At 59.2% G+C, this 115,343-nt stretch carries 105 protein-coding genes and 4 tRNA genes (2 of these 109 only partly in view); 87 read left to right on the forward strand and 22 right to left on the reverse strand.

Annotation, left to right across the window (positions count from 1 at the left end; genetic code table 11):
- The 6 genes from EKL02_RS08295 to hppD form a co-directional block, all read left to right on the forward strand.
- A protein-coding gene (locus EKL02_RS08295; RefSeq protein ID WP_128901613.1) for an FAD-dependent monooxygenase crosses the window boundary here: on the forward strand, positions 1-99 show its end. 1,593 nt of this gene lie to the left of the window's left edge; the window shows 99 of its 1,692 coding nt (coding positions 1,594-1,692); its start codon lies beyond the left edge, outside the window; its stop codon occupies positions 97-99.
- Between the two features lie 12 nt (positions 100-111).
- The gene (locus EKL02_RS08300) at positions 112-306 is read left to right on the forward strand and encodes a DUF2783 domain-containing protein (RefSeq protein ID WP_128901614.1); all 195 of its coding nucleotides are present in this window, start codon (positions 112-114) and stop codon (positions 304-306) included.
- Positions 307-344: 38 nt separating this feature from the next.
- Positions 345-884 carry a VOC family protein gene (locus EKL02_RS08305; RefSeq protein WP_128901615.1) on the forward strand — a complete coding sequence of 180 codons (540 nt, stop codon included), beginning with the start codon at positions 345-347 and terminating at the stop codon, positions 882-884.
- Between the two features lie 4 nt (positions 885-888).
- Complete coding sequence (fahA, locus tag EKL02_RS08310; RefSeq protein WP_128901616.1) at positions 889-2,178, forward strand: fumarylacetoacetase; 1,290 nt, start codon at positions 889-891, stop codon at positions 2,176-2,178.
- A 10-nt stretch (positions 2,179-2,188) separates the two neighbouring features.
- Positions 2,189-2,833: a maleylacetoacetate isomerase gene (gene maiA / locus EKL02_RS08315; protein ID WP_128903435.1), complete on the forward strand. Its 645-nt coding sequence runs from the start codon at positions 2,189-2,191 to the stop codon at positions 2,831-2,833.
- A 73-nt stretch (positions 2,834-2,906) separates the two neighbouring features.
- Positions 2,907-3,983 carry a 4-hydroxyphenylpyruvate dioxygenase gene (hppD, locus tag EKL02_RS08320; RefSeq protein ID WP_128901617.1) on the forward strand — a complete coding sequence of 359 codons (1,077 nt, stop codon included), beginning with the start codon at positions 2,907-2,909 and terminating at the stop codon, positions 3,981-3,983.
- A 47-nt stretch (positions 3,984-4,030) separates the two neighbouring features.
- Here hppD and EKL02_RS08325 read toward each other — a convergent pair whose 3' ends face one another.
- Genes EKL02_RS08325 through EKL02_RS08335 form a run of 3 tightly spaced genes read right to left on the reverse strand, consistent with a single transcriptional unit; the run spans position 4,031 to position 8,867 of the window.
- Positions 4,031-6,853 (reverse strand): ATP-binding protein, encoded by a 2,823-nt coding sequence (locus EKL02_RS08325; RefSeq protein WP_128901618.1) that lies wholly within the window; start codon positions 6,851-6,853, stop codon positions 4,031-4,033.
- A 9-nt stretch (positions 6,854-6,862) separates the two neighbouring features.
- Positions 6,863-7,564, reverse strand: coding sequence for a hypothetical protein (locus EKL02_RS08330; protein WP_241687834.1), 702 nt, complete (start codon positions 7,562-7,564; stop codon positions 6,863-6,865).
- Positions 7,557-8,867: a hypothetical protein gene (locus EKL02_RS08335; protein WP_128903436.1), complete on the reverse strand. Its 1,311-nt coding sequence runs from the start codon at positions 8,865-8,867 to the stop codon at positions 7,557-7,559. The genes EKL02_RS08330 and EKL02_RS08335 overlap by 8 nt, the downstream gene beginning before the upstream one ends.
- A gap of 128 nt (positions 8,868-8,995) precedes the next feature.
- Here EKL02_RS08335 and EKL02_RS08340 point away from each other — a divergent pair, with 128 nt between their 5' ends.
- Positions 8,996-9,607 (forward strand): ParA family protein, encoded by a 612-nt coding sequence (locus tag EKL02_RS08340; protein WP_128901619.1) that lies wholly within the window; start codon positions 8,996-8,998, stop codon positions 9,605-9,607.
- Positions 9,608-9,611: 4 nt separating this feature from the next.
- Here the strand turns inward: EKL02_RS08340 and panC are convergent, their stop codons facing one another.
- The 6 genes from panC to metG all read right to left on the reverse strand — a co-directional run bounded on the left by panC (position 9,612) and on the right by metG (position 16,032).
- On the reverse strand, positions 9,612-10,451 hold the full coding sequence (gene panC, locus EKL02_RS08345; RefSeq protein WP_128901620.1) for a pantoate--beta-alanine ligase: 840 nt from the start codon (positions 10,449-10,451) through the stop codon (positions 9,612-9,614).
- A gap of 63 nt (positions 10,452-10,514) precedes the next feature.
- On the reverse strand, positions 10,515-11,339 hold the full coding sequence (locus EKL02_RS08350; protein ID WP_241687854.1) for a ScpA family protein: 825 nt from the start codon (positions 11,337-11,339) through the stop codon (positions 10,515-10,517).
- Between the two features lie 48 nt (positions 11,340-11,387).
- Positions 11,388-11,597, reverse strand: a complete 210-nt coding sequence (locus EKL02_RS08355) for a DUF3460 family protein (RefSeq protein WP_128901622.1) — start codon at positions 11,595-11,597, stop codon at positions 11,388-11,390.
- A gap of 83 nt (positions 11,598-11,680) precedes the next feature.
- Positions 11,681-13,369 (reverse strand): SulP family inorganic anion transporter, encoded by a 1,689-nt coding sequence (locus EKL02_RS08360; RefSeq protein WP_128901623.1) that lies wholly within the window; start codon positions 13,367-13,369, stop codon positions 11,681-11,683.
- A 28-nt stretch (positions 13,370-13,397) separates the two neighbouring features.
- The gene (locus tag EKL02_RS08365; protein ID WP_128901624.1) at positions 13,398-13,880 is read right to left on the reverse strand and encodes a GNAT family N-acetyltransferase; all 483 of its coding nucleotides are present in this window, start codon (positions 13,878-13,880) and stop codon (positions 13,398-13,400) included.
- Positions 13,881-13,899: 19 nt separating this feature from the next.
- Complete coding sequence (gene metG, locus EKL02_RS08370) at positions 13,900-16,032, reverse strand: methionine--tRNA ligase (protein ID WP_128901625.1); 2,133 nt, start codon at positions 16,030-16,032, stop codon at positions 13,900-13,902.
- A gap of 122 nt (positions 16,033-16,154) precedes the next feature.
- Between metG and apbC the strand changes: the two genes are divergently transcribed.
- From apbC to EKL02_RS08450, 16 genes are all read left to right on the forward strand, one after another.
- Positions 16,155-17,243 carry an iron-sulfur cluster carrier protein ApbC gene (gene apbC / locus EKL02_RS08375; RefSeq protein ID WP_128901626.1) on the forward strand — a complete coding sequence of 363 codons (1,089 nt, stop codon included), beginning with the start codon at positions 16,155-16,157 and terminating at the stop codon, positions 17,241-17,243.
- Between the two features lie 263 nt (positions 17,244-17,506).
- Positions 17,507-20,314 (forward strand): type VI secretion system Vgr family protein, encoded by a 2,808-nt coding sequence (gene tssI / locus EKL02_RS08380; protein ID WP_164931987.1) that lies wholly within the window; start codon positions 17,507-17,509, stop codon positions 20,312-20,314.
- An 18-nt stretch (positions 20,315-20,332) separates the two neighbouring features.
- Positions 20,333-21,262: a DUF4123 domain-containing protein gene (locus tag EKL02_RS08385; protein ID WP_128901628.1), complete on the forward strand. Its 930-nt coding sequence runs from the start codon at positions 20,333-20,335 to the stop codon at positions 21,260-21,262.
- Positions 21,263-21,388: 126 nt separating this feature from the next.
- Positions 21,389-24,412 carry a T6SS effector BTH_I2691 family protein gene (locus tag EKL02_RS08390; protein ID WP_128901629.1) on the forward strand — a complete coding sequence of 1,008 codons (3,024 nt, stop codon included), beginning with the start codon at positions 21,389-21,391 and terminating at the stop codon, positions 24,410-24,412.
- Complete coding sequence (locus EKL02_RS08395; RefSeq protein WP_128901630.1) at positions 24,412-25,212, forward strand: putative type VI secretion system effector; 801 nt, start codon at positions 24,412-24,414, stop codon at positions 25,210-25,212. Before EKL02_RS08390 ends, EKL02_RS08395 begins: the two co-directional genes overlap by 1 nt.
- A gap of 69 nt (positions 25,213-25,281) precedes the next feature.
- A complete protein-coding gene (locus tag EKL02_RS08400) occupies positions 25,282-25,785 on the forward strand; it encodes a hypothetical protein (RefSeq protein ID WP_128901631.1) in 504 nt (167 codons plus the stop codon).
- A 10-nt stretch (positions 25,786-25,795) separates the two neighbouring features.
- The gene (locus EKL02_RS08405; protein WP_128901632.1) at positions 25,796-26,320 is read left to right on the forward strand and encodes a hypothetical protein; all 525 of its coding nucleotides are present in this window, start codon (positions 25,796-25,798) and stop codon (positions 26,318-26,320) included.
- A gap of 279 nt (positions 26,321-26,599) precedes the next feature.
- Positions 26,600-28,507 (forward strand): threonine--tRNA ligase, encoded by a 1,908-nt coding sequence (gene thrS, locus EKL02_RS08410; RefSeq protein ID WP_128901633.1) that lies wholly within the window; start codon positions 26,600-26,602, stop codon positions 28,505-28,507.
- Between the two features lie 57 nt (positions 28,508-28,564).
- Complete coding sequence (infC, locus tag EKL02_RS08415; protein WP_128901634.1) at positions 28,565-29,089, forward strand: translation initiation factor IF-3; 525 nt, start codon at positions 28,565-28,567, stop codon at positions 29,087-29,089.
- A gap of 158 nt (positions 29,090-29,247) precedes the next feature.
- Positions 29,248-29,445 carry a 50S ribosomal protein L35 gene (gene rpmI, locus EKL02_RS08420; protein ID WP_158592208.1) on the forward strand — a complete coding sequence of 66 codons (198 nt, stop codon included), beginning with the start codon at positions 29,248-29,250 and terminating at the stop codon, positions 29,443-29,445.
- A gap of 21 nt (positions 29,446-29,466) precedes the next feature.
- Positions 29,467-29,826, forward strand: a complete 360-nt coding sequence (gene rplT, locus EKL02_RS08425) for a 50S ribosomal protein L20 (RefSeq protein ID WP_128901635.1) — start codon at positions 29,467-29,469, stop codon at positions 29,824-29,826.
- A gap of 87 nt (positions 29,827-29,913) precedes the next feature.
- Positions 29,914-30,930 (forward strand): phenylalanine--tRNA ligase subunit alpha, encoded by a 1,017-nt coding sequence (gene pheS, locus EKL02_RS08430; protein WP_128901636.1) that lies wholly within the window; start codon positions 29,914-29,916, stop codon positions 30,928-30,930.
- 35 nt (positions 30,931-30,965) lie between these two features.
- Positions 30,966-33,398, forward strand: coding sequence for a phenylalanine--tRNA ligase subunit beta (pheT, locus tag EKL02_RS08435; protein WP_128901637.1), 2,433 nt, complete (start codon positions 30,966-30,968; stop codon positions 33,396-33,398).
- Positions 33,399-33,419: 21 nt separating this feature from the next.
- The gene (locus EKL02_RS08440; protein WP_128901638.1) at positions 33,420-33,833 is read left to right on the forward strand and encodes an integration host factor subunit alpha; all 414 of its coding nucleotides are present in this window, start codon (positions 33,420-33,422) and stop codon (positions 33,831-33,833) included.
- Positions 33,834-33,841: 8 nt separating this feature from the next.
- Positions 33,842-34,243, forward strand: a complete 402-nt coding sequence (locus EKL02_RS08445; protein WP_128901639.1) for a MerR family transcriptional regulator — start codon at positions 33,842-33,844, stop codon at positions 34,241-34,243.
- Positions 34,244-34,408: 165 nt separating this feature from the next.
- Positions 34,409-34,639, forward strand: coding sequence for a hypothetical protein (locus EKL02_RS08450; RefSeq protein ID WP_128901640.1), 231 nt, complete (start codon positions 34,409-34,411; stop codon positions 34,637-34,639).
- A gap of 4 nt (positions 34,640-34,643) precedes the next feature.
- Here the strand turns inward: EKL02_RS08450 and EKL02_RS08455 are convergent, their stop codons facing one another.
- Entirely contained in the window at positions 34,644-35,270 is a 627-nt protein-coding gene (locus EKL02_RS08455; protein ID WP_128901641.1) for a hypothetical protein, read from the reverse strand.
- Positions 35,271-35,520: 250 nt separating this feature from the next.
- Between EKL02_RS08455 and EKL02_RS08460 the strand changes: the two genes are divergently transcribed.
- The 7 genes from EKL02_RS08460 (at position 35,521) to EKL02_RS08490 (ending at position 48,665) form a co-directional block, all read left to right on the forward strand.
- Complete coding sequence (locus tag EKL02_RS08460; protein ID WP_164931988.1) at positions 35,521-35,913, forward strand: TraR/DksA family transcriptional regulator; 393 nt, start codon at positions 35,521-35,523, stop codon at positions 35,911-35,913.
- Positions 35,914-35,995: 82 nt separating this feature from the next.
- Positions 35,996-38,497, forward strand: a complete 2,502-nt coding sequence (locus EKL02_RS08465; RefSeq protein ID WP_128901643.1) for an FtsX-like permease family protein — start codon at positions 35,996-35,998, stop codon at positions 38,495-38,497.
- 44 nt (positions 38,498-38,541) lie between these two features.
- Positions 38,542-38,946 carry a group II truncated hemoglobin gene (locus EKL02_RS08470; RefSeq protein WP_128901644.1) on the forward strand — a complete coding sequence of 135 codons (405 nt, stop codon included), beginning with the start codon at positions 38,542-38,544 and terminating at the stop codon, positions 38,944-38,946.
- Positions 38,947-38,992: 46 nt separating this feature from the next.
- Positions 38,993-40,465, forward strand: coding sequence for a DNA recombination protein RmuC (gene rmuC, locus EKL02_RS08475; RefSeq protein WP_206732470.1), 1,473 nt, complete (start codon positions 38,993-38,995; stop codon positions 40,463-40,465).
- Positions 40,466-40,549: 84 nt separating this feature from the next.
- A complete protein-coding gene (locus tag EKL02_RS08480; protein WP_241687835.1) occupies positions 40,550-41,002 on the forward strand; it encodes a thioesterase family protein in 453 nt (150 codons plus the stop codon).
- Between the two features lie 344 nt (positions 41,003-41,346).
- Positions 41,347-43,551 (forward strand): EAL domain-containing protein, encoded by a 2,205-nt coding sequence (locus tag EKL02_RS08485; RefSeq protein ID WP_128901646.1) that lies wholly within the window; start codon positions 41,347-41,349, stop codon positions 43,549-43,551.
- A gap of 23 nt (positions 43,552-43,574) precedes the next feature.
- The gene (locus EKL02_RS08490; protein ID WP_241687836.1) at positions 43,575-48,665 is read left to right on the forward strand and encodes a HAMP domain-containing protein; all 5,091 of its coding nucleotides are present in this window, start codon (positions 43,575-43,577) and stop codon (positions 48,663-48,665) included.
- Between the two features lie 50 nt (positions 48,666-48,715).
- Here the strand turns inward: EKL02_RS08490 and EKL02_RS08495 are convergent, their stop codons facing one another.
- Genes EKL02_RS08495 through EKL02_RS08510 form a run of 4 tightly spaced genes read right to left on the reverse strand, consistent with a single transcriptional unit; the run spans position 48,716 to position 51,807 of the window.
- The gene (locus tag EKL02_RS08495; RefSeq protein ID WP_241687837.1) at positions 48,716-49,555 is read right to left on the reverse strand and encodes an alpha/beta hydrolase; all 840 of its coding nucleotides are present in this window, start codon (positions 49,553-49,555) and stop codon (positions 48,716-48,718) included.
- Positions 49,545-50,147: a phenylacetic acid degradation protein PaaY gene (gene paaY / locus EKL02_RS08500; RefSeq protein ID WP_128901647.1), complete on the reverse strand. Its 603-nt coding sequence runs from the start codon at positions 50,145-50,147 to the stop codon at positions 49,545-49,547. Before paaY ends, EKL02_RS08495 begins: the two co-directional genes overlap by 11 nt.
- The gene (locus tag EKL02_RS08505) at positions 50,140-50,796 is read right to left on the reverse strand and encodes a nucleotidyltransferase family protein (RefSeq protein ID WP_241687838.1); all 657 of its coding nucleotides are present in this window, start codon (positions 50,794-50,796) and stop codon (positions 50,140-50,142) included. Before EKL02_RS08505 ends, paaY begins: the two co-directional genes overlap by 8 nt.
- Positions 50,797-51,807: an XdhC family protein gene (locus tag EKL02_RS08510; RefSeq protein WP_128901648.1), complete on the reverse strand. Its 1,011-nt coding sequence runs from the start codon at positions 51,805-51,807 to the stop codon at positions 50,797-50,799. It abuts the gene before it with no gap.
- 264 nt (positions 51,808-52,071) lie between these two features.
- Here EKL02_RS08510 and EKL02_RS08515 point away from each other — a divergent pair, with 264 nt between their 5' ends.
- From EKL02_RS08515 to EKL02_RS08575, 12 genes are all read left to right on the forward strand, one after another.
- Positions 52,072-53,223 (forward strand): iron-containing alcohol dehydrogenase, encoded by a 1,152-nt coding sequence (locus EKL02_RS08515; RefSeq protein ID WP_128901649.1) that lies wholly within the window; start codon positions 52,072-52,074, stop codon positions 53,221-53,223.
- Positions 53,220-53,672, forward strand: a complete 453-nt coding sequence (locus EKL02_RS08520; protein WP_128901650.1) for a thioesterase family protein — start codon at positions 53,220-53,222, stop codon at positions 53,670-53,672. Before EKL02_RS08515 ends, EKL02_RS08520 begins: the two co-directional genes overlap by 4 nt.
- Positions 53,673-53,726: 54 nt before the next feature.
- Positions 53,727-55,235, forward strand: coding sequence for an enoyl-CoA hydratase-related protein (locus tag EKL02_RS18335; protein WP_206732471.1), 1,509 nt, complete (start codon positions 53,727-53,729; stop codon positions 55,233-55,235).
- Between the two features lie 5 nt (positions 55,236-55,240).
- Complete coding sequence (locus EKL02_RS08535; RefSeq protein WP_128901651.1) at positions 55,241-56,125, forward strand: xanthine dehydrogenase family protein subunit M; 885 nt, start codon at positions 55,241-55,243, stop codon at positions 56,123-56,125.
- On the forward strand, positions 56,115-56,600 hold the full coding sequence (locus EKL02_RS08540; RefSeq protein ID WP_128901652.1) for a (2Fe-2S)-binding protein: 486 nt from the start codon (positions 56,115-56,117) through the stop codon (positions 56,598-56,600). Before EKL02_RS08535 ends, EKL02_RS08540 begins: the two co-directional genes overlap by 11 nt.
- Positions 56,597-57,358 (forward strand): N-acyl homoserine lactonase family protein, encoded by a 762-nt coding sequence (locus EKL02_RS08545; RefSeq protein WP_128901653.1) that lies wholly within the window; start codon positions 56,597-56,599, stop codon positions 57,356-57,358. The genes EKL02_RS08540 and EKL02_RS08545 overlap by 4 nt, the downstream gene beginning before the upstream one ends.
- Before the next feature lie 70 nt (positions 57,359-57,428).
- Entirely contained in the window at positions 57,429-59,801 is a 2,373-nt protein-coding gene (locus tag EKL02_RS08550; protein ID WP_128901654.1) for a xanthine dehydrogenase family protein molybdopterin-binding subunit, read from the forward strand.
- A complete protein-coding gene (locus EKL02_RS08555) occupies positions 59,802-60,557 on the forward strand; it encodes an SDR family oxidoreductase (RefSeq protein ID WP_128901655.1) in 756 nt (251 codons plus the stop codon).
- A gap of 38 nt (positions 60,558-60,595) precedes the next feature.
- Complete coding sequence (locus EKL02_RS08560; protein ID WP_128901656.1) at positions 60,596-62,152, forward strand: class I adenylate-forming enzyme family protein; 1,557 nt, start codon at positions 60,596-60,598, stop codon at positions 62,150-62,152.
- An 83-nt stretch (positions 62,153-62,235) separates the two neighbouring features.
- Positions 62,236-63,711 (forward strand): NADP-dependent succinate-semialdehyde dehydrogenase, encoded by a 1,476-nt coding sequence (gene gabD / locus EKL02_RS08565; protein WP_128901657.1) that lies wholly within the window; start codon positions 62,236-62,238, stop codon positions 63,709-63,711.
- Positions 63,712-63,795: 84 nt separating this feature from the next.
- Positions 63,796-64,779: a helix-turn-helix domain-containing protein gene (locus tag EKL02_RS18700; protein WP_206732472.1), complete on the forward strand. Its 984-nt coding sequence runs from the start codon at positions 63,796-63,798 to the stop codon at positions 64,777-64,779.
- A 285-nt stretch (positions 64,780-65,064) separates the two neighbouring features.
- A complete protein-coding gene (locus EKL02_RS08575) occupies positions 65,065-66,237 on the forward strand; it encodes an ABC transporter substrate-binding protein (RefSeq protein ID WP_241687839.1) in 1,173 nt (390 codons plus the stop codon).
- Positions 66,238-66,344: 107 nt separating this feature from the next.
- Here the strand turns inward: EKL02_RS08575 and moaA are convergent, their stop codons facing one another.
- The 3 genes from moaA to EKL02_RS08590 form a co-directional block, all read right to left on the reverse strand.
- Positions 66,345-67,454, reverse strand: a complete 1,110-nt coding sequence (gene moaA / locus EKL02_RS08580) for a GTP 3',8-cyclase MoaA (RefSeq protein ID WP_128901660.1) — start codon at positions 67,452-67,454, stop codon at positions 66,345-66,347.
- Between the two features lie 96 nt (positions 67,455-67,550).
- Entirely contained in the window at positions 67,551-68,891 is a 1,341-nt protein-coding gene (gene chrA / locus EKL02_RS08585; protein ID WP_128901661.1) for a chromate efflux transporter, read from the reverse strand.
- Between the two features lie 102 nt (positions 68,892-68,993).
- A complete protein-coding gene (locus EKL02_RS08590; RefSeq protein ID WP_128901662.1) occupies positions 68,994-71,993 on the reverse strand; it encodes an Rne/Rng family ribonuclease in 3,000 nt (999 codons plus the stop codon).
- A 904-nt stretch (positions 71,994-72,897) separates the two neighbouring features.
- Between EKL02_RS08590 and EKL02_RS08595 the strand changes: the two genes are divergently transcribed.
- Genes EKL02_RS08595 through EKL02_RS08610 form a run of 4 tightly spaced genes read left to right on the forward strand, consistent with a single transcriptional unit; the run spans position 72,898 to position 76,047 of the window.
- Positions 72,898-73,965 carry an RluA family pseudouridine synthase gene (locus tag EKL02_RS08595; RefSeq protein WP_128901663.1) on the forward strand — a complete coding sequence of 356 codons (1,068 nt, stop codon included), beginning with the start codon at positions 72,898-72,900 and terminating at the stop codon, positions 73,963-73,965.
- Positions 73,966-73,971: 6 nt separating this feature from the next.
- Complete coding sequence (locus tag EKL02_RS08600) at positions 73,972-74,631, forward strand: HAD-IIIA family hydrolase (RefSeq protein WP_128901664.1); 660 nt, start codon at positions 73,972-73,974, stop codon at positions 74,629-74,631.
- 5 nt (positions 74,632-74,636) lie between these two features.
- Complete coding sequence (locus EKL02_RS08605) at positions 74,637-75,005, forward strand: Rieske 2Fe-2S domain-containing protein (protein ID WP_128901665.1); 369 nt, start codon at positions 74,637-74,639, stop codon at positions 75,003-75,005.
- A 19-nt stretch (positions 75,006-75,024) separates the two neighbouring features.
- On the forward strand, positions 75,025-76,047 hold the full coding sequence (locus tag EKL02_RS08610; RefSeq protein WP_241687840.1) for a S49 family peptidase: 1,023 nt from the start codon (positions 75,025-75,027) through the stop codon (positions 76,045-76,047).
- Positions 76,048-76,056: 9 nt separating this feature from the next.
- On the opposite strand, the gene EKL02_RS08615 is transcribed toward EKL02_RS08610, so the two are convergent.
- A complete protein-coding gene (locus EKL02_RS08615; protein WP_128901667.1) occupies positions 76,057-76,809 on the reverse strand; it encodes an SAM-dependent methyltransferase in 753 nt (250 codons plus the stop codon).
- The gene (locus EKL02_RS08620; RefSeq protein ID WP_128901668.1) at positions 76,806-77,435 is read right to left on the reverse strand and encodes a Maf-like protein; all 630 of its coding nucleotides are present in this window, start codon (positions 77,433-77,435) and stop codon (positions 76,806-76,808) included. Before EKL02_RS08620 ends, EKL02_RS08615 begins: the two co-directional genes overlap by 4 nt.
- Before the next feature lie 116 nt (positions 77,436-77,551).
- On the opposite strand from EKL02_RS08620, the gene EKL02_RS08625 reads away from it, so the two are divergent.
- The 30 genes from EKL02_RS08625 to EKL02_RS08770 all read left to right on the forward strand — a co-directional run bounded on the left by EKL02_RS08625 (position 77,552) and on the right by EKL02_RS08770 (position 101,174).
- Positions 77,552-78,055, forward strand: coding sequence for a YceD family protein (locus EKL02_RS08625; protein ID WP_128901669.1), 504 nt, complete (start codon positions 77,552-77,554; stop codon positions 78,053-78,055).
- Between the two features lie 100 nt (positions 78,056-78,155).
- Positions 78,156-78,338 (forward strand): 50S ribosomal protein L32, encoded by a 183-nt coding sequence (rpmF, locus tag EKL02_RS08630; protein ID WP_119784849.1) that lies wholly within the window; start codon positions 78,156-78,158, stop codon positions 78,336-78,338.
- 140 nt (positions 78,339-78,478) lie between these two features.
- Entirely contained in the window at positions 78,479-79,543 is a 1,065-nt protein-coding gene (plsX, locus tag EKL02_RS08635) for a phosphate acyltransferase PlsX (protein ID WP_128901670.1), read from the forward strand.
- Between the two features lie 7 nt (positions 79,544-79,550).
- The gene (locus tag EKL02_RS08640) at positions 79,551-80,537 is read left to right on the forward strand and encodes a beta-ketoacyl-ACP synthase III (RefSeq protein WP_128901671.1); all 987 of its coding nucleotides are present in this window, start codon (positions 79,551-79,553) and stop codon (positions 80,535-80,537) included.
- 24 nt (positions 80,538-80,561) lie between these two features.
- Positions 80,562-81,494: an ACP S-malonyltransferase gene (fabD, locus tag EKL02_RS08645; RefSeq protein WP_128901672.1), complete on the forward strand. Its 933-nt coding sequence runs from the start codon at positions 80,562-80,564 to the stop codon at positions 81,492-81,494.
- Positions 81,491-82,252 (forward strand): 3-oxoacyl-ACP reductase FabG, encoded by a 762-nt coding sequence (fabG, locus tag EKL02_RS08650; RefSeq protein ID WP_206732473.1) that lies wholly within the window; start codon positions 81,491-81,493, stop codon positions 82,250-82,252. Before fabD ends, fabG begins: the two co-directional genes overlap by 4 nt.
- 121 nt (positions 82,253-82,373) lie before the next feature.
- Complete coding sequence (acpP, locus tag EKL02_RS08655; protein WP_009664389.1) at positions 82,374-82,613, forward strand: acyl carrier protein; 240 nt, start codon at positions 82,374-82,376, stop codon at positions 82,611-82,613.
- 29 nt (positions 82,614-82,642) lie between these two features.
- Positions 82,643-83,893 (forward strand): beta-ketoacyl-ACP synthase II, encoded by a 1,251-nt coding sequence (fabF, locus tag EKL02_RS08660; protein WP_128901673.1) that lies wholly within the window; start codon positions 82,643-82,645, stop codon positions 83,891-83,893.
- 57 nt (positions 83,894-83,950) lie between these two features.
- Positions 83,951-84,481, forward strand: coding sequence for a protein YgfX (locus tag EKL02_RS08665; protein ID WP_128901674.1), 531 nt, complete (start codon positions 83,951-83,953; stop codon positions 84,479-84,481).
- A gap of 95 nt (positions 84,482-84,576) precedes the next feature.
- Entirely contained in the window at positions 84,577-85,179 is a 603-nt protein-coding gene (gene rpoE, locus EKL02_RS08670) for an RNA polymerase sigma factor RpoE (RefSeq protein WP_128903442.1), read from the forward strand.
- 50 nt (positions 85,180-85,229) lie between these two features.
- Positions 85,230-85,889 carry a sigma-E factor negative regulatory protein gene (locus EKL02_RS08675; RefSeq protein ID WP_128901675.1) on the forward strand — a complete coding sequence of 220 codons (660 nt, stop codon included), beginning with the start codon at positions 85,230-85,232 and terminating at the stop codon, positions 85,887-85,889.
- Between the two features lie 5 nt (positions 85,890-85,894).
- Positions 85,895-86,914: a MucB/RseB C-terminal domain-containing protein gene (locus EKL02_RS08680; protein WP_128901676.1), complete on the forward strand. Its 1,020-nt coding sequence runs from the start codon at positions 85,895-85,897 to the stop codon at positions 86,912-86,914.
- 85 nt (positions 86,915-86,999) lie between these two features.
- Positions 87,000-88,400 carry a DegQ family serine endoprotease gene (locus tag EKL02_RS08685; protein ID WP_241687841.1) on the forward strand — a complete coding sequence of 467 codons (1,401 nt, stop codon included), beginning with the start codon at positions 87,000-87,002 and terminating at the stop codon, positions 88,398-88,400.
- A 96-nt stretch (positions 88,401-88,496) separates the two neighbouring features.
- Positions 88,497-88,760: a glutaredoxin family protein gene (locus EKL02_RS08690; RefSeq protein ID WP_128901678.1), complete on the forward strand. Its 264-nt coding sequence runs from the start codon at positions 88,497-88,499 to the stop codon at positions 88,758-88,760.
- 218 nt (positions 88,761-88,978) lie between these two features.
- Complete coding sequence (lepA, locus tag EKL02_RS08695; RefSeq protein ID WP_128901679.1) at positions 88,979-90,772, forward strand: translation elongation factor 4; 1,794 nt, start codon at positions 88,979-88,981, stop codon at positions 90,770-90,772.
- Positions 90,769-91,683, forward strand: a complete 915-nt coding sequence (lepB, locus tag EKL02_RS08700) for a signal peptidase I (protein WP_128901680.1) — start codon at positions 90,769-90,771, stop codon at positions 91,681-91,683. The genes lepA and lepB overlap by 4 nt, the downstream gene beginning before the upstream one ends.
- Positions 91,684-91,702: 19 nt before the next feature.
- Positions 91,703-92,101 (forward strand): DUF4845 domain-containing protein, encoded by a 399-nt coding sequence (locus EKL02_RS08705; protein ID WP_128901681.1) that lies wholly within the window; start codon positions 91,703-91,705, stop codon positions 92,099-92,101.
- A gap of 21 nt (positions 92,102-92,122) precedes the next feature.
- Positions 92,123-93,133 (forward strand): ribonuclease III, encoded by a 1,011-nt coding sequence (gene rnc / locus EKL02_RS08710; protein ID WP_128901682.1) that lies wholly within the window; start codon positions 92,123-92,125, stop codon positions 93,131-93,133.
- Positions 93,130-94,032, forward strand: a complete 903-nt coding sequence (gene era, locus EKL02_RS08715; RefSeq protein WP_128901683.1) for a GTPase Era — start codon at positions 93,130-93,132, stop codon at positions 94,030-94,032. The genes rnc and era overlap by 4 nt, the downstream gene beginning before the upstream one ends.
- Before the next feature lie 18 nt (positions 94,033-94,050).
- Positions 94,051-94,809, forward strand: coding sequence for a DNA repair protein RecO (recO, locus tag EKL02_RS08720; RefSeq protein WP_128901684.1), 759 nt, complete (start codon positions 94,051-94,053; stop codon positions 94,807-94,809).
- 21 nt (positions 94,810-94,830) lie between these two features.
- Positions 94,831-95,595 carry a pyridoxine 5'-phosphate synthase gene (gene pdxJ, locus EKL02_RS08725; protein WP_128901685.1) on the forward strand — a complete coding sequence of 255 codons (765 nt, stop codon included), beginning with the start codon at positions 94,831-94,833 and terminating at the stop codon, positions 95,593-95,595.
- Complete coding sequence (acpS, locus tag EKL02_RS08730; RefSeq protein WP_128901686.1) at positions 95,592-95,984, forward strand: holo-ACP synthase; 393 nt, start codon at positions 95,592-95,594, stop codon at positions 95,982-95,984. Before pdxJ ends, acpS begins: the two co-directional genes overlap by 4 nt.
- Positions 95,984-97,051, forward strand: coding sequence for a beta-N-acetylhexosaminidase (nagZ, locus tag EKL02_RS08735; protein ID WP_164931990.1), 1,068 nt, complete (start codon positions 95,984-95,986; stop codon positions 97,049-97,051). Before acpS ends, nagZ begins: the two co-directional genes overlap by 1 nt.
- Before the next feature lie 45 nt (positions 97,052-97,096).
- Positions 97,097-98,989 carry an excinuclease ABC subunit UvrC gene (uvrC, locus tag EKL02_RS08740; RefSeq protein ID WP_128901687.1) on the forward strand — a complete coding sequence of 631 codons (1,893 nt, stop codon included), beginning with the start codon at positions 97,097-97,099 and terminating at the stop codon, positions 98,987-98,989.
- A 34-nt stretch (positions 98,990-99,023) separates the two neighbouring features.
- The gene (gene pgsA, locus EKL02_RS08745; protein WP_128901688.1) at positions 99,024-99,596 is read left to right on the forward strand and encodes a CDP-diacylglycerol--glycerol-3-phosphate 3-phosphatidyltransferase; all 573 of its coding nucleotides are present in this window, start codon (positions 99,024-99,026) and stop codon (positions 99,594-99,596) included.
- A gap of 89 nt (positions 99,597-99,685) precedes the next feature.
- A tRNA-Gly gene (locus tag EKL02_RS08750) sits at positions 99,686-99,761 on the forward strand.
- 87 nt (positions 99,762-99,848) lie between these two features.
- Positions 99,849-99,924: transfer RNA gene (locus EKL02_RS08755), tRNA-Gly, on the forward strand.
- A gap of 51 nt (positions 99,925-99,975) precedes the next feature.
- Positions 99,976-100,049, forward strand: a tRNA-Cys gene (locus EKL02_RS08760).
- Positions 100,050-100,375: 326 nt separating this feature from the next.
- Positions 100,376-100,831 carry a CBS domain-containing protein gene (locus tag EKL02_RS08765; RefSeq protein ID WP_128901689.1) on the forward strand — a complete coding sequence of 152 codons (456 nt, stop codon included), beginning with the start codon at positions 100,376-100,378 and terminating at the stop codon, positions 100,829-100,831.
- Positions 100,832-101,081: 250 nt separating this feature from the next.
- Positions 101,082-101,174, forward strand: a tRNA-Leu gene (locus tag EKL02_RS08770).
- Positions 101,175-101,246: 72 nt separating this feature from the next.
- Here EKL02_RS08770 and EKL02_RS08775 read toward each other — a convergent pair.
- Positions 101,247-101,885, reverse strand: coding sequence for a MarC family protein (locus EKL02_RS08775; RefSeq protein WP_128901690.1), 639 nt, complete (start codon positions 101,883-101,885; stop codon positions 101,247-101,249).
- Between the two features lie 66 nt (positions 101,886-101,951).
- Positions 101,952-104,069 (reverse strand): bifunctional diguanylate cyclase/phosphodiesterase, encoded by a 2,118-nt coding sequence (locus EKL02_RS08780; protein ID WP_128901691.1) that lies wholly within the window; start codon positions 104,067-104,069, stop codon positions 101,952-101,954.
- Between the two features lie 182 nt (positions 104,070-104,251).
- Between EKL02_RS08780 and EKL02_RS08785 the strand changes: the two genes are divergently transcribed.
- Entirely contained in the window at positions 104,252-104,710 is a 459-nt protein-coding gene (locus tag EKL02_RS08785) for a MaoC family dehydratase (RefSeq protein ID WP_128901692.1), read from the forward strand.
- Positions 104,711-104,742: 32 nt separating this feature from the next.
- Here EKL02_RS08785 and EKL02_RS08790 read toward each other — a convergent pair whose 3' ends face one another.
- Entirely contained in the window at positions 104,743-105,435 is a 693-nt protein-coding gene (locus EKL02_RS08790) for a glutathione binding-like protein (protein WP_128901693.1), read from the reverse strand.
- A 164-nt stretch (positions 105,436-105,599) separates the two neighbouring features.
- On the opposite strand from EKL02_RS08790, the gene EKL02_RS08795 reads away from it, so the two are divergent.
- The 10 genes from EKL02_RS08795 to EKL02_RS08840 all read left to right on the forward strand — a co-directional run.
- Positions 105,600-107,303: a GspE/PulE family protein gene (locus EKL02_RS08795; protein WP_128901694.1), complete on the forward strand. Its 1,704-nt coding sequence runs from the start codon at positions 105,600-105,602 to the stop codon at positions 107,301-107,303.
- A gap of 14 nt (positions 107,304-107,317) precedes the next feature.
- Positions 107,318-108,559, forward strand: a complete 1,242-nt coding sequence (locus tag EKL02_RS08800) for a type II secretion system F family protein (protein WP_128901695.1) — start codon at positions 107,318-107,320, stop codon at positions 108,557-108,559.
- Entirely contained in the window at positions 108,556-109,098 is a 543-nt protein-coding gene (locus tag EKL02_RS08805; protein ID WP_128901696.1) for a type II secretion system protein, read from the forward strand. Before EKL02_RS08800 ends, EKL02_RS08805 begins: the two co-directional genes overlap by 4 nt.
- Positions 109,099-109,252: 154 nt before the next feature.
- Positions 109,253-109,726: a type II secretion system protein gene (locus EKL02_RS18655; protein ID WP_128901697.1), complete on the forward strand. Its 474-nt coding sequence runs from the start codon at positions 109,253-109,255 to the stop codon at positions 109,724-109,726.
- Positions 109,727-109,829: 103 nt separating this feature from the next.
- Positions 109,830-110,222, forward strand: coding sequence for a prepilin-type N-terminal cleavage/methylation domain-containing protein (locus tag EKL02_RS18660; RefSeq protein WP_128901698.1), 393 nt, complete (start codon positions 109,830-109,832; stop codon positions 110,220-110,222).
- 165 nt (positions 110,223-110,387) lie between these two features.
- Entirely contained in the window at positions 110,388-110,840 is a 453-nt protein-coding gene (locus EKL02_RS08820; protein WP_128901699.1) for a GspH/FimT family pseudopilin, read from the forward strand.
- 16 nt (positions 110,841-110,856) lie between these two features.
- On the forward strand, positions 110,857-111,342 hold the full coding sequence (locus EKL02_RS08825; protein WP_128901700.1) for a pilus assembly protein MshD: 486 nt from the start codon (positions 110,857-110,859) through the stop codon (positions 111,340-111,342).
- Positions 111,332-112,177 carry a prepilin-type N-terminal cleavage/methylation domain-containing protein gene (locus EKL02_RS08830; protein WP_128901701.1) on the forward strand — a complete coding sequence of 282 codons (846 nt, stop codon included), beginning with the start codon at positions 111,332-111,334 and terminating at the stop codon, positions 112,175-112,177. The genes EKL02_RS08825 and EKL02_RS08830 overlap by 11 nt, the downstream gene beginning before the upstream one ends.
- The gene (locus tag EKL02_RS08835; RefSeq protein WP_128903444.1) at positions 112,167-112,643 is read left to right on the forward strand and encodes a hypothetical protein; all 477 of its coding nucleotides are present in this window, start codon (positions 112,167-112,169) and stop codon (positions 112,641-112,643) included. The genes EKL02_RS08830 and EKL02_RS08835 overlap by 11 nt, the downstream gene beginning before the upstream one ends.
- Before the next feature lie 14 nt (positions 112,644-112,657).
- Positions 112,658-115,343, forward strand: partial view of a DUF6701 domain-containing protein gene (locus EKL02_RS08840; RefSeq protein ID WP_128901702.1) — the 5' portion only. 968 nt of this gene lie beyond the right edge of the window; only the first 2,686 of its 3,654 coding nucleotides appear in the window; it begins with the start codon at positions 112,658-112,660; its stop codon lies beyond the right edge, outside the window.

The raw sequence follows: 115,343 nt of genomic DNA on the forward strand, positions 1-115,343 counted from the left end.
GCCTACCTGCTGCGTCCCGATCAGCACGTTTGCGCGCGCTGGCTGGCGCTCGACGCCAACCGCCTGCAAGCCGCCTTGAACATCGCCTTGCCCCAGTAACAGGAGATCAACATGACCGCAACCAACAAAGTACTGACCATCCCTGGCCTGGAAACCGTGTACGACACGCTGGCGACCGCCATCGACCAGGCCGGCACGGAAAAAACCAATCTATTCCTCGTCAAGCTGGCCCTGCTGAATGCGAATGCGCTGGGCAATGCCGACACCTTTGGCAACCACGTCCAGGCCGCACTGCGCGACCTGTGATTTCAGGGTAAGGTTTGTAAACCATACAGGAGAATCAAATGCAGATCGAAAGAATTCACCACGTAGCCTATCGCTGCAAGGATGCCAAGGAAACCGTCGAGTGGTACGTCAAGTACCTGGACATGCGCTTCATCCTGGCGATCGCCGAGAACGAAGTGCCTTCCACCAAGGAACCCGATCCCTACATGCATGTCTTCCTCGACGCTGGCATGGGCAACGTGCTTGCCTTTTTCGAGTTGCCGACCCGTGCGCCGATGGGCCGCGACGAAAACACGCCCTTGTGGACGCAGCACCTGGCGCTGAAAGTGAAGTCCATGGACGACCTGCTGGAAGCCAAGGCCAGGCTGCAAGCCGGCGGCATCGATGTGCTCGGCCCGACCGACCACACCATCTTCAAGTCCATCTACTTCTTCGACCCGAACGGCCATCGCATTGAACTCTGCGCCGATACCGCCACGCCGAAGATGAACAAGATGCTCGACGATGTGAAGTGGGAAATGCTCAATGAATGGGCAAAGACCAAAAAGGCGCCGCAGCATGCGCGCTGGATGCATGACGGCAGCTTTAAAGGAGAATGAGACCATGGCAAATTTCGATTCCACGACCGCCCCTGCGCTGAAAAGCTGGGTTGACTCCGCCAACGCAGCGGATTGCGAATTCCCGATCCAGAATTTGCCCTATGGCGTGTTCAGGACCGCGAACTCGGCGCCGCGCGTCGGCGTCGCCATCGGCGACCAGATCCTCGACCTGGCAGTACTTGCCGAGGCCGGTCTGCTCAAGTGCGAAGCGGGCGTGTTCGCCCGTCCGCGCCTGAATGATTTCATCGCCCTCGGCCGCGACGCATGGCGCAGCGTGCGCGAGCAGGTCAGCGCATTGTTGTCGCGCGACAACCAGGCCCTGCAGGGCAATGCCGCCGTGCGCGACAAGGTGCTGGTGCCGCAAGCCGACGCGGCCATGTTGCTGCCGGTCGAAGTGCCGGGCTATACTGACTTCTATTCGTCGAAAGAGCACGCCACCAATGTCGGCGCGCTGTTCCGCGATGCGAAGAATGCGCTGTTGCCGAACTGGTCGGAGTTGCCAATCGGCTACAACGGCCGCGCTTCCTCGGTGATCGTCAGCGGCACCCCGGTGCGCCGTCCGAACGGCCAGATCAAGCTGCCGGACCAGGAACGCCCGATCTTCGGCGCCTGCCGCAAGCTCGACATCGAGCTGGAAACCGCCTTCATCGTCGGCGTGCCGAATGCGCTGGGCGATTCCATCCCCTGCGAAGAGGCCGAGCAGCATATCTTCGGCATGGTCTTGCTGAACGACTGGAGCGCGCGCGACCTGCAGGCATGGGAATACGTGCCGCTCGGCCCGTTCAACGCCAAGACCTTCGCCACCTCCATTTCGCCCTGGATCGTGACCATGGATGCGATCGAGCCATTCCGCACCGCGCAGCCGGCGCAGTCGCCCGAACCGCTATCCTACCTGCGCCAAAGCGGCGAGCATGCCTTCGACATCCAGCTTGAAGCGCAGATCAAGCCGCAAGGCGCGCAGAAAGCCACCACCTTTGCGCGCTCCAACTTCAAGTACATGTACTGGTCGATGGCGCAGCAACTGGCGCACCACACCGTATCCGGCTGCAACACTCGGGTAGGCGACCTGATGGGTTCCGGCACCTTGAGCGGTCCGACCCGCGATTCGCTGGGCGCGTTGCTGGAACTGACCTACAACGGCCGCGAACCGATCACCCTGGAGACTGGCGAGAAGCGCGCCTTCATCGAGGATGGCGACGAGCTGACCCTGCGCGGCTGGGCCCAGGGCGCGGGGTATCGCGTCGGCTTCGGCAGCTGCGTGGGCACGATCCTGCCCGCCCATCCGGTGAAGTAAGGCTGCCATGCTGAAGCTCTACAGCTACTACCGCAGCTCGGCATCCTTCCGGGTCAGGATTGCCCTGAACCTGAAGGGCTTGCCGTACGAATACCTGCCGGTTCACCTGGTGCGCAATGGCGGCGAGCAACTGGCCGAGGCTTACCGGGCCATCAATCCGGATGGCCTGGTGCCGGCGCTGGCGGATGATGGCCAGCTGCTGTCGCAGTCGCTGGCCATCATCGAATATCTCGACGAGACCCATCCGTTGCCGGCGCTGCTGCCAGCCAAGCCTGCCGACCGCGCCCATGTGCGGGCTGTCGCGCTGCAGCTTGCCTGCGAAATCCATCCGCTCAATAACCTGCGCGTGCTGAAGTATCTGAAGCACACGCTGGGCGTGTCCGAGGATGAAAAATCGGCCTGGTATCGGCATTGGGTGACTTCCGGCTTCGCCGCGCTGGAAAAACGCCTGGCAAACGACCCGCGCACCGGCAAGCTGGTCTACGGCGACCAGCCGACCATCGCCGACCTGTGCCTGGTGCCGCAAGTGTGGAATGCCCGGCGCTTCGACATCCCGCTGGATGCCTATCCGACGATTACGCGCATCTGCGACCATGCCATGACGCTGGAAGCATTCCGCAAAGCCGAGCCTGCGGCGCAACCCGACTCCGAGTAGCCGGCGCGCTGCAAGGGCGCAGCCATCCTGTTATCATTTCCGCAGTGCCGGGAATGCCATAAGAGGAACCGCCATGGCCGATATCCTTGAAAATCCCATGGGGCTGACGGGTTTCGAATTCGTCGAATTCGCTTCACCCACGCCGAATACCCTCGAGCCGGTATTCGAGATGCTGGGTTTCGCCCTGGTCGCGCGCCATCGCTCCAAGGATGTCGCGCTGTATCGCCAGGGTGACATCAATTTCATCCTCAACAGGGAGCCGCACAGCAGCGCCGCTTATTTTGCCGTGGAGCACGGCCCCTGCGCGTGCGGCATGGCCTTCCGCGTGCAGGATTCGCACAAGGCCTATGCCCGCGCCCTGCAACTGGGCGCCCAGCCGCTGGAACTGCCGACCGGGCCCATGGAGTTGCGGCTGCCTGCCATCAAGGGCATCGGCGGCGCGCCGCTGTACCTGATCGACCGCTTCGAGGATGGCAAGTCCATTTACGACATCGATTTCGAGTTCGTCGACGGCGTGGAGCGGCACCCGCAAGGCGCCGGGCTGAAACGGATCGACCATCTCACCCACAATGTCTACCGTGGCCGGATGCATTACTGGGCATCGTTTTACGAACGGCTGTTCAACTTCCGCGAGATCCGCCACTTCGATATTGCCGGCGAATACACCGGCCTGACCTCAATGGCGATGACGGCGCCGGACGGGAAAATCCGCATTCCTCTTAACGAAGAGGCATCAAAAGGCAGCGGCCAGATCGAGGAATTCCTGATGCGCTTCAATGGCGAGGGCATTCAGCATATCGCCCTGTACACGGAGGATATCTTCCGCACGCTGGACGAACTGAAAATGGCCGGCGTGCCCTTCATGCCGGCGCCGCCGCAATCCTATTACGACATGCTGGAAACGCGCCTGCCCGGCCACGGCGAGCCTGTCGGCGAATTGCAGACGCGCGGCATCTTGCTCGATGGCAGTACCGAGGGTAATGACAAGCGTTTGCTGCTGCAGATCTTTTCGCAAAACCTGCTGGGTCCCGTGTTCTTCGAATTCATCCAGCGAAAAGGGGATGAAGGATTTGGCGAGGGAAATTTCAAGGCGCTCTTCGAATCGATCGAGCGCGACCAGATCCTGCGCGGGGTGGTGACGGCGCCGTAGCGGCGCCGATGCGCGCCGCCGGGCAGGCCGTCACCGCAGGCAGGGTCTCAGGCGGCTTTTGCATCCTTGCGTCGCTGCAACACGAAGATCGGTTGCGCCCAGTGCGTATCCTTTTTCTTCTTGCTGGTAATTAGCGTCAACTCCGATGGATCGTACACGTCGGTGTTATGCGTCAGCGGCGTGGTCATCAGGTACTGTGCATCGGTATTCTTCAGGAACTCGCCGACCAGCTGGATGTTGCGGATATCCAGGTGGGCGAAGGGTTCGTCGATGAACACGAAGCCGCCCGAGCCATCGTCAGACTTGAGCAGGCCAATCAGCAGGATCAGCGATTTCATCACCTGCTGGCCGCCCGAAGCCTCGCCGTCGTTCAAGCCGATCGGGCCCTTGCCGTCGAACTTGAAGCGCACGTGCAGGCCTGCCTGCGCCAGTTGCACGTCGTCGTTCTCCAGGCGCACCGTATCGGTGTGCACCTCGATCCCGGCCAGTTCGCCCAGCTCCTTGATGTTGCGGCTGTAGGTCTTGACGGTGTAGCGCAGGCGTTCGATGTAGGCGCCGCGGGCGTTGGTGGTGGCCTCGATTGCACGGTTATTCTGGTAGCGGCGCTCGTCGGTCTCGGCCTGGCGGCCCTGTAGCAGGTTGGCAAGGCGCACGTACTGGTCGACCACGGTGGCATCGGTTTCCCAGTCGTCGCGGGCCAGGTCGACGGCGAGGTGTTTCATGCGCAGCTCGACCTGGTGCGCGTTCTGGTGTTCCTCGACCAGCGCAAGCCGGCGTGCCGGCCGGCGCCAGCCGTAGGGCAGGTGCCGCCAGGACTTGCGCAGTTCGGCAAGCCTGCTGGCATGTTCGCTGCGGTCTTCCTGGTAGCGCTTGCCGGACACGCGCAGATGCGATTCCGCGTCGGCCAGCGCGCGCCTGGCGTTTTGCCAGTTGTTGTCGGCCAGCGTGCGTTCTTCGGTGGCCTTCTTGGTCAGCGGGAAAAGCTCGCCCAGACGGCTGCCGACTTCGGTACGCGCCGCCTTCAGCGGGGTTGCGGCATGCACGGCTTCGTCGAACTCGGCCTGGCGTGCGACCAGTTCCTTGGCCGCATCGACACCGGCGATGCGCGACTTCAAGCTGCTGACTTCGCCAGCCAGCTTGCTGATTTTTAGCGTCAGCTGGTCTTCCTGCGCTTCCAGCTTCGGCAGGGATGCCTGCAGGGCAGCCAGGCGCTGCAGGCGGCCGGCGTCGCCGAAGCGGTAGCGCGAGGCTTCGACAAAGAGCGAGCGCCCGCCGCGCCGTTCGCGGTGGTACGCCTCGGGCGTGATCCACTCCTCGCTGCCCGACAGCTTTGCGCCGGCCTCGACAGAATCCACGCGCGTGATACGCGCGAGCTGTTCGATCAGCCAGCCGGGCGCGGGCGCCGTGAAGCGCACGGCCGACAGCAGGCTCTTGTCTTTCACCGCCGGGGCCTTGATGCGGTCGGCGACGATGAAGTGGCCAAAGCGTTCTTTTTCGGCGATCCGGTACGCGGAGGCCGTGTCGCCTGCGCTGGCCAGCAAGACGACCGAGGTGTAGCCGCGCAGGACGCCTTCGACCGCGCCTTGCCAGCGCGGATCGGTGACTTCCACGATGTCGGGCAGCATGACATGGTCGATCTTTGCGTCGGCAAGTGCCCGGCGCATTGAGCGCACGTTTTCCGGGTCAGGCAGGGCGGACTTGCTTTCCAGCGCTGCGATTGCCGTGCGGTCAGCGGCGATACGCGCTGCCAGTGCGTCGCGCTCGCCGCGCAGACGCATGTACTCGCCTTCTTTCTGCTCAAGCTCTGCGGCGACGTCGGCAATGTCGGCGCCAGCGTCGAGCGCCAGCTTTTGCAGGCGCGCCTTCTGTTCGAGCAGGCTTTCCAGCGGCTTGAGCTTGCCGTTCAATTCATTGAGCTGCTTCTCCAGCAGCGCTTTTTCTTCCTCCAGCGCAGTTTCATTATTGTGTGCAGCGGTCAGGGCAGCAGCACGCTGCGCGACATCGGCGCGCTTGTCGGACAGCAGCCCGTCCTGTGATGAGAGCGAGACGCGTGCCTCGCGCAGGTTGGCGCTGGTTGCCGCTGCCTTTACACGGATTTCGTGATATTGCAGCGTCGGCAGGATTTCTGCCTGCAGGTCGCGCTGTTCCTTCACCAGGCCTTCCCACTGGTGGAAGTTGGCCGCCCTCAGTCGCAGGCGTTCCTGGTTGGTCTGGGCCGATTCCAGCTCCGCTTCGAAGCGCTGCAGCTCAGCCTCGGTGTCGCGCTGGTGGCGCTTGGCTTCGTCGTAGGCATCCAGTACTTCCTTGTCGCCGAACACCTGGAACACCAGGTCGAGCAACTGGCGCGGCGCGTATTCGCACAGCTTGTCGGTTTCGCCTTGCTCCAGGGCCAGCACTTTCGCCATCGCCTGCGACAGGCCGGCACTGGCAAGCCGCTTGCGGTAGGCGTCCAGGCCCAGCCAGTCCGTGGCGTCCTGGACTTCCTCGATCTCGACGATGCCCGGGCGCATCAGGTACTGGCGCTTCCAGTCGCCGCCATTTTTCTGGATCTGGCAAAACAGCGTGACTTCGTCTTCGCTGAAGAAGCCGGAGGCGCGGAACGGTCGGTTCGACAGCTGGCGGCCGGTGGCCTTATTGTCGACCACGGCGCGCAGCCAGGAAATCTGCTGGCCGGCGTGGCGCGCGTAATGCTTGTAGGAGCGGCCCATCGAACAGTCGAGGCCGAACAGCGTGCGCAACGCATCCAGAAGGGTCGTCTTGCCCGAGCCATTCTGCCCGGCGATGGTGATGATCTTGGCATCGAGCGGAATGTTCTTGACACGTTGCCAGTAGTCCCAGTGGACCATTTCCAGGGATTTGATATGAAACATGGGACTTCCTTATTCCTGGTTGTGCGTTTCGGCTTGCGGAAACGGGATTACTTCCGCTTCAGGCGGACTGGCGTCCGCATCTTTCGGGCGGGGGAGATGGAAGATGTCGGCGAGCGCGCCATTGACGATACGGTCTTTCAGGGCATCGGTATGCATCATCAGGTCCAGCAGCGGCCCCTCCGTGATCATGTCGCCGCGGCGCTCGACGAAGCCGAGCTTGGCAAGCTGGCCGAGGTTCATGTCCATGCGTGTCTTCTTGCCGAGCTTGTCGCCGAAGTCGGCCAGCAGCGCGCGGTAGGAAATGCCCATCGAGGCGTCCTCGGCGCGTGGCAGCGGCTTGTCCTTGCCGAACATGTCTTCCTGGTCTTCCAGGGCAGCCTGGTGCGCTTCCTGGCGTTCGCGCTTGGGCAGGATGATCATCGCCCACAGGACCACCAGCAGGGCGACGCCATCGCGCGCGAGGCCGAGGTTATTGTTTTGCCAGACTTCGCGCGCGCCGAAGATCTTCGGCTCGATCTCGCGTGTCAGGGCCAGCGTGACATTGTCGGCGTAGACATTGTCGAGGAATTTCATGCCGCAGGCGGCCAGGCGGTTGTCGATTTCAAGACGGAATGCCTCGTCGGTCAGCGCACGCTTGACCAGCTTGTTCTCGCGCGCCAGGGTCTGGTGCGTGAGCAATTGCGCAATCAGGATTTGTGCTTCGTCAGTCATGCTTGTTTTCCGGTTCGGTCTTCTGGGTGAGCGTCGCGATCGAGATTGCGGCCACGTGCGGGTCTTTCAGTTTGATCATGCCGTCCTGCGGCGCGAATTCGAGCGGCAGGCGTGCCATGGTGGCGGTGCCGCCTTGCAGCGCGGCTTCACTTTCATCGCCCAGCAGAGGCAATAGCGAGGCGCGGTAGGAGGCGATGGAGAATGTGGCCGGCAACAGGGCGTCATGCACCCTGGGTGAGGCTTCGGTGGCTGCAGCCAGCGAGCTCAGCCGGCTCAGCCACTCGTCCAGGACAATCGGCGTCGTGGATACTTCGCTTGCCGTGACGTGGGCGTTTTCACCGGCGGGCAAGGCAAAGAGCGGCGTGCTGTTCCGGTTGGTCAGCAGTTCGGTTTCGGCCACATCGATCATTTCCGATGGCGTGATGAACATGGGCGTGACCGGCAGCGCAATTGCGCCTTGCGCCAGGCCTGCCAGGTCTTCATGCGCCATCAGCCAGGTCTTGATGTCGGTGGTCGTGAGGCCGGACTGGCCCAGATGCACGCGCTGGCGTTCGATCTGGTTCAACGCGCGCGAGAACATGCCTTGCATGTTGAGCAAGGCGCTTTGCGCGCGGCCGATGGCTTGCGCTGCGCGGTGGGTGGCGGCGTCGGCGCGGGCATCCTGGATGATGGAATGGAGGATTTCAGAACCTTTTTCGACCCAGTCGCAGGCCGTGTTCCATTTCGCCTGCGCGGCGCGCAGGCGAAATTCCGAGCCGGAGGCGATGGCGTCGGCAAATTCCTCGGTCAGGCTGACCAGCCGGCCCAGCAAGTGTTGCAGCTGCTCGACCGTGACGCCGCCGACGGCCTGGGCGCCGGCCACCTGCGACAGCAAAAAGCCCATGTCGCCGTCGTCATTTTCCTCGGCCATCAGCAGCAGGCTGTCGATGGCCGCCAGGATATTGCGCGCGCCGGGCGTGATGCGATACAGGCCCTGGCCGGCATCCCAGGCCAGCAGATGATGGGCGCGCAGGCGCGACAGCACGGTTTCCAGGCGTTCCGGCTCCAGGTAGGCCAGCCGCATGTTGATGTCGGCACGGGTAAACGCTGGCGAGCCGGTGTCCGCCGCCAGTTCGCGCAAGACCAGCAGGCGCACCAGCACGCCGTCGATACCGCCGTGGAACAGGGCGGTAAAGGCCTGCAGCAGCGGCTGGGCGCCTTTGAGCCTGTACACCTGCTCGATATCGTCCGGGGATATCGCTGGCTTGAAATAGGATTGCAGGGAATCGTGCTGCTCTTCGACCGCGGGTCCGGCAGCATTCATGAGGGAGTTATGCATTCCCCCATTTTAAGGCAAGGCGGGGCTGTCGTATCCATGCAGCAGGGTTTTTAAGGGCTGATTTTTATGCCTGTTGCGTGCTATTCTTGCAAAAAAAGACATCCAGGGAAGCTATGCCAGTATTCGTCATTGCCAATCCGAAGGGCGGCGTTGGAAAAAGCACCTTCGCCGTCAATCTTGCCGGTTATTTCGCCACGCGCGGCCACAAAGTCATGCTGGGCGATGTCGATGTCCAGCAGTCCTCGCGTTCCTGGCTGGCGATCCGTCCGCCCAACCTGGCGCCGATCTCGGCCTGGGAAATCGGCACGGGCTTTGTCGCCAGGCCGCCACAGGGCACCACCCACATGGTGCTGGATACGCCGGCGGGTTTTGACGGGGTGCGCTTCGATGAGGTGTTGCGCATCGCCGACAAGGTGATCGTGCCGTTGCAGCCCTCGATGTTCGATATCCTGGCCACGCAGGCTTTTCTGCAAAAGCTGATCGCCAACAGGCAAAAGGCGCAGGTTGGCGTGCTTGGCATGCGGGTCAACAGCCGCACGCGTGCCGCCGAGCAGTTGACGCATTACGTCAATAACCTTGGTTTGCCCGTGCTGGGGTTTTTGCGCGATACGCAGAATTACGTGCAACTGGCGGCGCAGGGCGCCACCGTATGGGATGCGGCGCCCTCCCGGGTCGAAAAGGACCTCGACCAGTGGCAAAGCGTGCTGGACTGGGTCGGGCGCTAAACCGTCAGATTTCCAGGTTGTCGATCAGGCGCGTGGCCCCCAGCTTGGCGGCGGCCAGCACGACCAGCGACTCGCCCTGGGCGAGGTCGCCGGCGGCGGGCGGCTGCAGGTCAACCCGGCGGCGGATCGACACGTAATCGGGTTTCCAGTTGCGATTGGCCAGGGCAGCCATGGCTTCGCGCTCCAACTGGAAAATATCCTGGTGGCCGGCCCGGACTTCTTCCGCGACCTTGTTCAGGGTCTGGAACAGCGCCGGCGCTTCGGCGCGCTCTGCCTCCGACAGGTAGCTGTTGCGCGAAGAGAGTGCCAGGCCATCGTCGGCCCGGTAGGTTTCGGCACCGATGATCTCGGTGGGCATGGCGAACTGGCGCGCCATGTTACGCACGATCATCAGCTGCTGGTAATCCTTCTTGCCGAATACGGCGACGCGCGGCTGCACGCAGGAAAACAGCTTCATCACCACGGTGGAGACGCCGCCAAAAAAACCTGGGCGGAATTCGCCTTCCAGCATGTTGCCCAGCCAGTCTGGCGGCTGCACGCGGTATTCCTGCGGCTCCGGGTACATGTCCTTCTCGGTGGGCGCAAACAGGACGTAGACGCCTTCCTTTTCCAGCTTTTCGACATCGGCGTGGAAGGTGCGCGGATATTTTTCAAAGTCTTCGCCAGGGGCAAACTGCAGCCGGTTGACGAAGATCGATGCCACCACCGGGTCGCCATGCTTCTTGGCCAGCCGCATGAGCGACAGGTGGCCTTCGTGCAGGTTGCCCATGGTGGGGACAAAGGCAGTACGCAGCTGGCCGCGCATCTGGTCGCGCAATTCTTCGATGGAGGTGACGATTTTCATGAAAGGATCCTGGTAGGGCGCGCGCCATTCCAGCCTTGCGGCGGGCGCGAGATAGTGTGTTGGTCAGGTCGGCGAATAAGCCAGGCGCACGTAGATCGGCGCGAATGCTTCGGCCTGGGTGATTTCGATCAGGGTTTCCTTGGCCAGCTCAAGCAGCGCGATGAAGTTCACCACCAGTACCGGCGCGCCCCTGGACGGGTCGAACAGGTCGGCAAATTCGACGAACTTGGCTGACTGCAGGCGGCGCAGGATGCCGGACATGTGCTCGCGCACGGAGAGTTCCTCGCGGCTTATCTTGTGATGCTGGGTGAGCTTGGCGCGCTTGAGCACGTCGGTCCAGGCTGCCTGCAAGTCAAGCACATGGACTTCCGGCCAGCGCGTGACGATGCTTTGCTCGATATAAATCTGGGTACGCACGAAATCGCGCCCGACCTGCGGCACGGCATCGAGCTCGAATGCCGCCAGCTTGATTTGCTCGTATTCCAGCAGGCGGCGCACCAGTTCGGCGCGCGGGTCTTGCGGTTCCTCGCCGGGTTCGGACGGCTTGACCGGCAGCAGCATGCGCGACTTGATTTCGATGAGCATGGCCGCCATCAGCAGGTATTCTGCGGCCAGTTCCAGGTTGTGCAGGCGGATCTGGTCGACGTACTCGAGGTACTGCCGCGTGACTTGCGCCAGCGGGATGTCCAGGATGTTGAAATTCTGTTTTCGGATCAGGTACAGCAGCAGGTCGAGCGGGCCCTCGAAGGCTTCCAGGAAGACTTCCAGCGCATCCGGCGGAATGTACAGGTCCGTCGGCAGCTGGAACAGCGGCTCGCCGTACAGCCGGGCGAACGCGACGCCGTCGATGACATCCGGCGTCGAATCGGCCTGGCCGGCAACCGCCAGCTCAAGCGCATCATTCGTCGGCCCGGCATAGTCCCGCTGGCTCACTGCTTAACCCTTGTTCTGGTACACGTAGGCTTGTTGCTTGACGCGGGACTGTTCTGCCCGCTCGCGCGCGTCCAGGTCCACCGGTGTCTTGTCCCACAGGAGGGCGCGGCCGGCGCGCTGCTGTTCTTCCAGTTTCGGGTTTTTTTCCTTGAGGTCCTTGATGAAGCGGGTGATTTCGGACTCGTAAAGCGAATATTGTTTCGACAGTTTCATGTGGATTTGACAACTGAATGGATTAAGACACTATTTTACCTTGTCTGACCTGCAGTTTTGCCGGAAAGGCCAAATTTGCAAGCTCAGGCAGCAGTCACCTGTAGTCTGGCCAGCGCGGCTGCCAAATCATCGACACAATTCTCCCGGCCAAGGCGGGCAATAAAGCCCGTGCGCTCCATCAGGCTGCGCGGCTGAGGATTGATGCCGCACAGAATCAGCTGGCTGCCGGCGCGGTGCAGCGCCTTGTGGATGGTTTCCAGGCCATCCAGGCCTGTGGTATCCAGGCTGATAAGTTTATGCATTTCCAGGACCATGGCGCGCGCGGGGATCGCCTGCGATTCGATCAGGCCATCGAGCTTGCCGGCGGCGCCGAAAAACAGCGAGCCATACAGGGCGTAGGCGGCCACGCCTTCCGGCAGCGGCTGTGCCGGCGTGGAGGCGATCGGGCGGATATCGGTCAGGCTCGAGATGCGGTAAATGAAGAACACGCAGGCCAGTCCCAGGCCGACTTCGACCGCGACCGTCAGATCGACCGTCACGGTGAGAATGAAGGTGGCCAGCACCAATACGCGGTAATTATTGGAAAAATGCCGCAACCGGCGAAATTCGCGCCATTCGCCCATGTTGAAGGCGACATGCATCAGGATCGCTGCCAGGGCTGCCAGCGGAATGTTTTTGGCCAGCGGCGCTGCCACCAGGACGATCGCTGCCAGGGTGACTGCGTGCATGATGCCTGCGACCGGCGTGGTCGCGCCGGCGCGGATATTGGTGGTGGTGCGCGCCATGGTGCCGGTGACAGGCAGCGCGCCGAAAAACGGCACGATGAAATTGGCGATGCCCTGGGCCAGCAATTCCTGGTTGGGGTCGTGGCGGTCCTCGGTCAGGTTGTCGGCCACGCGCGCGCACAGCAGCGACTCGACCGCGCCGAGCAGGGCAATCGTCAGGGCCGGGGAAAACAGCTGGCGCACCAGGTCCCAGCTGAATGACGGCAGCTGCAATTGCGGCAAGCCCTGGGGGATGCCGCCGAAGCGGCTGCCGATGGTTTCCACTTGCAAGCCAAGCAGGTTGACAGCCGTCGTGGCCAGCACCAGTACCAGCACCGGCCCGGGAATCGCCTTGAGGATGCGCCAGCAGCGCGCGAGGAGCGAGGGCGGGCGGCCATCCTCACGCGGCGTCAGGTAGACCTTGGGCCAGACGAACAGCAGCAGGAGCGCAAGTGCGGCAATGGCGATGGCCAGCATGTTGGCGGTATGGGCTTGCGCCGCCAGTATTTTGAGCTGCGCGAAAAAGTCCCCCGGCATGCGGGCGATGTCCAGCCCGAAGAAATCCTTCAGCTGCGACAGCGCGATCAGCACGGCGATGCCATTGGTGAAACCGATCACGATCGGCACCGGGATATAGCGGATGACCGACCCCAGGCGCAGCATGCCCATGGCGCACAGCAGCACCCCTGCGAACATGGTGGCGATGAACAGATTGACCAGGCCATATTTTTCGATGATGGCGTAGATCACCACGATGAAGGCGCCAGCCGGCCCGCCGATCTGCACGCGCGAGCCGCCCAGGGCGGATACCAGGAAGCCGCCGATGATAGCGGCGAAGATGCCGGCTTCCGGCTTGGCGCCGGAAGCGATGGCAAAGGCCATGGCCAGCGGCAGCGCCACCACGCCCACCGTCAGGCCAGCCATCAGGTCATTGAAGAAGCGCGCGCGGTCGTAGCCCTGCAAGGCATCGATGATGCGCGGGCGAAAGGAAAGGTTCAGGTATTGCATGGCTGTCACCGGCGCATGGCGGGTTTGCCTAGTTATCCAGCAGGACGCGGCGCATTACCATCGGCGCTTGCTCGAGTGGATTACCATGGATATATTCCAGTTCCGGCGCCAGTTCGAAGCCATAGGCAGAATAGAGGTCCATCAGGCGTGGCTGGTCGTGGCGCACTGCCAGCCGCAGTTCGCGCACATTGGCTTCCTGCGCACAGTGGATCACGGCTTCCAGCAAGTGTTGCGAAAGGTTTTGCCCGCGGTGGCTTGGCAGAATGCCCATGCGCAGGATATCCCACACATCCGATTCGGCATCCAGCGGCAGCCAGCGCACCGAGCCGACCGGCTCGCCATCGACCAGCAGGATCAGGCCGCCGCCGTGTTGCAGGTGCTGCAGGACCTGCACCGCGGTTTCGCGGTGGCCGCTGGAGGTCACCGCCACCTTGCCGGACCAGGATGCACGGGTGAGGTCGGCCAGCAGCTGGGCGTCTTCGAGGCCGGCTTCGCGGATGATCAGTTCCATGGCGTTGTCGTGAAAGCGCTTACCGGACCCGCATGCCAGGCTCGGCGCCGGGCCACGGGTTCAGCACGTAAATGCCGGGATTGGTTTTCTCGTCAGCGCTGGATGCGGCCAGCACCATGCCTTCGGAGATGCCGAACTTCATCTTGCGCGGCGCCAGGTTGGCCACCATGACGGTCAGCTTGCCGACCAGGTCTTCCGGCTTGTAGGCCGACTTGATGCCCGAGAAAACATTGCGCATGCGCCCCTCGCCCACATCCAGGGTCAGGCGCAGCAGCTTGTCGGAACCCTCGACGTGCTCGCAATTGACGATTTTGGCAATGCGCAAGTCAATTTTGGCAAAATCGTCGATCTTGATTTCCGGTGCGAGCGGCTCGATGCCCGTGTCTGTCGCGCTATCGGCTGCCGGGACGGGTGCTGCGGCAGCTTTTGCGGCCCCAGCCGCCGTGGCTGTCGCAGCGGCAGCAGGCGCTGCTTCCGGCTTGTCGAACAGGCCTTCCAGCATCTTCGGATCGACCCGGGTCATCAGGTGCTCGAAGGTGCCGATGGCAGTCGGCCAGGTTTGCAAATCGGTCCAGGCCAGTTCGCGCTCGATGCCGAACAGGGTCGCCACCTTCTTCGCTACCTCCGGCAGCACCGGTGCAAGGAACACCGACAGGCGATGGAAGGCCAGCAGCAAGTCGCTGCAGACATCCTGCAAGGCCTGGCCGTTGGCCGGGTCCTTGGCCAGTTCCCAGGGCTTTTTGGCATCGACGTACTGGTTCACTTCGTCGGCCAGCGCCATGATGTGGCGAATCGCCTTGCCGTATTCGCGCGTCTCGAAGGCGTCGCGGATTGCTGCTTCCTCGCCGTTTTTAAGCGACTCCCAGAAGCGGTTGCCGCTGGTGCCGGCCGCAACCGGGTTGCTCAGCTGGCCATTGAAGCGCTTGCTGATGAAGCCGGCAGCGCGGCTGGCGATGTTGACGTACTTGCCGATCAGGTCGGAATTGACCTTGGCAATGAAATCTTCCGGATTGAAGTCGAGGTCCTCGACTTTCGCATTGAGCTTGACGGCGATGTAGTAGCGCAGCCATTCCGGGTCCATCTTCAGGTCGAGGTAGCGCAGCGGCGAAATGCCCGTGCCGCGCGACTTGCTCATCTTTTCGCCATTGACGGTCATGTGGCCGTGCACATTGACCTTCAGCTTGTCGATGATCGGGTGACCGGAAAAGTTCAGCATCGACGGCCAGAACAGCAGGTGGAAGGACACGATGTCCTTGCCGATGAAGTGGACCTGCTCGGTGGCCGGGTCGTTGATCAAGGCCGCGTAATCGAGCCCTTTTTTGCCGCAATAGTTTTTCAGGCTGGCGAGGTAACCCACCGGGGCGTCCAGCCAGACATAGAAATACTTGCCCGGCGCATCGGGAATCGGGATGCCGAAGTAGGGCGCATCGCGCGAGATATCCCAGTCGGCCAGGTCGGAGCCATCGTTGCCCAGCCATTCGCTGACCTTGTTGACCATCTCGGACTGCAGGCGGCCCGGCGATTTGAGCCATTCATTCAAAAAATCGAAGCAGCGCGGGTCGGACAGCTTGAAGAAATACTGTTCCGACGGCTTCATCACGGGCGTCGCGCCAGTCAGCGCCGAGTACGGGTTCTTCAATTCGGTCGGCTCGTACGCAGCACCGCAGACTTCGCAGTTGTCGCCGTACTGGTCTTTTGCGCCGCATTTCGGGCATTCGCCCTTGACATTGCGGTCGGCCAGGAACATGCCCTTGACGGGATCGAAGAAGCGCTCGACCACCTTGGTGACGATCAGGCCGGCCTCTTTCAGCTTCAGGTAGATTTCTTGCGAAAGCTCTGTGTTTTCCGGGGAATCCGTGGAATGCCAGTTGTCGAAGGAGATATGGAAGCCGTTCAGGTATTGCGGCCGGCCGGCAGCGATCCGGGCGACGAATTCCTGGGGGGTGATGCCTTCTTTTTCCGCGGCAATCATGATTGGCGTACCGTGCGCGTCGTCGGCGCCGACAAAATGCACCTCGTTGCCCTGCATGCGCTGAAAACGCACCCAGATATCAGCCTGGATATATTCCATGATGTGGCCAATGTGGAAGGCGCCATTGGCGTAGGGCAGGGCGGTCGTGACGAATAGCTTGCGCGGCTGTACGGTACTCATGAGTGATGCAGTATTTTCTGGAATAAAACAAGCATTTTAGCAGCATGAGTGCCAAACCCGGCGCAGTCTGACGCCGGCATTTGGTTTAGACTTGCGGCTTGCAGAAGAATCCGGGAGAAACAATGAGCATTTCAGTTGAAGCAGTGAAAGCGGCGCTGGCCGCAGTGGTGGATCCGAATACCGGCAAGGACCTCGTGTCCAGCAAATCCGCCAGGAATATCCAGGTCAGTGGCGCCGACGTCAGCCTGGATGTCGAACTCGGCTACCCGGCCAACAGCCAGATCGCCCTCCTGCGCGATGCAGTGCTGGCGGCAGTCAAGGGCATTCCCGGCATCGGCCAGGTCAAGGTGAATGTCTACGCCAATATCATTTCGCATTCGGTGCAGCGCGGCGTCAAGCTCCTGGCGAATGTGAAAAACATTATTGCCGTGGCTTCCGGCAAGGGCGGCGTCGGCAAGTCCACCACGGCGGCCAACTTGGCGCTGGCGCTGGCGGCCGAGGGCGCCAAGGTCGGCTTGCTGGATGCCGACATTTACGGCCCATCGCAACCGATGATGATGGGCATTACCGGTCGCCCCGAGAGCCTGGACGGCAAGACCATGGAACCCTTGCAAAACCATGGCGTGCAAGTCTCGTCCATCGGTTTTCTGATCGATCCCGACCAGCCGATGGTCTGGCGCGGCCCGATGGTGGTGCAGGCGCTGATGCAGTTGCTGGAGCAAACCAACTGGAATGCGCTGGATTACCTCATCATCGACATGCCGCCGGGCACGGGCGACATCCAGCTGACGCTGTCGCAAAAGGTGCCGGTCACGGGCGCCGTGATCGTCACCACGCCCCAGGATATCGCCCTGCTGGATGCGCGCAAGGGCCTGAAGATGTTCGAGAAGGTCGATATTCCCATCCTCGGCGTGGTCGAGAACATGAGCACGCACATCTGTTCCAACTGCGGCCATGCCGAACCGATCTTCGGCGCCGGCGGCGGCGAGAAAATGTGCCGCGACTTCGGCGTCGACTTCCTCGGGGCGCTGCCGCTGACCATGGCCATCCGTGAACAGACCGATTCCGGCAAGCCCACTGTCGTGGCCGACCCGGAAGGGCCGGTAGCCGATATTTACCGGCAAATCGCCCGCAAAGTGGCTGTCAAGGTGGCGGAGAAGGCCAAGGATATGTCCAGCAAGTTTCCGACAATTGTCGTCAAAAATGACTGATGAAATTGTTGCTTGTATTTAAGTTAATTGGAGCAACTAATTGATTTAAATCAGAGTTTTCCCGGCGTGCGCCGGGAAAAACAAGCAAATTACCAACTGTAAAGGAGTATCAAAGAGATAATTTGTTAGTTTAATGACATTTTTCTCTTGTTCATTTATCATTTCGACATGTTTTCAATTTAATAACAAATCCGGTGGCGCTTGGCCGGGTCGTCCAATGCCGCAGCAGCAAGCGGCTGTCATATTGAAAAACAGGAAAAATGATGAATGGAGACGTCCTCGGCGCCGCGGGCAGCGCTTTGCGCGCGCACCTGGCGCAGTACACCCAGGAAACGCGCCTGCTGCGGCTGACCACCTCGCTGGGCCCAAATGCCCTGCTGGTGGAGCGCATCGCCGGCCGCGAAGGCTTGAGCGAAGGTTTTCGTTTTGACGTTACTGCGCTTTCCCAGGACGCTGCGCTGGACGGCAAGCGCCTGCTCGGGCAACCGGCCCTGCTGGAAATTCTCACCCAGCAAAGCCGCAGCGCACCCCGTCCTTTTCATGGCCATGTCACGGCATTCGAACTGCTTTCTGCTGAAGGTGGATTTGCGCGCTATCGCGTGAAGCTCGAACCCTGGACGGCTTTTCTGCGTTACCGCTGTGATTCGTTCGTCTGGCAGGGCAAGTCTACGCTTGATATCGTCGGCGAGATCGTTGCCGATTATAAAGGCAAGGGCCGGCTGGTACCGGACTGGCGCCTGGCCGTGAATAATCCCGGCCTCTACCTCCCGCGCGAAGTCTGCACCCAGTTCGAGGAAAGCGACCTGGCCTTTGTCGAGCGCCTGCTGGCCGAAGAAGGCCTGTTTTACTGGTTCGAACATGTGGGCGACAGCGCGAGCACGACCCTCGGCAACCATCGGCTGGTCATTGCCGACAGCAACAGCGCCTTTGCGCCCAACCTGCAGGCGCACATTCGCTTTCATCGTGCGGCAGCGGTCGAGCAGACCGATGCCGTCACCGGCTGGCAGGCTGCCCGCCGCGTCGCGACCAATGCCATGGCCGTGGCCAGCTGGAACGAGCGCCAGGTCAGGGTCATTGCGCACCAGCAGTCAAGCAGCCATGCCAATGGCGCCGTGCCCGAGCTGCTGGCAATGGACCATTCCGGCCTGCGCCACTTCAGCGGTGGTGATGCTGCCGAACGCATCGCGCGGCTGCAGCTCGAAGCGCTGGAGGCGCGCAACAAGGTCTACCATGGTGAAGGGACGGCGCGCACGCTGGCGCCTGCCACCACCTTTGTGCTCACAGAGCACCCGATTCATGACCAGGACCGCCGGCAGGGCGGCGACACCGCAGCGAGCTTTGCCGTCATCGCCGTGCAGCACATCGGCCGCAATAACCTGGATTCGCAGGCGCGCACCCTGATCGACAGCGTGTTTGCCAACAGTACTTCGTCACCGGCGCAAGTCGGGACGGATGGCAAGGACGAAGCGCCGCTCTACCAGAACCGCTTTACTGCGCTGCGTGAGGACATCCCCTGGCGGCCGCTGATGATGGATGCGCGCGGCGCCTTGCTGCATCCGAAGCCGACGGTGGCAGGCATCCATACCGCCATCGTCGTTGGGTCTGCCGGAGACGACCTGACCACCGAACGGGACCATCGCGTCAAGGTGCAGATGCACTGGCAGCGCGGCGCGCAATCGGCCAGTCGCAGGAGTCATCCGCAAGGCGACAACAATGCGCCGGCCACCGAAGCCGCCTATGTCTGGGTGCGCGTGGCCGAGCCCGCCGCCGGCCCCAACTGGGGCGCAAGCTTTACACCCAGGATCGGCCAGGAAGTGATCCTCGATTACGTCGAGGGTGACATCGACCGCCCGGTCGTCATTGGCGCGCTTTATAACGGGCAGGGGCTGGGCGATGCGCAAGGCAACCAGAATGCGCAAGGCGCGGGCGCGGCCACCGGCAATGCGCCGGCGTGGTTTGCCGGTGAAGGCGGCGAGCATGCGCACAACGCCATTCTGTCGGGCTTCAAGACGCAGGAAATTGGCCATAGCCAGGATGGGCAGGGCGGCTACAACGCACTGGTGTTTGACGACAGTACCGAACAAGTGGGCGCGCGCCTGCAGACTACCAAAGCCAAAGCGCAACTGAACCTGGGACATATCAAACGGCAGGCGGACAACGCCCGCAAGCAAAGTCATGGCCATGGCGTAGAGTTGACGACAGATGCATTCGGCGCGCTGCGGGCTGGGCAGGGCTTGCTGCTCTCCGCCGATGCCCGGCCCAACGCGAGCTCGTCGCAGATGGATGCGAAGGAAGCGCATGGTCAGTTGCAGCAGGCGCATGCGTTGCAAAAGGATTTGGCGGGCACCGCGCAAAAGCACAATGCGTTTGTCGGCAAGGAAATGAACAGGGATCAGCACGAGTCTCCTGAAAAGGTGTTGCAACGGCCGATCGAGTCGCTGGCGCAGACGGAGCAGGGCATGGGTACGACCGAAGGCGGCGGGGCCGGGACGGTGCCGGCATTCGGGCGGCCGGACCTGGTGCTGAGCGCGCCGGGCGGCGTGGCCTTGCTGACGCCGGCGGACCAGCATGTGACAGCATCGTCGATGACGGTGACCGGCGGAGTGGATGTCAGCGCGACGGTCGGGCGTAATTATGCGGTGGCGGTGCGCTCGGGAATCAGTCTGTTTACCTATGGCGATGCCAAGGCCAAGCGCAAGGAGCAGGGCGACAAGGGCATCAAGCTGCATGCAGCGCATGGCAAGGTCGATGTGCAGGCGCAGAGCGCGGAGCTGAAAGCGGCAGCGGACAAGGATTTATCGATCTATAGCACGCATGCGAAGGTGGAGGTGGCGGCGAAGGAGCATGTGCTGCTGACGGCGGGTGGGGCGTATATCAAGATTGCAGGGGGGAGTATCCAGATTCATGCGCCGGGGAGTGTGTTGTTCAAGGCGGGGATGAAGGATTTGAGTGGGCCGACGAGTTTGAATGCGGCGTTGCCGGCGATGCAGAAGGGAGAATTGAAGGGGTGCGCCATGAAGCTCGGAGCGGCTGCGACAAATGGCGCGGGCAAAGTCAGCTTGAGCGCATGATCCGGAAGTGTCAAACCTATGAAAAGCCAATCATTTCTCGAAACAAGACAACCGGAAGGAACTGTCAATGAACAGGCATTTTGCCTTCTTAAGGAATTTGGCCATTGCGATTTAATTCTTGATCCGATGCTAGGCGACCCGCTAGAGGCCGAGCGGGCAGTGTTGGCAGCACAAAAAAAGGTTTTCTCAATCAATCCAAAGAAAACCTCGCTGCCGGCGAATCAATGCTTGCAAATGGCTCGACTCACGATTGAAGAACTGCACATATTCGAAAGTAGCATTGACATCGGCACAGAAGAAAATTGCGATCCAACGCGAGCATCCAGATCAACGGGAGGATGGATATTCAGCCGCAATGTCTCGTCCGAGCGTCTGGTCAAGCATGTTGAACTAGCCGTAGTTGTCCGCAATGAAAAATTTTCCGAAGCACTCATGCGGGTTTGGGATCCCCGCGTGATGGGACACCTGGCACGCATTTTGAGCCAGGAACAGTTGGCTGGACTGCTCGGTCCCATTGAAGTCTGGGCATGGATCGATCGCGACGGAAAATTGCGTCAGCTAAAAAACTTCAGGAAGGGCGAGGTCGGCTTTACGCCTGCAACGTTGCCATTGCGCCTGTCTGATGAACAGGATAAAGCCGTTGATCGCATCGAGGTCATTAACTTGCTATTGAAAGCGCTAGCCAATCTTGGTCGCAAAATAGCTCCTGAACGCGATCATGTGCTCGACGAAATTTTGCGATCTGGCCAGGGAAAAGGCCATATCAACACGGCAGATCTGATTGCTTATGGATTGCATGCGCTGCTTATCTCTAAAGCATTCGATGCAATACCGGAAGTTAGGCAAGCCATTGCCCAATCAAAGGCAAAGGGACAGGGCCTTTGTTCTGCGCTTGAAAAATTTGATGATGCGTTTTGGGACGCTCATATAACCAGTTCCCTGCAATGAACACGTTATATTGGCGTGGAACTTTGTTGCTTTTCAGTGAGGTCATGTAACCAGCGAAAGAACGAAATTCCCTGCCTCCGGCACTGATTACACAAACGACTCATCAATTTTCTGAGAAATGCAGTTATGGCAAATAGCTTGAGTATCGCGGCGCAAAACGCAAGCCCTACTAGCGCCCCTCCTTCGGAGCCCTGCAATTTTTGCAGGAAGCCGGGTCTATTTATTTTTCCTGTGCGATGCGCGACTCTACCTGCAGATGCAAAAGCTCCAGCGCTGCCTGATGATGTCGGAGTGCATGTAAAGGATATTGACATCAAATTATCCACCTATACGCTCAGGATGGCGCGTGTCGGCTATTTTTATATGCTTGTTGACCGCAACGGTGCATTGTCGTGGCAATGTTACATGAGTAACGCAGCAGGATATTTATCTGAATTCGCAGTTGATACGCCTCCGTTAATACCACCTGTATTTTCTTGTGATCCGATGACCCATGGCGTCAATGCATCCCTGATTGCCATTGATAAAGCCGAGGAAGTGCAAACTGCATATTTGCTTTTTACGCCCAACCCGCTCACAAGCGCCATGTTGGGTGAAATGGAACTCAAGAATAAACCAAAAGCAGAGGTGCTGTGCGCAAAAGGCCAAATGGTCAAGTTCAGTCCGTCTGAATGGGTCGCGGGCAAGCATAAGCAACGGAATTGCATGACAGTTGATGTAATGAGAACTGGGCTGGCAGAATTCGTCCGCTATGACAAAACAAATGATGGTTACCGCTTGAGCCCCATTGCCAAGGGGCTGGCCAATGCCACCTTTCCATTGATGACAACCGGCGACGAGGAAGATAAAGAAACAGCATATGCAATGGGATTGCAGCAGTTGCTTCGCATTAGCCCGCTACACGATTTCATGTTCAAGCAAAAAGCTGTGACAGTTGCTGTATATGACCATATTGGCGTGGCGCAGGAATTGAATGATTTTCGCAATCATGCATACAATAAAGTGGATGATTTTTTAAACAAGAAAGATCAGGAGCAAGTTACCAATCGCTGGAGATTTGATTCGCTTCAAGCCATACGAGAAGTCAAAGCTGCAATGGAAAGAGGGATGATCGGCAATCTCCAGGCAAATGAAAATATGACTGAGCTCTACATACGCAGTTTGTATGAGCCCATGTTTCCTGGTGATTCTTCCGAGCTTGTTAAATTCAAGATGGGTTTAGGCCGTCGAACTTGGACCTATGAAAAAGGTCGGGATGCGTGGTTAAGGGCATACCCAAAAGAAGCTGCGGAAATGGAAGCGCGCCTTCAGAAAAGGCGAGATGAAATACCGGTAAAAATGGCTAGAGTAAAACAAGAGGCCAAGGAGATTTGGGACAAGAAATATCATCCTCTGCTTGATCATGCCGCCATTGATAATCTGGACAAGGCATTTGATGCAGCGGGAAAAGCTGCGATGGATGCCGCCAAGGAAAGAGTCAATGACCATCTCAAATGGGTAAATCACGAGCGCTTGCTTGGGGCGTTCGATATGTACGATCAAAAAGATCCTGTTTCAGGAAAGTATTTTGCAGAGCAAGTCTCGCGCAGTGCAATGGGGATGACCGGTTCGCAAAAGTCTTCTGATCAGGTTACGGCATGGATTCAGGCAAAGGATATCGTCAGTCGCCAAAATATCTACATGCGTGGTTTGTTCTTGAATCAGCAGGATATTCAGGAAGAAGCAAAAAAAGCCTTGAAGGATGCCGAAAACATCGCGGCGGCAGCGGCTTCGGTGGCCAAAATTGATGGCCAAAAAATGTATAAGGCGCTGAAATCTCTTGCCGATCTATTTCGCAAAGCCGACTCGGCTTGGGATGAATTCTTGCGCAAACAGAATCAGGTCAAGGGGGGCTTTCCTCGCAGCATCGAGGGAAAAACCTTATTTCTTTTTTCCGAAATAAATAAAACCTTGGGACGCGCATTACTTGGATCGGCTGCGAGTAAGCCGGATATGAAACTTATCGGCCTGATCGGCGGGTTTGCATTTGCACGCACGGGCAAGCTGGCAGAGAAGCTGCAGTTTGAGGAATTGGTATATGGCATTTGTCCGGAAAAGCCGAATAAGCCCGTCACCTCCAAGTCGCCGCAGAACCCCGATGGAAAGCACGTCCCTACTATGGATGCCAGGCGTGAAATACAGCTGAATGAAAGAAGTCCGAAAGATGTCGAAACGGCACGCAAGCAAATCGCCGCCATGCAAAAAAATGCAATAGATGAATTGGAAGCTGCACGGGGAGCGTTGATCAGCGATGTCGAGAAACAGCATCTTGAGCGCATGCAAGGCGTTAAATACACAATTGATGAATATATTAACGATCCGAGGACTAATAACCTTCATCATGCGCGCATCGGCGTTCTGCTAGGACTGATGGAAACTATTGCACTTGGCGGAAAGGCCTATGATCTTCACAATGGCAAGGGCAACCCGATTCTTTATGCCGAGACGGTATCCAACCTAATGTCTGTAGTGAGTATCAGTTTTGATATTCCTTATGCATTGATCAAGTCGGGGCGTGAACAGGCAGAATTGGCCAATGCAGCTAAATCGGTGGTCGGAGCGGGCGATATCGTTCGGGGCGGATTCAAGATGTGGGCGGGGGTGTTTGGGACGTTGGCTGGGTCGCTTTCTGTGTATGCAGATTGGCTCAAGTTTAAAGAGGAAATTGCAGGGAAAAATCGAACCCCAGAAGAAACATTTCTTTTATTAAGAATGATAGTTGGTGTTTTTAACACTGGAGCGGGCGCTCTAGCAGCTTTTTCGTACACAGGCCCTATGTTCAGGCGTGTCGCAATCAATTTGACTGAAAACGCGGTTGCAAGGCGTGCTGCTGCGACGTGGTTAGCTTCGAAGGCTGAAAGATGGGCTGCTCGCGTCTTCCTGCTAAGAGTAGTCGCATGGGGTACAGGTGCTGGGTTTGTATTAACGGCAGGCGAAATATTGTGGTACGCAGGTGAAGCCATCATTGTCTCGTTCCAACCGAATGCTTTAGAAACCTGGTGCGCGCGCAGTGCATTCCGCAACCGTGTTAAAAATGGAAAACCCTATGGCAGCTCTCAAAATGAATTGGAACAATTGGCTAAAGCACGTCTGGCAGTGTTAGGAAAATAATGAACCCAATTTCAAACAGCATTTACCAAACTTCTGATACAGATCCTTTTAAGGGCGACATGTATCTCATCAGTGGCAAGTTGTCTCGTCTAAGAACAGCGCCAGGGAAAATCAATCTGTTAAGTGCATTGCAATCGACAATGGGAGTCGCTGGTGCAGGAAATGCCATCGGTGGCATGCACGGCGCAGTCGCCAACGCCGTTATGCTGTCGAGCTATGACGGTGCAGACATAACCAAATTCGTGGGATGCGTTGGAGAACACGATGTATTGGGTAATTTTGAAACGGTGAATTTTAAAGATGGCGACTTGCTGGAAGCCGTGGTGAGTCGAATCGATGATTCAGTCTCATTTGTCCATGCGGTCGTTCGCCCCTCGGATAAATGGCTCTGGATGCCATTTAGTATTAATAAAGGTCGAAAGGAACTCGCAAAAGCGATTGCCAGGCTGTGTGGAGGTATCGGGGTGGTTGGATGGATATTCTTGTTAATCATGTTTTATTTTAGTCCAAGTGAGGATATTGGATTTTTAAAGATCTCCTTTCTCATGAGCTGCGCACTTGCGGCATTTGCTACTGTTATTGGCTATTTAACCTACCGTTCAAGCATTGATGATGGTCTATATGCTGAGCGCATATTTAAAGTGCTCGGCTTTAAAGACCCCAGGAATGTCGATCTGGAACCGTATTGTCTGGCAGAGATGACGATGGATGAACGTTACCCGCATTCGGATCGGCATATTTATATGTTGAATGAGGCACTGGCGGCTTACGGGGCGCGCAAGCCTGTTTCTGCGAAATAGTTTCGGTTACCAGTGCTAATTGAGGAATCTTCCGTTTGTTAAAAGCACATTGCATTTGACAGCAATAAGATGACCAAGTGCCCAGCGCGTGACGCCTTGGTCAGCGTGTTAAAACTCGGCTTGATCGACGAAGCCCAGTACAACACAGCGATCCGGCATCCCGATATCGGATCCATCCAGGGCATCGCCGTCGACCCGGCATACATAGTCGTTTGGCTGGTCAGCTACCGCATCGTCCCAGACGAATCCCTGCAGGCGTTTGCGTTGCGCGTCCTGAATCACTCTTCAGGCCAGGCGTTCCAGGAAAAATCCGCGATTTTCGAGGCCGCAGAGCAGCATCTGCAGCAAATTTACGTCATAAGAAACTCTTTTTTTCTCAAGATACTGCTTGATGAATGCCTGATCAGCCAGGAGGAATTCGACAATTCCGATCCTGAGTTTCTTGACTATAAATTGTTCGATTCGCCAGCAAGCGAAGTCCAGGTCTCGAGCCAATCTACGGCTGGGTGTGATCCTGCTTTTTCCTGTCGCGATTTTGCTGGTGGCTGTTTTACTGGCTTGGCTGAGGCCTGATCCTCCCGCAATGCTCGCATGTGATTCGCCCGAGGCGATCAGTACGGTAAACAGCATGCTGTTTCGGATACAAGTCCAGATGCGAACAGATACCTTGCACGGTAGCGACAAGCTTCCTGCGGGGAAGGTCGGATTGCACAATCCGCAAGAGCTCGGTTATGCCTATGCCGCGCCGAAACGCGGCTGCGCAGGCAAGGCGCAGTTCGGTGAAACGGCATTTGCGTTTGCCTATACGATCCGCCCATCCGACGACGACAAGGACAAGCATGTCGTGGCCGGCGCCCGCATGGAAATCGTGAAGGCGCGTTGTTCCCAGATCGATGCAGCGGGAAATTTTGCCAACAAGGCCGAGCCGGTGGGGCGCGACAATCTGGAAGAGCTGGAAGCTGACCTTGATAACTTTTTTTCATGCCAGACTGATTGGCGGGTTCGCTCTTGGATAGGCATCAATGCAAAATTGGAAGAATTTAACAGGATTTGGTCGGCGCTTTCAGGTACGTCGAATACACATTGCTTTACCTTATGGCATTCCTAACCAATGTGGACATCCCCCCTAAATCCACATAAAATGCTCGCTTAGGCAAAAAACGCCGTAAAAAGGCCAAAGTTTTACATCGGCAATATATTCTGTAAGAGCGAGAAAGGCACCTGGTTATGACACCGCGAACTAGCACCCGAGGTACTCAGCGACGCTAGTCGAGTCTTTTCATTGCTTGAATGAAGAACGCGGCTGGTCCGCGTTTTTTTGCGTCCGCATTTTTTACGCTTTTCACGTTTTAACGCCCAGGCAAGACGCCCCGGCATGGAGAAAACAATGGTTGCAATCCGCCTTCCCGATGGTTCACAACGTCAATTCGATGCTCCGGTCACGGTGGCGCAAGTCGCCGCCAGCATCGGTGCAGGACTTGCCAAGGCCGCGCTGGCCGGCAAGGTTGATGGCAAGCTGGTCGACACTTCCTACCTGATCGAGCAGGATGCCGACCTGGCAATCGTCACCGACAAGGATGCCGATGGCCTGGATGTGATCCGCCATTCCACCGCGCACTTGCTGGCGTACGCCGTCAAGGAACTGTTCCCGGATGCCCAGGTGACCATTGGCCCGGTGATCGAGAATGGCTTTTACTACGATTTCTCCTACAAGCGGCCCTTCACCCCGGACGACTTGCAGGCGATTGAAAAGAAGATGGCCGAACTGGCAAAAAAGGACGAGCCGGTTACCCGCACGGTGTTGCCGCGCGACGAAGCCGTGGCCTATTTCAAGTCGATCGGTGAAGCCTACAAGGCCGAAATCATTGCATCGATTCCCGCCGACCAGGATGTGTCGCTGTATGCCGAAGGCAAGTTCACCGACCTGTGCCGCGGTCCACACGTACCGTCGACCGGCAAGCTGAAGGTCTTCAAGCTGATGAAGCTGGCTGGCGCCTACTGGCGTGGCGACTCCAAAAACGAGATGCTGCAGCGTGTCTACGGCACCGCCTGGGCGAAAAAGGAAGAGCAGGAAGCTTACCTGCACATGCTGGAGGAAGCCGAAAAGCGCGACCACCGCAAGCTTGGTAAGGCGCTCGACCTGTTCCATTTTCAGGAAGAAGGACCGGGCCTGGTGTTCTGGCATCCCAAGGGCTGGACCGTGTGGCAGCAGGTTGAGCAATACATGCGCCAGGTTTATCAGCAGAATGGTTATCAGGAAGTTAAGGCGCCGCAAATTCTCGATCGCACCCTGTGGGAAAAGACCGGGCACTGGGAAAACTATCGCGAGAACATGTTTCAGACCGAGTCGGAAAACCGCAGTTACGCGCTGAAGCCGATGAATTGCCCGGGCCATGTCCAGATTTACAACTCGGACATGCGCAGCTACCGCGACCTGCCGCTGCGCTATGGCGAATTCGGCCAGTGCCACCGCAACGAGCCTTCCGGCGCGCTGCATGGCATCATGCGCGTGCGCGGCTTTACCCAGGATGACGGCCACATTTTCTGTACCGAAGAGCAGATCCTGGGCGAGGTGCGGGCATTCCATACCCAGGCCATGCAGGTTTATGCCGATTTCGGGTTTTCCGGGATTTCGATCAAGATCGCCCTGCGCCCGGAAAACCGCATCGGTTCGGACGAGGTCTGGGACCGCGCCGAGGATACCCTGCGCAACGCGCTCAAGGCCTGCGACGTCACCTGGGAAGAATTGCCGGGCGAGGGCGCTTTTTACGGTCCGAAGATCGAGTACCACCTGAAGGATTCGCTGGGTCGTCCATGGCAGGTCGGCACCATGCAGGTCGATTTCTCCATGCCGGGGCGCCTCGGGGCCGAATATGTTGCGGATGATAACTCCCGCAAGGTGCCGGTCATGCTGCATCGTGCAATTGTCGGCTCGTTGGAGCGTTTTATCGGCATATTGATCGAAAATCATGCCGGCGCGCTGCCGCTCTGGCTGGCGCCAGTGCAGGTTGCCGTGCTGAATATTTCCGATGCCCAGTCTGATTACGCTCAAACGGTGGCACAAAACCTGAAAAAACAAGGGTTTAGGGTGCATCTCGATTTGCGTAACGAGAAAATAACCTATAAAATACGCGAGCATTCAGTTAAGAAGCTGCCTTATATCGTCGTTATCGGCGACAAGGAGCGGGATGCCAACACCGTGGCCGTGCGTGCGCGAGGAAATGTCGATCTGGGTGTAATGCCCGTCGATCAGCTGTTGGAACGACTGAAAAACGAAGTCGACACCAAAGCCTGATCGCGACGCCTTGACGCGGAGCACGGCTTAATTATTTGATTTTTAAAGGAAACTGCAATAGCTACAGATAAATCGCATCGCATCAACGGCGAAATTACTGCGCCGGAAGTGCGCCTCTCTGGGGTCAATAACGAAGCGATCGGCATTGTCAGTCTGGCCGAAGCGTTCCGTCTGGCCGAAGAAGCCAACGTGGATTTGGTGGAAATTGCGCCAACTGCGCAGCCGCCCGTGTGCCGCCTGATGGACTACGGCAAGTTCAAGTATCAGGAACAGAAAAAGGCGCACGAAGCCAAGCTCAAGCAGAAGATCGTCCTGGTCAAGGAAGTGAAATTCCGCCCGGGTACTGATGATGGTGACTACAACATCAAGTTGCGTAACCTGATCAGGTTCCTTGATGAAGATGGTGACAAGGCCAAGATTACGCTGCGTTATCGCGGTCGCGAAATGGCGCATCAGGATATTGGCATGCGTATGCTGGAGCGTTTGAAAGCTGACCTGGAGCCGTATGCCCAGGTCGAGCAGTTTCCCAAGATGGAAGGCCGCCAGATGATTATGGTTCTGGCGCCGAAAAAGAAAAAGTAATGAATTGCGTGCCTTGCCCGGTAACGGGCAGGGTGCACAAAATTGCAGCGGCCTCGATGCCACTGCAAAATAAGTGAAAGCAGGCATCCAAGTGCAACGAAGTGTTGCCACCTGCAATCATCTAAAAATGGAGCTGTCCTTCAAGGACAGACATTGTCATGGCAAAAATGAAGACCAAGAGCAGCGCGAAGAAGCGTTTTCGCGTGCGCCCAGGTGGCACTGTCAAATGTGGTCACGCTTTCAAGCGTCACATCCTGACCAAGAAAACCACCAAAAACAAGCGTCAATTGCGCGGTATCACCAACGTTCATGCTGCTGACGTCGTATCCGTCATGCGCATGATGCCGTTCGCCTAACCTCACACATAAGGAGCTACTATGCCTAGAGTTAAACGTGGGGTTACCGCACGCGCCCGTCACAAGAAAGTCCTCAACGCCGCCAAGGGTTACCGCGGCCGCCGCAGCACGGTCTACCGCATCGCCAAGCAGGCGGTCATGCGCGCAGGCCAGTACGCCTACCGCGATCGCCGTAACAAGAAGCGCGTGTTCCGCGCACTGTGGATCACCCGTATCAACGCCGCTGCGCGTCAACACGGCCTGACCTACAGCGTGTTCATGAACGGCCTGAAAAAGGCTTCCATCGGTCTGGACCGTAAAGTCCTGGCTGATCTGGCAGTCCTGGACAAGCCGGCATTTGCCGCGATTGTCAATCAGGTGAAGGCCACAATCGCTGCGTAAGCAATGCTTGCGGCACTTCGGTGCCGTGCAATACAGGCGGGGCAAAGGTCGACACCTTGGCCCCGTTTTATTTTGAATTGGCAAAGCATGAATCCCCTAGAACAACTCGTCGTCCAGGCGCAGGCTGATTTCGCCGCCGCGCAGGATGCCGCCGCGCTGGAAAACGCGAAGGCGAAGTACCTCGGCAAGACCGGGCAGATCACCGAACAGATGAAGGGCCTGGGCAAGCTGGCGCCGGAAGAGCGCAAGGTCCAGGGTGCCGTCATCAACGCCGCCAAGGAGCAGATCGAAAATGCGCTGACCGCGCGTCGCGATGCGCTGGCCAATGCACAGCTGGAAGCACGCCTGAATGCCGAAGCCATCGACGTCACCATGCCGGGACGCGGGCGCAGTGTGGGCGGCATCCATCCGGTGATGCGCACCTGGCAGCGCGTCGAGGAAATCTTCGGCTCGATCGGCTTTGACGTCGCCGATGGTCCCGAGATCGAGACCGACTGGAACAATTTCACCGCATTGAACAGCCCGGAAAACCATCCGGCGCGCTCGATGCAGGACACCTTCTACATCGAGGAAAAGGATAGCGCCGGCAAGCCCTTGCTGCTGCGTACCCATACCAGCCCGATGCAGGTGCGCTATGCGCGCATGAACAAGCCGCCGATCAAGGTGATCGCGCCGGGCCGTACCTACCGCGTCGACAGCGATGCCACCCATTCGCCGATGTTCCACCAGGTCGAAGGCCTTTGGATCGCCGAGGACATCAGCTTTGCTGACCTCAAGGGCGTGTACCTGAACTTCGTCAAGGCCTTCTTCGAGACCGACGACCTCCAGGTGCGCTTCCGTCCGTCGTACTTTCCGTTTACCGAGCCTTCCGCCGAGATCGACATCGCCTTTGGCAGCGGTCCTTTGAAGGGCCGTTGGCTGGAAGTCTCCGGCGCCGGCCAGGTGCACCCGACTGTGGTGCGCAACTATGGCCTGGACCCGGAAAAATACGTCGGTTTCGCCTTTGGCTCGGGCCTGGAGCGCCTGACCATGCTGCGTTACGGCATCAACGACTTGCGCCTGTTCTACGAAGGCGATTTGCGCTTCCTGAAGCAGTTCAATTGATCGCGCAATTGTTTTGAATATCTGAAGGCTGAATTATGCAATTTTCCGAAAAATGGCTGCGCACGATGGTCGATCCGAAGATGACTTCGGATGAACTGGCGCATCTGCTGACGATGTCGGGCCTGGAAGTCGAGGAAGTCGAGCCGGTAGCCCAGCCTTTCTCGAACGTGGTGGTGGCCAAGGTGCTGGAAATCGCCAAGCACCCCAATGCCGATCGCCTGAACGTGTGCCAGGTCGATGCCGGCACCGGTACGCTGTTGAATATCGTGTGCGGTGCGCCCAATGTGCGCGTCGGCATGAAGGTGGCGTGCGCCATGGCTGGCGCCGTGCTGCCGCCGGGCGACGATGGCAAGGCCTTCGAGATCAAGGTTGGCCAGTTGCGTGGTGTCGAGTCGCAGGGCATGTTGTGCTCGGCACGCGAATTGCGCCTGTCGGAGGAAAATGCGGGCCTGATGGATCTGCCGGAAGATGCGCCGGTCGGACAGAACTTCCGCGATTACTATCTGCTGAATGATCTCAAGTTCACCATCAAGCTGACACCGAACAAGGCCGATTGCCTGTCGGTGCTGGGCGTGGCGCGCGAAGTCGCGGCATTGACCGGCATGCCGCTGAAGGCGCCGACCTTCACTGCGGTGGCAGTCAATTCGGCTGAAAAGCTGCCGGTGAAAGTCTCGGCCCCGGACTTGTGCGGGCGTTTTTCCGGCCGCGTGATCCGCGGCGTCAATGCCAAGGCAGCCACACCGGATTGGATGAAGCGACGTCTCGAGCGCAGCGGCCAGCGTTCGATTTCCGCGCTGGTGGATATCTCCAACTACGTGATGCTGGAACTGGGCCGTCCGACCCACGTGTTTGACCTCGACAAGATCGAAGGTGGCCTGGAGGTGCGCTGGGGTAAGCAGGGCGAGTCCGTGAAGCTTTTGAACGGCAATACCGTCGACGTGGACGACTGGGTGGGCGTGATCGCCGATGGTCGCGGTGTCGAGGCATTGGCCGGCATCATGGGCGGCGACGATACAGCCGTTACGCTGGAAACCACGCAAAACATTTATGTGGAAGCCGCGTTCTGGTGGCCCAATGCCATCCAGGGGCGTGCGCGCCGCTACAATTTTTCGACCGATGCGGCGCACCGTTTCGAGCGCGGCGTCGATTTTGCGACCACCGTCGAGCACCTCGACCGCATTACCGCGCTGATCGTGGAAATCTGCGGCCAGAAGGACCACACGCAGGTTGGCCCGGTGGATGACCAGGTCATCAACCTGCCTGCACGCAAGCCCGTGCATGTGCGCACCGCACGCGCCGTGAAAGTGATCGGCGTGCCGCTGACGGCGGCGCAGATCGCCGATATCTTCACGCGCCTGGGCCTGGAATTCACCGCCACGGACGATGGCTTCGATGTCACGCCGCCGTCTTACCGCTTCGATATCGAGATCGAGGAAGACCTGATCGAAGAAATCGCACGCGTCTATGGTTTCGAAAATATCCCGGCATTGCCGCCGGTGGCCGCCAATGAAATGCGCATCCCGCCGGAAAACCGCCGTTCGCTGTTTGCCGTGCGCCGCCTGCTGGCGGACCTGGATTACCAGGAAGTAGTGAATTACAGCTTTGTCGAGGAAGCCTGGGAAGCCGATTTCAGCGGCAATATGAACCCGATCCGCCTGCTGAATCCGATCGCCAGCCAGATGAGCGTCATGCGTTCGTCGCTGATTGCCAGCCTGGTCGCCAATGTGCGTTACAACCTGAACCGCAAGGTCAGCCGCATACGTGTATTCGAGACCGGCGCCGTCTTCCTGCGCAACCCGGCCGCCAGGGACGGCGACCTTGCCGTGGCCGGCTTTGATCAGCCCAAGCGGGTCGCGGCGCTGGCGTATGGTCCGGTGGTCGAGGAGCAATGGGGACAGCCTTCGCGCAACGTCGATTTCTTTGATGTGAAAGCCGATCTGGAAGCCTTGTTCGCGCCGCAACAGCTGCGTTTTACCAAGGCCGAGCACGCTGCCTTGCATCCCGGACGTTCGGCGCAGATTTCGCTCGATGGCAAAGACATCGGCTTTGTCGGGGAATTGCATCCGCGCTGGCAACAGAAATATGGCTTGTCGCTGGCGCCTGTCGTGTTTGAAGTTGATGCGGATGCCTTGCAGTCGCGTCAGGTGCCTGCGTACCAGGAAATTTCCAAATTCCCCGCCGTGACGCGCGATTTGGCCCTGGTCGTGCCACAGGCGCTGCCGGCACAGGATCTGATCGACACTTTCCTTGCCGAAAAGACAGCGAATGCGCAGTGCGGCATTGTGCAAGCCATTGTTTTATTTGATGAATATCGCGGCAAAGGGCTGGAAAACAACGAAAAAAGTCTTGCTTTCCGGGTCACCTTGCAAGATACTCAAACTACCCTGCAGGACGACAAAGTGGAAGCGGCAGTCGCTGCGCTACTGGCTGCCGTCACAAAAAAGCATGACGCGAAATTGCGTACCTGATGCAGGAGGGGGAGTTTTAGCATGAATGACGTGACTTCAGCCGAATTTCAATCGATTCTGACTGCTGACCTGAACCGGGCAATGCTGGAGGCCCGGGCGCGTTCGCAGGCTGAAAAAGACTTGCCGACACTGACCAAGGCTGAGTTGGCCGAATTGCTGTTCGAGCAAGTCGGTTTGAACAAGCGCGAGGCCAAGGATATGGTGGAAACCTTCTTTGACGAAATCCGCAATGCCCTGGAGCGCGGCGAATCGGTCAAGCTTTCCGGCTTTGGCAATTTCCAGTTGCGCGACAAGCCGCAGCGCCCTGGCCGTAATCCGAAAACGGGCGAAGAAATTCCCATTACGGCGCGCCGTGTGGTCACTTTCCACGCCAGCCAGAAGCTCAAGGGCATGGTGGAAGACACCAGCCGCCAGCCGCTTGCCAGCATTGCCTGAGTTAGTGCATGAACGATCGCACCATCCTTAAGCCTGAAGTGGCGGTGTTGCCGCCGATTCCCGCCAAGCGTTATTTCACGATAGGCGAGGTGAGCGAATTGTGCGGCGTCAAGCCCCATGTCCTGCGCTACTGGGAACAGGAATTTACCCAGCTAAAGCCGGTCAAGCGCCGCGGCAACCGCCGCTACTACCAGCATCATGAAGTGCTGCTGATCCGTCGCATTCGTGAATTGCTTTACGAACAGGGATTTACCATCAGTGGTGCGCGCAACAAACTGGAGAATTCTGCGCTGGTAACTGCCCGTGTCCCTGATCCCGGTCCTGCCGATGGCGGAGCAAGGTTTGGCAACGTGGCGGCCTTGCGTGTCGAGTTGTTGGCAATCATGGAATTGCTGAAGCCGGCATCCTGAATCGATAGTTGCCGTCTGACACGTCCCTGCAGCACCCAATCATTTCCACTGCGCTTGCCCCAACCTGCGGGAAATATGAGCGCGGACAATTAGTCTGATAAAAACAGTTGTATCGTTAAAACTCCGGTCGGCAGTTCGAGCCATTTCGCTGGATTGGAGTTAAAAATGACCTCAGACGAAATTGTTAGCGAAATCAGCCAGAAAAACCGTGCAGCGTTTTCCGCACATGACGACTGCCAGTTGCTGACGCGCGAACAGGTGCTCTACCTGATGGATGCCGCAGCGATGCGCGGCTTCCAATTTGGCAGCAATGTTGCCTTGTCGATGGTGCAGGGGGCCTTGCTGCTGCAACTCGTTCGCTTGCCGCAGCTCGATAACAAGCCTCGCACTGGTTGAGAAATCAGGCTTTTTTCTGGGCGCGCGCCAGCGATTTGAAAGCCAGGGTTTTCTCCTTGGCGCTGTCACGTCCCATCACATCCAGACTGACCAGGATCGCAATTGCGCCTTCGATACGGCCAATGGCGCGCTCCGGTTCCAGGTGGTCGAGCGCCTTGGTCGTGCGGTCGAGCAGGTCTTCATAGGCCCTTTCCATCGCGGCGCCGGAATGCAGTACGGTAGTGCCGGCGCCGCCATCGACCAGGCTGGCGACATTTTTTTGATAATAGGTAAAGACATCCTGCAGACGCTTGACATACTGCTGCGGCAAGTCGAAACGCCGTGCCAGTTCTTGCGCGAGGTCATGGGCGGGTTTTTCAACCGGCGTTGCGTCGCCGGCGACATTGGCCAGGCATAGGCCATGCACATGCATGCTGGTGACAAGTTGCTCGATTGCCGAAAACACGCGCATGTGGCTGATTTCTTCTGCCGAAACCGGTGTCGTTCCAGTCAGTCGTTCACTTACCCAGTGGTCAAAGGAGGGCGGAGACGATTGACGGCCTTGCAGAGCCCATGCTGCGGCCATTTTTTCATAGTCATCCTGCAGTTTTTTATGTTCTGTTTCGCTGATCGTGATATTGACTGCTGGCATAGGGTCTAAGGATGAATGGGCGTGAATGTCCATATTTTATCCGCACCGGGCAGGTTCACCAACTATCCGATAGCCGGCAAACACACACCGGCGGGCAGGAACACCCTTACTTGCGCCATGTCACATGAGGGTGTCGCCCGGATGCGCCATCCGGCACGCGAGCGTGCACAATTCAAGGCATTAAAACATGCCTCCGGATTGCATTCCGTCGCCGGCTTTTCCAGTCATCCTAATTTCGGAAACATGTGCCATGACAGACTTAAGTACCGAGCAGATCGCCGAGCTGAAAAATATCCTGCAGGCGCGGGAACACGCCTTGCGCGAGGATATCCGGCGTGAAGTGGCGCAGCAGGACGATTATGCCGATGTTGCCAGCGAAGCGCCCGACGCGGGCGATTCTTCCTTCGCCGACCTTTCGGTCGATCTGGGCAATGCCGCAGTGGGCCGCGACATGGGCGAATTGCGGGCAATACAGCATGCCTATGAGCGCATCGACAATGGCAAGTACGGGGAATGCGTCGACTGCGGCTACGATATCCCGTATGAACGGCTGCAGGTCCAGCCGACTGCGGAGCGCTGCGCGCCGTGCCAGATGCAGCATGAAAAGACCCACATCGATCCCGGCAGGGGTTCCAGCATGTAGGGGTGACAAGGCAGGCAGCGCATGCGTGGGTCGACTTTTCATTACAATAGGTGCTCTGCCCATATTCCCGGAAAGTCGATCCATGCTGCTGCAAGCCCTGCGGATGACCGCGCGCGACTGGCGCGCCGGTGAGCTGCGTTTTCTGATGCTGTCCCTGATTGTTGCTGTAGCCGCGCTTTCGTCGGTCGGTTTTTTCGTCGACCGCATGCGCGCCGGCTTGCAGCGCGATGCCCACCAACTGTTGGGCGGTGACCTGGTGATCAATGCCGACCAGCCCGTTGCGCCCGCCTGGCGCGCAGAGGCGGAGCGGCGCGGTCTGGCGCTCGCCGAGACGGTGGCGTTTCCCAGCATGGCGCTGGCAGGCAAGGGCGCGCAATCGGTTTCGCAACTGGTGTCTGTCAAGGGCGTTTCCCCTGGCTATCCCTTGCGTGGTCGCGTCTCGGTAGCTGCGCAGCCGGACGGACCTGCGAGGGCGGCCGACGGTATCCCCGCGCCAGGCACGGTCTGGGTGGATCCCGCCCTTCTGGGCGGCTTGAAAGTGGCGGTGGGCGACAGCCTGCAACTCGGGGACAAGCGTTTTACCATCGGTCGCGTGATTGCCGTCGAGCCTGACCGCGGCGCCGCTTTCATGAATTTTGCCCCTCGCGTGCTGTTGTCACTGTCCGACCTGGCCGCAACGGGCCTGGTGCAGGATGGCTCGCGCGTGACGTACCGCCTGCTTCTGGCCGGGCCTGCGGACGAGGTCAAGGCTTACCAGCGCTGGCTGAAAACGGCAATGGACGGCGCCAACGCCAAGGGCGTGCGGCTGGAGTCGCTGGAGTCGGGCCGCCCGGAAATGCAGTCGACCCTGGAGCGTGCCGAACAATTCCTTTCGCTGGTAGGCCTTCTGACAGCCATGCTGGCCGCGGTTGCGGTGGCGATGGCGGCGCGCCGCTTCATGTTGCGCCATGTCGACACCTGCGCGATGCTGCGCTGCCTGGGCATGCCGCAAGGACAGGTTACCGCATTATTTCTGGCCGAGTTCATCATGATCGGCATGCTCGGCAGCGCGCTGGGCGTGCTGGCCGGCTTCGGCGCGCACTTCGTGCTGCTTGAATGGCTGGGCACGCTGGTCAGCAGCGATTTGCCGCCGGTCGGCTGGCTGCCGGCCGTGCAGGGGCTGGCGACAGGGATGTTGCTGCTGACCGGTTTTGCCATGCCGCCGATTTTGCAGCTGCGCGAGGTGCCGCATAACCGCGTGATCCGGCGCGAGCAGGATGCGCCCAAGCCGCTGACGCTGGTGACTTACCTGCTGGGGCTGGGGGCGTTTACCGCCTTGCTGCTTTGGCAAGCCGGTAACCTGACGCTGGGTTTGCTGACTGCCGGCGGCTTTTTGGGAGGCATGGCGGTGTTCGCCCTGGTCGGCTGGGCGGCCGTGCAGGCATTGCGCCCTTTGCGCGGGCTAATGCCGACTGCTGCATGGCGCTTTGCCCTGACCGGCTTGCAGCGACGCACGGGCGCTACCGTGATCCAGGTGGTCGCGCTGGCGCTGGGATTGATGGCATTGCTGTTGTTGACCGTGATCCGTGGCGACCTGGTGGATGCCTGGCACCAGTCCACGCCGGCAGATGCGCCAAACCGCTTCATCATCAATATTCAGCCGGAACAGAAAGCCGATATCGCCGAGCGCCTGCGCAGCATCGGCGCGGCGGATGCCGAACTGTACCCGATGATCCGCGGACGCCTGGTCGAAGTCAACGGCGCCACGGTCAAGGGCGACAGCTACGCTGACGACCGCGCGCAGCGCCTGGTGAACCGTGAATTCAACCTTTCCACGATGGCGGCGGCGCCGCCGCAGAACCGCGTCGTCGCCGGCCGCTGGTATGACGACGGCAAGCCCGAGGCATCGGTCGAAGAAGGCCTGGCCAAGACACTGAGCCTGAAGCTGGGCGATATGCTGACTTTCGACATCGGCGGGCAGTTGGCATCGGCGCAGATCACCAGCCTGCGCAAGCTGGAATGGGGCTCGATGCGCGTGAACTTCTTCGTGATCATGAATCCGTCGCTGATGCAGGAGATGCCGCAAACCTGGATCACCGCGTTCCACCTGCCGGCAAGCCGGGAAAGCTTTGTCAACGAGCTGACGCGCGACTTTCCCAACCTGACGGTGGTCGATGTCGGCAGCATCATCCGCCAGTTGCAGGCAGTAATCGACCAGGCGGTGGTGGCCGTGGAGTTCCTGTTTCTTTTCACCCTGGCCGCTGGCGTCCTGGTGTTGTATGCCGCGCTGGTCGGCTCGCAGGACGAGCGCACGCGCGAGGCGGGGCTTTTGCGCGCGCTGGGCGCGACGCGCAGCCAGTTGTCACAGGCGCAATGGATCGAGTTTGCGCTGGTCGGCGGCCTGGCCGGCCTGCTTGCCGCCAGCGGCGCGGCCGCGGTCGGCTGGATGCTGGCACGCTTTGTCTTCAAATTCGAGTGGATGTTCGACCCCTCGGTCTGGCTGGCCGGCCTGGCAGTCGGCATTGCCTGCGCCTTCATCGGCGGCTGGATCGGCTTGCGCAACGTGTTGCGGCAGCCACCGCTGCAGACCCTGCGGGAAGCATGACTGCGGTGACCACGGCGGTGGCCCGATAGGCTATCATTGCTGCCATGAGCACTGAAGACGAATCGCAACAGCCCATCCCCTACGATCTGATCGGCGGGGCAGATAAATTACGGGAACTGGTAGACCGTTTCTATGACCTGATGGATCTGGAAGCGGAATTCGCCGCTATCCGCGCCATGCATCCAACGCCGCTGGACAGTTCGCGCGACAAGCTTTTCTGGTTTCTGTCGGGCTGGCTGGGCGGGCCGAGCTTGTACATCGAACAATTCGGCCATCCGCGCCTGCGTGCCCGCCACCTGCCATTCGCCATCGCCTCGGACGAGCGCGACCAGTGGCTGCGCTGCATGGCCTGGGCCATGCAGGAAGTCGGCGTCGAGCAATCGCTGCAAGAGCGGCTGATGCAGTCTTTCTACCAGACTGCCGACTGGATGCGCAATACGCCGGGCTGAATGCGGCGCAACCTGTCTTTAAACAGAAATCTCACATAGCGTTTTCATGAGCCTTACAGAAATCATCCTCCTGTCGCTGGTTGTCGTTATCGCCATCCTGCAAGTCCTGTTGTTCCTGCGTGCGAAAGGCGGCGATCTGGCGCCGCGCCTGGCAGAACTGCAGGAAAATTTACGTGCGCACCAGCAGCAGACCAGCGAGCGCATCGAGCGGGAATTGCGCGCCCAGGTGCAGACGTCAGGTCAGGGAACACGCCTGGAATTATCGGGAAACCTCGCGCAGTTCCAGCAAGCCTTGACGGCGCAGATGACCAGCGTCGCCACGATCCAGAATAACCAGATCGATAGCTTTGCCCAGCAGCTTGCCAAGCTCAACGAAGTCAATGCGCAGCAGCTCGAAGGCATGCGCCAGGCGCTGGTGCAGCAGGCCCAGGCTGGACGCGAGGAGCAGTCCGCTTCACTGAAGCGTTTTGGCGATACGCTCAACCAGAGCCTGGCGGCGCTGACCGAATCCAATGCCCAGCGCATGCTGGAGGTGCGCGGCACCCTGGAGACCAAGATCCGCGAACTGCAGAACGACAATGGTCAGCGCCTGGAAGAAATGCGCAAGACCGTCGATGAAAAACTCCATGCGACGCTGGAGCAGCGTCTGGGCGAATCCTTCAAGCTGGTGTCGGACCGGCTCGAGAAAGTGCACCAGGGCCTGGGCGAGATGCAGCAGCTGGCCATCGGCGTGGGCGACCTGAAGCGGGTGCTGACGAATGTGAAGACGCGCGGCACCTGGGGCGAAGTACAGCTGGAAATGCTGCTAGAGCAGATGCTGACGGTGGACCAGTATGCCAAGAATGTCGAAACCATTCCGGGCAGCGGCGCGCGCGTCGAGTTTGCCATCAAGTTGCCCGGACAGGAAGAGGGACAGGTGCCGGTGTGGATGCCGATCGACGCCAAGTTCCCCAAGGAACAGTACGAGCGCCTGGTGGAAGCGGCCGAACATGCCGATGCCGAGGGCGTGGCCAACGCAGGCCGTGAGCTGGAGCGCGTCGTGCGCACGGAAGCCAGGACGATCGCGGAAAAATACCTGTCGCCACCGCTGACCACGGATTTCGCCATCCTGTTTCTGCCAACGGAAGGCCTGTATGCCGAGGTCATGCGCCGCCCGGGCCTGGCCGATGATTTGCAACGCAGTTGCCGCGTTTGCATTTCCGGCCCGTCGACGCTTTCGGCCTTGCTCAACAGTTTGCAGATGGGGTTCCGCACGCTGGCACTGGAAAAACGCTCTTCCGAGGTCTGGCAAGTGCTGGGTGCAGTCAAGACCGAATTCGGCAAGTTCGGCGAAGTGCTGGCTGCCACCAAGTCCACTCTGGAACGCGCTGCCCGCAACATCGAGCAGGCGGAAGTGCGAACCCGCCAGATGACGCGCAAGCTGAAGTCGGTGGAGGCTTTGCCGAGCGATACTGCGCGAGTATTGCTGGGCACCGGACTGGCGGATGGCAGCGACGAGGAAGCTGCGCAACAGGAGTAAGGTCGGGCCTGGACTATCCAGGTATCTAGTCAACCGCGCATCTATTTGGATATAAAGTCGCGCATGCCAATTACGGGTGTTACTGTGAGCGAAAAAAAACCTGCAGAATCCCGGGCCGCATTTGCCCATTTCCACCAGATCACGACGCGCTGGATGGATAACGACGCCTACGGTCACGTCAATAATGTCATCTATTACTCGTACTTTGATACCGCGGTCAATGAATACCTGATCGGCCAGGGCGCGCTCGACATCACCAAATCCGAGGTGATCGGGCTGGTAGTGGAAACCCAGTGCCGCTATTTCAGTTCCATAGCATTCCCCGACACCATCCATGTTGGCGTGCGGGTGGCGCATTTGGGAAACAGCAGCGTACGATACGAGCTTGGCATTTTTCGCAATGACGACGACGTCGCTGCAGCACAGGGGCATTTCGTGCACGTGTATGTGGACCGTGTGACCAACCGGCCGACGGCCCTGCCGCAGGCATTACGCAATGCTCTTGAGCCACTGTGCATGCAGGGCACAATCGCCTGACTGCCGATATTCTTTCTGCGGAATGAATGACTGCGGCAAATCAAGAACCTGGACAACCAGTCACGCCAAATTTCAGACTGCAAAATTTGCAGCCGCTGATGTCATTCGGCGCGCATTTTACTGTCAATTCTTCCCGCATTCCCGCTTTGTTTTCCGGCGCCACATTGAACCTTAAGCAATTTCCCGAATCATAATTTGTCCTGTTTTTGTTTTTTATCGGGAAAAATTCTAAGTATGTTTCCTTGAATGAAGGAAATATATGTGTGCCGCTGAGTATTTTCCTGATGTGATTTTAGGCGCAATGAAACATGGAATAAATTTATTTCAAATAGACTAGCTTATACATGGTTCTAGCCGATGAGATCAAAGTCCTGCTTGTAAATGACGACCCGGGCGCGTTGTTTGCGTTGCATACAATCCTGACTGACCTTGACGTCCCGATAGAAACTGCGACTTCCGGCGAGCAAGCATTAATGTGCCTGCTCAAGCAGGATTTCGCGGTGATCGTTTTGGACGTCAAGATGGCCGGCCTCGACGGGTTTGAAACTGCCCGTTTGATCCGGCAACGGCCGCGCTCCAGATTCACGCCGATCATTTTTCTTACATCGCATCGGGCCACCGACCTTGACCGGGCCATCGGCTATGAGCTCGGCGCGGTCGATTATCTTTTCATGCCGGTCGCCCCGGAAGTCCTGAAGTCCAAGGCCCAGGTATTCATTGATCTGGCGCAGAACAAGCGCCAGGCAGGCCGCAAGGATTCCGACCTGGAGCATCAGAACCGCGCCCTGAGGCAGGAACTGGAGCACGTGACGCGCCTGAACGAAGTGCTGCGCGCCGAGATCGGCGCGCGTCATCCGCCCGACGGCATGCTGCAAAACAGCGAGGCGGAGCGGCTGATCATCCAGCATGCAGGCGACTTCGTCGCGCTGCTCGACGCCAGAGCGACCTGGGTATACGCGAGTCCTTCATATCAGTCTGAATTCGGCAAAAATATCCGGGCCGATGCCGACTATTTCGACATCGTCCATCCGGACGACCGCGAGCGCGTCCGCGCAGCATTTGCGCAGTTAATGACAGGCGAGACGCAACAACGTGTGCATTACCGGGTGCAAATGTCCAAGCGTGGCGAGCGCCATCTCGAATCGGAAGCAAGCCTGATTCATGATGCCGCCGGCAAAGTGACGCAAGTCGTCATCGTGTCGCGCGATGTTAGCGAACGCAAGGAGATGGAAGCCTACATCCTGCACCAGTCCGTTCATGACGCGCTGACGGGCCTGCCAAACCGCTTGCTGCTGGTGGACCGGATGAAACAGGCGACGGCGCATCTTGGGCGAAAAAATGCGCCCGTCGCGGTGCTGTTCATCGATCTCGACCGCTTCAAGGATATCAACGACACGCTCGGCCATGCCGCCGGCGACCGTTTGCTGCAGGAAGTCGCGGAACGCCTTGGCAAGTGCGTGCGCGAAGGCGACACGGTCGCCCGGTTGAGCGGTGACGAATTCGTGGTATTGCTGGCGGGTCTGAACGATGTGCGCGATGCCGCGCTGGTCGCCGACAAGATCGTGGCAACCGTATCGGCGCCTTGCCGGATTGGCGGCAGCGAACTGCGGGTGTCGCCTAGCATTGGCATTGCAATATTTCCTGGTGATGGACATGACATCGACGAACTGCTGCGCAATGCCGATACCGCCATGTATCACGCCAAGCAGGAAGGACGCGGCCGCTTCTCGTTTTTTGCCTCCAGCATGAACGAAGCAGCCAGCCGGCGGCTGGCCGTTGGCAGCGCCTTGCAGCAGGCGATACAGCAGGAAGAATTCCTGCTGCATTACCAGCCCAAGGTAAGTGCTCGTAATGGCGAAATCTGCGGTTTCGAAGCGCTGATCCGTTGGCCCCAGGCTGACGGTGTATGGATGCCGCCGAGTCAATTCATTCCGATCGCGGAAGAGACCGGGCGCATTGAGCAAATCGGCAACTGGGCGTTGCGGGAGGCCGCCCGGCAGATACAGCGCTGGCGCGCAGAAATCGATTACTGTTGTCCGGTTGCGGTCAATGTGTCTGCCTCGCAATTTCGCAAGGATAGCGTGGCCAGGAATATTGAAGCGGCCCTGCAGGAATCCGGCATACCGGCGACCATGCTGGAAGCAGAACTTACGGAGTCGGCCGTCATGACGGATCCGGCCAGGGCAATCCAGGCGCTGCACGAGATCCGGGACCTTGGCGTCACCATTTCAATCGATGATTTCGGTACGGGCTATTCATCGCTAGCCTACCTCAAACGTTTTCCCCTCGATAAATTGAAAATCGACGCAGCCTTTGTGCGCGACATTGCCAGCGATTCCGATGACGCGGCCATCGTACTTGCCATCATCAGCCTTGCGCATAGCCTGGGACTGACCGTGATTGCCGAGGGCGTGGAAACGGCCGAACAGGTGGCGTTTCTAGTCGAAAATGATTGTGACGAAATGCAGGGCCACTATTTCAGCAAGCCCGTACCGACCGACGAAGCCCTGCAACTGCTGAAACGCGGGCGCTTCGATCTCATTCACTGATCGCGAAGTAACAGGAGGCCGATGTGGCGCAAGTAAACACTGTGCTGGACAAGGCAATGCTGCTCAAGGCGCTCAACGCGGTACGCAATGGCGATTTCAATGTGCGCCTGCCGCTCGACTGGGATGGCATGGATGGCAGGATCGCCGATGCATTCAATGAAATCGTGACGATAAACCAGAATCTGGCCAACGGGATCGAACAGGTTTCCATTATTGTCGGTACTGAAGGCAAGCTCGGGCAGCGCATGATGTTCGGCAAAGTCGATGGCGCCTGGGGCAGCGAAGTCAATGCGATCAACTCGCTGATCGAAAACCTGGTGCAGCCGGTGCGGGATGCCGGCCGGGTGATTGGCGCCGTCGCGCGCGGCGTGCTCACCGAGACCATGGACCTGGAAGTCGAAGGCCGCCCCCTGAAAGGCGAGTTTCTCAAGAATGCGCACACCATTAACACCATGCTCGACCAGCTCAACAGCTTCTCCGGCGAGGTGACGCGGGTAGCGCGCGAGGTCGGCACCGAAGGCAAGCTTGGCGGGCAGGCGGAAGTCCGCGGGGCTTCGGGGGTCTGGCAGGATCTGACCGAGAATGTGAACCTGATGGCGAGCAATCTGACCAACCAGGTGCGCAATATCGCCGAAGTGACCACGGCCGTGGCCAAGGGCGACCTGTCGCGCAAGATCACGGTGGACGTCAGGGGAGAGATCCTGCAGCTCAAGGACACCATCAACATCATGGTGGACCAGCTGAACAGCTTCGCCGGCGAAGTGACGCGGGTGGCGCGCGAGGTCGGCACCGAGGGCAAGCTGGGCGGCCAGGCCAAGGTGCCGGATGTGTCCGGTGTCTGGAAGGACTTGACCGAAAACGTCAACCTGATGGCCAACAATCTGACCAACCAGGTGCGCAATATCGCCGAAGTGACCACGGCCGTGGCCAAGGGCAATCTGTCGCGCAAGATCACGGTCGACGTGCAGGGGGAGATCCTGCAGCTCAAGGACACCATCAACATCATGGTGGACCAGTTGAACAGTTTTGCCGGCGAAGTGACGCGGGTGGCGCGCGAGGTCGGCACCGAAGGCAAGCTGGGCGGCCAGGCCCAGGTGATGGGCGTGGATGGTGTCTGGAAGGATTTGACGGACAGCGTGAATGCCATGGGAAGCAACCTGACCAACCAGGTGCGCAATATCGCCGAAGTCACCACGGCCGTGGCCAAGGGCGACCTGTCGCGCAAGATTACCGTCGACGTGCAAGGCGAGGTGCAGCAGCTGAAGGACACCATCAACGTCATGGTGGACCAGTTGAAGAGTTTCTCCGGCGAAGTGACGCGGGTGGCGCGCGAGGTCGGCACCGAAGGCAAGCTGGGTGGCCAGGCCCAGGTGCCGGGCGTATCCGGTGTCTGGAAAGACCTGACCGAAAACGTCAACCTGATGGCGAGTAACCTGACCGACCAGGTGCGCAATATCGCGACGGTGACGACAGCGGTGGCCAATGGCGACCTTTCCAAGAAAATCACCGTGGACGTGCGCGGCGAGGTGTTGCAGCTGAAGGAAACCATCAACACCATGGTGGACCAGTTGAACGGCTTTGCCGGCGAGGTGACGCGGGTGGCGCGGGAAGTCGGCACCGAAGGCCGGCTGGGCGGGCAGGCCTACGTGCCCGGCGTAGGCGGCACCTGGAAGGACCTGACCGATAACGTTAATTTCATGGCATCGAACCTGACCGCGCAGGTGCGCAATATCGCAACGGTGACAACGGCGGTGGCCAATGGCGACTTGTCGCGCAAGATCACGGTCGACGTGCGCGGCGAAATCCTGGAGCTGAAAAACACCATCAACATCATGGTGGACCAGCTCAATGCCTTCGGCAGCGAAGTGACGCGGGTGGCGAGGGAAGTGGGCACTGAAGGCAAGCTGGGCGGCCAGGCGGTCGTCAAGGGCATTTCAGGCGTGTGGAAAGACCTGACGGAAAGCGTCAACCTGATGGCCGACAACCTCACCGACCAGGTGCGCGGCATCGCCAAGGTGGTTACCGGGGTGGCAGTCGGCAACCTCAAGCAGAAGATGATGGTGCCCGCCAAGGGGGAAGTGGCCTCGCTTGCAGAAACCATCAATAACATGGTCGATACCCTGGCGACTTTCAGCGACCAGGTGACTCGGGTGGCGCGCGAAGTCGGCGTGGAGGGGTTGCTGGGCGGTCAGGCGGTCGTGCCCGGTGCGTCAGGCAGCTGGAAAGACCTGGTGGACAACGTCAACGAGCTGGCCGCCAATCTGACGACGCAGGTGCGCGCGATCGGCGAGGTCGCGACCGCCGTGACCAAGGGCGACCTGACGCGATCGATCCAGGTGGTGGCGCGCGGCGAGGTGGCGCTTCTGAAGGATAACGTCAACCAGATGATTCTCAACCTCAAGCAAACCACCGAGCGCAATACCGAGCAGGACTGGCTGAAGACGAACCTGGCGCGCCTGACCCGGATGCTGCAGGGGCAGCGTGACGTCATCATGGTATCGCGCATGCTGCTATCCGAACTGGCGCCTCTGGTGGGCTCGCAGCATGCGGTACTGTACCTGATGCACACCCAGGGGCAGGGACCCAATGCGCGAACGCATCTTGCGCTGATGGCAAGCTACGGCTACAAGGAGCGTAAAAACCTGTCAAAAGCGTGGGAAATCGGCGAGGGTGTGGTCGGCCAGGCCGCTTTTGAAAAAGAGCGCATATTGATCACCGATTTGCCGGATGATTATGTCCAGATCGTATCCGGACTCGGACAGGCGGCGCCGCGCAACATTGTCGTGCTGCCGATCTTGTTTGAAGGCCAGGTCAAGGCAGTGATCGAGCTGGCTGCTTTCGGCCATTTTCAGGCGATTCACCTGAATTTTCTCGACCAGCTGGCCGAGGGCCTGGGCATCGTGTTCAACTCGATCGAGTCCGCAACGAGCACGGAAATGCTGCTGCAGCAATCCCAATCGCTGGCAGGTGAATTGAAAGTGCAGCAGGATGAGCTGCAGAAAACCAATGCCGAACTTGAACAAAAAGCGTTGCAGCTGTCTGAACAAAATGCCGAGGTCGGGCGCAAGAACCGCGAAATTGAAATTGCCCGCAGCAACTTGCAGGAAAAAGCCGAGCAACTGGCGCTGACGTCGAAATACAAATCCGAATTCCTTGCCAACATGTCGCATGAATTGCGCACACCGCTGAACAGCTTGCTGTTGCTGGCGGAGCAGTTGCGACTGAATCGCGAGAGCAACATGTCGGAAAAACAGCTTGAGATGATTCGGATCATTCATGATTCCGGCAGCGATCTGCTGCATTTGATCAACGATATCCTTGATTTGTCCAAGATCGAGTCCGGCAGCGTGACACTCGATATCGAAGACGTGCCGGCCATTGAACTTGTCGACCATGTCAAACGGACTTTTGGCCATCTGGCAGAGGCAAAAGGCCTCGCATTCACGGTCGATTTCGCCGCTGATCTGCCGCAGTACCTGCGCACCGACGCGTTGCGCCTGAAGCAGGTTCTCAAGAACCTGTTGTCCAATGCAATCAAGTTTACTTCCCGTGGCAGCGTCACGCTTTCCGCCAGAATTGCGCGTGCCGGCTGGAATCCCGAGCACCAGATTCTCAATCGCGCGCAGCTGGTCATTGCCTTCACTGTTGCCGATACCGGCATCGGCATTCCTGCATCCAAGCAGCGGCTGATTTTTGAGGCGTTCCAGCAAGCCGATGCCAGCACTTCGCGCCGTTATGGCGGTACCGGACTGGGGCTTGCCATCAGTAGAGAAATCGCCTACCTGTTGGGCGGTGAGTTGCAGGCCGAGAGCGAGGAAAACGCCGGCAGCCGCTTTACTTTCTACTTGCCGCAGCAGTTGTCGTCAGAACGGCCCGGATCGAAACAGGAATCGCTGATCCAGACGCCGGTCCGCGATGATCGCTCGACCATTTCGTCGCAGGATACGCTGTTGCTGATTATCGAAGATGATCCGGTTTTCGCCCGTTCCTTGCAAGCGATGGCGCGCGAGCGAGGTTTCAAGACGCTGGTGTCGACCGGCGGCGAAGAGGGGGTGGAACTTGCCCGTAAATTTCAGCCGGATGCGATCACGCTGGACCTGATCCTGCCGGATATGGATGGGTGGAGCGTAGCGGACCGCCTGAAAACAGAGCCAATGACACGCGACATCCCGATTCACGTCATTTCGATACGCGACCGGCCGGTCGCCGCTGGCCAGCATGGCATCGCCAGCTATACCCCCAAGCCCTCCGATGTGGATGCCCTGGCACAGGTGTTCGAGAAGATCACCCACAACGTGGCGCGGCCAATCCGGGCCTTGCTGGTGATCGAACGGGATCCCGGCAAGCGCCAAGCCCTCATGAATGCGTTGCAGCGCGAGGATGTCGACCTGGATGCGGTATCAAGTGCTGCCGAAGCGCTGGCCGCGCTGTACAGCAGGCCCTACCATGGCATTGTGCTGGACCTTGACCTCGCGGACATGGACGGGATTGCCCTGATGAAGAAAATTCGCAGCGATCCGGCGCTTGCCGGTATTCCTGCAGTGATTTATTCGGCGCGCGCAGTTGATAAAGAGACGGAAACCTTGCTCGGGCAGCTGGATGCGGCCGTGGTGGCGAAATACGATCTTACGTTCGAACGCCTGAAGCTGGAGACGTCCCAGTTTCTGCGTCGGGTGCAAGATGCGCTGCCCGAGACAAAGCGCAAGGCGGCGGAGGGCAAGGTGGCGGACGGACAGTCGCTGGAAGGTCGAAAAGTGCTGATCGTCGATGACGATGCGCGCAATCTGTTTGCGCTGACGGGGCTTCTGGAAAACCAGGGAATGGTCGTGGTGACAGCCGAGTTGGGGCGGGACGCGGTTGCACGCCTGCAGGATACTCAAGGTATTGATATCGTGCTGATGGATATCATGATGCCGGACATGGATGGTTACGAAACCATGCGCCAGATTCGCAGTGACCCGCAATTCAAGGATTTGCCCATCATTGCCCTGACCGCCAAGGCGATGAAGGGCGACCGGGAAAAATGCCTGCGGGCTGGCGCTTCGGACTATGCATCCAAGCCGGTTGACTCTGAACAATTGCTATCGCAGTTGCATACCTTGCTGGCGAAATGAAAAAGAAGCGCACATGGACGCGACGATGACCGTCAGACAGTGGAATGACTCTATTTTGGGAGCGAATGCAGAAAGCGCAGGCTTGCTTCCAGTAGTGCCTGCGGTTGCTCAAGGTGTGGTACGTGGCGGGACGCCTCCAGCGTCAGCAATTCTGCCTGCGCAACCTGTAGTTTGATAGCGTCAAGCTGCGCGAGCGTGCCGTACTGGTCTTGCCGGCCCTGGACGGCAAGTAGCGGGCAGCGAATCGATGCAAGCTCCGGGGTGATATTCCAGGCCTGGAACCCGGGGGACAACCATAAGCTGCTCCAGCCGTTGAAAACGCCCTCCGGATTGTCATGCAGGCGGGCGAGCTTCTCACGCAAGCCGCCTGTGCGCCAGGCGTTTTGCAGGTGGCAGATGCGTTCATAGCCTATGGTTTCGGTGAATACGTGGGCCGCGACCGAAATGACACCGGCGATCGCTTGCGGGAAGCGGGCAGCATACTGCAGCGCGATCGTGCCCCCATCGCTGTGCCCGAACAGAACTGGTTTGTCGCGTGCCGGGTCAATGCCGAGCGCGACGAATAGCGCAGGCAAATTTTCATGTGCTTCCCGGGTCAGGTAGTCACTAGGCCAGTCTTGCTGAGGCGAGCGCTGGCTGGAATGGCCGTAACCGTAACGGGAAAATACCAGGCCGCGGCAGCCGGATGCGTCGCACAATCTTTGCGGCCAGTCTTCCCAGATGGACAGGCATCCCAGGCCTTCATGTAAAAAGACAATCAGCGGGACATTCTCCCGCTCGGGTGCAATCCACGCAAACTCCAATATGTGAGCACCATCGCTGGTGGATATGGAGATGTGTTGCCGCGCATACTCGTCATTACAGGCTTGCAGGAATTTCTCAGGCCCCACGGACCTTAGGCTTGTTGAGTGTCGCCGTCTGTACCCGCTTGCGGTTGGGTTCGACTTCGGTCAAGGGCATGACCTCACGCATGCTGCTCAACGAACGCGTAACCAGTTCATGGTATTGCAGGGTACCCAGGCGCTTCCAGGTAATCTCGTCCTCACGCAAATTGCGCACGATCTTTGCCGGTGCGCCGACCACGAGGCTTCGCGCCGGTATGATCATGCCTGCCTTGACGAATGCTCCGGCGCCGACGATGCTCGATTCGCCGATCACGGCGTCGTCCATGACGATAGCATTCATGCCCACAAGGGCATCGCGCTCGATGCGGCAGCCATGCAGCACTGCGCCGTGGCCGATATGGCCATCGACATCCACCACCGTATCGCATTCCTGAAACCCGTGCAGCACGCAGGTATCCTGAATATTGGCGCCTTCGTTGATGATGATGCGGCCGAAGTCGCCGCGCAGGCTGGCCAGCGGGCCGATATAGCAGCGCGGACCTATCACTACATCGCCGATCAGCACGGCGCTTGGATGCACGTAGGCGGACGGATGCACCACAGGCGTGACGCCATCGATGGCGTAAACCTTAAGCATGAACAGTCTCCTTTGAGTGTCGGCAATTACGCAGGTCTGCAACGGTATCGATATCGCGGCATACGCCCGCATCATCGACCTCGATTTCCTGCACCGGCAGGGATTGAAGCAGCTCGCGAGCGCCCCTGTCGCCGGATAATTGCAACAGCAAGTCGAGGTGCCGTCGGCTGAACGCCACCGGGTTGCCCCGGCGGCCGCGATAGCATGGCACGGCAATATCGGCGCCTTGCCGCAGCGCCGCGACCAGCCTGGTCACGGTGTTTGCCTGGATGAATGGCATGTCGCCCAGCGCAATAACCCAGCCGGTAGCGTGCGGTGTCAGCCGTAGCCCATGTTTCAGCGATGCGGCCATGCCGCTGGCGGCATCCAGGCACTTGCTCACCGCAAAGCCTTCGGACGACAGGTGCGCGCATAGCAACGGAGAGCCTGCCGGTATCACGACGATTGCGGAATCGAGCGCGGCACGCAGGTTGCGTGCGGCATGGGCTATTACCGTTGTGCCATCGGGCAGTAATTGCAGCAACTTGTTCTGTTGACCGGATGGATCAAAGCGGGCACCGCGGCCAGCTGCCAGCAGTATCCCGGTATAGCCTTTCGTTAGTTCCTGGTCCATGGCGCTTGTCTCGCGGTCAAGGTGCGGATTGGTCATTCAGGCTGGCGCGCAGCTTGCTTCCGCTGATGCGGCGGGGTGGGGGCGCAAGGCATGTGTCTGCAGCACGGGCACGCCATTCCTGAGGGCAGTCATTTCAGCCAGGATGGAAATGGCGATTTCCGGCGGTGTCCTGGCACCCAGGTACATGCCTACCGGTCCATGCAGCCGTCCGATTTCGGCTTCGCTGATGTCGAACAGGGCTAGCCGCTCGCGTCTTTTGGCATTGTTTGCGCGCGAGCCAATGGCGCCAACATAGAAGGCCGGCGATTTCAAGGCTTCCAGAAGGGCCATGTCGTCCAGTTTGGGATCGTGCGTCAGGGTCAGCACTGCGCTATGGGCATCGAGCTCAAGTTCCAGAATCAGGTCGTCCGGCATTTCTCGCGATAGTTGTACGCCCTCGATGTCCCATTCGTCCAGATACTCTTCGCGCGGATCGCAGACGATGACTTCATAGTCCAGGCTTTGGGCCATGCTGGCAACGTAGCGTGACAACTGCGCGGCTCCGACAATGATCAATCGATAACGCGGTCCATGTACGGTCACCAAGCGCTGGTCGTCAAATGCCAGTGCCATGGCGTGCGCGCCCGGGGTAAGCGTCACGGTACCGTCAAGCATGTCAAGTTCGCGGGTCATCAAGCCCTGCTGGCTGACCGACTTCAGCAGCGCCGGAATATGCGACTTTTCAGTGACGCATTCAAGCACGATCTGCAGGGTGCCGCCGCAGGGCAGGCCGAAGCGGTGAGCCTCGTCGGCGGAGATGCCATAAGTGAGCGTCTGCGGGAGGGTGGCGCGGTATTCGCCGGAGCGGATCTGACGGATCAGGTCGTCTTCAATGCATCCGCCGGAGATCGAGCCGCGGACATGGCCGTCTTCGCGCATGACCATCATCGAGCCAATTGGGCGCGGCGCCGAACCCCAGGTGCGCACTACGGTTGCCAGTACCGTATAGGCGCCGCTTTGCGACCAGTTGATTGCGGCCTTCAAAACTTCATGGTCGATACTGTCCATGTTTATCCTTTGGTTGTCATGCCTGCACACCTGACGGAATTCAGTTTGAATTCCTATTGCAAGCAATAAGTCTATTTATGAAAGTACTTAAAGTAAAGGGGTGTGTGGCAAAAAAAGCTTAAATACATAGTGAATAAAAAAATTCTATCCCCTGCTTGCAAAGCCGAATGTCGGTGTGTATAGTTTAGTTATGCAAGTGACGAAATGCGTTCAATACGCTATTTCTGGGGCGAAATTTCCCCAAAAGAATAAAGAGGAGACGACATGCAGACTTTTGAATTTCAATCGCCGCGCTCCAGCCTCGTTGGGCCGGGCAGTTCGGCTCGGGTCGGCGAGTTGGCGGCCGGGCTCGGCTGCCGCTCAGTGTTGCTGGTCACGGACAAGGGCGTCGAGCAAGCGGGTTTGCTGGGGCCGGCATTACAGGGGCTGGACGCCAGCGGCATTGCGGTCACTATTTATACCGACGTGCAGGCCGACCCGCCGGAGGCGGTGATTGCTGCTGCCACTGCCGCAGCAAGGCGTGCGGATGCGGATGGCATTATCGGCCTGGGTGGCGGCAGTTCGATGGATGTGGCAAAACTGGTGGCATTGCTGGCGGTTGGCAAGGAGAGCTTGGCAAGTGTCTATGGGGTGGGGCAGGCCAAGGGGCCGCGCCTGCCGCTGATCTTGCTGCCCACTACTGCTGGTACCGGGTCGGAGGTGACGCCGATTTCTATCGTCACCACGGGGGAAGGCGAAAAGAAAGGCGTCGTAACGCCAGTAATCGTGCCTGATTGGGCTGTCCTGGATGCTGATCTCACGCTGGGCCTGCCGCCATTGGTCACTGCTGCAACGGGCGTTGACGCGATAGTGCATGCGATCGAGGCGTACACAAGCAAGCGTTTGAAAAACCCCGTTTCCGATTGCCTTGCGCGCGAAGCGTTGCGCTTATTGTGTGGCAATATTCATGAGGCCTGTCGCAATGGCAGCAATCGCGAAGCCCGCCACAACATGCTGCTGGGGGCCATGCTCGCGGGTATGGCATTTGCCAATGCGCCGGTTGCAGGGGTGCATGCATTGGCCTATCCAGTCGGCGCCCGCTTTCATGTGCCGCATGGATTGTCGAATTCGCTGGTGTTGCCGGCCGTATTGCAATTTAACGCCAGGCAAGCTCAAGGGCTGTATGCCGAACTGGCCGACATTGTCGTGCCAGGCGCCTTTGGTAGCGCCCGGGAAAAATGTCAGGCACTGGTCGACAAACTTGCCCAATTGCCAGCTGAACTTGGTTTGCAAACACGCCTGTCACAAGTTGGCATCCAGCAATCCGATCTCCAGCAATTGGCGGTAGATGCCATGAAACAAACCCGACTTCTTGTTAACAACCCGCGCGAGATCGGTTACGACGACGCGCTTGCCATTTACGAGGTAGTACTGTGAGCGAAAAAAAATCCCCGGAATCCCGTGCAGCATTTGCCCATTTCCACCAGATCACGACGCGCTGGATGGATAACGATGCCTACGGTCATGTCAATAACGTCGTCTATTACTCGTACTTTGACACCGCGGTCAATGAATACCTGATTGGCCAGGGAGCGCTCGATATCACCAAGTCCGAGGTGATCGGACTCGTAGTCGAAACCCAGTGCCGCTATTTCAGCTCGATCGCATTTCCCGACACGATTCATGTCGGCGTGCGGGTCGCCCACCTGGGTAACAGCAGCGTGCGCTATGAACTCGGAATTTTCCGCAATGACGACGACGTTGCCGCAGCTCAGGGGCATTTTGTCCACGTCTATGTCGACCGCGCCTCCAACCGTCCGACGGCCCTGCCGCAGCCGCTGCGCAGCGCGCTGGAACCCTTGCGCGTGCAGGCGGGCACGGCCTAGACGTGCATTTACGCGATTTCATCGCGGTAGCTGAAACTGATTGGGACAAGAATCATGGAAATGAAAGACGAAATTCGCCTGGAGGCGAGGCGCGAAGTGGTCTGGGCGGCCTTGAACGATCCAGAGGTGCTGAAAACCTGCATTCCCGGATGTGAATCGCTGGAAAAGCTTTCGGATACCGAGCTGGTGTCGCTGGTTGTGGTCAAGGTTGGCCCGATCAAGGCGAAGTTTTCCGGCAAGGTGACGTTGGCTGATGTCGCGGCGCCGGAAAGCTATCGCCTGATCGGCGAGGGGCAGGGCGGCGTGGCCGGTTTCGCCAAGGCGGAAATCACGGTGCAACTCGAATCCGAGGGGCCGTCGACCCTGCTGCGCTATGGTGTGGCGGCGAATATCGGCGGCAAGATCGCCCAGCTCGGTTCACGCATGATCGACTCCACCGCCCGTAAAATGGCCGACCAGTTCTTCGCCAGCTTTAACGAAGCCATCCTGAGCCGCACCGGTACAGTCCCTGCTGCAGTTGCAGCACCGGCCACGGTTCTGGCGCCTGCTGCGGCGCCGGCGACACCTTCGCCCCCTCCGGCAGCCGCCGCGCCGGCTGCCGGCCTGTCCGTGACCGTGCCGGCGCCTGCTGCCTCCGTCACCGGCGGCGCGCTGTCGAGTTCCGATGACATTCTGGTGGACCTGATCGATGTGCAGGAAGAGGATGCGCTGCAGGACGTGGCGCCGGCAGCATCCGCTGGCTGGCTGTCGCGATTGCTGGGTGGCGCCAAGCCCGCGCAAGCTGCGAACAAGGCGCCGGCACGCGCGGGCGTGCGCCACAAGGCAGCCATCGTCACCCTGAACCGCCCCAAACAGCGCAATGCCGTGTCCTTGCAGATGTGGCGCGACCTTGGCCGCATTTTCACCGAACTCGGCCGCGATCCGCAGGTGCGCGCCATCATCCTCACCGGCACCGGCGGCAATTTCAGCGCAGGCGCGGATATCGCCGAATTCGGCCAGGTGCGCGCCACGGTCGAACAGGGCTTGGAATATGAAGTGGCGGTGGATGACTGTTGCGACGCCATAGCCGCCACCCCCAAGCCGACCATTGCAGTCGTCAATGGCTTTTGCATGGGCGGCGCCTGCCACCTGGCGATGTCCTGCGACTTCCGGGTTGCCGCCAGTGCCGCGCAGTTTGGCATTCCGGCGGCGCGCCTGTCGATCGTCTATGGCGTGCGTGGCACCCAGCGCCTGCTGGCGCTGGTCGGCATCGCCAATGCCAAGCGCATCCTCTACTCGGCGCGCAAGTTCGGCGCCGAGGAAGGGCACAGCATCGGCTTCGTCGATCGCGTGGCGGCAGATCCGATGCGCGCAGCCAAGTCGTTTGCCGCCGTCATGGCCGACAATGCGCCGCTGACCATCTCCGGCACCAAGGTCATGCTGAACGGCCTGGCGATGGGCATGGGGGCGCTCGACGATGCGACCGTGCGCCACGTGGTGGAGCGCGCGGTCGCCAGCGACGACTACCGTGATGCGCGCCAGGATTTTGTCAAAAAACGCCAGCCGGTATTCCTCGGGAAGTAAACAGCATGAAACCCCCCAAGTTCGATTACGTGCGCCCGCAAACGCTGGACGAGGCATTGGCGGCGCTGGCTGCGGCCGAGGGCGAAGGCAAGATCATCGCAGGCGGCCAGAGCCTGATGCCGATGCTGAACTTCCGTTTGTTGAGCCCGGCGGTGCTGATCGATATCAACCGCATCGCCGAACTGAACTTTCTGGAGGAACAGCCGGATGGCGGTCTGCGCATCGGCGCGTTGACACGCCACCACACGCTGGAAACCTCGCCGGTGGTCGAGCGGCTGTTTCCGGTATTGCATGACGCCATGCAGTTCGTCGCCCACCTCGCGATCCGCAACCGCGGCACCATCGGCGGCAGCATCACGCATGCCGATCCGGCCGCCGAACTGCCGATGATGATGGTGCTGCTGGATGCGGAAATCATTCTTGCATCGCCCAGAGGCAGGCGCACCGTGCCCGCCGAGGAATTCTTCGTGGCCTCGCTGACGTCAGCGGTCGAAGAAGACGAGATCGTCATCGAGATCCGCTTGCCGGCGCTGCCGTCGGAATCCGGTTGGGCCTTCGAGGAGGTGGCGCGCCGATCCGGCGACTTCGCCCTGGCTGCAATCGGCGTGGTCATGAAAGTCGAAGACGGCATCGTCACCGAGTCGCGGGTCGGCGTGATGGGGGTTGCCGATACGCCGATGCGCGTGTACGACGCCGAAACCATCCTGTTCAACCAGGCTTGCGATGAACAAACCCTGGATGACGTGGTCAAGGCGGTGCGCGAGGCGGTTGCGCCCGCCACCGACCTGCATGCATCGTCCGATTACCGGCGCCACCTCGTGGGCGTGCTGGCCCGGCGCGCCGTTGCCACGGCATGGCGCCGCGCTCTTGGAGAGAAATATGATCAATAACCAGCAAATATCCGTCGTCATCAATGGCATCAAGTATGAACGTGCAGTGGAGCCGCGCCTGCTGCTGGCCGATTTTCTGCGCAACACGCTCGGCCTGACCGGCACCCACGTGGGCTGCGAGCACGGCATCTGCGGCGCTTGCACCATCATGGTCGATGGCGACAGCATGCGTTCCTGCCTGATGCTGGCGGTGCAGGCCGACGGCTGCAATATCCAGACCGTCGAGGGACTCGGCAGCGTGGATAAACTCAACCCGTTGCAGGAAGCCTTCCACGAATGCCACGCCCTGCAGTGCGGCTTTTGCACGCCCGGCATGCTGATGACCTGCACCGACATGCTGCAAAAATATCCGCTGGAATCCGACGCGGAAATCCGCGAAGGCTTGTCCGGCAACCTGTGCCGGTGTACCGGCTACAAGCACATCGTCGATGCGGTGCGCCTGGTCAAACAACGCAGCAAGGAGACCGCGGAATGAAAATGCACGTATTGTCGGGCGGACGCCTGCGCATGAAAAAAAGCGTCTATTTACCGGAAGCCGACCGCGCCGAACTGGTCGAGCTGCCGGTGTCCTGCTACCTGCTGCGCCACCCGCAGGGCAATGTCCTTTTCGATACCGGCTGTCATCCTTCCACGGCGCATGACGCCGAAGGACGCTGGGGGGCGATGGCGCGCGCCATGGCGCCAATTTCCGGACCGCAGGACAACGTCGTCGACCAGCTCGCGACCATTGGCTTTACGCCGGACGATATCGACGTCGTGGTCAATTCGCACTTCCATTCCGATCACTGCGGCTGCAATGCGTTTTTCAAGAAGGCCACGGTGATCTGCCATGCCCGCGAGCTGGAAGCGGCGCGCCGCGACGACGCGGAAAAATTCGGCTTCCTGGCGGTCGACTGGAAGCAGCCAATGCCGATGGAAACCATCGATGGCGAGCGCGACCTGTTCAACGACGGCCGCGTGGTGCTGGTGCCGGTGCCGGGCCACACAGCCGGCATGACTTCGGCCCTGGTGTCGCTCGACAAGGCCGGCGCCTTCCTGCTGGCCTCGGACGCGGTAGCCATGCGCGACAACCTGGAGCGCGACATCAATCCGCGCAATACCTGGGATGCCGAGCAGTCGAGCAAGTCGATGGCGGAAATCCGCCGCATCCAGGCCGGCGGCGCCACGGTGCTGTTCGGCCATGACGACGCGCAGTGGCAAACCCTGAAGAAGGGCGCGGCGTTTTACGACTAGGCTTGCCAGCGTGACGATACGGACCGCCCGGGCGGCAGCACCACAACGAACAATACAGAACATACGAGACATGGAAACCGCACGCAAGTCGAAACTGGTCGGCAAGCCGGTCAAGCGATCGGAAGATCCGCGCCTTTTGACCGGGCACGGCTGCTATACCGATGACAAGCAGGTGGCCAACCTGCTGCATATCGCCTTTCGCCGCAGCGACCAGTCGCATGCCCGCATCGTCGGCATCGATTACGCAGCCGCGCTGGAGTTGCCTGGAGTGGTCGCGATCTTTACCGCCGAGCACATGGACAGCATGGTCAAGCCGATCTACGCCACCTCCAAGATGCCGGATTACCACCCCACCGCGATTTACCCGCTGGCGCGCGGCAAGGTGCGCTTTGTCGGCGAGCCGGTGGTGGCGGTAGTCGCCGAGAGCCGCTACATCGCCGAAGACGCAATGGATTACATCCGGATCGACTATGAGCTGCTGCCCAACGTGGTCGATCCGGAAGCCGCAGCGGCGCCGGATGCGCCGTTGCTGCATGAGGAGGCCGGCACCAATATCCTGGTCAAGCGCGAATTCCGCCGCGGCGACATCGATGCAGTCATGGCGCAGGCGCCGGTCAAGGTCGGTGCGCGCTTCCGCTTCCACCGCAAGACGCCGCTGGCCATGGAAAATCGCACCTACCTGGCCGAATACGACCAGGGCCGGCGTTCGCTGCTGCTGCATTCCTCGACCGGTAGCCCCGGCATCGTACGCGACGCGCTGGTGGAGATTCTCGGCATACCCGGCAGCCGCCTGCGGGTGGTGGCGCCGGACGTCGGTGGCAGTTTCGGCGGCAAGGGCTCGCTGTATCCCGAAGAAATCCTGGTGTGCGCACTGGCGCGCCACCTCGGCCGCCCCGTCAAGTGGACCGGCGACCGCATGGAAGACCTGGCTGCGACCAGCCAGGCATTCGATGAAACCGTCTATGCCGAACTGGCGGTGGATGAGCAGGGGGCAATCCTCGGCCTGCGCGCCGACGTCATCGGCGATGTCGGCGCCTATTCGATCTATCCCTGGACCGCGGGCCTGGAGCCGGTGCAGGTGATCAGCTTCATGCCGGGCCCCTACCGCGTGCCGGTCTATCACGGCAAGGTCCGCGGCGTGGCTACGTCGAAATCCCCGACCGGCCCGTATCGCGGCGTCGGTCGGCCGACTTCGACCTTCGTCATGGAGCGCCTGGTGGACATGGCGGCGCACAAGCTCGGCATCGATACGAAAGAAATTCGTTTGCGCAACCTCGTCAAGCCGGAAGAGTTTCCGTACAAGACGGCGCCAGGCATTGTGTGGGACCGTTCCGGCTTCATCGAATGCCTGGAGAGCGGTTGCGAAGCGGTCGATTACGACATCTTGCGCCGGAAACAGGAGGAAGCGCGGGCGGCAGGGCGCTGGGTTGGCATCGGCATTTCTTCATATGCCGAGTTGTCCGGCATCGGCTCGCGCATCTCGGCGTCGCCCGGCATGCCGATCAACACCGGCACCGAGATCTGCAACCTGAAAATCGACCCCAGCGGCTCGATCACCGCTTCGTTCGGCATCGCCTCGCACGGCCAGGGGCTGGAAACCACGCTGGCGCAAGTCGTCGCCGACGAGCTTGGCGCGCGCTTCGAGGACATTACGGTAATCCATGGCGACACTGCGGCGGTATCGCACAGCACCGGCACCTACGCCAGCCGCAGCGCGGTGCTGGCCGGCGGCGCCGGCACCCTGGCGGCGCGCGCGCTGCGCGAAAAGCTGGAGCGGATCGCCGCCCACCTGTTGGGCAGCCATGCCCCCCATATCAGCATCAGCGATGGCGTGGCGACCGCAGCCGACAACGGCAAGAGCATGACCATCGCCCAGATCGCTGATGCGGTGTATTCGCAAATGGGACGGGTGCCGAAGGACGTGATCGAAGTACTGGAAGAAACCAAATCCTATGACCCTGTGTGGGGGACAACCAGTTCTTCCACACATATCGCGATGGTCGAGATCGATCCGGAAACCTACATGATCCACGTCACCGATTACCTGGTGGCAGAGGATTGCGGACGCATGATCAATCCGCTGATCGTCGATGGCCAGGCGCATGGCGCAGTGGCTCAGGGCATTGGCGCTGCGCTGTTCGAAGAGATTGTGTACGACGAGCGCGGCCAGATCCTGACGGCCAGCCTGGTCGATTACGTCGCGCCCTCGGCGCCGGAAGTGCCGGCGACCCGCGTAGTGCACGTTGAGTCGGCCCTGCCGGCGACCATTGGCGGATTTCGCGGCATGGGCGAAGGCGGGACCATCGGCGCGCCGGCAGCGATCGCCAATGCCGTCTCGGATGCATTGACCCCGCTGGGCATCGAAATTTTTGAATTGCCGGTAACGCCGGAACGACTTTTTCAATTAATCGAGAAACATAAACTTAACTCCAAGGAGATGTAAATGAACGCAAAACTGAATGGCAAGATTGCCCTGGTAACCGGCGCCGGTCGCGATGTCGGACGTGAAATTTCCCTGGCGCTGGCGGCTGATGGCGCCGCCATCGCGGTCAACTACAACAGTTCGGCCGCCGAGGCCGAAGCAGTGGTGGCCGAGATCAAGAAACTCGGCGGCAATGCCCGCGCCTACCGTGCCAACGTCGGCAAGTATGAGGAAGTCAAGGCCATGGTGGACGCCATCGTCAACGATTTCGGCCGCATCGATATCCTGGTTAATAACGCCGGGGTCGTCATCAACGAGCGCTTCGTCAATACCACGCCGGAACAATGGGCAAAGCAGATCGACGTCGACCTGTATGGCACCATCCACACCTGCCACGCGGTCGCGCCGCACATGATCAAGCAGAACGGCGGCCGCATCATTACGCTGGCTGGCGATTCCTCGCGCATCGGCGAGAGCAACCTGGCGATTGCGGCGGCTGCGCGCGCCGGCGGCATCGCCCTGATGAAGTCGCTGGCGCGCGAACTCGGCCGCGCCAATGTTACTGCCAACGCCATTTCGCTGGGACTGATCGAGACTGCCCACTCCGATGCGGGTTTCCTGGATGCCAACCGCGACAAGATCGTCAAGCAGTACCCGTTGCGCCGCATCGGCAAGCCGGCTGACATTGCGCCGACCGTGGCCTTCCTGGCGTCCGACGGCGCTTCCTGGATCACCGGCCAGGTGTTGAGCGTCAACGGCGGCTTCTGCATGGTCTGATCCGCCCCCAAGGCAGAAGAGTACGAGGAGACAACATCATGATACATACCGAGCTGATCGCGCCGGTGGGCACCTTGCTGCGCCGCCATGCGCAATCGAAGCCCGACAAGCTGGCCTTCCAGGACAGCAATACTTCGGTGAGCTACGCCGCACTGGAGCGTGCCACCGCCAACCTCGCCGGTCATCTGCAGGATGCCGGCATCGAGCCTGGCGACTGCGTGGCGATCTTCCTGCCGAATTCGGTGGATTGGGTCGAAAGCTGCCTGGGCATCGTCCGCGCCGGCGCGGTCAGCGTGCCGATCAGCTACGATGCGACGACACATGAAATCGCCTACCGAATCGAGGACGCGAACTGCAAGGCGATCATTACCAGCAACGAGCGCACCGATGTGGTCGCGAAGCTGCAGGCGGAATATCCCCAACTGCAGACGGTGATCCTGACCGACCGCGGCGCCGCGGGGGACCCGGCGGCCGGGCTGCGCTATGCGGATCTGCGCGCAAACGTGGCGCGCTCGCTGCCGCGCGACCTTGATGCCATCGACGAGCCGTCCTTTATCGTCTACACCTCCGGCACCACCGGCCGCGCCAAGGGTGTCTTGCTGTCCCAACGCAGCATGCTGTGGGTGACGGCTGCCTGTTGGGCACCGATCGCCGGTTTGAATGAAAACGACCACGTGCTGTCGCCGCTGCCGCTGTTCCATTCCTATGCGCTCAATTTGACAGTGCTGAGTATCGTCGCGGTTGGTGCCAGCGAATACATCCTGGAGAAGTTTTCCACTACGGAAGTCATGGCGCAGCTTCAATCCGGTCGTGTTACGGTATTTCCTGGTGTGCCAACGGTATTCCATTATTTGCTGGAGGCCGCCCGCGCCGCGCCGGACGTGAAATTTCCGGGGCTTCGTCTGTGCCTGTCGGCTGGCGCCATCATGCCGGCGCCGGTCAACCAGGAATTCGAGCGGCGTTTCGGCGTCATGCTGCTCGATGGTTACGGCATCACTGAAACCTCGACCATGGTGACACTTAATTGGCGCAGCGGCAGCCGCGTGATGGGTTCCTGCGGCTTGCCGGTACCAGGTTTGTCGACTCGCATCATCGATCCGGTTAGCGGACTGGATGTCGCTCCGTGCGCGGAAGGCGAATTGATTGTGCGCGGTCCCAACCTGATGCTGGGCTACCACCGCAAACCGGAAGAAACCGCCAGCGCGGTATGCAATGGCTGGTACCACACCGGCGACCTGGCCAAAAGCGACAGCAACGGCTTTCTGACAATTACCGGCCGTTTGAAGGAAATCATTATCCGTGGAGGCCAGAACATTGCGCCATCGGAGGTCGAGGAAGCCTGTTGCGCTTTCCCGGCGGTGCTGGATTGTGCTGTGGTCGGCGCGCCGCACCAGCACCTGGGCGAGGTGCCTGTGGTGTTCGTGGTGCCGCGCCCGGGGACAACGCTGGTTGAGGTGGAGTTGATGGCACATTGTCGTGAGCGCCTGTCGTCGTACAAACTGCCGCACGCCGTGCATGTGGTCGATGAAATTCCGCGCACCGGCTCGGGAAAGATCATCCGCTTCAAGCTCAAGGAAACCCTGAAAGCCAGTTGATGTCGCGCGCCTGCAGCCCCGGAACGCCGCAGGCGCCTGATTCAATTCTTTTTGCCCCTATGCCAGTACACGAAGGACTAAATATGAAACAAGCTGATTTCTCCGGCATTCGCCTGAAAGACCCGGCATTGCTGCGGCACCAGTGCTATATCGATGGCGCCTGGGTCAATGCCGATCAAGGTGGAACCATCGTCGTGGAGAACCCGGCAAATGGCGCTGCCATCGGCGCCGTGCCAAAAATGGGGCGCACCGAGACGCGCCGCGCGATTGATGCGGCAGCGGCCGCCTTGCATGCCTGGCAAGCAAAAACCGGGAAGGAACGCGCATCGATCTTGCGCAAATGGTTCGATCTGCTGCTCGAAAACCAGGAAGATCTTGCCGTCATCATGACGACCGAACAAGGCAAGCCGCTGGCCGAGAGCCGTGGCGAAATCGCCTATGCTGCGTCCTATGTGGAATGGTTTGCCGAGGAAGCCAAGCGGGTGTATGGCGACACTATCCCGGCACCCACGCCGGATCGCCGGATTGTTGTTATCAAGCAGCCCGTCGGCGTATGTGCGGCAATTACTCCCTGGAACTTCCCCGCAGCAATGATTACCCGCAAGGCGGCGCCTGCGCTTGCGGCCGGCTGCACCATGGTGGTCAAGCCAGCCAGTCAGACGCCGTTCTCGGCGCTGGCCTTGTGCGTACTGGCCGAGCGCGCTGGCATTCCCAAAGGTGTGCTGTCTTGCGTCACCGGTTCGGCAACGGAAATCGGCGCAGAGCTGACGGCCAATCCCACCGTGCGCAAGCTCACCTTTACCGGCTCGACCGAGATCGGCAAGCTGCTCATGCAGCAATGCGCCGCGACTGTCAAAAAGACCTCCATGGAACTGGGCGGGAACGCCCCTTTCATCGTCTTTGATGACGCCGACCTTGATGCCGCGGTCAAGGGCGCGATGATCGCCAAGTATCGCAACGCCGGGCAGACCTGCGTGTGCGCCAACCGGATCCTGGTGCAGGACGGCGTGTATGACCAGTTTGTCGAACGCTTTGCCAAGGCAGTCAGCGCCCTGAAGGTTGGCGACGGACTGGAATCCGGCACGGTCATTGGTCCTTTGATCGACGCCAATGCGGTGGGCAAGGCCGAGGAACACGTCGCCGATGCTGTACAAAAGGGCGGGCGGGTTGTTGTCGGAGGCAAGCGTCATGACCTGGGCGGCAATTTCTATGCGCCGACCATCCTCGCTGATGCAACGCCGGACATGGCAATCTTTCGGGAAGAAACTTTCAGCCCTGTTGCCCCGATTTTCCGTTTCCAGACCGAAGAAGAGGCAATCCGCATGGCCAACGATACCGAATTCGGACTGGCCTCCTACTTCTACGGGCGAGATATCGGTCGTGTGTGGCGTGTGGCCGAAGCGCTGGAATATGGCATGGTCGGCATCAACGAAGGCTTGATTTCGACCGAACTGGCACCTTTTGGGGGCATCAAGGAAAGTGGCAATGGCCGCGAAGGGTCAAAATACGGTATCGACGATTATCTGGAGATCAAATACCTGTGCCTGGGAGGGATCTGATTGCGTCGTATAATCGCAGGTTTCCAACACTGCGGTGGTAATGCACCAAACTCGGGTTTCTAACGTATGCCAGATGTGCAAACAATGAGTTCGATACCGCCGGTCGAGGCCGAGCCGCGCTTCGCCTCGCTGGACCGGTTCTGCTCGGTCGGCCGTACGGTCGAGATTCTGTCCGACGCCTGGAGTTTCCTGGTGCTGCGCGAATGCTTTTTCGGGGCGCGTCGTTTCGAGGCATTCCAGAGCGTCCTCAAGTTGCCACGAAATACCCTCGTCAAGCGTTTACATAAACTGACCGAACTGGGCTTGCTGCGCAAAGTATCCTATTCGGCCTCGGCTTCGCGCTTCGAGTACCGCCTGACCGAGCAGGGGCGCGATCTTTACCCGATCATGTTGGCGTTATTGAAGTTTGGTAATACCTGGCTGAGCGAAGGACAGCCTTTGCCGCTAGAGCTGATCCACAAGGGCTGCGGTAAAACCTGTTCGCCGGTGGTCGCCTGCTCGGATTGCAATCAGCCAGTCGATCCTCACGATGTCCAGTATCGCAATGGACCGGGTGCCGGCAGCCAGCCGCACGCAACAGAACGCACACGCTCGCGCCGCGCCTCCGATCCAGATATTTTGGAGCGGGTGCGGCCCTGCCTGGTGGCCCGGTCATTGAAGATCATCGGCGACCGCTGGAGCTTTCTTTTGATCCGGGAAATGTTTTTCGGCGTGCGCCGGTTTGACGAATTTCAGGCAAACCTCGGCATCGCCAGCAATATCCTGACGGACCGCCTGCAACGCCTGACGGAACACGGCATCATCGAAAAACGCCAGTATCAGGCGCGTCCTGACCGTTACGAGTATCGTTTTACTGAAAAGGGACGCGACCTTTACGGTTCGATGATCGTGATGATGCGTTGGGGCGACAAGTGGCTTTCCCGTGGCAAGCCGCCTCTCGTGCTGCGGCACCGTCAATGCCAGCAAGATTTTTTTGCGCGCGTGGTGTGCAGCGAATGTGGCGAAGAGCTCGATCCGCGTCACGTCGAATATGCCTTGCATTACACCCTGGCTGATCTCGCGCAGTAGCCTGTAACGCTTGCGTAACTGATTTTTGTTTTCTGATGGCCCGTCAAGAACGGGCCATTTTTCATTCTTCGCCGTATCGTTGCGATGCGCTGTTTTTCTTCGATAAGTTGTTAATTAAAAAGAAGAAAATTCTACAGATTTTCTGCATAAACTCTTTGACATCTCACGGACTTTTTTATAATCTACTTATGCAAGCAAATAACTTGCTTAAGCAGACTTATATTAATTCACGAATGGAGCGAGACGATGAGAACAGCAATGAAAGTATTGCAGTGCAGCTTTTTAATGGCTTTCGCCGTTGGCAGCGTCCAGGCGCAGGATGTCAAACCCTTGCGCATAGGCGTGATGACGGATATGACCGGCCAGTTTTCCCATGAGGCCGGACAGGGCGCCGTCAATGCCGTGAAAATGGCAGTGCAGGATTTCGGCGGCAAGGTGCTGGGGCGGCCGATCGAAGTGATCGTCAACGATCATCTGAACAAGCCGGATATTGCTGCCACCAAGGCGCGTGAGTGGTTCGATACCCAGAATGTGCGCATGATCAATAACCTGATCAACTCCGGCGTGGCGCTTTCGGTGATGGGCGTTGCCAAGGAAAAGAATGCCATCGCCATCGTCAATGGTTCCGGTTCCTCACGCATCACGGGCGATGCCTGCACCCCCAATAGCATTCACTACGCCTATGACACCTGGGCGCTGGCAAACGGTACCGGTAGCGAGATCGTCAAGCAGGGTGGCGATACCTGGTATTTCCTGACGGCGGATTATGCATTTGGGCATGCGCTGGAGGCAGATACGGCAGCGGCAGTCAAGGCAAAAGGCGGCAAGGTGGTGGGCTCCATTCGCCATCCAGCCAACACGTCGGACTATTCCTCCTTCCTGCTGCAGGCTCAGGGCTCCAAGGCGAAAGTGATTGGTCTGGCAGGTTCCGGTACCGGCTTCATCAATACCGTCAAGTCGGCTTACGAATTTGGCGTAACCAAGTCGGGCAAGCAAGCGATTGCCGGCTTGCTGGTGTGGATTACCGATGTCGATGCCATGGGCCTGGAAATCGCCCAGGGCCTGACGCTCACCAACGGCTTTTACTGGGACCGTGATGAGGAAACCCGCAAATGGTCGAAGCGCTTCTTCGACATGACCAAGCGCATGCCGACCATGGGTGACGCTGGCGACTATTCCTCAACCCTGCATTACCTGAATGCGGTGAAGGCCGCTGGCACCGACGATACCGCCGCCGTGATGGCGAAAATGAAGTCGACGCCGATCAACGACATGTTCGCCAAGAATGGGCGAATTCGCGTGGATGGACGCATGGTGCATGACATGTATGTCTACCAGGTCAAGAAGCCGTCTGAATCGAAGTACCCGTGGGATTACTACAAGCTGAAAGCAGTGATTCCGGCGGAGCAGGCTTTCCGTCCTCTCAATGAAGGTGGTTGCCCGCTCGTCAAGGGGTAGTTGCCGGTGAGGGATCGTGCCAGCCCCAGGTGGGCCTGGCTGACCAATAAAAGCGTCCCTCGGGACGCTTTTTCCATTCGCCTGTGGTTTCGGGAGGGCAGCTGGCTTCAGCCGCCGATATACGACATCTCGATCTTGCGCCGCGCCGCCGTCTCGCCTTGGCTGGCGCGAAGTTCGGAGTAACGGTCGGTACGCTGCTGCCACAGATGGCCGATGGCGCCGGCAATTTGCACATCGCTAAAACCGCCACGCAGCAACGCTCGCAGGTCGTGGCCGTTGCTGGCGAACAGGCATGTGTACAGTTTGCCTTCCGTGGACAGGCGTGCGCGCGTGCAGTCGCTGCAAAACGCCTGCGTGACACTAGAAATGACGCCGATCTCGCCGCCGCCATCGACATAGCGCCAGCGCTCAGCTGTTTCGCCGGCATAGTTGGGCGCGACCGGTTCCAGGGGCAGGACTTCGCTGATACGCCGGACGATTTCTGCGGAAGGCAGCACCTCATCCATTTTCCAGCCATTGCTGGCACCGACATCCATGTATTCGATGAAGCGCAGGATGGCGCCGCTGCCATGGAAGTGGCGCGCCATCGGCAGGATTTCGGCATCGTTCATGCCTTTCTTGACGACCATGTTGACCTTCACCGGCCCGAGTCCTGCACTGCTCGCAGCGTCGATCCCGGCAAGGACATCGGCCACGGCAAAATCGACGTCGTTCATGCCGCGGAATGTCGCGTCATCGAGCGCGTCCAGCGATACGGAAACGCGCGTCAGGCCGGCAGCTTTCAGGGCGCGGGCCTTTTTTGCCAGAAGCGAGCCATTGGTTGTCAGGGTCAGGTCGAGTGCACGCCCATCCGGCGTTTTCAGCTCGGCCAGCATCGCGATCAATTTTTCAAGGTTCTTGCGCAGCAGGGGTTCGCCGCCGGTCAGGCGCAACTTGTCGACGCCATGTGCGACGAACAGCCTGGCGACACGGGCGATTTCCTCGAAACTCAACAAGTCGGCATGGGGAAGATACTGGTAGTCCTTGTCGAATACCTGTTTCGGCATGCAATAGACGCAGCGGAAATTGCAGCGGTCAGTCACTGAAATGCGCAAATCCCGCAGCGGCCGATTCCGCGTATCGGCAAGCATGCCAACCGGCGCCTGTGGCTGCGCCGGGACGACCGGTAGCGCGGCACGATGCCGCAGGTCGGCGACGGGAATGAATTTTTCGGTCATGCTGTAATGGCGGTGATATTCCTGCTATGCCCCAGGTGCGGAAGGTGCACTGCAGGCATTTCGCAGAGGAAAAATATATTCAAATCAGCACAATGATTAACGCAGGTAAGATACCACGAGCCCGGCAATTGCACAGGCAAACAGCAAGCGTATCGTCCCCAGCTTGTAACGGAATAGGGCAAGGCATGCGCCCCCGGCAATCGCCATGGCAGCGTAATCCCATTGCAGCACTGGCGATGACAGGCGGAACACATGTTCCGCGAAAAATACCGCAAGGCTGAGGATGACGCCGACGACGGCCGCAGAGATGGCGGTGAGCGGCGCCGTCAGGCGAATATTGTTGCGCGTGGCCTCGACCAGCGGGCCGCCGGCGAGGATGAAAATAAAGGAAGGCAGAAACGTAAACCAGGTTGCCACGCAGGCACCCATTGCGCCGGCCAGCAGCAGGCTATCGGCGCCGAAAAGCGCTTTGGTCCAGCCGCCGACGAAACCGACGAAGGCGACGATCATGATCAGCGGCCCCGGCGTGGTTTCCCCCAGGGCGAGTCCATCGATCATTTGCGCAGGAGTCAGCCACTGGTAAGTTTCCACCCCGCCTTGATACACATAAGGCAGCACCGCGTAGGCGCCGCCAAAGGTGAGCATAGCTGCCTTGGTGAAAAACCATCCCATCTGTGCCAGCGGCGCGGCGGCACCGGACGTGGCCGCCAGGAAGCCCCAGCTTGCTGCCGCCAGGCCAATGCCGGTAGCGGCAACCCGGATCAGCTTGCTCCAGGAAAAACGCGCATGGGCCGGTGTGGGCGTATCGTCATCGATCAGCGCGGGGCCAAAGTCGGTGTGCTGTCCGGTTGACGGGTGGCCGCCGCCGATCTTGAAGACCGCCGGTGCGACGCGGCCACCGATGGCGCCCGCCAGCGCAGCAGCCAGGACAATGATGGGGAAGGGGATCTGCAGGGCGGCAATCGCCAGGAAAGCCGCTGTGGCGATCCCGATCAGCCAGCCATTCTTGAGCGTGCGCGAGCCAATGCGCCACGCCGCGGCCAGCACGATGGCAACGACCGCAGGCTTGATGCCGTAAAGAATTCCTGCCACGACATTCACATGGCCGAACGCAAGGTAAATCCAGGATAACGCGATCAGGATCAGCAGCGACGGCAGCACGAACAGCACGCCGGCAATGATACCCCCGCGCGTGCGATGCATCAGCCAGCCAATATAGACGGCCAACTGGGTCGCCTCCGGTCCCGGCAGCAGCATGCAGTAGTTCAGGGCATGCAGGAAGCGCTGCTCGGAGATCCAGCGGCGCTTTTCCACCAGCTCGGCATGCATCAGGGCGATTTGCCCTGCCGGACCGCCAAAACTGATGAAGCCCAGCTTGAGCCAGTAACGAAAGGCCTCGGCAAGCGTGACGACAGCGGGCAGGGCAGGAGTGCTCATGCTGACTTGTAAATTTCAATTATGGTGAAGCGCATCGTAGCAGACTGCGCCTATAAAAAAAGAGGAGCCGAAGCTCCTCTTTTCATTTTTTGCCGTCGAGGGTTACAGACGCGTCTCGACCTGGACCAGCGGCTCGGTCGACAGCGGCGGCAGCGGCTTGCGCTCGCGCGGCACGCGTGCCGGCGGGACAATCTTCGCAGCGGCTTCCTGGGCAGCGCGCAGCTTGTCCGGATCCGTGCTGGCCAAAGTCAGGCCGGCAGCACTCAGGACCGACTGCAAATCGTCGAGGCGCAGCGGCGCCGCAGCCCGGATTGCAGGTGCGGCTTTCGCTGCGATCGGCGCTGCCGGTGCAGCCGGTACGACTGGCACAGGCGCAGCCACCTCTGCAACGCTCGCCTGGGCTGCTGGCGCAGCAATGGCTTCAGGTGCTGCTGCAAGCTCCGGCACTGCTGCAACGGCAGGAGTCGCAACAACTTCAGGTGCCGCTGCTTCCAGTGGCAGGGTGATTTGCTGCGCCACGCTGGTTACTGGCGCAATTGCTGCCGGTGTTGCCAGTTCTGCAGGGGGGCTTGCAGGTGCAGTTTGCTCGACTGCAGGCGCAGGGATGGCAACTTCGACGGCCGGAGCAGATGCCTCGGCAGCGGCTGCACTTGAAACCGACGCATCAACGCCAACGGCAGCTTCGGCTTGCGCCACGCCTTCAGCTTCGCCCGCCTCGACAGCGCCTTCACCGTCCAGGCCCTCGCCACCTTCGCGTTCGCGGCGGTTGCGGTTGCGGCCGCCACGGCGACGGCGGCGGCGGCGTTGCTCTTCGCTTTGCTCGCCTGCTTCGGTTTCGGGCGCGCTGCCCTCTGCCAATGCCTCGACCGGTTCTTCTGCAGAAGTTACGCGAATGGCTTCCGACGCTGCCGGAACCGCTGCAGTCAACGGCAGTGCTGCTGCCTCGACGACCGGCTCCTCAGCCTTGACCGGCGCTTCCTTGCGTTCCTGGCGTCCACGTTGCTGGCGTTCGCCACGCTCGCTGCGCTCGGGACGTTCTGCGCGCTCCGGGCGCTCTACGCGTTCCGGACGTTCGCCGGCTTCGGTACGCTCACCGCGTTCCGCGCGATCAGTGCGCTCGCCGCGTTCACGGCGGCCTTCCTGGCCTTCGCGCGGGGGGCGTGGCTGGCGTGCTGCCGGTGCCGCTGCGTCAGTCCCGGCTTGCCGGGCTGCACCTTCCTGGCGCGGTTCATTACGTGCGCCTTCGCGATCTTCACGCGGACCGCGGCCACCGCGACCGCGACCACGCTGTCCGCCACGGCCATTGCGGTCGTTGCTGCGCTCGCGTGCCTGTTCTGGCTTGGATTCCACCGGCGCGGCAGGCGCTGCCACTGGTTCCGGCTTTTTAAAGAAGAAACCGAACAGCTTGCCCAGGAATCCCGGCTCGCCCGACAGGATCGCCGGCTGCGGTGCTGGCGCCGCTGCCTCTGCAGGCTTGCGTTCGACGACGGGAGCCGGTTGCGCAGGGGTAATGCCCTTGACCATGGCTTCCTGGCGCGGCTTGACATCTTCCTTCTGGCGCTTGCTGTAGCCGATATCGGTATCGGCCTCTTCGGCCATGGCATAGCTGGCTTGCACGTCTTCCAGGCGCGGATCGTCGAGCTTGATCCGTTCCATCTTGTAATGCGGCGTTTCCAGATGCTTGTTGGGGATCAAAATCACGGTCACGCGGTGGCGGGTCTCGATCTTCAGGATCTCGCCGCGCTTTTCATTCAGCAGGAAAGCGGCCACATCGACCGGGGCCTGCACATGGATGGCGGCCGAGTTTTCCTTCATTGCCTCTTCCTGGATGATGCGCAGCACCTGCAGGGCGGAGGATTCGGTATCGCGGATATGGCCGGTGCCGTTGCAGCGCGGGCAAGTCACGTGGCTGCCTTCGGACAGCGACGGGCGCAGGCGCTGGCGCGACAATTCCATCAGTCCGAAGCGGGAAATCTTGCCCATCTGGACGCGCGCACGGTCGTAGTGCAGCGCATCCTTCAGGCGCGTCTCGACTTCGCGCTGGTTCTTGGAATTCTCCATGTCGATGAAGTCGATCACGATCAGGCCACCCAGGTCGCGCAGGCGCAACTGGCGGGCCACTTCTTCGGCCGCTTCCAGGTTGGTATTGAAGGCGGTGGTCTCGATATCGCTGCCACGGGTGGCGCGCGCCGAGTTGACGTCGACTGACACCAGCGCTTCGGTATGGTCGATCACGATGGCGCCGCCGGAAGGCAGGGGCACGGTACGCGAATACGCGGTTTCGATCTGGTGTTCGATCTGGAAGCGCGAGAACAGCGGCACATCGTCGCGATAGCGCTTGACGCGGTGCATCATGTCCGGCATGACGTGGGTCATGAACTGATGCGCCTGGTCGTAGATCTCGTCGGTGTCGATCAGGATTTCACCGATATCAGGTTGGAAATAGTCGCGGATCGCGCGGATCACCAGGGAGGATTCCTGGTAAATCAGGAAGGCGCCCGGGGACGATGTGCCGGCGCCTTCGATGGCGCGCCACAGTTGCATCAGGTAATTCAAGTCCCACTGCAGCTCTTCGACGTTACGGCCGATACCGGCTGTGCGGGCAATCACCGACATGCCCGTAGGCAGGTCGAGCTTGTCCATGGTTTCGCGCAGTTCCTGGCGGTCTTCGCCTTCAACGCGACGCGATACGCCGCCGCCGCGCGGGTTGTTCGGCATCAGGACCAGGTAGCGGCCGGCCAGCGAAATGAACGAGGTCAGGGCTGCGCCCTTGTTGCCGCGTTCTTCCTTTTCGACCTGCACCATGATTTCCTGGCCTTCGCGCAGGGCTTCCTTGATGGAGGCATTGCGGACGTCCACGCCTTCCTTGAAGTAGCTGCGTGCCACTTCCTTGAAGGGCAAAAAGCCGTGGCGGTCTTCGCCGTAGTTCACGAAGCAGGCTTCCAGCGAGGGTTCGATACGGGTAATGACACCCTTGTAGATATTCGACTTGCGCTGTTCGCGGCCAGCGGTTTCGATGTCGATGTCGATCAGTTTTTGCCCATCGACGATTGCCACGCGCAATTCTTCTTGCTGCGTGGCGTTGAATAACATCCGTTTCATGTTGTTGTGCTCCGGACCCGAAGGTCGTTTCAATGCTGCAGGCGGCAGGCGCGGCCAATATGCGAAAAACAGGGCATGCGCATGATCCGTGCGAGCGGCCGGCAAGTGCAGCGCAGGGCGCTGGCAGCAATGCCAGGGACAGTCGACGGCTTCATGACCAGCCTTTGTATTTCTTTAATGACGACGCAAACCGCTAACTTGCAGCAAAAAGTACTGGGATGTACGCGTGGACAGAGCGCCCGGGGGAGAGAATTGCCTTGGCGTGCGGTCGCGCCTGGTTTCAAGCGCGTGCCGCAATAGGGCGCAGATATTGTTACCTGCATTGCCAGGCGCGGTCGGGCCAATTTTGGGCGTATCGAAATACAGGCACCAAGGGCCAGCAACCAAACTTTCAGGCAATGCACCGGTTTGCAAATGGCAAAACGGCTGCAACATTATCAACCAGCGAGCTTCCCTGATCAGGCAAGCTTGCCGGCATTATCTTTTCTATCCGGGCATTCATATCCAGCATCGCGGCGCGCTATCCGATCGCAACTGCGGTGCGACCACGACTCGCGCAGCGATGTGCATACACTGCTTTTCCATCGAATTTCCAATTCGGTGAGGCCGATGGACATGCCTCCGTGCAGAATGCTCTTTTTATTCGCGCACATGCTCTGGGTTATGCCCATTGCGAAACAATTATATATTCAAAATGAAGGACTTAGCGATATTTTCTGTCGCAATGCGCAATTCCACGAGATTCACGTCCTTGCCCATCTGTCCATTGGCTGCTTGGTAAGCATTTTTGCCGCTTCGCAGTTAATCAGACCCGGACCGCCGCCCCTGTGTAGAATATGTGTTTTATTCCCCCTTGTAATAACCCTTGGACCGAGGGTGTTGCCGATAAAGTAATATATTTAAAATGAAAGACTTAGCGAGAAATTCCAGGGAAACCGCGAAAACCCCGCCGTTGTCCCCGCCGTCGCAAGTCTTGCCGCAAGTTCAACTTGTGACGATCACGGCGGAAGAGGCGGGGCAGCGTATCGACAATTTCCTGATCCGGGTGTGCAAGGGCGTGCCCAAAAGCCATATCTACCGGGTTTTGCGTTCCGGCGAAGTACGCGTCAACAAGGGCCGGATCGACCAGACCTATCGTCTCCAGGAAGATGACGTGGTGCGCATACCCCCATTGCGCATGGCCGAAAAGCCGGCCCAGACGGCGCCGGCATGCGAATTTGCGATCCTGCTCGAAGACGAGCACATGCTGGTAATCGACAAGCCGGCCGGCGTGGCTGTCCATGGCGGCTCGGGCGTGAGTTACGGTGTAATCGAGCAATTACGGGCCTCGCGGCCGCAAGCCAAGTTCCTGGAACTGGTGCATCGGCTCGATCGTGAAACCTCGGGCATCCTGTTGCTGGCAAAAAAACGCTCGGCCCTGACCCATTTGCATGAGCACATGCGCGAGGGTGAATTCGACAAGCGCTACCTGACGCTGGTACAGGGCGACTGGCAAAACCGCCGCCAGCATGTGAAGTTGCCGCTGTTTAAATACACCACGGCGGATGGCGAGCGGCGGGTGCGGGTGCAGGCTGACGGCCAGGCGTCGCATACCGTATTTGAGCTGAAGCGCAAGTACGGCCCCTATACATTGCTGGAAGCCGAGTTGAAGACCGGCCGCACGCACCAGATCCGCGTGCATCTGGCTTCCAGCGGTTTTCCCATTCTCGGTGACGACAAATACGGCGATTTCGCGCTCAACCGCGCCTTGCAAAAGGCCGAGGGCGCACGCAAGGCATTGAAACGCATGTTCCTGCATGCGCACCAGATCACGTTTGTGCATCCGCACAGCGGCAAGGAAATCACACTGAATGCGCCCCTGCCGCCGGAATGCACGAGTTTTCTGAAAAGCCTGGAGGCGCAGGGCGCGATGACGCAGGACGATGCAACGGCAGGCATGGCAAAAACAAAAGGGCAGGCGGCAACGCGGTAGGCAATTATGGCAAGAAAACAGTTTGATTTGATCGTCTTTGACTGGGATGGCACGCTGATGGATAGCACCGGCGCCATCATCAAGTGTATACAGGCGTCGGCACGCGATCTGGGCTTGCCGGTGCCCGAGCGCGAGATGGCGGCGCACGTGATTGGCCTGGGCTTGCAGGAAGCCTTGCAAAAGGCCGTGCCCGGCCTGGAGCCTAAGCATTACCCTCGCATGGTCGAGCGCTATCGCTACCATTACCTCAGCCAGGATCATGAATTGACCCTGTTCGACGGCGTACGCGAGATGCTGCAGGATTTGTCGCAGCAAGGGTATTTCCTTGCGGTTGCCACCGGCAAGAGCCGCGTCGGCCTGACGCGTGCGCTGCACGGCGCAGAGCTGATCTCTTTCTTCGATGCGACCCGCTGCGCCGACGAGACCTTTTCCAAGCCGCACCCGGCGATGCTGAATGAGCTGACGCGCGAACTGGGGCAGGACATGGCGCGCACGGTGATGATCGGCGACACCACGCACGACCTGCAGATGGCAGTCAATGCCGGTGCTGCAGGCGTTGCCGTGCATTACGGTGCGCATCCTCCGCACGAGCTGCAGGCGCTCGCGCCGCTTTATGCGGCCGACTCGGTGCCGGCACTGCATGCCTGGCTGCGCGAGCATGCCTGATTGCCATGGCTGACCTGATCCCGATTTGCGCGGCGGACGCGCTCGACGAAGGCGGAAAGGGCTTGCGCTTTCCCTTGACTGCCGGCGGCGAAGATGCGGGCGGCTTCGTGGTGCGCTTCGATGGCGTGGCGCGCGCTTACCTGAACCGTTGCGCGCATGTGCCGATCGAGCTGGACTGGAACGAAGGGGAGTTTTTCGATTCCAGCGGCCTGTACCTGATGTGTTCCACCCATGGCGCGGTGTATTTGCCGGAATCCGGCCATTGCGCCGGCGGCCCTTGCAAGGGTGGGCGCCTGCGGCCGATCGTGGTGGTGGAAAACGATGGCATGGTGTACTGGCAAACGGATGATTACCTCACGCCCGCAAGGGCCTGATTCAATGACAGGGATGGATATGGAAAACGATTTTCAAAACGTGCCGGCAAGTGACGGGCGTGCGCCGGTTGCTGCCGCAGCCGCGGACGCAGGCCTGGCCCGCAAGGATGGCTGGGAGCGCGACGTGCTGGAAAAGCTGGCCTTTGCCACCTTGCGCGAGCAGCGCGCGCGGCGCCGCTGGAATATCTTTTTCAGGCTGACGTTCCTTGCGCTGGTCGTTTTTGCGCTGTGGCGGGCTTTCGACATGGGCGCTTCCTCTGCAGAAGTGAGCGGTCCCCATACGGCGCTGATCGAGATCGATGGCGCGATCGCCTCCGGCGGCGGCAGCGGTGACGCCGATTCCGTCATTCCCGCGCTGAACCGCGCTTTTGCGGATGCCGGATCGGTCGGTGTCATCCTGCGCATCAACAGCCCGGGCGGAAGCCCCGTGCAGGCTGGCATGATCAACGACGAGATTACGCGCCTGCGCGCCGAGTATCCGAAAAAGCCGCTCTATGTGGTGGTGGATGAAATGTGCGCTTCCGGCGGGTATTACATCGCCGCTGCGGCAAGCAAGATTTTCGTCAACAAGGCCAGCATTGTCGGCTCGATCGGCGTGCTGATGGATGGATTCGGCTTTACCGGCCTGATGGACAAGCTTGGCGTCGAGCGCCGCCTCCTCACCGCCGGCAATAACAAGGGTTTCCTGGATCCGTTCAGCCCGCAGAGCGATGCGCAGCAAGCCTATGCCAAGGAAATGCTGGCAGAAATCCATCAGCAGTTCATCGACGTGGTGCGCACTGGCCGCGGCAGTCGCCTGAAGGAGTCTCCGGATACCTTCTCCGGTTTGTTCTGGAGCGGCAGCAAGGCGGTTGAAATGGGCCTGGCGGACGGCTTTGGCACGGTCGACAGCGTGGCGCGCGATGAATTGAAGGTCGAGGAAATCGTCGACTACACCGAACACGAGAAGCTTTCCGACCGGGTCCTGAAGAAGTTCGGTGCCGCCGTCGGTGAGGGGGCCTGGCAGTCGCTCTGGGGCGGCGCGCGTCCGAGCCTGCGCTGATTATTTTCCTTACTGGCCGAGCAGGAGAAATACCGTCGGCCGCTTGTGCAGGTCCGGCGCTTTGCCCGCGGCAAGCTGCTTCTTCCAGGCGCCGGCAGCCTGGGTTGCGATCGATTCGCTCTCCAGGCTGAGATCCGTGGCTGCACATACCAGCGTGCCGGGTTGGCACGTGGCTGCCAGCGTTTCCAGCAAGGCGCCGTTGCGGTAAGGTGTTTCGATAAAGAGCTGGGTTTGTTTTTCCTTGCGCGAGCGTTCTTCCAGCAGCTTGATCTGTTTTGCGCGCTGGGCGGCATCGATGGGCAGGTAGCCGTTGAAGGCGAAACTCTGGCCATTCAGGCCGCTGGCCATCACTGCCAGCAGCAGGGAGGATGGGCCGACCAAGGGCCGCACCCGGATTCCGCGGGCATGCGCCAGCCGTACCAGGTTGGCGCCGGGATCGGCCACCGCTGGCACGCCAGCCTCTGAAATCAGGCCGGCGTCGCGTCCTGCCAATAGCGGCTGCAGCAATTGCGGCAACGCCGCTTCCGCCGTGTTGACATTCAATTCGGCGATCTCGATTTCCTGCAGTGGCCTGGCCAGCGGATGCTGGAGCGCAATCAGCTTGAGGAAGGCGCGCGTGGTCTTGGTATTTTCGGCAATGAAACAATCCAGTCGCGCCGCCAGGACCTGTACTTCGGTGGGAATCAGCGCTGCCAGCGGATCGGCGGCGCCGGCATCGCCGGGGCCCAGGGTATTGGGAATCAGGTACAGGGTGCCGGTCATGGTGATTTGCTGAAAAATGTTACGCCGGCATGCCGCAGCATGGAGGTCAGGGCGATCAGGGGCAGGCCAGTCAGAGCGGTGGGGTCGCTGCTTTCGATTTTTTCCAGCAGGGCGATGCCCAGGCCTTCATTTTTTGCGCTACCGGCGCAATCGTAAGGCTGCTCGATGCGCAGGTAAGCGTCCAGTTCCATGTCCGGCAAGTCGCGGAACGTCACGAAAGTAGGAATGCATACCAGCTGGGCGGCTTGTTTGCTTTGGTCGTTTCGTCCATCCCACAGGCAGAGGGCCGTGTGGAAGATGACCCGGCGCCCGCGCATGGTTTGAAGTTGCTTTAAGGCATTTTCATGCGTACCCGGCTTGCCGATCTGTGCGCCATCCAGTGTCGCGACTTGGTCTGAACCAATCACCAGGCAGCCTGGATTTTGGCGGGCAACTGCGTGCGCCTTTTCCTGTGCCAGCCGCAGGGCGGTTGCTTCAGGCGCCTCGTCCGCGCGCGGGGACTCGTCGATATCGGGTATGCGGACCTCAAAAGGCAGGCCGAGGCGCGCGAGCAATTCCTTGCGATAGCGGGAACTCGAGCCCAGAATAAGGCGGGGCGGGGCAAGGGTTTGTGATGAATTTGTCATATTGACGTGGCATTCAGCGAATAAAGCATGCAGCCAAGGCGCTAATTTGCGCTAAGGCTTTGACGAATAAAGGAAAAGCCTGTTATTATCGCAGGTTTTCCGGACTAGTCAGGCGCATGGAAGCCATTCTGATCGATGCATTTGAATTTTGCCGGCTCGCAGAAGTACGCGAGGGCGAGTTCGCTGTCGCCGATTTGCCCAGGCTGGCAGCGGAGGCGGTCAATGCCAAAGGCACGGTGCGTTGGTCGCTGACTGGCGGGCGTCATGCGCTTGGGCATCCGCAATTGGCGCTGGCGGTGACGGGCACGGTGCAGTTGATGTGCCAGCGTTGCCTGACGCCTTATGCGTTCGAGCTCGATGCCGAATCGGTGCTGGTTCTCGCGCAGGATGACGCAGGGGCCGACGAGCTGGAAGCGTCGCTCGATGACGAGTCGCTTGAAGTGATCGCGGGTTCGCGGCAGTTCAATCTCGCCGATCTGGTCGAGGACGAGGCGTTGTTGGCATTGCCGGTGTCACCGCGGCATGATGTTTGTCCGGAGCAGTCCGGCAAGGCAGCAGGCGCGGTGGATCTCGACAAGGCGCCATCGCCTTTCGGTGTGCTGAAAGACTGGAAACGCTAGTTTGCAAGGCAAGAATATGCCGGCTCTCCATAGTGCAAGATTGGGTGAGTTTGCATCAGGGTTGTGTTAAAATTTTGGAATCTTAGGTTTAGGAGTAATCATGGCTGTTCAGCAAAACAAAAAATCCCCGTCCAAGCGCGGCATGCACCGTTCGCACGACCATCTGACCGCCCCGCAACTGGCAGTCGAGCCGACCACCGGCGAAACCCACATGCGTCACCATATCAGCCCGAACGGCTATTATCGTGGCCGCAAGGTCCTGAAGACCAAGAACGACGAGTAATTCTTCGTTGTCGAGGCATGCAGAAACGGCGTGGAGCGCAGTATGGCCGGCGCCGTTTTTTGTGTTTCCAGCTGCCTTTCGCGTCATTTTGAGCCGCGCACAATCTGGCCCACCCGATACGTGGCGCCAGAATCAAAACAATGACAATTAAAATATCCATCGACTGCATGGGCGGAGATCACGGCTCAGCGGTCACCGTTGCCGCAGCCATTTCATTTGTCAGTCGCGAAGCCGATGCCGAGTTGATCCTGGTCGGCCGGGAAGAAGTGATCCGCGCAGAGCTGAAAAAGCGCCGCGCCGCGGATCATCCGCGCCTGTCCATCGTGCATGCCGAGGAAGTCGTCACCATGGACGACTCCCTGGAAGTGGCGCTGCGCCGCAAGAAGGATTCCTCGATGCGGGTGGCGATTGCCATGGTCAAGGATGGCCGTGCACAGGCCTGCGTTTCCGCCGGCAATACCGGCGCGCTGATGGCGATTTCCCGGTATGTCCTGAAAACCCTGCCCGGCGTGGACCGTCCTGCCATCTGCACCCTGATTCCCAATCAGAAGGACAAGCCTACCTACATGCTCGATCTCGGCGCCAATGTCGATTGCGAGGCCGTGCATCTGCATCAGTTTGCGCTGATGGGGTCGACCCTGGTGGCGGCAATCGAGAACCGGCAAAAGCCGACGGTGGGCCTGCTGAATGTCGGGGAAGAGGACATCAAGGGCAACGAGGTGGTCAAGCAGACCGCCCAGCTCTTGCGCGCCGACCATGAAAAGGGTGTGCTCAATTTCTACGGTAATGTCGAGGGTAATGACATCTTCAAGGGCACCACCGATATCGTGGTGTGCGACGGTTTCGTCGGGAATGTCGTTCTGAAGGCATCCGAAGGGCTGGCGCGCTTTTTCAAGGTGGTGCTGACCACCGAATTCAAGAGCAATCCGCTCAACATGCTGGGAGCGCTGCTGGCACGCGGCGCCCTGAAAGCGATTTCGAAACGCATGAATCCTGCGCGCTATAATGGCGCCAGTCTCCTTGGCCTGCGCGGCCTGGTGTTCAAGAGTCATGGCGGCGCCGATGCCTACGCCTACGAATGGGCGATCCGGCGTGCCTATGATGCTGCGAAAAACGATGTCCTGTCGCGCATTTCCGCTAGTATTGCAGAATTGATGCCGCAGGCAGAAGTGCCGGCAGCAGCCGTTCCAGCCTCCATTCAATAAAGAGCACATGAGCCTGTATAGCAAAATCATCGGCACCGGAAGCTATCTGCCACCCCGGCGCGTGACCAATCATGACCTTGCGGCGCAACTTGCAGAAAAGGGTATCGAGACTTCGGACGAATGGATCGTGTCCCGCAGCGGCATCTCGGCGCGCCATTTCGCCGATGCCGATATGCATTCCAGCGATCTCGCGGTGGAAGCAGCAAAGCGCGCGCTTGATGCGGCCGGCCTGCAGCCCGAAGACGTTGACCTGATCATCCTGGCGACCTCGACGCCGGATTTTCTGGGTGGTTTTCCCAGCACCGCCTGCGTGGTGCAGCGCAAGCTCGGCATCACCAACGGTTGCGGCGCCTTTGACGTGCAGGCGGTATGCAGCGGCTTTGCGTATGCCGTATCGATTGCCGATAACTTCATCAAGTCGGGCGCCAACAAGAAAGTGCTGGTGATCGGCGCTGAAGTGTTTTCGCGCATCCTGAATTTTGACGACCGCGGCACCTGTGTGCTGTTCGGCGATGGCGCCGGCGCCGTGGTGCTGAGCGCATCTGCCGAGCCGGGCATTCTTGCCACCAAACTGCACGCCGATGGCCGTTACGCTGATATTCTCTGCGTGCCCGGCAAGCCCAGCGGTGGCGCCATCGAAGGCAGCGCCTTCCTGGTCATGGATGGCCAGGCGGTGTTCAAGATGGCGGTATCGGTACTGGAAAAAGTTGCGCACGAAGCACTGGAAGCGGCAGGAATGGAAGCCTCCCAGATCGACTGGCTGGTGCCGCACCAGGCGAATATCCGCATCATGCAAAGCACGGCCAAAAAGCTTGGCTTGCCGATGGAAAAAATGGTGGTGACAGTGGACCAGCACGGCAATACGTCGGCTGCTTCGATCCCGCTGGCTCTCGATTGCGCTGTGCGCGATGGCCGCATCAAGCCCGGACACAATGTCATGATGGAAGGCGTCGGCGGCGGCTTCACCTGGGGCGCGGTGCTGGCGAAATTTTAACTGCACAGATTTTTTGATTAAATTATGAGCAAATTCGCTTTTGTATTTCCCGGCCAGGGCTCGCAAGCGGTCGGCATGCTGAATGGCTTTGCCGGTAACGCGGCAGTCGAGCAAACGATCGCCGAGGCATCCGATGCGCTGCAATTCGATCTCGGCAAGCTGATCGCCGAAGGTCCGAAGGAAGACCTCGACCTGACCACCAATACCCAACCCGTGATGCTGACCGCCGCAGTGGCAACCTACCGTGCCTGGATCGCGGCGGGCGGTCCCGTGCCGGCGCTGGTCGCCGGCCACAGCCTCGGCGAGTATTCCGCGTTGGTGGCAGCCGGTGTCATCGCCTTCAGGGATGCCGTGCCGCTGGTGCGTTTTCGCGCCCAGGTGATGCAGGAAGCCGTGCCGGTCGGCCAGGGTGGCATGGCCGCCATTCTCGGTTTGTCCGATGATGAGGTGCGCGCTGCCTGCGCGGAAGCCGCGCAGGGGCAGGTGGTGGAGCCGGTGAATTTCAATGCGCCGGCACAAGTGGTCATCGCCGGCCACAAGGAAGCCGTCGAACGCGCTTGCCAGGCAGCCAAGGACAAGGGTGCCAAGCGCGCCTTGCCGCTGCCGGTGTCGGCGCCGTTCCATTCTTCCCTGCTTAAGCCCGCGTCGGACCGTTTGCGCGAATACATGGCCGGGGTGAATTTCACTGCCCCGCAGATTCCCCTGATTAATAATGTCGATGTCGCCATCGTCAACGATCCGTCCGCCATCAAGGATGCCCTGGTGCGCCAGGCAGCCAGCCCGGTGCGCTGGGTCGAGACGGTGCAGAAAATGGCTGGCGAGGGTATTGCCCACGTGGTCGAATGCGGCCCCGGCAAGGTCCTGGCTGGCCTGACCAAGCGTATCAATGGCGATCTGACCGGTGAAGCAATGTTCGACCAGGCGACCCTGGAAAAAGTATTGGAGCTCTCGAAGTGACTGCACAAAACCTGAATCTCGATAATCAAGTCGCGCTGGTCACCGGCGCCTCCCGCGGTATTGGCCAGGCCATTGCGCGCGAACTGGCGCGCCAGGGCGCAAAAGTCATTGGCACTGCCACCTCGGACGCGGGTGCCGCAGCAATTTCCGCCTACCTGGCAGAAATCGGTGCGGCAGCTGGCAAGGGTGCAGTTCTGAACGTCAATGATGGCGCGGCCTGCACGGCGCTGATCGATGAGATCCAGAAGGAATTCGGTACGGTGACCATCCTGGTCAATAATGCTGGCATCACGCAAGATCAACTCGCCATGCGCATGAAGGATGAGGAGTGGGATGCCGTCATCGCCACCAACCTGACTGCGGTGGGCCGCCTGGCGCGCGGCGTACTGCGCGGCATGATGAAAGCCAAGCATGGTCGCATCATCAATATTACTTCGGTGGTTGGTTCTGCCGGGAATCCCGGGCAAATGAATTATGCTGCTGCCAAGGCAGGCGTTGCCGGCATGAGCCGGGCACTGGCGCGTGAGATCGGCAGCCGTAACATTACTGTTAACTGCATCGCCCCCGGTTTCATCGATACTGACATGACCAAGGCGCTCAACGAGCAGCAGGTTTCTGCCTTGCAGCAGCAAATTCCGCTGGGCCGCTTTGGCACGCCGGACGACATTGCTGCCGCCGTGAGCTTCCTGGCTTCACCCCAAGCCGGCTATATCACTGGGGCGACGCTCCACGTGAATGGCGGCATGTACATGAGTTAATGATTTTTTGGGACTTTTAGCTGATGTTCTTGAATAATCGAGAAATTAGCTAAAAGTGATTTTTCATTGCGCAAACCTGATAAAATGCGCGCACTTTCTGTAATCACTCTGGAGCCATAACATGTCCGATATCGAACAACGCGTTAAAAAAATCGTCGCTGAACAACTGGGCGTCGCTGAAGCCGACATCAAAATCGAGTCCTCGTTCGTTGACGACCTCGGCGCTGATTCGCTCGACACCGTGGAACTGGTGATGGCACTCGAAGACGAATTCGAAATGGAAATTCCGGACGAACAAGCCGAGAAGATCACTACCGTGCAACAAGCGATCGATTACGCCAAGGCCCACGTCAAGGCCTAATTCGTTATTCGTATCACAAGGAGAAACGCTTGAGCAGCTCGCGTCAACGCCGTCGGGTGGTCGTCACCGGCTTGGGGTGCATTTCACCGGTGGGCAATACCGTCACCGATGCATGGAATGCATTGATCGAAGGTAAGTCTGGCATCGCCACCATCACGCGGTTTGACGCCACGCCTTTTTCCACCACCTTCGCCGGCGAGGTGAAGGGCTTCAATGTCGACGAATATTTGTCGAGCAAGGAAGCCCGCACGATGGATACCTTTATCCATTACGGCATGGCGGCTGGCATCCAGGCGTTCCAGGATAGCGGCCTCGAGGTGACGGAAGCCAATGCCGAGCGCATTGGTGTCATCGTCGGTTCCGGTATCGGCGGCTTGCCGATGATCGAGGAAACGCACGCCGAGCTGGAAAAGCGTGGTCCGCGCCGCATTTCTCCTTTCTTTGTACCGGCTTCGATCATCAACATGATCTCGGGTCACCTGTCGATCAAGTACGGATTGCAGGGGCCGAACCTGGCGATTGTCACTGCCTGTACCACCGGCCTGCATTGCATCGGTGAAGCAGGTCGCCTGATCGAGTATGGCGACGCCGATGTCATGATTGCTGGCGGCGCCGAATCGACCATTTCGCCATTGGGCCTGGGTGGCTTTGCCGCCGCACGCGCCTTGTCGTCGCGTAACGACGACCCGGCTACCGCATCCCGTCCTTGGGACAAGGACCGCGATGGCTTCGTGCTGGGTGAAGGCGCCGGTGTCATGGTGCTGGAAGAGTACGAGCATGCCAAGGCGCGTGGCGCGAAGATTTATGCCGAATTGCTGGGCTTTGGCATGAGCGCCGATGCCTATCACATGACTGCGCCGCGCGAAGATGGTGACGGCGCGCGCCGTTGCATGGCCTCCGCCTTGCGTAATGCAGGCGTGAATGCCGACCAGGTGAATTACGTCAATGCGCATGGTACGTCGACGCCGCTGGGCGATGTCGCAGAAACGACCGCCATCAAGCGCGCCCTGGGCGATCATGCCAAGAAAGTCGTGGTCAATTCGACCAAGTCGATGACCGGTCACCTGCTGGGCGGCGCAGGCGGCCTGGAATCGGTGTTTACGGTGCTGGCACTGCATCACCAGGTGTCGCCGCCAACCATCAATATCTTCAACCAGGATCCTGCCTGCGACCTGGACTATTGCGCCAATACGGCGCGTTCCATGCCGATTGACATCGCCGTCAAGAACTCTTTCGGCTTTGGCGGCACCAACGGTTCCCTGGTCTTCCGCAAGGCCTGATTCCGCTTTCCCGCACCTTGCCAGAGGTGCGGGATTTCTCCTTTACTCCCCCCTTCCATGTCCATCGCGGTCTCCACCGTGGTCATGCCGTCAAGGCGCCTTGCGCTTCTGCTGGCGATCTTTTGCGCGGGTGTGGCCGCAGTCGCCTGGCAGCTTGCCTTTGGCGCCCTGATCGATCTTCCGCTTGTCCTGCGTGTTGCGCTGACAGTCATCCTGAGTGTCATGCCTGGCTGGGCTGCATACACGGCAATTTCGCCCGGAAAATCACTACGTATTGATATTTCCGAGCACGGACAAATCAGGGTGGCAGAAGATAAGGCATGCAGTGTCACAGGGCTGCAAAAAGGGCACAGGCAGGCAGTACAGGCAGGTCAGGAAGGACCGGTCGAGGATGCCGCAGGCACGATTGTCAACTTGCTTCCGGACTCGACCATCTGGCCCCAATTGCTGCTGCTGCGCCTGCAGGCCAAGGGGCAGGTCACCAGAAATGTGCTCATCCTGCGCGACAGCGTTAGTGCAGAACATTTCCGGGCCCTGTCGGTTGCGTGCCATTGGATAGCCGCGCACAATGATCAGGTAGAACGTTAAATTTTGTAACGTCGCGAGTTGCAATTGAACTTCTGCAGTTGCCATTAGTCAATAACGTTAATTCGCGCATGTTGTGAAAGACAAGGGACTGGGTGTTGACGACAGAACGCGATATTGACCAGGTGCTAGTCGAGCGCGTCCAGCGTGGTGACAAGAGGGCGTTCGAGCTGCTGGTGGTCAAGTACCAACGAAAACTGATGCGGCTGGTGTCGCGGCTCGTGCGCGACCAGGCGGAAGCTGAGGATGTGGTGCAGGAAGCCTTTATCAAGGCTTATCGCGCCTTGCCGCAGTTTCGCGGGGATTCGGCGTTTTATACCTGGCTGTACCGCATAGGTATCAATACGGCGAAAAACTACCTGGTAACGCAAGGCCGGCGAGCACCGACCTCGACCGATGCAGATGCTGAAGAGGCAGAAACTTTTGATGATGGAGAGCACCTAAGGGATATCAATACGCCAGAATCCATGCTGGCTACCAAGCAAATTGCCGAAACGGTGAATGTGGCAATGAATGCCTTGCCGGAAGAATTACGGATGGCAATTACCTTACGTGAAATCGAAGGATTGAGTTACGATGAAATTGCCGAAGCGATGGGTTGCCCGATCGGCACTGTGCGAAGCCGGATTTTCCGTGCCAGGGAAGCCATTGCCGAGAAGCTGAGGCCTTTGCTGGGCACCGCCATTGACAAGCGGTGGTAAGGAAATCATATTTACAATTTGTATGTGAGGCCGCATTTTGCGGGCTGTTTATGAATACGAAAGAAAGAACGCAAGAACAGATTTCGGCGCTGGCCGATGATGAACTCAGCGACAGTCAGATCGAGGTCGCGCTGGCAGCCTTGCGCGACCCGCAGGCGCGCAACGACTGGGACATCTACCACCAGATCGGCGATGTGCTGCGTTCGGATGACATGGCATTTTCCCTGAGCGAGGGGTTTTCTGCGCGCATGGCGGCCGCACTCGAAGCGGAGCCGGTAATACTTGCGCCGGCTCCTGCGGCAGCGCCGGCAGAAGTGCCGCAGGTCGCAGCGGGCGAGGGTAGATTTTTTGCGGATCGCCTGAAGCGCTTTGCGCTGCCTGGCGTGGCGGCGGCGGCCGTGGCAACCGCCGTATTCGTGACTGCGCCGCAAATGCTCGTGGCAAAACGCGATTCCTTGCCTGGCGACGGCGCGGCAGTGGTCGCGGTTGCCGCCAAGCCGGCACCTGCCGTGTTGGCGGCGCCTGCTGTCAGCACCGCTGCGGCCAGCATTGAAGGCAAGGTGGTAACGCTGGAGCAGCAGCAGGGCGAAGTTCTGCGCGATCCCCGTATTGACGAGTACCTGATGGCGCACCAGCGCTTTTCTCCCTCGGTGTACAGTTCCGCGCAGTACGCGCGTGCAGCGACTTTTGCAAGCGACACGGGTAAATAATCAGTATGCGGCAAACCCCGGGTTTATCAAGATTTTTAGTCCTGGTTTTCACTTTCTTTGTTGCATACCCGGTTCAGGCACAAAATGCCGGCACGGCAGCGGATAAACGCGAGGCGCAGGCCTGGCTGAAAAAAATCCAGGCTGCGGCTGTAAAGCAAAGTTATTCCGGCACCTTTGTGTATCAGCAAGGTGAGCAATTCAGAAGTTCGCGCATCACGCACGTGAAGCTCGGAAAAGATGAATATGAAAAGCTGGAAGTGCTCGACGGCAAACCACGGGAGTACATCCGCACCAATAATGAAATTATTTGCTATGTACCGGATACTAAAACTGTCCTGGTAGAGAAGCGGGTCACGCAAGAAGTCTTTCCTGCCTTGCCGAATGCAAATCCGGCTCGTATCAGCGATCATTACCGGCTGAGCCTGGGAAGCATCGGGCGGGTTGCCGGTTACCGTACCCAGGCGATCCTGCTGGAACCACGCGATAACTTGCGTTATGGCTACCGGCTCTGGGCAGAACAAAAAACCGGATTGTTGTTGCGTGCCCAGACGCTCAATGAAAAAGGCGACGTGGTCGAGCAAATCGCCTTTACCCAGATCGAGATCGGCAAGATCGAGCGCAGCCGCACGCGTAGCAGCATTACGAATACCCAGGGATGGCACATCGAGCGCGCCGAGATGGAGTCGACCAGCCTGTCGGGCTGGAGCGTCAAGTCCATGCCACCGGGGTTTCGTAAAATTCGCGAAGTCAAACGCCTGGTGACGAATGCAACTGCCACATCGGCAAAAGCGGGCAACCATGCGCCGCCGCGGGAAGTGGCGCAGATGGTGTATTCAGATGGATTGGCGGCAATTTCTATTTTTATTGAGCCCGGCAGCGCTGGCCGCACCGAGGGCTACATGCAGCAAGGCGCAATGAATATTGCTGGCAAGCGCCAAGGCGAATTTTGGCTTACCATAGTCGGTGAAGTGCCTGCTGTTGCTATCAGGCAGGTCGTTAATTCGATTGAATTCAAGACTAGATAAGGGCCTTATGACTCCTGGAATTTCTGCTCGTAAACTTCTCTCGACACTTGTTTTTGGTGCTGCAAGCATTCTATTCACAGGCGGTATGGCAGTGACAGCGCCTGCGATCGCGGCACCGTCCGTTGCCGGTTTGCCGGATTTTACCGACATGGTAGAAAAAGCCGGTCCGGCCGTCGTTAATATTCGTACCACGGCAAAAATGCGATCGCCCCAGAATGGCGGTGCCGGCGGCGACGACGAGGAAATGCAGGAATTTTTCCGGCGCTTTTTTGGCGTGCCAATGCCGCGCCAGCCGGAGCGCACGCCGCGCGGCAACGGCCGCCAGCCCCAGCAGGAGGAAGAAGTGCCGCGCGGGGTGGGTTCCGGATTCATCGTCTCCGGTGATGGTTTCGTCATGACCAACGCCCATGTGATCGATGGCGCTGACGATGTGTATGTCACCCTGAACGACAAGCGCGAGTTCAAGGCCAAGGTGATCGGTGCCGACAAGCGCACGGATGTGGCTTTGGTGAAAATCGAGGGTGCCAACCTGCCGCGCCTGCCGATTGGCGATTCTTCGCGGCTGCGTGCCGGCGAATGGGTGGTGGCGATCGGCTCACCCTTTGGTTTGGACAATACCGTCACCGCCGGTATCGTTTCGACCAGGGCGCGCGATACGGGTGATTACCTGCAGCTGATCCAGACCGACGTGGCGGTGAATCCGGGTAACTCCGGTGGTCCGCTGATCAACATGCGCGGTGAAGTGGTTGGCATCAATTCGCAGATTTACAGCCGCTCTGGCGGCTACATGGGGATTTCCTTTGCCGTGCCGATCGACGAGGCGATGCGGGTGGCGGACCAGCTGAAAACCAGCGGCAAGGTGACGCGCGGTCGCATTGGGGTGCAGATCGGCGAAGTCACCAAGGATGTGGCGGAGTCGCTCGGCTTGTCGCGGGCCCAAGGGGCGCAGGTGCAGCGCGTCGAGCCCGGTTCGCCGGCAGAGAAGGGTGGCGTGGAAACAGGCGATATCATCCTGAAGTACAACGGCGTTGCCATTGAGCGTTCCAGCGACTTGCCGCGCCTGGTAGGTAATACCAAGCCTGGCGCGCGGGCTACGGTGTCCGTCTGGCGCAAGGGGGCAAGCCGCGATTTGCAGGTGACGATTGCCGAGATGGAAGGTGAAAAAGTCGCCAAGAAGGATGAAGGAAAATCCAAGCCTGAGCGCGTGGCCAACGCGCTGGGGCTGTCGGTCGCCAATCTGTCGGAGGCGCAAAGGCGCGAGCTGAACCTGGAATCCGGCGTGCTGGTCGAGAGTGCGGAAGGCGCGGCAGCCCGGGCCGGCCTGCGCACGGGTGATATCATCTTGCGTCTGAATAACACCGATATCAAGGATGCCGGTCAGTTCAATGCGCTGGTCGCCAAGCTCGATACAAAGAAAATGGCGGTGTTGCTGGTGCGTCGCGGCGATTCGTCGCAATTCGTGCCGCTGCGCCCGAATGCCCAGTAAGCGGCGCGGCAGGCAAGCTTTTTAGCCCATGCGGGGCTGCAAGCCATCAGGCTTGCAGCCTTTTTGTTTTATTTCAGGAAAATATCCGGGTCTGGAATGGCGGTTGAATTTACCCTTTACTCACGCAGCTATTGCCATCTCTGCGATGACATGCTGGCCGCGCTGCAAGCCTTGCAAGGCGAATTTTCCTTCACCGTCAGCGTGGAGGATGTGGATGCCGATCCGGCCCTCGTCGAGCTTTACGATGAACTGGTGCCGGTACTGGTTGGGCGGCATGCGGGCACGGAAAGCCGCTTGTGCCATTATTTCCTGGACGCAGAGGCCGTCCGCGCTTTCCTGCATACCGCGCTTTCTTCGTGAAAGTGAGAGGCCCGGCCGGGAATTTCTCGGCCTTTCATAGTGCATTGTGCGGTTTTTCACCCTGAAATCCGGTAAAATGCCGGCATATTCCAGTTTTGGAAAACCTCATAAGGCGCTCGCCCGGGGAAGTTCCCCTGCATTGAGCGCTTTTTATTTTTATACACTGTATAAAGCACTGGTTTTCTCAAGCGTAACGGTACTCTGTCTTACTGGTTAGAATGAAAAATATCCGCAATTTCTCCATCATCGCGCACATCGATCATGGCAAGTCCACGCTGGCTGACCGCATCATCCAGCTTTGTGGCGGCCTGTCTTCGCGTGAAATGGAAGCGCAGGTGCTTGATTCCATGGATCTGGAGCGCGAGCGTGGCATTACCATCAAGGCGCAGACCGCTGCCCTGAGCTACAAGGCGCGCGATGGCCAGGTGTACAACCTGAACCTCATCGATACGCCAGGTCACGTCGACTTCAGCTATGAAGTCAGCCGTTCGCTGTCGGCCTGTGAAGGCGCCTTGCTGGTGGTCGATGCCTCGCAGGGTGTGGAAGCGCAGACTGTGGCCAATTGCTATACCGCGATCGAACTGGGCGTGGAAGTCGTGCCGGTCCTGAACAAGATCGACCTGCCTTCAGCAGACCCGGAAAGCGCCATCGCGGAAATCGAGGAAGTGATCGGCATCGAGGCCGGCGACGCCGTGCATTGCTCGGCCAAGACCGGCCTGGGCGTGGAAGACGTGCTGGAATCCCTGATCGTCAAGGTGCCGCCGCCCAAGGGCGATCCGGATGCGCCGCTGCAGGCGCTGATCGTCGATTCCTGGTTCGATAATTACGTTGGCGTGGTGATGCTGGTGCGTATCGTCAATGGCACCCTGCGCCCCAAGGACAAGATCCTCCTGATGGCGACCGATTCGTCGCACCTGGTGGAAAGCGTCGGCGTATTTACGCCCAAGTCGGTGGCGCGTGAATCGCTCTCGGCCGGCCAGGTCGGATTCATCATTGCCGGCATCAAGGAATTGAAAGCCGCCAAGGTGGGCGATACCGTCACCCTGGCAGGCAAACCGGCATCCACGCCGCTGCCAGGCTTCAAGGAAGTGCAGCCGCAAGTGTTTGCCGGCCTGTTCCCGGTCGAGGCCAACCAGTATGATGCCTTGCGCGATTCGCTGGAAAAGCTGAAGTTGAACGACGCCGCGCTGCAGTACGAACCCGAAGTGTCGCAGGCCTTGGGCTTCGGCTTCCGTTGCGGCTTCCTCGGCCTGTTGCACATGGAAATCGTGCAGGAGCGGCTGGAGCGCGAGTTCGACATGGACTTGATCACTACCGCGCCCACCGTGATTTACGAAGTGGTGCTGCGCGATGGCGCCATCCTGATGGTGGACAACCCGTCGAAAATGCCGGACCCCTCCAAGATCGAGGAAGTTCGTGAGCCGATCGTCACCGTCAACCTGTACATGCCGCAAGAATATGTCGGTTCGGTAATTACGCTCTGTACGCAAAAACGCGGTATCCAGCAGGACATGAGTTATCACGGCAAGCAGGTCAAGCTGACTTATGAAATGCCGATGGCCGAGATCGTCCTGGATTTCTTCGACAAGCTGAAATCGACATCGCGCGGCTATGCCTCGATGGATTACGAGTTCAAGGAATACCGGCCATCCGATGTGGTCAAGGTGGACATGCTGATCAATAGCGAGAAGGTCGATGCGCTGGCAATCATCGTGCACCGCGCCAATAGCCAGTACCGCGGTCGTGCAGTCGCTGCCAAAATGCGCGAACTGATCCCGCGCCAGATGTTTGACGTGGCAATCCAGGCAGCCATCGGCTCGAATATCATTTCGCGGGAAAACGTCAAGGCCTTGCGCAAAAATGTGCTGGCAAAATGCTATGGTGGCGACATCAGCCGTAAGCGCAAGTTGCTTGAAAAGCAAAAGGCAGGTAAAAAGCGCATGAAGCAGGTGGGTTCGGTGGAAATTCCACAGGAAGCGTTCCTGGCAATCTTACAAGTGGATGAAAAATGAGTTTGCAGGCTATTCTGGGTAATTTTGCACTGATCTTGTTCGTTTTGACGGTCTTGACCGGAGTGATCTGGTTCCTGGACGTGTTTTATCTTGCCAGGCAACGGCGTGCCCGGGCGAATGCGGCACTGGCGGAATATGATGCCCGCAACGCCAAGCTCGCTGCAGACGGCGTCAAGCCGGACACCAATGGACGTGCCGCCCTGGAAGCGGGTCTCCTGCGGCAACCCACCTGGATCGAATATTCGGGCAGCTTTTTTCCGGTCATCGCGCTGGTGTTCGTTTTGCGCTCTTTTTTGTATGAGCCTTTCAAGATCCCGTCGAGTTCCATGGTGCCCACCCTGTTGGTGGGTGACTTGATTTTGGTAAATAAGTACACTTATGGCATAAGATTGCCTGTGTTCAACAAAAAAGTCATCGAGGTCAATGATCCCAAGCGCGGTGACGTGATGGTATTTAAATATCCTTCTGACCCGTCACTGGATTACATTAAGCGCGTGGTTGGCGTGCCGGGTGATAAAATAGTCTACCAAAACAAGCGTTTAACGGTGAATGGTAAAGCGCTTTCTTATGCACCGCTGGCGGATTACCTGGATGAGGATCGTTTGAGTTATTCGCGGCAGTTCACGGAAGACTTGACTGGCGTTGCGCATCGTGTTCTGAATGACGACGGGGCACCTGCCTTCGGATCGAATGAACGAAATTTTCCTGGACAGGAACTTTGCCGTTTCAATGGGGGTGATTTCGCTTGTACTGTGCCGCCGGGTAACTATTTCATGATGGGTGACAATCGCGACAATAGTCTCGATAGCCGCTATTGGGGGTTTGTGCCAGACCAGAATATCGTTGGCAAGGCGTTTTTTATTTGGATGAATTTCAGTAATCTGAAGCGGATTGGCAGCAGTATCCAGTAATTAACCAAGGGGGATTGGCATGCAAGAAAAATTATTCAAGTGCAGGCAGCAAGGGATTTCGCTGGTAGGGTTGATTTTCGTGTTGGGCGTTCTTGCCGGGATCGGTTTGCTGGCGCTGAAAATCGTCCCGACGGTTACCGAATATATGGCGGTGACGAAGGCAGTTGGCAAAGCCAAGGCAGATGGCAATTCGCCGGCGGAGATTCGCAGCAGCTTTGACAAGCAGGCAGACGTGGCATACATCACCTCGATCACCGGCAAGGATCTGGAAGTCTACAATAGCGGTAATGGACTGGAAGTCAGCTTTGCTTACGACAAGAAAATTCCCCTGGTCGGACCGGCCAGCCTGTTGATCGAATATGCCGGCAGCACCGCCAAGCCGGGCGCCAAGAAGCCTGCCAAGGATGGCGGCGCTTAAGCCAGATTACAACGGACAGACATGGACTTGACGTTATTGCAGACCCGGCTGGGCCACTCGTTCAAGGATGCTGCATTGCTGCAGCAAGCCTTGACGCACCGTAGCCACAGCAGTTTGCATAACGAACGGCTGGAATTTCTTGGGGACTCCATCCTCAATTGCGTGGTCGCTTCGCTCCTGTTCGAGCGCTACAGCAAGATCGATGAAGGCGACCTCTCGCGGCTGCGCGCCAACCTGGTCAAGCAGCAATCCCTGTACGAGATTGCCCAGCGCCTGGAACTGTCGCAATTCCTGCGCCTGGGCGAGGGTGAACTGAAATCCGGTGGCTTCCGCCGGCCATCGATCCTGGCCGATACCCTGGAAGCCCTGTTTGGCGCCATTTTCCTGGATGCGGGATTCGACATGGCGCGCAAGGTCATCCGTTCCCTCTATATTCCCATCCTCGACACGGTCGACCCCAAGACGCTCGGCAAGGATGCCAAGACCCTGCTGCAGGAATTCTTGCAAGGTAAAAAAATCGCTCTGCCGCAATACAATGTGGTGGCGACCCATGGGGCTGCGCATAACCAGGAATTTGAAATCGAATGCCTGGTGCCGAAGCTGGAGATCCAGGTATTCGGTAGCGGCGGCAGCCGGCGCGCCGGCGAGCAGGCTGCCGCCAAACGCGCTCTTGAAGCGGTGCAGGCAGCGCTGGCCAAAACGCCGGCGGCGGCGCGCAAAGCCAAGCCGCGTGCGTCGCAACTGAAGTTGGCGGGCATCGCTACCATCCAGCCGGATGCTCCTTTGGAAGAGGACGTGCCCGCGTCCGGAAGCGCAGCCGCACCGGTGGTCGCAGCCAAGCCTGCGGCCAAATCTGCAGCAAAAGAAGGCAAGGAGCCCAAAGCCGCTTCGAAACTTGCCGAAAAAGAAGCTGTCCAAGCTAATATGAACCTTGCGCCTGCCGTTGCCCAGACTCCCGCGGATGCCATTCCTGCGGTTTCTGGCGCCGAGCCGGCCAAGCCTGCCGGCGCCCCCCAAGCGAAATCTGAATGACACTCCCTAACGCATCCGCCGATTTCCGTTGCGGCTACATCGCCATCGTCGGACGTCCGAATGTGGGTAAGTCGACCTTGATGAACCACCTGATCGGCGCCAAGGTCAGCATTACGTCGCGCAAGGCGCAGACGACACGGCACCGCATCACCGGCATCCAGACTGTAGAGAACGCGCAGTTTGTCTATGTCGACACCCCCGGTTTCCAGACCCGGCATGCCAATGCCCTGAACAAGACGCTCAACAAGACCGTCACCAATACCCTGACCGCAGCAGACGTCGTGCTGTTCGTGGTGGAAGCCGGGATTTTCGGCGATGCCGACAAGCAGGTGCTCGCGCTGCTCCCGACAAATGTGCCCTGCATCCTGGTGATCAACAAGTCCGATCACGTCAAGGACAAGGCCGTGCTGATGCCATTCGCCCAGCAGGTGGCGTCCCAGCACGCGTTTGCCGCGATCGTGCCGGTGTCGGCCAAGCTGGGATTTCAGCTGGAAGCCTTGCAGGAAGAGGTCCGTAAAATCCTGCCGGAAAATCCGCCCATCTTCGACGAAGACGATATTACCGACCGCAGTGAAAAATTCCTGGCGGCGGAAATCGTGCGTGAAAAAGTATTCCGCCTGGTTGGCGATGAATTGCCTTACACCAGCACGGTGCTGATTGAGAAATTCGAGCAGGAAGGCAACCTGCGCCGCATCTTCATCGCCATCCTGGTTGAGCGCGATGGCCACAAGGCCATGGTGATCGGCAATAAGGGCGCCCGCCTCAAGGAAATCTCGACCCAGTCGCGCCTCGACATGGAAAAGCTGTTCGGCGGCCCGGTGTACCTGGAGATCTGGGTCAAGGTCAAATCCGGCTGGGCCGACAATGAAGCCGGCTTGCGCGCCTACGGTTACGAATAATCCGCACCGGTCTCTGCGATGGATCTGATCGCCGCTGAAAGGCGCCTGCGGGCGCCGGCCGAAAAGGACCACCGGGTGACACAGCAGCCCGGCTTCGTGCTGCACAGCTACCCCTACAAGGAAACCAGCCTGATCGTCGACGTCCTGTCGCGCGACCATGGCCGCATTGCGCTGGTGGCGAAAGGGGCCAAGCGCCCGCACTCGCAATTGCGCGGCGTGCTGCAAACCTTCCAGCCGCTGTCGCTTTCCTGGAGCGGCAAGGGCGAGGTACGCACCCTGACTGGCGCAGAGTGGGTCGGCGGCTTGCTGCCGCTGGAAAAAGGCGCGCTGCTGTGCGGCTTTTATCTCAATGAATTGCTGCTCAAGTTCCTCGCCCGCGACGATCCCCATCCCGCACTATTCCAGCACTACGTCGCCACCCTGAACCAGCTCGGCCATGGCGAGCCGGCGCCGATCGTGCTGCGCAAGTTCGAGCGCGCCCTGCTGAAGGAAACCGGCTTTTCCGGCGACTTTACGCGTTGCACTGGCACGGGCGAGGCGGTCTTGCCGGCGCAAAGCTATGTGGTTGATCCCGAACGCGGTCCACGGCCCGGCATGCCGGCCGATACCTGGCCGCTGGTGGCCGGCAAGACCCTGCTCGACATGGAAAAGGAAGACTATGCCGATGCGGTCACGCAAACGCAGAGCAAATTCCTGATGCGCCATTTGCTGTCGCACCATCTGGGCGGGAGCCAGCTGAACACGCGGCAGATCCTGATTGACCTGATGCAGTTATAAAACATAACCACTCCGAACCCCATGAGCTACCTCCAACCTGCCGGCCCGGCGATCGAACTGGGCGTCAATATCGACCACGTGGCGACGCTGCGCAATGCCCGCGGCACCGTCTATCCCGATCCGCTCCGGGCGGCCTTGCTCGCCGAGGAGGCCGGCGCCGATGCCATCACGCTGCACTTGCGCGAAGATCGGCGTCACATCCGGGATGCCGACGTGCGGGCGATCCGGCCGCAGCTCATCACGCGCATGAATCTCGAAGCGGCAGTGACGCCGGAGATGCTGGATTTCGCCTGCGAAATCCGGCCGCAGGACGTCTGCCTGGTGCCGGAACGCCGTGCCGAGGTGACTACCGAAGGTGGCCTGGATGTCGCTGGAAATTTCACCCAGGTCAAGGCAGCGGTGGCGCAATTGCAGGGCGTGGGTATCCGCGTGAGCCTCTTTATCGATGCCGATGCAGCGCAGATTCAGGCCGCCGCCGAAGCTGGTGCGCCAGTGATCGAATTGCATACCGGGCGTTATGCCGAAGCTGCTGCAGCGCAGGAGCAGCAAGTCGAGCTTGAGCGTATCCGCGCCGGCGTGCGGGCAGGCGTTGCGCGCGGCTTGAAGGTCAATGCCGGGCATGGCCTGCATTACACGAACGTGCAGGCCATTGCCGCCATTGCCGATATCGCCGAACTGAATATCGGCCACGCCATCGTGGCGCAGGCAGTATTCGACGGCTGGAAAAAGGCCGTCGCCGACATGAAGGCGATCATGCTGCAGGCCCGGTTGGGTGCGCTGCAATGATTTACGGCATCGGCACCGATATCATCCAGATCTCGCGCATCGAGGGTGCGCTGGCGCGCCATGGCGACCGTTTTGCTGAAAAGGTGCTGGGCCCGCAGGAGCTGGAAAAATACCGGCACCGAAAAGCCAAAGTGGCGGTACGTGGCTTGCGCTTTCTGGCGACGCGCTTCGCTGCCAAGGAAGCGTTTTCCAAAGCCATTGGGCTGGGGCTGCGCATGCCGATGACCTGGCGTGCGCTGCAAACCCTCAATGACCCCAGCGGCAAGCCCGTTGTGGTCGCCAGCGGGGCATTGCTTGAATTTATGGCGCAAAACAAGCTGAGCGCGCAGGTATCGATTACCGATGAAGCCGATTATGCGATTGCATTCGTTATAGTGGAGAAAAACTGATGACAAAAAAAACCATCGCCGGCGGTAATCCCGCAGCGGCACTGCCGCTTGGCCCGGTCATGCTCGATGTCGTTGGCACGACGCTGACCGCGGACGACATTCGCCGCATCCGCCATCCCCTGACCGGGGGCGTGATCCTGTTCGCCCGCAATTTCACCGGCCGCAAGCAGGTGACCGATCTGGCTGCGGCCATCCATGCCGAGCGTCCGGGCGTGCTGATTGCAGTCGACCACGAGGGTGGCCGGGTGCAGCGTTTCAAGACCGATGGCTTTACCAGGTTGCCGGCCATGCGCCGCCTGGGCGAATTGTGGGAACGCGACGTGCTGGCAGCGACCAAGGCTGCGACCGCGGTCGGCTTCGTGCTGGCGGCGGAATTGCGTGCCTGCGGCATCGACCTGTCGTTCACCCCGGTGCTGGACCTGGATTACGGCCAGTCCGGCGTGATCGGCGACCGCGCCTTCCATCATGACCCGCGCGTGGTGGCAATGCTGGCCAAGAGCCTGAACCATGGCCTGGCGCTGGCCGGCATGGCCAATTGCGGCAAGCATTTCCCCGGCCATGGTTTTGCCGAAGCCGATTCGCATGTGGCGGTGCCGGTGGATGAGCGCAGCTTCGAGGAAATCGTCGCGCAGGATGCCGCGCCCTATGGCTGGCTGGGCCTGAGCCTGGCGGGCGTCATGCCTGCCCACGTCATTTACCCGAAAGTGGACAAGCATCCGGCCGGCTTCTCGAAGAAGTGGCTGAAGCTGCTGAGGAAAGACATGGGTTTCCAGGGCGTGATCTTCAGTGATGACCTCAGCATGGAAGGCGCCAGCGTTGCCGGTGGCGTGGTCGACGGCGCGCATGCGGCGCTGGCCGCGGGCTGCGACATGGTCCTGATCTGCAATTCGCCTGACAAGGCAGATCAATTGCTGGCGGGACTGGATCTCGGGCATGGCAAGGATGCCGCGGCGTCGGCGGCGCGCATCGCTGCGCTGGTGCCGGCGGCCGCTGCAGCCGGCTGGGATGCGCTGCAAGGCGACGCCCGCTACAAGGACGCCAAAAAGCTGGCGCAGTCGCTGGTCTGAGGGCGGTCACGGGAATCGCCATGACAGACGCGGGCAGGAAGCATCATGGATGAGGCGCAGGTGCCGGGCGCTGCAACTGGCGCGGAGGCAGAAAGTTTGGTGGATGTGCGTGCGACGCTGCTGAAAGCCGTCGCCGCGCTGCCGAACCTGCCTGGCGTGTATCGTTACTTCGATGCCGATGGCAAGCTGCTGTACGTGGGCAAGGCGCGCGACCTGAAAAAGCGCGTATCCAGTTATTTTCAGAAAAATATCGCCAGCCCGCGCACGGCGCTCATGGTCGAGCGCATCGTGCGCCTGGAAACCACGGTTACGCGCAGCGAAGCCGAAGCGCTGCTGCTTGAAAACAACCTCATCAAGACGCAACAGCCGCGCTACAACATCTTGTTCCGCGACGACAAGTCCTATCCCTACCTGAAGCTCTCCGGCCACGAATACCCGCGCATGGCGTACTACCGCGGCGCGGTCGACAAGAAGAGCCAGTACTTCGGCCCCTTTCCGAGTGCCTGGGCGGTCAAGGAATCGATGCAGATCCTGCAGAAGGTATTCCTGCTGCGCACCTGCGAGGATAGCGTCTTTGCCAACCGCACGCGGCCGTGCCTCCTGCACCAGATCCATCGCTGCAGCGGGCCATGCGTCAACTACATCAGCCACGAAGCGTATGCCGCCGACGTCGAGCATGCTGCGCAGTTCTTGCGCGGGCGCCAGAACGAGGTGCTTGAAGCCTTGCAGGACAAGATGCACGGCTATGCGGCGCAATTGAAGTTCGAGCAGGCGGCAGTGGTGCGCAACCAGATCAGCGCGTTGTCGCGCGTGCTGCACCAGCAAAACATGGAAACCGGCGGCGACGCCGACATCGACATCATCGCCGTGGCGGTGCAGGGCGGACGCGCCTGCGTCAACCTGGCCATGGTGCGCGGCGGCCGGCACCTGGGCGACCGCGCCTATTTCCCTACCCAGGTCGACGGCGCGCTGGCTGCCGGCGAGGAAAGCGTCGAGGCCGAAGTGCTGAAAGCCTTCCTGGCGCAGCATTACATCGACGCCTTCATTCCCGGCATCCTGGTGGTCAATGTCGAGTTCGACCAGCCCGACCTCATGCTGGCGCTGATGGAACAATGCGGGCACCGCATCAGCGTGGTATTTCAGCCGCAGGAACAGCGCCGCCAGTGGCTGGAAATGGCGCAGAAAGGTGCCGAGCTGGCCCTGGCGCGGCTGCTTTCCGAGCAGGGCTCGCAGCAGGCGCGCACGCGCGCGCTGGCCGAAGGGCTCGGCATCGAGCGCGACGACCTGGAAAACCTGCGCGTAGAATGCTTCGATATCAGCCATACGCAAGGCGAGGCGACCCAGGCATCCTGCGTGGTGTTTCATCATCATGCCATGCAAAACGGCGAATATCGACGCTACAACATCAACGACATCACGCCCGGCGACGACTACGCCGCCATGCGCCAGGTGCTGATGCGCCGCTATGAAAAAGTCGCCAATGGCGACGGCGTCATGCCCGACATCGTTCTCATCGACGGCGGCAAGGGCCAGGTGGAGATGGCACGGCAAGTGTTTTCCGAGCTGGGGCTGGACATCAGCCTGCTGGTCGGTGTCGCCAAGGGGGAGGGGCGCAAGGTCGGCCTGGAAACCCTGATCTTTGCCGATGGCCGCGAGCCTCAGGCGCTGGGCAAGGAATCCGCGGCCTTGATGCTGGTGGCGCAAATCCGCGACGAAGCTCACCGCTTCGCCATCACCGGCATGCGCGCCAAGCGCGCCAAGGCCCGCCAGACCTCGCGCCTGGAAGAGATCGAGGGTATCGGCGCCAAGCGGCGCCAGAAGCTTCTGGCGCGTTTTGGCGGCTTGCGCGGGGTGGTCGACGCCAGCGTCGAGGAACTGGCATCGGTCGAGGGGATATCGCGCCAGCTGGCAGAAGACATCTACCGCCAATTGCATTGACCGTAAGCACGAAAATGCCATTACAATTCGGCTTATGCCTCTCAATTTTCCCATCCTGCTGACCTGGTTGCGCGTGGCGCTGATTCCGCTGGTGGTCGGCGTGTTTTATCTGCCCGACACCTGGCTATCCGATTTCGACAAGGGCGTGGCTTCCACCACAATTTTTATAGTCGCCGCCGTGACCGACTGGTTCGATGGCTTCCTGGCGCGGCGCTGGAACCAGACTTCGGCTTTTGGCGCTTTCCTCGATCCGGTCGCCGACAAGCTGATGGTGGCCGGCGCCTTGCTGGTGCTGGTGCAGTTCAATGAAGTCAACGCGGTGGTGGCCTTCATCATCATCGGTCGTGAAATCACCATTTCCGCATTGCGCGAGTGGATGGCGCAGATCGGCGCGTCCAAATCGGTGGCAGTCAGTTCGATCGGCAAGATCAAGACGGCTGCGCAAATGATTGCGATTCCGATGTTGTTGTTCAAGGGCGTGCTGTTTGGCGTGATCGATACGTATTTCTGGGGCTCGGCCCTGCTGTACGTCGCCGCCGTCCTCACTGTCTGGTCGATGTTTTATTACTTGCGCAAGGCCTGGCCGTTGATCAAGGAACGCGCCTGAACTTCATTTTTTGCAGTGGCCGGTGCTTGACAACTTTCTCCAATGCTCTATAATTCATCCCTGTCGTCGCAATGCAACGGCAGCGAAATGCGGGAGTAGCTCAGTTGGTAGAGCGCAACCTTGCCAAGGTTGAGGTCGAGAGTTCGAGACTCTTCTCCCGCTCCAGAATTCGGAGGGAAGCTAACCACGCTTCCCTTTTTTATTCAGGTGAAGCTGTCGGATTTGTGATGGTCATGTTGTGGTGGTAACGATGCGGGAGTAGCTCAGTTGGTAGAGCGCAACCTTGCCAAGGTTGAGGTCGAGAGTTCGAGACTCTTCTCCCGCTCCATCTTTTCGCGCGCAGCAGGTTTTAGAATTCGCGGTTACAATACGCACCCATGGCGGGGTAGCAAAGTGGTTATGCAGCGGCCTGCAAAGCCGTGTACGCCGGTTCGATCCCGACCCCCGCCTCCATACAATCTAGTCTCAGCCTGTTCAGGTTGAGTTCAATGCAGAGGCATGCCAGCGCTAGTGCGGTATGCCACATCCCTGGAAATAGCAAGATGCCTGCCGGCGATACTTTGCCTGCATCGTTTCAGTCTTCACCTTCCATTTTTATTCTTTTGCAGTGTTTGCTTATCTGGCCTGACCGCTCTGCCAGATATTCTTCAAGCCATTGGCAATCGTTGCGTGTCAGTACGTCCGTTAGCAATTTAGAACGAACTATCCGTCATGCGGTCATATGTGAGCTTGGACGGGCAATATACAACTTTGCAAACTAGTTTAACCGGGGAAAAGCCATGCAATCCATTTCAGAAATAATGACACAAGACGTGACGGTCGTTGCGCCGACTGACAATCTGCAGCAAGCTGCGCAGTTGATGAGAGAGCGGGACATAGGCGCATTGCCGGTATGTGATGGCACACGCCTGGTCGGGATGATTACCGATCGTGATATCACCATTCGGGCGGTCGCTGACGGCAAATCGCCTGGCGATGTACAGGTTTCGGAAGTCATGAGTGACCAGGTATTCTGGTGCTATGAAGATCAGTCGGTTGAGGAAGTGCTGCAGGAGATGGGCAATGAGCAAATCCGACGCATTCCAGTGGTGAGCCGGGACAAGCGGCTGGTTGGCGTGGTATCGCTTGGGGATATGGCAGTTCGGGAAGCTGCAGACATGAATGAAACGCTGGAAGAGATTTCCCAGCCATCCGTATCCAGGCGGCCGGGCACGGAAGCAGGGCGACCACATTAGTCTTTGCGCCAATCACAACTGTGACGCGTTGATGACCCGCCCGAATAGGGCGGATGCCTGCTGTGGCGCACTCTATCGACAACATGACGGGTGTGTTTGACGCAGCTGTCCATTCACCGCCTGCTTTCCCGTCCTGGTGTTCTGTAATGTCCAGGTTGGGAAAAGGGTAAGATGGTCCAGCAGGATTGTGCTAGAATATGCGAAATAGAAAAGCGCCACAGGCGCTTTTTTTCTTGCCTGCCTTGGCAGCGCCCGAGTGGTGAAATTGGTAGACACAGCGGACTTAAAATCCGCCGCTTACCCGAGAGGGGGCGTACCGGTTCGATTCCGGTCTCGGGCACCATCCAGCTTATTCATTCCCGCATTACCTCAATCCCCGAGCATCTAAGTGCAGCTTGCACTGGCGCCTTGGTGTTTACTGCGCCGGACTAAGCAGCGGAAATAATTGCCGCAGTCCGGAAGCGGTCATTTCGATCGCCATGGCAGCCAATACAAAGCCACCGACGCGCTCCACCACATCCAGCGTCGATTGCCGGATCTGCTTTTGCGTATTGCTGGCAACCCAGAAACTGATCCAGCATGACAGGCCAACCAGCAGGATGGGCAGCACCACATGGACCAGGTCGGCCGCGGTTTGCCAGACGTTGTTGCCCATGACGTAGCTGAAGGCTGCAGGGCCTGCCAGGAGCGGGACAGCCAGCGGCACAATCGATGTGCCGCGCCTTCCTCTGCCATCCGTCTCCGGCGACGAACCCTTGAAGCTGGTTTCCTTGCCGAGGACCATGGCGATGGCCAGCAACAGGACGATGATGCCGCCACCGACCTGCATCGCCCCCAGCGACACGCCCAGAAACCCCAGCAGCGGCATGCCCAGGAAGGTCGCTACCAGCAGGGCGACCGTCACACTGATGCCGATGGTCCTGGCAAAACGTGACTTCGCCTTGGCATCGAGTCCCTGCGCTGCCGCGAGAAAAATCGGGATCATGGTGACAGGCCCCACCAGTGCAAACAGTGTGACGGCTTTCTTGATCGTGAGTGCGGCGATGGTGAGCATCAGGTGAGGGCAAAATCGTTTAATGTGGATTTTTATTATAAACGCGTGCGCAAAAACGTTCCGGTCTCAGCGGGCGAGCGTTTGCAGCATCTGTGCAAAGGCTTCCTGGGTGACAGGTTTGCTCCGGTAATACCCCTGTATTTCATCGCAATTGCTGTCGCGCAGGAAGGCGTATTCCTCCGGCGTCTCCACGCCTTCCGCCAGCACGTTCAGGTTGAGCGTGTGTCCCAGTGAAATGATGGCCTTGACGATGCCGGCATTGTCCTGGTCCAGGGGGACGCCTCGCACAAAGGATTGATCGATCTTGAGGGTATTGACCGGAAAGCGTTTGAGATAGCTGAGGCTGGAATAGCCAGTGCCGAAATCGTCGATCGAAATCTTGATTCCCAGGGCTTTCAACTCGGCGAGCATGGCAAAGGATTTGTCCACTTCGCGCATCACCACATTCTCGGTGATTTCCAATTCAAGATATTGCGGCGCCAGGCCAGTCTCCGCCAGCACCTGGGTAACCAGTTCGACGACGTTGCCGCGCTCCATTTGCAGCGGGGAGAGATTGACCGATACCGGAATCGCCGCGTGGCCGGCCTTTTGCCATGCGCAGACCTGGGCACAAGCCGTGCGCAAGACCCATTCGCCGATGGGAATGATCAGTCCGCTTTCTTCGGCTACCGGAATGAATTGTGCCGGCGAGATCATTTGTCCGTCCGGGCGCTGCCAGCGGATCAGCGCTTCCGCCCCGACGATCTGGCCAGTGCCGAGATTGACTTTCGGCTGGTAATGCAGCGTGAATTCTTCATTTGCCAGTGCCCGGCGCAGGCTGGTCATCATCTCCAGGTGGCCGCTCATGACGGAATTCATTTCAGCCGAAAAAAACTGGAAATTGTTGCGGCCCATTTGCTTGGCGCGGAACATGGCTGCATCGGCCTGCTTCAGCAGGATATCCGCATCCTGGCTATCGTCCGGACACAGGCTGATGCCCATGCTGCAAGTGATCTGCAGTTCGGCGCCATTGACGAACCAGGGCGTCGCCACCGCTGCCAGGATGCGCTGCATGGTGTGCGCGACCGAATCTTCGCCTGTCTGATTGGTCAACACGAGCACAAATTCATCGCCGCCAAGGCGCGCCACCGTATCGCTGTCGCGCACGCAGGACTTGAGGCGGCTCGCCACCGTTTTCAGCAACCGGTCGCCGACCTGGTGGCCGAGGCTGTCATTGACGTACTTGAACTGGTCAAGGTCGAAAAAAACCACCGCCAATGCGCTGCCATGGCGGTGCGCCTGCAGTACTGCCTGCTCCAGGCGATCATACAGCAGGGTGCGGTTGGGCAAGCCCGTCAGTGCGTCGTGGGTCGCCTGGAAATGCATTTGCGCTTCATGCAGTTTGCGCTCGGTGATTTCTTCGACCGTACCTTCATAAAACAGGATTTCGCCGGCGTCGCCACGTACAGCACGGGCGTTTTCCGAAATCCAGATGATGCCGCCGTCGCGCCGGTAGGCGTGCGATTCGAAATTAAGCACCAGGCCATTTTGTTCCATGCAGCGCAGGAATTCGGCGCGGCGCCCAGGATCGACGTAAACCTGGGTTTCAATATTGCGCAGTTCCGCCATCAGTTGCTGCGGCGATTCGTAACCGTAGATGCGCGCCAGGGCGGGGTTGACGTCGATATAGCCATTGTCTGGCGTGGACTGGAATATGCCCTCAACTGCATTCTCGAAAATGCTGCGGTAGCGGCGCTCGGCTTCGCGCACTGCCTGGTCGGCCCGCTTGCGGTCATTGATATCCTGGACCACGCCCTCCAGCACTATCGTGCCGCTGTCAGGGGCGATGAGGGCAGCGCCGCGCTCGCCGACCCAGCGCACTTCGCCATCAGCCTTGATGATGCGATATTCGACCGCGAAGCGTTTGTGGTTTTCCAGCGCTTCCAGGACGACATTGCGAACGTGCTGCCTGTCCTCGGGATGGGTCAGTTCTTCATACGATATCCGGCTGTTGAGCATCAGGTCTGCCGGCCGGTATCCCGTCAATTCCAGGCAACCCTGGCTGACGTACTCCATGGTCCAGTGCGCATCGATGCGGCAGCGGTAGATCATGCCTTCCATGTTCGCCAGCAGCGTGTCGAGCAAATGGATGCGAGGCCGCTGCTCGATGTCCTCGGAGGGCGGGAATGGCGATGATGTCGGCATGCGTGTTGCCTTCCCTGTGGGCGCGGCGTTTTCTGCCAAAGCGGCCAATGCACCGGATTGGGTACGTGAAGATAAATACTTGTCCTGAAGCAATATCAATGCCAAGCCATTGATTGTGACTTGCCAGAACGATCGTGCTATTTTAATGCATTGTTTAACGTAGTTGCGCTGAGGAAATAAGTATGTCGCAAATTCAGTGGTATTTCGAGGATTTTCAGGAGGGCCAAAACATTGAGTTGGGCGAGGTCGCCATCAGCGAAGCGGAAATCCTCGAGTTTGCCCGGCGCTTCGATCCGCAGCCTTTCCATATCGATCGCGAAGCTGCGACGCGCGCATACGGTGGCCTGATCGCCAGTGGCTTTCATACCGGCAGCCTGGTAATGCGGTTGGTGGCCGAGGGGCTGCTGAATAAATCCTCGAATACGCCGTCGCCGGGGATGGACGAAGTGCGCTGGCTTAAGCCGGTGCGGGGTGGCGACACCCTCAGCGTGCGCTGCGCGATCCTCGCCACCCGCGCTTCTGCCAGCAAGCCTGATCGCGGCGTGGTCAACATGCGGTGGGAGGCGCGCAACCAGCATGGCGAACTGGTCATGAGCGCAAAGGTCGTTTGCCTGTTCGGGGTGCGCGGTGCGACGACCTGACGCCGCGCCGGGCAGGATCCCTCTGGCGGCTGTCAGCGTTTTTCGTACTGGCCCGCACCGAATAGCAAGTTGCGCGCCTTGTCGTCGGTACGCGGTTTGCGCAGATCCGCCAGAACGGCAACCCCGCGCTGCACCGCCGGTCGCGCGGCAATCTCATCGAACCAGCGCTTGGCATGCGGGTAGTCGGCCCAGTCGATGCCCTGGTTTTTCCAGGAGCGCAGCCATGGGAATGTGGCGATGTCGGCAATCGTATATTCCTCGCCAGCCAGGTAAGGCGACGCCGCCAGGCGCTTGTCGATGACGCCGTACAGGCGCCTGGCTTCATTGGTGTAGCGGTTGATGGCGTATTCGATCTTTTCTGGTGCGTAAATGCGGAAATGGTGCGCCTGGCCCAGCATCGGGCCGACGCCGCCCATCTGGAACATCAGCCATTGCAGGGTGGTGAATTTCTCGCGGTCGGTCTTGCCGAGGAATTTACCGGTTTTGCTGGCCAGGTAGACCAGGATGGCCCCCGACTCGAAAAGCGACATGGGCTTGCCATCCGGGCCTTGCTGGTCGACGATGGCGGGAATCTTGTTGTTGGGTGAGATGGCAAGGAATTCCGGCGTGAACTGGTCGCCGGCACCAATGTTGATGTGGTGGATGCGGTAGGGCAGGCCGCATTCTTCCAGCATGATATGGACCTTGTGGCCGTTGGGTGTGGCGGTCGAATAGACATCGATCATGAGAATCTCCGAAATTTGCAGGGGGTGTATTCACTGGATGGGGCGACACTTGTTGCCGGGATGTCGCGATAAGGTGACTTATTCCACGTGAAATATTATTACATTTCGCTCAAGCAGGACTTTGTGACATAGAATTGCCTCCTATAAATACAGGAGGAATGCCTATGCCAAGGCCGGAAAAAATCCGACTGGGCGAATTGCTGGTGCAGCAAAAGCTGATTTCGGAAGAGCAGCTGACGTTTTCATTGGGCGAGCAAAAGCGCACCGGACGCAAGCTGGGGCGCGTCTTCATTGAAAACGGCTTTGTCACGGAAGAGCAAATCTCCGGCGCGCTGGCCAAACAGCTGAATATCCCCTATGTCAACCTGAAGTTTTTCAATGTCCGCCCGGACCTGGTGCGCATGTTGCCGGAAACCCAGGCGCGCCGCTTTCGCGCGCTCGTGCTGGAGGAAAAGGCGGGTGCACTGATCGTCGGCATGGCCGATCCCACCGACCTGTTCGCCTATGATGAAATTTCGCGCATCGTCAAGCGCGCCATCTCGCTGGCGGTGGTCAATGAGAGCGAATTGCTGGCGACGGTGGACCGGCTCTATCGCCGTACCGAGGACATCACCGATTTCGCCCGCGAACTCGAGGAAGACCTTGGCGATGCGGTAATCGATTTCGGTGGCCTGGGCGGCGCGGCCGGGCTGGAGGAAGCGCCGGTTGTCAAATTGCTGCAATCGATCTTCGACGATGCCACCCAGGTGCGCGCTTCCGATATCCATATCGAGCCGCAGGAAAAACGCCTGCAGATCCGCTTCCGCATCGATGGCGTCTTGCATCTGCAGACGGAATCCGATATCAAGATCGCGCCCGCGCTGGCGTTGCGCCTGAAACTGATGTCGGAGCTGGATATTTCGGAAAAGCGCCTGCCGCAGGATGGTCGTTTTGCCGTCAAGGTGCGCCAGCAGCAGATCGACGTGCGTATCTCGACCATGCCGACGCAATATGGCGAATCGGTGGTGATGCGTCTGCTGAACCAGGGCAGCCGCACGCTGCGCCTGGACGCCATCGGCATGCCATCGGCAATGGTTACCAGGTTGCGCGCCATCGTTGCGCGCCCGAATGGCCTGGTTCTGGTTACCGGTCCTACCGGCAGCGGCAAGACCACGACCCTGTATGGCGCCCTGGCCGAACTCAATACCACCGAGCGCAAGCTGATTACCGTCGAAGACCCGGTCGAATACCGCCTGCCGGGGATCAACCAGGTGCAGGTCAATGACAAGATTGAGCTGACCTTTGCCCGCGTCTTGCGCGCCGCGCTGCGGCAGGATCCGGACGTGGTGCTGGTGGGCGAGATGCGCGACCAGGAAACCGCCCAGATCGGCTTGCGCGCCGCGCTGACCGGCCACCTGGTGCTTTCCACGCTGCACACCAATGATGCCGTCAGCACGCCAATTCGCCTGATGGACATGGGCGTGCCGCGCTACATGGTCGCCACCTCGCTGCAGTGCGTGCTGGCGCAGCGGCTGGTACGGGTGATTTGCGAGAGTTGCGCCGAGCCCTATGCGCCCACCCCGACCGAGCACGAATGGCTCAAGTCCGAACTGCACGACAAGGTTGCCGAGCACAAGTTTGTCCATGGCCGCGGCTGTCCGCATTGTAACGGTACCGGCTATCGGGGCCGTACCGGCGTATATGAATTGCTGGAAATGACGGAGGCAGTGGCGGACGCTGCCAACAGCAGTGATCCGGCTGAATTCATGAAGGTTGCCGAAGCCCAGATGGCGGGCAATACCTTGCGGCGGCATGGCGTGCAACTGGCGGTTGCCGGCAGGACGACCATTGCTGAGGCGATGCGCATCAGTAACCAGTTCGATGACTGATACGGGGAGCTGACGTGCCGTTTTTTGCCTATAAAGCCCGCAATGCTCGCGGCGAACTGTTGCAGGGTGTACTGGAGAGCGCTGACAGCGGTGCCGTGGCTGAGCAGCTGTTCGGCACGGGTGCTACTCCCGTCTCGATAGTTGAGACCAGAAAGCCCGTCAGTACCGGCACAGACGAGGAGGGTGGTTGGTGGAAGCAGCTGTTCGAGGAAAAGGTGCGCTCGATCGATGTGCAGCTGTTCAGCCGCCAAATGTACACACTGCTGAAGGCGGGGGTGCCGATCATGCGCGGCCTTGCAGGCCTGCAGGAGTCGGCAATCAATAAATCTTTTGCGCGGGTGTTGAAGGATGTGCGCGAATCACTGGACGCCGGTCGCGAATTGTCGGCGTCGCTGCGCCGCCATCCTGAAGTGTTTTCCACCTTTTATATCAACATGGTGCGGGTGGGCGAGACCACCGGGCGGCTCGATGAAATTTTCCTGCGCCTGTTCGATCATCTCGAGTTCGAGCGCGACATGCGCCAGCGCGTCAAGACTGCCCTGCGCTATCCGAGTTTCGTGATGATTGCCATGATCGCGGCGGTCGGCGTCATCAACTACTTTGTCATTCCGGCCTTTGCCGGCGTCTATGCCAGCTTCAAGGCGGAGCTGCCGTGGATGACCAGGCTTCTGATTGGCACATCGAACTTCACGGTTCAGTACTGGTGGCTGATATTGCTGGGCATGGCTGGAGCGGTGGCGGCGTTTATTGGATGGGTCAGAACGGTCAGGGGGCGCTACCTTTGGGATCGTGCCAAGTTGCGCATGCCCATCTTCGGCAAGATCGTGCTGAAGGCGACGCTGGCACGTTTTGCCCGCAGCTTCGCGCTTGCCAGCAAGAGTGGGGTGCCGATCGTGCAAGGCATGAATGTTGTGGCGCAGACCGTTGACAATGCTTTCATTGGCGCGCGTATCGAGCAGATGCGCGACGGCGTCGAGCGCGGTGAAAGCATCCTGCGTACCGCCGTCACTGCCGGCGTATTCACGCCAGTAGTGCTGCAGATGGTGGCCGTGGGCGAGGAATCTGGTTCTCTCGACGACCTGATGAATGAAATCGCCGGCATGTATGAGCGCGAAGTCGATTATGAATTGAAGACGTTGTCTTCACAGATCGAGCCGATCCTGATTGCCGGGCTTGGTGTCCTGGTGCTGATCCTGGCCCTGGGTGTGTTCTTGCCGATCTGGGATCTGGGCCAGGCGGCAATGTCGAAGAAATGATGAAGGTGCAACAGGCCGGCGACCAGCGGGGATTTTCGCGCCTGGAATTAATGGTAGTCGTGCTGGTGTTCGGCATACTCGCTGCGGTACTGCTGGAACGGTTGCGCTTTTATCAGGAAATGGCGGAAAAGGCACGCATGGAATACACCGTCAGCCGCATCAAAAGTGGGTTGCGCCTGCGCATGGCCGGCTTGCTGGTGGCTGGCCGCGCGCAAGAATATTCTACGCTGGCGAAGCAAAACCCTATCGAATGGCTAGATGACAAGCAGGAAAACTACGCTGGTGAATTTGCGAGTGAGAAAGGGCAGCACGCCCTTCCTGGCACATGGAATTTTGATCGTACCGACCGCATGCTGGTCTACTCAGTCCAGCACGGCGCACATTTTCAGCCAGATAGTACCGGGCGAAAACAGGTTCGACTAAAAGTCATAACTATTCGTAATACGGATGGCGGTGTACCAAACGTTGTTGCAAATGAACCTTCGGATAGCGTGGCCGTGGAGTTTGTAGAGGCTTATCGATGGTTTTCGCAGGATTAATCCACCGAAGTAAAAATATTTCCGTGTAGTAATATGTGGTAGAAATCGCTGAAATTTGCGAAAAAATTTAAATGTTGCCTCAGGAAATTCTTTATTTGAAGTAAGATTATCGGTAGCAGTGGTTCGGAAAAATAATTAGTTAAGAAAGTTAATAATGCGGAAAGTTCAGACAGGTTTTACGCTGATCGAACTGGTAATCGTTATTACGATTATCGGGATTTTGGGTGCTTTTGCTCTGCCTAAATTTGCTGCATTGCAAGCTGATGCCCGGCTGGCGAAAATGAATGGCGCAATGGGGTCTGTCAAGGCAGCCGCCGCCATGGCGCACGCCACGCTGATTACACGTGGTTTTGACGCCAGTTTTACCGGAACGCCAAGTCCGGCGATTGTTGTCGAAGGTACGACGGTCGTATTTGCCAATGGCTATCCGGATGCGGCCTCGATCGTGCCTCTTGCCGGTCTGAGCAGCGATTTTGTAACGACTGGCCTGACCGCGCCGCGGGTCGCCGCTGCCGACAGTAGCCACACCGGGGGCGCCAGCGATTGCACGATTTCGTACACAGCTGCCGCTGCCGCGAATACTCAACCGACATTTACTATCAACGCAACATTGGCGAACTGCACGTAACATGATTTAAAGAATGTTTTGTCGCCGCTCTGCTATATTCAAGTTGTCAGCAAATTGATTTAAATAAACAATGCAACTCACTACTATAACGAAGGAAGAGATCATGTATTCCCTTAAAAAACAGCAATCTGGTTTTACCTTGATCGAACTGGTCATGGTGATCGTCATCTTGGGTATTTTGGCAGCAACGGCATTGCCGAAGTTTGTCGATCTATCAGGCAATGCTCTGACGGCATCCAAGGCAGGCATGAGCGGCGGCGTGAAGTCGGCGCATTCGATCCTGGTCGCGCAAAAGGCGGCAACAGGTACGCCGGCTACTCTCGATGTAACTGCACTTGCTGCGGCAATCACGCCTCCAGGTACGGCAGCCGCCACTGGCGTACAAGTGAAAATCAATGGCACCACTTATACGGTTCCAACCTACACTGATGCAGGTTGTACTGCCGCCACCGCTGCCGTGGGTAACACAGTCCTGTGCGTAGGCGATATTCCCTGATTGCTGTACTCGGTAACAGTATTAGAGCCGGCCGATGCCGGGTGAAATACTGCACTGTTTAAGTGTATAGCAGAATGGCGGGCGGGGCGGAGAATAACGTCCCCTCCCGCCTTTTTATTTCCGGCTTCCAGTGCACTGCAAGACTATTGGTGAATCGAGAACGCGATGAAAACATCCGGCTTTACGCTGGTCGAATTGATCGGCGTTATGGTCATTATCGGGATATTGTCTGCCGTTGCGGCGCCGCGGTTTTTTGACCTCCGTACCTTCGACGCGCGCGGCTTTTACGATCAGACTCTGGCCATGCTCCGCTATGGTCAGAAGGTGGCGGTTGCCCAGCGTACCAATGTTTTTGTGAACGTGACCGGCAGCGGCATTTGCCTGACCTATGCTGCAGATGTGAACTGCAACACTGCGGGTGTTACCTATGTTGTCAATCCCGCCGATAAAACAAAGTTTTACAAGGTGCCACCGAGCGGCGTAACGCTCGCAAGCACGGTATCGTCATTTTCTTTTACCGGATTGGGCAGCCCGACCCAGGCCGCGACAGTCACCGTAAGCCATGGCGGGACAACACGCACAATCACGATAGAAGCGGCAACCGGCTATGTCTACTAGCGCGCCAGGAAAATGCATGCCCAGGCAATCCGGCATTTCGCTGGTCGAACTGGTCATGTTCATCGTGATCGTCAGTATCGGCATCGTCGGGATTTTGTCAGTAATGAATGTGACAACCAGGTCCAGCGCCGACCCGATGCTGCGCAAACAGGCGCAGGCGATTGCAGAATCAATGCTGGATGAAGTCGTGCTCAAGGAGTTTGCCAATCCGACAAATCCGGGGGCGTTCACCGGTGCGGCAACACAGGCAAACCGTGCACTGTTTGACGACGTCAGTGATTATCATGGCTTTGATCTTACCGGCATTCGCACGATTGATGGTGCGGTCATTAACGGTCTCGAGAACTATCGGGTGAGGGTTAATGTTGCCAGCGACGGCGGTTTGGGCGACGGGGCAATCTTTGTGCCGGCAGCGGATGCCAAGTTGATTACGGTCACGGTAACCGGTCCGGCAGCGACCTCCATCACACTGAACACTTATCGCACAAATTATGCGCCCTGAGTTTTGCACCAATGCGCCTGTTGGACGCCCGCAGGGTTTTACCCTGATCGAGGCGGTGATGGTGATCGCCATCACCGGCGCAATCGCCGCGATGGTCGCCGTGTTTATCCGCGCTCCGGTCCAGGGCTATTTCGAGGCATCGCAGCGCGCAGCCCTGACGGATGTCGCGGATACCACCGTGCGCCGCATGGCGCGGGACCTGCATCTGGCGCTGCCGAACAGTGTGCGCATCAGCGGCGACACTTTGCCCGGCAATACGCTGGCGCTCGAATTCCTTTCCACCCGCGAGGGGGGGCGCTATCGCGCCGAACCGTCCTCTCTTGGCGCCGGGAATATTCTGGATTTCACCCAAAACGATACCAGTTTCGATATATTGGGGCCGGCAATCACCTTCGCAGCCGGCGACCAGATCGTTGTCTACAATCTGGGCATTGCAGGTGCGGATGCCTACGCTGGCAATAACCGACGCGCATACGGTGGCGCGACGGGTGCGCAAAGTACCGTACAAATGACTGCCCCGGCGGCGCCTTTTCCATTTGATTCCCCGGGACATCGCTTTCAGGTCGTCGATACCCCGGTATCTTATGTCTGCGATTTGGGTGCAGGCACCCTGCGGCGCTATTCGGCCTATGCCATCAGCCCAGCGCAGGTTAATCCCCCGGCAGGTGCGGGCGTGGTCAATGCCCTGCTGGCGCAGAATGTGAGTGCCTGTGCTTTCGATTACTCGCCGGGCGCCACCCAGCGCAGCGGCCTGGTGTCAATTCAATTGGCTCAGACCGTCAATGGCGAGACGGTCAGCCTTTATCAGGGAGTGCATGTCAATAATGTACCCTGATCATTTTCCTGCCCCAGTACTGAAGCCTGCGCGTCTCGTTGCGCAGCGCGGGTTTGCACTGGCATCGGCAATTTTTTTGGTGGTGGTGCTCGCCGCTCTTGGCGCGTTCATGGTGCAATTCTCCGGTGTGCAGCACGCCACTTCTGCTCAGGACATCCAGGGTGTACGAGCTTATCACGCGGCGCGCGCCGGGATAGAGTGGGCAGCCTACCGGATCCTGAAAAGCCCTGGCGCTGGCTTCGAGGCGAACTGCCAGGCTGCGGGCGGGACAACTCAAGCGCTCGCGGCAATGCCGGGGACCCTGTCGGGATTTGGCGTGACCGTCAGCTGTACGGCGACATCGCATTCGGAAGGAGCAGACACCATACGGATTTATCGGATCATTTCCACCGCCTCGTTGACAGGAAGCGCGCCGGGTCAGTCGAATTACGTCGAACGCCAGTTACAACTTAATATCGAAAGATGAATGTGGGAGGCGACATGAACAGATTTGCGCGATGGTTAGTATTGTGCCTGCTCTTGTGGACATGTGGCGCCCAAGCCGCGACCTATGCCTACCGCAACGATGTCTTCAGCTACGACACGCCCTCGGCCAGCGCCGGCGTCGTGGCATGGCATACTTCCGGCGCAGCGCCGGGTTGCACCACCTATCCCAGTGGCGACGATGACTTTGCTGACATCGTTTTTGCCAGCGCAACTACGCCCGCCAACGATTTCACATTTACCTTTGCAGGCGCGGTGCAGTCAGGCGTGCGGGTCTATTCCAACGGCATGCTTGCGTTCGGCAACGATACCTCCGGTTTCTGGCGTACCTACACGAATACAACGCTGCCGATCACGGCGCAGGCCGCTGCTTTTACCGGTTGTACTCGCGGCGTTCCCAGTAACCTCATCATTCCGTACTGGAATGACATCGTGGCCGGCACTGCAAATTCCACCTCCGGCGCATCGGTTCGCTATGAGCTGCTGGGCGCGGCGCCGAACCGGCGGTTTGTCATTTCCTGGGTCAACGTGAAGCTTTATGCGCAAACCGAACGTTACAATTTTCAGGTGATCCTGTATGAAAGCCCGGCTGGCGGACTGAACAGCAATTTCAAGTTCCAGTACACCAACGGCAGCTCCGACGGTTCGGACGCGACGGTCGGAGTGCAGGTCAGCACGACCGATTCCACTCTCTATTCCTTCAACCAGATTTTTATCGATCCGGTTGCAGGTTCAGCTATCCTCTGGTATCCGGCCAACCAGTTGGCGGGCAAGGGGGCGGAATACCGCTTCGACGAGGGAGCATGGAACGGCACTGCAGGGGAAATCAAGGACAGCTCCGGCAACGGGCAGGATGCCGTGCGTGTTGGCGCAGCGGCCAGCAGCGCGAATGGCAAAATTTGCCGGGGCGGCAGTTTTACAAGTAATAATTCCGCCACGACCATCGATGCGGTCGCGACGCCTATTACGCCGGCCAATGTTGGCTCCATTGATTTCTGGTTCAATTCCAATGCCAAATGGAATACCACGGACGCAATGCTCATTGATGCCACGGCAAGTGCTGCCCGGCCGTTTTTTTTGATGAAAAGTTCGGCCGGCGCATTGAAATTTTCCGTCACCGACAGTGCCGGAACGGTCATGACAGTCACTTCAGCCAACCAGTCGTTCAATGCCAGTACCTGGCATCATGTCGGCGTAAGCTGGAATCTGCGAGCCGGCACCAACCAGACCCTGCTGCAGATTTTCCTTGACGGCGTTCTGGTAAAAACCTTGCGCACCACTTCCACCGGGGCCATTGCGGCGCTAACCACGATTGACCTGGGCGACAACGCGACATCGGGCGTGACCCCGTCGGGCGGTACTATCCGGGGTGCCAACGGGTTGTTTGATGAAGTCAATATCTATGGGACTGAAATCAATGCCAGCCAGGCAACCGCCGACATGAACGACACGCGCCCGAGTTGCGCGGCTTTCGATCATTTTCATATTTCGCATGGTGGCGCGCTGGTCAATTGCGGCAATGCGGTTGCCAATATCACGATCGAAGCCCACGACACCAATCACGCGGCCTATACACTGTCTGGCGCCACGATTAATCTGTCCACCAGCACCAATCACGGCACCTGGTCTACCGTCACTGGTGGCTCAATCAACCCGGTTGTCAATTTGGGAAATGGTGCGGGCACGTACACATTCAGTGGCGAATCCAGCGTGATACTCGGCTTGCAAAACAATTTTTCCGAAAGCACCAATATCAATGTAACGGCAGGTGTATTTACCGAACGCTCTGGTACAGCATCGACTTGCGTGGCGCAGGATTATACGTATGGCTCCGTATGCGATGCAAACATCAGCTTCGACAGTGCGGGGTTCCGCTTTGTCGACAGTAGCGGCAACAATATCGCCAATCAGCGTGCCGGCATTGCTTCCGGCACGTATTACCTGCAGGCGGTCAAATCCAGCTGCACGACGCCGGGGCCCTGCACAGGTGTTTGCTCTGCCGTTTTTCCACCGGGTACGTCGGTGAATGTGGACCTGGCGTTCGAGTGCAACAATCCTGGCAGTTGCCAGCCAGGGCAGGCGGTGACATTTGCACCGGGTGCCGGCGCTGGCACTGCCAGCACCATAGCAGCCAACGGCAACGGCGCGCTCGGCATCTCCTCCGGCAGCTATACGACACGGGCGCTTACTTTCAATTCTGTCGCGCCGAACCCGACCCCGGCAGTGCCTTTTTTCCTGAATTATCCGGATGTCGGCCAGATTACGCTGGCTGCGCGTTCCACGGGCAGCGGCACGACCTTGTTCAGCAAGTCGGCGCCGTTTGTCGTCGCGCCGCATCGTTTCGGTTTCAGTAGTATCACCAGCGGACCGATCAAGGCAGGCACTACCTTTAGTGCGACCCTGAGCGCAATTAACGGCGCACCGATACCGGGAGTAAGCCCGAATTTTGGTAAGGAAACCGTGCCTGAAAACGTCACGCTGACGCATGTCAAGTGCCTGCCAACGGGTGCCGGTACGTCGTCAGGCAATTTTACGGGTACAGTTGGTCCGTTCAACAACGGCGCGATGTTGCTTAGTAATCTTAACTGGAGTGAGGTCGGCAATATTGACCTGGTGGCCAACCTGGCAAGCGGCAGTTATCTCGGTTCCGGCCTCACCGCCACAGGCAATACAGGCGCCTCAG

This window comes from Janthinobacterium sp. 17J80-10, from assembly GCF_004114795.1.
Lineage (GTDB): Bacteria > Pseudomonadota > Gammaproteobacteria > Burkholderiales > Burkholderiaceae_D > Paucimonas.

Bases quoted from the DNA above. Each gene is read 5' to 3' on its own strand.
- EKL02_RS08300 (WP_128901614.1), top strand. From the start codon at position 112: ATGACCGCAACCAACAAAGTACTGACCATCCCTGGCCTGGAAACCGTG.
- EKL02_RS08305 (WP_128901615.1), top strand. From the start codon at position 345: ATGCAGATCGAAAGAATTCACCACGTAGCCTATCGCTGCAAGGATGCC.
- fahA (WP_128901616.1), top strand. From the start codon at position 889: ATGGCAAATTTCGATTCCACGACCGCCCCTGCGCTGAAAAGCTGGGTT.
- hppD (WP_128901617.1), top strand. From the start codon at position 2,907: ATGGCCGATATCCTTGAAAATCCCATGGGGCTGACGGGTTTCGAATTC.
- EKL02_RS08325 (WP_128901618.1), bottom strand. From the start codon at position 6,853: ATGTTTCATATCAAATCCCTGGAAATGGTCCACTGGGACTACTGGCAA.
- EKL02_RS08330 (WP_241687834.1), bottom strand. From the start codon at position 7,564: ATGACTGACGAAGCACAAATCCTGATTGCGCAATTGCTCACGCACCAG.
- EKL02_RS08335 (WP_128903436.1), bottom strand. From the start codon at position 8,867: ATGAATGCTGCCGGACCCGCGGTCGAAGAGCAGCACGATTCCCTGCAA.
- EKL02_RS08340 (WP_128901619.1), top strand. From the start codon at position 8,996: ATGCCAGTATTCGTCATTGCCAATCCGAAGGGCGGCGTTGGAAAAAGC.
- panC (WP_128901620.1), bottom strand. From the start codon at position 10,451: ATGAAAATCGTCACCTCCATCGAAGAATTGCGCGACCAGATGCGCGGC.
- EKL02_RS08355 (WP_128901622.1), bottom strand. From the start codon at position 11,597: ATGAAACTGTCGAAACAATATTCGCTTTACGAGTCCGAAATCACCCGC.
- EKL02_RS08360 (WP_128901623.1), bottom strand. From the start codon at position 13,369: ATGCAATACCTGAACCTTTCCTTTCGCCCGCGCATCATCGATGCCTTG.
- EKL02_RS08365 (WP_128901624.1), bottom strand. From the start codon at position 13,880: ATGGAACTGATCATCCGCGAAGCCGGCCTCGAAGACGCCCAGCTGCTG.
- metG (WP_128901625.1), bottom strand. From the start codon at position 16,032: ATGAGTACCGTACAGCCGCGCAAGCTATTCGTCACGACCGCCCTGCCC.
- apbC (WP_128901626.1), top strand. From the start codon at position 16,155: ATGAGCATTTCAGTTGAAGCAGTGAAAGCGGCGCTGGCCGCAGTGGTG.
- tssI (WP_164931987.1), top strand. From the start codon at position 17,507: ATGAATGGAGACGTCCTCGGCGCCGCGGGCAGCGCTTTGCGCGCGCAC.
- EKL02_RS08385 (WP_128901628.1), top strand. From the start codon at position 20,333: ATGAAAAGCCAATCATTTCTCGAAACAAGACAACCGGAAGGAACTGTC.
- EKL02_RS08390 (WP_128901629.1), top strand. From the start codon at position 21,389: ATGGCAAATAGCTTGAGTATCGCGGCGCAAAACGCAAGCCCTACTAGC.
- EKL02_RS08395 (WP_128901630.1), top strand. From the start codon at position 24,412: ATGAACCCAATTTCAAACAGCATTTACCAAACTTCTGATACAGATCCT.
- EKL02_RS08400 (WP_128901631.1), top strand. From the start codon at position 25,282: ATGACCAAGTGCCCAGCGCGTGACGCCTTGGTCAGCGTGTTAAAACTC.
- EKL02_RS08405 (WP_128901632.1), top strand. From the start codon at position 25,796: ATGCTCGCATGTGATTCGCCCGAGGCGATCAGTACGGTAAACAGCATG.
- thrS (WP_128901633.1), top strand. From the start codon at position 26,600: ATGGTTGCAATCCGCCTTCCCGATGGTTCACAACGTCAATTCGATGCT.
- rpmI (WP_158592208.1), top strand. From the start codon at position 29,248: ATGGCAAAAATGAAGACCAAGAGCAGCGCGAAGAAGCGTTTTCGCGTG.
- rplT (WP_128901635.1), top strand. From the start codon at position 29,467: ATGCCTAGAGTTAAACGTGGGGTTACCGCACGCGCCCGTCACAAGAAA.
- pheS (WP_128901636.1), top strand. From the start codon at position 29,914: ATGAATCCCCTAGAACAACTCGTCGTCCAGGCGCAGGCTGATTTCGCC.
- pheT (WP_128901637.1), top strand. From the start codon at position 30,966: ATGCAATTTTCCGAAAAATGGCTGCGCACGATGGTCGATCCGAAGATG.
- EKL02_RS08440 (WP_128901638.1), top strand. From the start codon at position 33,420: ATGAATGACGTGACTTCAGCCGAATTTCAATCGATTCTGACTGCTGAC.
- EKL02_RS08445 (WP_128901639.1), top strand. From the start codon at position 33,842: ATGAACGATCGCACCATCCTTAAGCCTGAAGTGGCGGTGTTGCCGCCG.
- EKL02_RS08450 (WP_128901640.1), top strand. From the start codon at position 34,409: ATGACCTCAGACGAAATTGTTAGCGAAATCAGCCAGAAAAACCGTGCA.
- EKL02_RS08455 (WP_128901641.1), bottom strand. From the start codon at position 35,270: ATGCCAGCAGTCAATATCACGATCAGCGAAACAGAACATAAAAAACTG.
- EKL02_RS08460 (WP_164931988.1), top strand. From the start codon at position 35,521: ATGACAGACTTAAGTACCGAGCAGATCGCCGAGCTGAAAAATATCCTG.
- EKL02_RS08465 (WP_128901643.1), top strand. From the start codon at position 35,996: ATGCTGCTGCAAGCCCTGCGGATGACCGCGCGCGACTGGCGCGCCGGT.
- EKL02_RS08470 (WP_128901644.1), top strand. From the start codon at position 38,542: ATGAGCACTGAAGACGAATCGCAACAGCCCATCCCCTACGATCTGATC.
- rmuC (WP_206732470.1), top strand. From the start codon at position 38,993: ATGAGCCTTACAGAAATCATCCTCCTGTCGCTGGTTGTCGTTATCGCC.
- EKL02_RS08485 (WP_128901646.1), top strand. From the start codon at position 41,347: ATGGTTCTAGCCGATGAGATCAAAGTCCTGCTTGTAAATGACGACCCG.
- paaY (WP_128901647.1), bottom strand. From the start codon at position 50,147: ATGCTTAAGGTTTACGCCATCGATGGCGTCACGCCTGTGGTGCATCCG.
- EKL02_RS08505 (WP_241687838.1), bottom strand. From the start codon at position 50,796: ATGACCAATCCGCACCTTGACCGCGAGACAAGCGCCATGGACCAGGAA.
- EKL02_RS08510 (WP_128901648.1), bottom strand. From the start codon at position 51,807: ATGGACAGTATCGACCATGAAGTTTTGAAGGCCGCAATCAACTGGTCG.
- EKL02_RS08515 (WP_128901649.1), top strand. From the start codon at position 52,072: ATGCAGACTTTTGAATTTCAATCGCCGCGCTCCAGCCTCGTTGGGCCG.
- EKL02_RS18335 (WP_206732471.1), top strand. From the start codon at position 53,727: ATGGAAATGAAAGACGAAATTCGCCTGGAGGCGAGGCGCGAAGTGGTC.
- EKL02_RS08535 (WP_128901651.1), top strand. From the start codon at position 55,241: ATGAAACCCCCCAAGTTCGATTACGTGCGCCCGCAAACGCTGGACGAG.
- EKL02_RS08540 (WP_128901652.1), top strand. From the start codon at position 56,115: ATGATCAATAACCAGCAAATATCCGTCGTCATCAATGGCATCAAGTAT.
- EKL02_RS08545 (WP_128901653.1), top strand. From the start codon at position 56,597: ATGAAAATGCACGTATTGTCGGGCGGACGCCTGCGCATGAAAAAAAGC.
- EKL02_RS08550 (WP_128901654.1), top strand. From the start codon at position 57,429: ATGGAAACCGCACGCAAGTCGAAACTGGTCGGCAAGCCGGTCAAGCGA.
- EKL02_RS08555 (WP_128901655.1), top strand. From the start codon at position 59,802: ATGAACGCAAAACTGAATGGCAAGATTGCCCTGGTAACCGGCGCCGGT.
- EKL02_RS08560 (WP_128901656.1), top strand. From the start codon at position 60,596: ATGATACATACCGAGCTGATCGCGCCGGTGGGCACCTTGCTGCGCCGC.
- gabD (WP_128901657.1), top strand. From the start codon at position 62,236: ATGAAACAAGCTGATTTCTCCGGCATTCGCCTGAAAGACCCGGCATTG.
- EKL02_RS18700 (WP_206732472.1), top strand. From the start codon at position 63,796: ATGAGTTCGATACCGCCGGTCGAGGCCGAGCCGCGCTTCGCCTCGCTG.
- EKL02_RS08575 (WP_241687839.1), top strand. From the start codon at position 65,065: ATGGCTTTCGCCGTTGGCAGCGTCCAGGCGCAGGATGTCAAACCCTTG.
- moaA (WP_128901660.1), bottom strand. From the start codon at position 67,454: ATGACCGAAAAATTCATTCCCGTCGCCGACCTGCGGCATCGTGCCGCG.
- chrA (WP_128901661.1), bottom strand. From the start codon at position 68,891: ATGAGCACTCCTGCCCTGCCCGCTGTCGTCACGCTTGCCGAGGCCTTT.
- EKL02_RS08590 (WP_128901662.1), bottom strand. From the start codon at position 71,993: ATGAAACGGATGTTATTCAACGCCACGCAGCAAGAAGAATTGCGCGTG.
- EKL02_RS08595 (WP_128901663.1), top strand. From the start codon at position 72,898: ATGAAAGACTTAGCGAGAAATTCCAGGGAAACCGCGAAAACCCCGCCG.
- EKL02_RS08600 (WP_128901664.1), top strand. From the start codon at position 73,972: ATGGCAAGAAAACAGTTTGATTTGATCGTCTTTGACTGGGATGGCACG.
- EKL02_RS08605 (WP_128901665.1), top strand. From the start codon at position 74,637: ATGGCTGACCTGATCCCGATTTGCGCGGCGGACGCGCTCGACGAAGGC.
- EKL02_RS08610 (WP_241687840.1), top strand. From the start codon at position 75,025: ATGGAAAACGATTTTCAAAACGTGCCGGCAAGTGACGGGCGTGCGCCG.
- EKL02_RS08615 (WP_128901667.1), bottom strand. From the start codon at position 76,809: ATGACCGGCACCCTGTACCTGATTCCCAATACCCTGGGCCCCGGCGAT.
- EKL02_RS08620 (WP_128901668.1), bottom strand. From the start codon at position 77,435: ATGACAAATTCATCACAAACCCTTGCCCCGCCCCGCCTTATTCTGGGC.
- EKL02_RS08625 (WP_128901669.1), top strand. From the start codon at position 77,552: ATGGAAGCCATTCTGATCGATGCATTTGAATTTTGCCGGCTCGCAGAA.
- rpmF (WP_119784849.1), top strand. From the start codon at position 78,156: ATGGCTGTTCAGCAAAACAAAAAATCCCCGTCCAAGCGCGGCATGCAC.
- plsX (WP_128901670.1), top strand. From the start codon at position 78,479: ATGACAATTAAAATATCCATCGACTGCATGGGCGGAGATCACGGCTCA.
- EKL02_RS08640 (WP_128901671.1), top strand. From the start codon at position 79,551: ATGAGCCTGTATAGCAAAATCATCGGCACCGGAAGCTATCTGCCACCC.
- fabD (WP_128901672.1), top strand. From the start codon at position 80,562: ATGAGCAAATTCGCTTTTGTATTTCCCGGCCAGGGCTCGCAAGCGGTC.
- acpP (WP_009664389.1), top strand. From the start codon at position 82,374: ATGTCCGATATCGAACAACGCGTTAAAAAAATCGTCGCTGAACAACTG.
- EKL02_RS08665 (WP_128901674.1), top strand. From the start codon at position 83,951: ATGTCCATCGCGGTCTCCACCGTGGTCATGCCGTCAAGGCGCCTTGCG.
- EKL02_RS08675 (WP_128901675.1), top strand. From the start codon at position 85,230: ATGAATACGAAAGAAAGAACGCAAGAACAGATTTCGGCGCTGGCCGAT.
- EKL02_RS08680 (WP_128901676.1), top strand. From the start codon at position 85,895: ATGCGGCAAACCCCGGGTTTATCAAGATTTTTAGTCCTGGTTTTCACT.
- EKL02_RS08685 (WP_241687841.1), top strand. From the start codon at position 87,000: ATGGCAGTGACAGCGCCTGCGATCGCGGCACCGTCCGTTGCCGGTTTG.
- EKL02_RS08690 (WP_128901678.1), top strand. From the start codon at position 88,497: ATGGCGGTTGAATTTACCCTTTACTCACGCAGCTATTGCCATCTCTGC.
- lepA (WP_128901679.1), top strand. From the start codon at position 88,979: ATGAAAAATATCCGCAATTTCTCCATCATCGCGCACATCGATCATGGC.
- lepB (WP_128901680.1), top strand. From the start codon at position 90,769: ATGAGTTTGCAGGCTATTCTGGGTAATTTTGCACTGATCTTGTTCGTT.
- EKL02_RS08705 (WP_128901681.1), top strand. From the start codon at position 91,703: ATGCAAGAAAAATTATTCAAGTGCAGGCAGCAAGGGATTTCGCTGGTA.
- rnc (WP_128901682.1), top strand. From the start codon at position 92,123: ATGGACTTGACGTTATTGCAGACCCGGCTGGGCCACTCGTTCAAGGAT.
- era (WP_128901683.1), top strand. From the start codon at position 93,130: ATGACACTCCCTAACGCATCCGCCGATTTCCGTTGCGGCTACATCGCC.
- recO (WP_128901684.1), top strand. From the start codon at position 94,051: ATGGATCTGATCGCCGCTGAAAGGCGCCTGCGGGCGCCGGCCGAAAAG.
- pdxJ (WP_128901685.1), top strand. From the start codon at position 94,831: ATGAGCTACCTCCAACCTGCCGGCCCGGCGATCGAACTGGGCGTCAAT.
- acpS (WP_128901686.1), top strand. From the start codon at position 95,592: ATGATTTACGGCATCGGCACCGATATCATCCAGATCTCGCGCATCGAG.
- nagZ (WP_164931990.1), top strand. From the start codon at position 95,984: ATGACAAAAAAAACCATCGCCGGCGGTAATCCCGCAGCGGCACTGCCG.
- uvrC (WP_128901687.1), top strand. From the start codon at position 97,097: ATGGATGAGGCGCAGGTGCCGGGCGCTGCAACTGGCGCGGAGGCAGAA.
- pgsA (WP_128901688.1), top strand. From the start codon at position 99,024: ATGCCTCTCAATTTTCCCATCCTGCTGACCTGGTTGCGCGTGGCGCTG.
- EKL02_RS08765 (WP_128901689.1), top strand. From the start codon at position 100,376: ATGCAATCCATTTCAGAAATAATGACACAAGACGTGACGGTCGTTGCG.
- EKL02_RS08775 (WP_128901690.1), bottom strand. From the start codon at position 101,885: ATGCTCACCATCGCCGCACTCACGATCAAGAAAGCCGTCACACTGTTT.
- EKL02_RS08780 (WP_128901691.1), bottom strand. From the start codon at position 104,069: ATGCCGACATCATCGCCATTCCCGCCCTCCGAGGACATCGAGCAGCGG.
- EKL02_RS08785 (WP_128901692.1), top strand. From the start codon at position 104,252: ATGTCGCAAATTCAGTGGTATTTCGAGGATTTTCAGGAGGGCCAAAAC.
- EKL02_RS08790 (WP_128901693.1), bottom strand. From the start codon at position 105,435: ATGATCGATGTCTATTCGACCGCCACACCCAACGGCCACAAGGTCCAT.
- EKL02_RS08795 (WP_128901694.1), top strand. From the start codon at position 105,600: ATGCCAAGGCCGGAAAAAATCCGACTGGGCGAATTGCTGGTGCAGCAA.
- EKL02_RS08805 (WP_128901696.1), top strand. From the start codon at position 108,556: ATGATGAAGGTGCAACAGGCCGGCGACCAGCGGGGATTTTCGCGCCTG.
- EKL02_RS18655 (WP_128901697.1), top strand. From the start codon at position 109,253: ATGCGGAAAGTTCAGACAGGTTTTACGCTGATCGAACTGGTAATCGTT.
- EKL02_RS18660 (WP_128901698.1), top strand. From the start codon at position 109,830: ATGTATTCCCTTAAAAAACAGCAATCTGGTTTTACCTTGATCGAACTG.
- EKL02_RS08820 (WP_128901699.1), top strand. From the start codon at position 110,388: ATGAAAACATCCGGCTTTACGCTGGTCGAATTGATCGGCGTTATGGTC.
- EKL02_RS08825 (WP_128901700.1), top strand. From the start codon at position 110,857: ATGCCCAGGCAATCCGGCATTTCGCTGGTCGAACTGGTCATGTTCATC.
- EKL02_RS08830 (WP_128901701.1), top strand. From the start codon at position 111,332: ATGCGCCCTGAGTTTTGCACCAATGCGCCTGTTGGACGCCCGCAGGGT.
- EKL02_RS08835 (WP_128903444.1), top strand. From the start codon at position 112,167: ATGTACCCTGATCATTTTCCTGCCCCAGTACTGAAGCCTGCGCGTCTC.